This window comes from Paenibacillus sp. EKM206P, assembly GCF_011066155.1.
In the GTDB taxonomy this organism is placed as follows: Bacteria; Bacillota; Bacilli; order Paenibacillales; family Paenibacillaceae; genus Paenibacillus; species Paenibacillus polymyxa_D.
The window spans coordinates 1-115,343 of record NZ_JAAMNQ010000003.1; the positions used below are offsets into that span (position 1 = coordinate 1).

Genomic DNA, 115,343 nt, shown 5'->3' on the forward strand with positions numbered 1-115,343 from the left:
GTACCGGATCAAGAAATAACCGTACAGGGGATGAGGGAACACTTGTCAAAAGAGCTCCCGGACTACATGATCCCTTCTTACTTTATGCAGATGGAAAAGCTGCCATTGACCCCTAATGGAAAAATAGACAGGAAAGCATTGCCCGAGCCTGACGGAAGTATGAGTACGGGAACAGAATATGTAGCGCCGCGGAATGAAGTGGAAGAGAAACTGGTTGAAATATGGCAGGAAGTGCTTGGAGCAAAACAGGTAGGAATAAGGGACAACTTCTTTAAAATAGGCGGAGATTCTATACGTGCAATATCATTAGTCAGCACAATATGCAAAAAGTTGGATATAAACATCCAAATCAGGGATATATACATGAATCCTGATATTGAGAGATTGTCTGCATTCTTAAAAGTAAAAGATACGGAAGCTTTTAACAGTAAGATGGGTAAAGCAAGGGAAGAACTGGAGTTATTTAAACAGCGAATATTGATGAATGAAACTCTCTCAGAAAAGTTACCTTCGGACATGGAAGATATATATCCGATGAGTCACATAGAGCTGGGTATGATTTATCATTCCAAAAAAGACTATGAAAATGCAGTTTATCATGACCAATTTGCATTTCATCTGAATGACAAAGACTTTGATTTCCCAGCATTTAAAGAAGCGATGCTTCTAATGACGTCAAAACATGATATTCTAAGGACGGTTTTTAATTTAGAGGATTTTGAAACTCCTGTGCAAATTGTTTACAAGGGCAGTAGTCTTGATATTGAGCAGATAGATATCATGAATTTTAGCAGGACAGGGCAGGTTGAGTATATAAACAAATATTTGGAAAATGACAGAGCGAATCCGTTTGATATATCAAAGCCCCTTTGGAGGATAAGAATATTCAAACTTGACGCAAACCATATTTGTCTGGTTCTGATATTCCACCATGCTATCCTGGATGGCTGGAGTGTTGCTTCATTGATTACGGAAGTTTCAAACCTATACTCTAAGCTTAAGCAAGAAAAAGATTATATACCAACACGGCTTAAATGCAGCTATAAAGATTATATAGCAGACCAAATGACAATTAAGGACAACCAGGAAGTAATTAATTATTGGAGAGAGGAATTAAGTGAATATAAAAGGTTGAATATGCCTGCAAATATTCATGGAAAAACAAAAAAATCTTATAAAGTAGACCATGTAACACGTCATTTAAGTCAGGAATTTTTAGGTGATTTAAGAAGTACTGCCAGAAGATATGATGTAAGCTTAAAGACACTTTGCTTTGCTGCATACACTTATATGCTCAATATGCTTTCATACGAGGATGACTTTGTCGTAGGTTTGGTAGAAAATAACAGACCTGTATGCGAAGATGGAGATAAGATGCTGGGGTGCTTCTTAAATACGGTTCCCGTCAAAATGTATTTTGATAAAATCGATATATGGGAGGAATTGATAAAAGTTGCAGAAAAGAAATTAATAAACTTAAAGCTTTATGGAAGACTGCCTTTATTTGAGATCATAAATATCCTGGGCGGAAAAGAAAACAAAGAGGAAAATCCTTTATTTGATACCATATTCAATTATGTGGATTTTCATATATATAACGAGATAATAAACAAAGAAATCGGTGATGTTAAAGATAGAATTTCAGTTGATGAATATGAAGCAACCAATACAAGTCTTGACTTTACAGTAAGTAATACATTCGATGATCTTAATATAAGCTTGATCTACTCGGACAAAGTATTGGAAAGAAAACAGGCAGAAGAGTGTATAGACTATTTTATTAATATTTTAAATATGTTTATCCATAACCCCAAAGGGTCAGTTGACAAGCTTATTATATTAAGTCATGAAGAAAGAAAGCAGTTGCTGATAGACTTTAATGATACTAAGAAAGACTATCCGCAGGACAAAACCATACATGAGCTGTTTGCTGAGCAGGTGGAAAGGACACCTGACAACATAGCTGTGGTATATGAAGACAAGCACTTGACTTACAGGGAATTGAACGGAAAGGCAAATCATTTGGCCAGAGTATTGAGGAACAAAGGGGTAAAGCCTGACCGTATTGTAGGAATTATGGCCGAACGTTCATTTGAGATGATTGTGGGGATATTTGCCATATTGAAAGCTGGAGGGGCGTATCTGCCGATAGATCCTAATTATCCTGATACAAGGATAAAGTATTTGTTGGACGATAGTGGTTCCCAGATCCTTTTGACCTCCAGGACCTTTATGGAAAATAAGCAGATTGATGCGGATATTATATATCTGGAGGAAGAATATTTAAATGAAGAGAACTCAAAGCTTGAAAATGTAAACAAACCCTCGGACCTTGCGTACGTCATTTATACATCAGGTTCGACAGGGAAGCCCAAAGGTGGAATGATTGAGCATACTAGCGTTGTAAACATAATTACAGCCCTCCAGGCCATGTATCCGCTTAAAGCGGAAGACGCTTTTCTATTTAAAACAACTTATACCTTTGACGTATCCGTAGCTGAGATATTTGGCTGGTTCCTCAACGGAGGAAAGCTTGTAATATCACGCCAAGGTGTGGAAAAGGAAGCTATGGAGTTAGTAGAGGTAATAAACAAGCATAAGATAACCCATGTAAACTTTGTACCATCAATGCTGAATATAATGGTACAAACTTTAAAAGATAATGGTATAAAACTGCCATCAACTCTCAGGTATATTTTTGCTGCTGGAGAAGCGCTGCCCAAAAAGCTTGTCCATGAGCTTTTCGATGTCTCAGAGAACACATCTCTGGAAAATATCTATGGGCCTACAGAGTCCACGATATATGCAGCGGGTTACAGTATAACAAAGAAAATAGCAGAAGAACTTATAACAGTACCTATAGGGAAAGCTTTACAGAATGTATACCTTTATATACTGGACAAGCACAACCAATTAACTCCTGTAGGAGTGGCCGGTGAACTTGTGATAGGTGGAAGCGGTCTTGCAAGGGGCTATTTGAATAGACCTGAACTGACAGCAGAAAAATTTGTACCTAACCCGTTTATTCCCGGCGAAAAAGTGTACCGCACAGGGGACTTAGTAAGGCGGCTTCCTGATGGGAACATCGAATTCATGGGCAGGATCGACCACCAGGTAAAGATAAGAGGCTTTAGAATAGAGCTTGGAGAAATTGAAGCACATCTGGTGAAGCACACTGCTATTAAGGAAGCAGTGGTTATTGCAAAGGAAGAGCAGCAAGGGAAGAAGTACCTGTGTGCATATATTGTAGGGGAAAATGAATTGACCATTTCCGAGCTAAGGGAGCATCTCTTAAACGAACTACCTGACTACATGGTACCAGCATATTTCATGCAGCTGGAACAGATGCCATTTAATGCCAACGGTAAAATTGATCGGAAAGCATTGCCTGAACCACAGGGGAATATTAATACCGGAGTAGAGCATGTAGTTCCTAGAAACGAAAGAGAAGAAATACTGGCCAAAGTATGGGAAGACGTACTAAAAACTGAAAACATCGGGGTAAAAGATAATTTCTTCAGCCTTGGAGGAGACTCAATAAAAGCCATACAGGTAATGTCGCGTCTTAACGTCCATGGGCTAAAGCTCGAAATGCGGGACTTATTCAAACATCCTGTAATTGAGGAACTCGTCGAATATATACAATCTACAAGCCGAAGAATTCATCAAGGCCCGGTAGAAGGCATAGTACCGATAACACCTATACAAAGATGGTTGTATAAACAAGACAGCAAGGATATCCATCATTTTAATCAGGAAATAATGATATATGGGCGTAACGGATTTGAAGAAGCTATTATTCGAAAAGTATTGTCAAAGCTTGTAGAGCACCACGATATTTTTAGAACAGTGGTAAAAATAGAGGATCAAAATATACTCCAATACAACAAAAACCTTGAAGGTGAACATTTTTCATTGGAAATTGTAGACCTTAGGGACAGCTATAATTACCGGGAAAAAATAGAGCTGGAAGCGTCGAGGATTCAGAGGAGCATGGACTTGTATAACGGTCCTTTAGTTAAGGTTGGTCTGTTTAAGACTAAAGAAGGGGACCACCTGCTAATAGCTATTCACCACCTTGTAGTTGATGGGGTATCGTGGAGAATCATACTGGAAGATTTGGACATAGGATACAGACAGGCGCTAAACAATGATGAAATAAAATTCAGCAACAAGACCGACTCTTTCAAAGATTGGGCACAGAGGCTTGATGAGTATGCCAATAGCCCTGAACTATTAAAAGAAATAAATTACTGGACCAATTTGGAAAAAACTGAAACAATACCGCTTCCAAAAGACCGAGAGATTGAAGAAAGAAGGTATATGAATAACAATAGCGTCAAGATCGAGCTGAGTATTGAAGAGACTGAGAAGATGCTAAAGCGGGTAAACCATGCTTATAACACAGAAGTAAACGACATATTGCTTACCGCCTTGGGATTAGCAGTGAGGGAATGGACCGGAAATGATAAGGTTCTGATCAGTCTGGAGGGGCACGGCAGGGAGGAAATCATTAAAGACATTGACATAAGCAGGACCGTGGGATGGTTCACCACCCAGTATCCCGTGGTGTTAGATGTCAGCGGACAACTCGATATTTCCCGCATGATCAAATCGGTAAAAGAAAACATCAGGCAGATACCTAACAAAGGGATAGGTTACGGCATACTAAAATATCTTACCTTGCCGGAAAACAAAGCCGATTTAAATTTTAATCTAAACCCTGAAATAAGCTTCAATTACCTCGGTCAATTCAACCAGGATAATGTAGACAATTTATTTGGAGTGTCTGATATTCCTGCCGGAGAGTCTACAGGACCAAACTATAAAAGTGAGTATTGTATTGATATTAACGGCGGAACTGTAGAAGGCGGGAAGCTGGAATTAAACTTTAGCTACAACCAGGGCGAGTATGAGAAGAGTACTATTGAAGGGGTAGCGGTGAGTTTTAAAAAGCATTTAGTAAACATAATAACCCATTGTGCAGAAATGGACTATTCAGAAGCTACACTCAGTGATTTTACAGTAGACGATCTGAATATGGATGAGTTTGAAGACGTATTGAATAACTTCGAATAAAAAGAGTTTGTATTTAAGGAGGAGTACTTATGAGTGATTTGAAGAAACAAAACATAAAAGATATGTACCGGCTCACTCCTATGCAGCAAGGGATATTGTACCACTATATGATGGATAAAAATTCAGACGCCTACTTTGAGCAGATATCACTTTCTATAAAAGGCATCCTGGACATTGATTGTGTTGAAAAGAGCGTTAATATCATTATTGAAAAGTATGACGCTTTGAGAACAATTTTTTTGTATGAAAATGTAGCCAAGCCCTTACAAGTAGTCATGAAGGAAAGAAAGCTGTCTGTCAGCTATGAGGATATTACCTCCCTTGCCGAAGAACTAAGGGATAGGTATATAGAAGAATACAGGGTTAAAGACAGAAAAAAGGGCTTTGACTTATCAAGGGATATTTTAACAAGATTAAGTGTAATTAAAACAGGCTACCAATCTTATAACATGGTATGGAGCTTTCATCACATCATTATTGATGGGTGGAGTCTCGCAAATATATTTAGAGAATTTATGGAAAACTATGAAGCCCTGATGAATAGCCGGGAGCCGGAGTCAGGAAAGGTATATCCTTACAGCCGCTATATCAAATGGTTGGAAGGCAGAAATCAGAACGAGGCCGCAGATTACTGGGAAACCTATCTTAAAGGTTACGAGCATCAGACAGTCCTTCCCCAAAACGGCAAGTCTGCAAGTGATGATTTCAGGATTGAAGAAACGGAGTTTAAAATATCTGAACAAATAACTAGCGATCTTGAGAAGTTTGCAGCCAAAAACAATACAACCATGAGTACCATTATAAAGACCATATGGGGGATATTATTACAGCGGTATAACAATACCGATGATGTGGTGTTTGGTGAGGTGGTATCGGGAAGGCCTCATGAAATACAGGGAATTGAGAGCATGGTGGGTTTATTTATAAATACCGTTGCAGTAAGGGTGAGTTGTGATGAGGATAAAACTTTTACCGAACTGATCAAAGAGATGCAGCAATCGGTGCTTGAATCTGACCGGTACAGTTTCTATCCTCTGGCGGATGTGCAGTCAAAAACATGCTTGAAAGATGCCTTGATACATCATGTTATGGCTTTTGAAAATTACCCTATGGATGAAGCGGTTAATGCTTCATCCAGTAATGGCATTTTAAATGTAGTTGGAATGGAAATATTCGAGCAGACGAATTATGATTTTGGGATACTCGTTGATGGCGGTAAGGAATTATCTATTAAATTCAGTTACAACTCACTGGTATATGATGGTAATTTCATAGAAAAAATCAAGGGACATTTTCAGTCGGTAATAGAAATTGTAACCGATAGTCCCGATATGCATATTAGGAATATTGATATACTCACCGAAGTGGAAAAGAAAGAAATAGTACACTGCTTCAATAATACAACGGAGGAATACCACAGGGAAAAGACCATTCACCAACTATTTGAGGAACAAGCGGTGAAGACACCTGACAATGCGGCAGTGGTGTTTGAGGGTAAGCAGCTAACCTATAGGGAACTCAATGAGAAGTCAAATCAGCTTGCAAGAGTGTTGAGGGATAAGGGAGTTAAACCAGACAGCATAGTGGGTATTATGGTAGAACGCTCACTGGAGATGGTCATAGGTATATTTGGCATACTTAAAGCCGGAGGGGCATATATGCCTATAGATCCTGACTACCCTAAGGCAAGAATCGAATATTTACTCGAGGACAGCGAGATAGGGGGGCTGATTTCCCAAAAGCAATTCCTGGAGAAAGTGGAGTTTTACGGGAAGTATATAGACATAGAAGATGAAAGCCTTTATGCCGGAAACCCTATGAACCTGGAAGTGGTATGTTCACCGCAAAATTTGGCATATATCATTTATACATCTGGGTCTACAGGAAAACCTAAAGGGGTTATGGTAGAACATAAAGGGGTAGCAAATCTGGAGGCGTTTTTCAAGACCCGCTTAAATGTAAGTGAAAGCGATAGGATTATTCAATTTGCATCAATTTCATTCGACGCTGCAGTTTGGGAAATATTTATGGGACTATTGGCAGGAGCAACACTATATATATCTTCAAGCGATATTATCAATGACTATCGAAGATTTGAAGAATACCTAAATGAAAATGAGATAACTATTGCTACTTTACCACCTCCGTATCTGGCAAATCTGGACCCGGAAAAAGTAACTTCCTTAAAGAAGGTAATTGCAGCAGGTTCGGCTTCCACTCCCGAACTTTTAAAGAAATGGAGCAACAGGATTTCATATATAAATGCTTATGGACCTACTGAGACAACCGTATGTGCAACGGTATGGAAAGCAGATGATTGTGAGACGGCCGATAAGTCGGTACCTATTGGTAAACCTATTACCAATACCCGGGTGTTTATAGTTGATGAAAACAATAATCTTAAGCCCATAGGTGTTGAGGGTGAACTCTGTGTTTCCGGGGCAGGATTGGCGAGAGGATACTTGAAAAAACCGGAACTTACCAGGGAAAAGTTTGTACCGAACCCATTTATGCCTGGAGAACTGATGTATAAAACAGGAGATCTTGCAAAGTGGCTTCCTGACGGGAATATTGCATTTGCCGGCAGAAAAGACCACCAGGTTAAAATAAGAGGGTATAGAATCGAGCTTGAGGAAATAGAAGCAGCCCTTTTGAAGCATGCTGATATAAATGAGGCGGTGGTCATTGACCGGGAGGATTCAAGTGTAGGCAGGTATCTTTGCGCTTATATAGTGTCTGACCGAGAAGTGACAGTGACCGAAATAAGGGAGCTTATATCTAAAGAGCTGCCCGATTATATGATTCCATCCTATTTTATGAGGATAGCAAAAGTACCGTTAACCATAAATGGAAAATTGGACAGAAAGGCGCTGCCGCTGCCTGATGGAAGAATAAATACAGGAACAGAGTATGCAGCGCCTTCAGGTGAAGTGGAGGAAAGGCTTGCGCTGCTGTGGCAGGACATCCTTGGAATAGAGAAGGTAGGAAGAAATGATAACTTCTTTATGCTCGGAGGACACTCGTTAAAGGCAACAAGCCTTGTAGCAAGAATTCACAAAGAGTTCAATGTAGACATACCTCTTAAGGAAATATTCAAGACACCAACCATCTTAGAAATTGCCAGCTACATTGAAGACTCAAAGGAGAGCCTATATCAGTCCATTCAACGTGCTGGGGATATGGAATATTATCCCATGTCATCCGCCCAGAAAAGACTATATATATTAAACCAGCTTGAAGGAGCTGGAATCGCCTACAATATACCTGGCATAATATTGCTGGAAGGTACTGTTGATAAAGCACGTTTTGAGCAGGCTTTTCATAGTCTGATAGAAAGGCATGAGAGCTTTCGAACCTCCTTCCATATGATCGAGGAAGAGCTGTCTCAGAAAGTCCATGACAAGGCGGACCTAAGTATCATGTACCTGGAAACCAGTGAAGAGAAGGTTCCCGAAATAGTGGAGAAATTCATAAGGCCCTTTGACCTTGGAAAGGCTCCACTATTAAGAGTTGGACTTGTAAAGATTGGAGAAGCCAGACATATTATGGTGTTTGACATGCATCATATCATATCGGATGGAGTGTCCAACGACATACTGGTAAGAGAGTTTATAAGCTTATATGAAGGGAAAATACTTCCTCCACTGCGTATACAGTACAAGGACTACTCAGTTTGGCAGAGGGAATTGTTTGCAGGAGCTGCCATAAGTAAGCAGGAGGAATTCTGGCTCCAGACCTTTCAGGGAGAGATCCCTGTGCTGGATTTATCCACCGACTACCCAAGACCCGCAGTACAAAGCTTTGAAGGAGACTACATCAGCTTTGAAGCTGATAGCGAGCTTGCGGTTAGACTTAACAAGCTTGGATCAGACAATGGAGCTACATTATATATGACGCTTCTTGCTGCATACAATGTGCTGTTATCTAGATACACTGGACAGGAAGATATTATTGTGGGAAGTCCTATAGCTGGAAGGCCTCATGCTGACCTTCAAGACATCATAGGTATGTTTGTAAACACTCTGGCCATGAGAAATCACCCGCAAGGAGAAAAGACTTTTATTGAATTCTTGAAAGAAGTTAAAGAAAATGCTTTGAAAGCATACGACAATCAGGACTATCAGTTTGAAGAATTAGTGGATAAGCTGGACATAAGGAGGGATATGAGCAGGAATCCCCTCTTTGATACCATGTTTGCCATATACAATGTTGGAAAAGCAGAGCTCATAACGTCTGATCTAAGCTTCAAGCCGTACAACAAACGGATAGAAGGCAGAATATCAAAATTTGACATCACCTTAAATGCATTTGAGACTGAGGATGGTATAGCCTTTGAACTCGAATACTGTACAAGACTGTTTAAGAAAGAAACAGTTGAAAGACTTGGGGCTCATTACATCAATTTGCTGGAAGAAATTGCAGCATACCCCGAAAAAAGGCTTTATGAAATCGAAATGTTATCACAGGAAGAAAAACAGCAAGTATTATACAGCTTTAACGATACTGCTCTCGAATATCCCCTGGATAAAACCATACACCAAATGTTTGAGGAGCAAGTGAAAAAGACTCCTGATCATATTGCAGTGGTTTTTGAAGGTAAACAATTAACCTACCGAGAACTGAATCAAAAGGCAAACCAATTGGCCAGGGCATTAAGAGAAAAGGGAGTAAAGCCTGATGATATTGTAGGCATAATGGTGGACCGCTCGCCTGAAATGGTTATAGGTATAATGTCAGTAATCAAGGCTGGGGGGGCGTACCTTCCTGTAGATCCTAATTATCCATTGGAAAGAAAAAGGTATATGATGGAGGACAGCAAGGCCAAAATTTTACTCACCCAAAATCATCTTATGGATCGTGATGATTTCGATGGTGAGATTATTGATTTATCTGATTATGATTATAATTTTATAAACGATGTGAATATAAAATGTATAAATAAGCCTGGTGATACAGCGTACATCATCTATACCTCTGGCTCAACGGGAAACCCTAAAGGTGTTTGCATTGATAATAAGAGTGTATTAAACCTGGTAGAGGGTCTGTTCCAGAGAATATATAGCAAATATGAATCACCGTTGAATGTTTGCCTCATTGCCCCTTATGTTTTTGATGCTTCGGTGCAGCAGATTTTCGCAGCACTGCTAATGGGGCATGCATTGTACATTGTACCGGAGGAAGCAAGGAAAGACGGTAAAAAGCTGCTGGACTTCTATAGTGAAAATAGGATTGATATTTCGGATGGAACGCCCATACACGTAAATATGATGTTAAATTCTCCTCCTATAGATAATAACCTAAAAGTGAGACATTTTATTATAGGCGGAGATGTTCTTCCATTTGATGCAGTAAAAGACTTCCTAAGCAGATTTGAGGATGTGCAACCTTGCATCACAAATGTTTATGGTCCTACCGAATGCTGTGTGGATTCTACGGAATATTTGATTACTGCGGCGGGGCTTAGTAGATTGGATAATATCCCCATAGGCCGTCCTTTGCCAAACACCAGAGCATTCATACTTGGTAAGAAATTAGAAGTAAATCCTATAGGTATCGCTGGGGAATTATATATATCTGGGGATGGTCTTGCCAAAGGCTATTTAAACAAGACGGGGCTTACTGCAGAAAGATTTGTATCTAACCCGTTTATAAAGGGAGAAAGAATGTATCGTACTGGGGACTTGGCAAGATGGCTGCCTGACGGGAATATAGAATTTTTAGGCAGGATGGACCACCAGGTAAAGATAAGGGGATTTAGAATAGAACTTGGAGAAATAGAGGCTCAGCTATTAAGACATGCTTCAATAAAAGAAGCTGTGGTTATTGTAAAGGAAGACCAACAGAAGAACAAGGATCTGTGTGCATATTTCGTTGGGGAAAATGAACTGACAATAACTGAACTAAGGGAATGCCTTTCAAAAGAATTGCCCGAGTATATGATCCCGGCATACTTCATGCAGCTGGATGAAATGCCTTTGACAGCCAATGGTAAGATAGACCGGAAGAACTTGCCCCACCCTGCTGCTCATTTAAATACTGGAGTAGAGTATGAAGCACCTTCAGGTGAAGTGGAAGAGAAGCTTGTACAATTGTGGCAGGATATCCTGGGGATTGAGAAAATAGGGAGAAATGATAATTTCTTTGTGCTTGGGGGGCACTCATTAAAAGCAATAAACTTTGCAGCCAAAATTCACAAAGAGTTCAATGTAAATATATCTCTTAAGGAGATATTCAAGCTGCCGACAATTGCAGAAATTGCCAAGTACATCCAGGAAGCCCAAGAGAGTATTTATCAATCTATCCAGCCCACTGGAGAAATGGAATACTATCCTATGTCGTCTTCCCAAAGAAGGCTGTATATATTAAATCAGCTTGAAGGAGCAAGGGTGGTATACAATATGCCAGAGTTTATGTTGTTAGAAGGCAGTATTGATATAGAACGTTTTGAGAAAGCCTTAGATCAGCTGGTAAAAAGGCATGAGGCTTTCCGGACCTCCTTCCATATGGTAGATGGTGAACCGGTGCAGAAGGTCCATGATGAGGTGGAATTTAGTATCATGTACATGGAAACCGGCGAAGAAAAAGCCTCAGAAGCAGCAAATGAATTCATAAGGCCATTTGACCTTGGCAAGGCTCCTTTACTAAGAGCAGGGCTCGTAAAAATTAGAGAAGACAGGCATGTCATGATGCTTGATAAACACCATATCATATCTGACGGGGTGTCGGATGAAATACTGGTAAGAGAATTCATAAGCTTGTATGAAGGAATGAATCTTCCAGCACTTCAGATTCAGTACAAGGACTATTCCGTATGGCAGAATAAATTGTTTGCTGACGGCACAATCAGTAAACAAGAAGAATACTGGCTCCAGGCATTTAGGGGAGAAATACCAGTACTTGATATGCCGGTAGACTACCCAAGGCCGGCTATACAGAGTTTTGAAGGCGATATGGTCAGTTTTGAAACAGGCCGGGAACTTGCACATAAACTGAACAAGCTTGCCGTGGATCATGGAGCAACACTGTATATGGTGCTTCTAGCTTCATACAATGTGCTTCTTTTCAAATACACCGGACAGGAAGATGTCGTAATTGGAAGCCCTATAGCAGGAAGGCCACATACAGATTTGCAGGACATCATAGGCATGTTTGTCAATACCCTAGCTATGAGGAATTACCCTCAAGGTAAAAAGAATTTCAGCGAGTTTTTGATGGTAGTAAAAGAAAACGCTCTAAGGGCTTATGAAAACCAGGATTACCCATTTGAGGAACTTGTGGAGAAGCTTAGCATTAAGCGGGATTTGAGCAGAAATCCGCTGTTTGATACTATGTTTGTCTTGCAAAATAAAGAGGCATCAGAATTTAAGATGAATGGGCTAAGGTTCATGCCCTATGATAATGAGTTCAGGGCGTCCAAATTTGATTTGACCCTAAACGCCCAAGAGACCCAGAATAATATTGTATTTGGGTTAAAGTATGCTACTCGTCTGTTTAAGAAAGAGACAATAGAAAAACTTGGGGTCCATTTCATCAATGTACTGGAAGAGATCACAGCTTACCCCGAAAAGATGCTGTCCGAAATAAATATACTATCTCAGGATGAAAAACAGCAAATACTAAATAGTTTTAATGATACAAAGGCAGAATACCCTAGGGATAAGACTCTACATGAGCTGTTCCAAGACCAAGTGGAAAGGACACCTGATAATGTAGCTGTAGTGTTTGAGGACAAGCAATTAACCTACAGGCAGCTCAATGAAAAGGCAAATCAGCTTGCCAGAGCACTAAGAAGTAATGGTGTAAAGCAAAACAGCATAGTTGGAATAATGGTAGAAAGATCCGTAGATATGCAGGTTGGAATACTGGGAATTTTAAAAGCAGGAGGTGTATATTTACCAATTTCAACCAAACTTCCTGAACTAAGAATAAAAAAAATACTGGAAGATAGTAATGCAACTATGCTGTTGACGCAATCACATTTAGCGGATAAAGCAGAGTTTTACGGTAATATATTACTGCTTGATTCCCCTGAAATATACATTGGAAGTGCTGAAAACCTTGATAAAATAAATAAACCAGAGGACTTAGCTTATATCATTTATACATCGGGATCTACTGGAGTTCCGAAGGGTTCAATGATAGAGCATCGAAGTGTAGTTAACTTGGTTTATGGACTAAGAAAGCTTGTCTATGAAAATTATGATAATTATTTAAATGTTGCCCTTGTGTCCCCTTACTTTTTTGACGCATCTGTAAAACAAATATTTGCGGCTTCTCTCCTTGGCCATACGCTGTTTATAGTTCCTGAGGATACAAGGCTAGATGGTGAGGGCCTTCTAAAGTACTATAACAGGAATTCAATTGTTGTTTCAGACGGAACACCAGCACATATAAAGCTTTTAACAGATACTGCCAGTCCTGGCGAAAGTCTTTCAGTTATGCAGTTTATTATCGGAGGGGAAGAACTTTCATGTAAAGGTATACAAGGTTTCTATGATCGGTTTAAAGATAATAACCCTACTATAACAAACGTTTATGGTCCAACAGAATGCTGCGTAGATTCAACTTATTACCATTTAAGCCGTGAGAAGGTGAGAAATCTAACAAGTATACCTATAGGTATGCCATTGCAGAATTATAAGATATATATACTTAATGAAGACATGAATATCTTACCGGTTAATACAACTGGTGAAATATATATATCTGGAGATGGGCTGGCAAAAGGCTATTTGAACAAACTTGAATTGACTACGGAAAAATTTGTAGCTAATCCTTTCAGCTCTGGAGAAAGAATGTATCGTACCGGTGATCTTGGAAGGTGGCTTCCTGACGGAAACATCGAATTTATAGGCAGAGTAGACCATCAGGTAAAGATTAGGGGCTTTAGGATAGAGCTTGGGGAAATAGAAGTGCAGCTATTAAAGCATCCTTCAATAAAAGAAGCTGCGGTAATTGCAAAGACAGACCAGGAGGGCAACAAGTATTTGTGTGCTTATATAGCAGGGGAAAGTGAATTTACAATATCAGATTTAAGGGCGCTTCTCTTAAAAGAACTTCCCGATTACATGATACCACAATACTTTGTTCAGCTGGAAAAGCTGCCTTTGACAGCCAATGGCAAAATAGATCGGAATAATTTACCCCAAAATGACGGTACTTTAGCTACATCAGTAGAGTATGTAGAGCCTTGCGGTGAAGTTGAGGAGAAGCTTGCACTGCTGTGGCATGATGCCCTTGGAGTACAAAAAATTGGTGTGAATGATAACTTCTTTGAACTGGGAGGATACTCACTGAAGGCAATATCCCTTATAAGCAGAATTTATGAACAGTTAAATGTTGAGGTACCACTAAAAGACTTTTATATGGCCCCAACCATAAAGGAAATTGCCCGTTTTATACACAATACGTACGCCAATGATTATATTACACCAAGTCCGGCAATTCATTTTAATTCAGCAATGGAGAGTCTTATGTTTGCATTCCCTCCAGGAGGAGGAAATGGAATAGCTTATGGTAGTTTATCAAAACAAATGAATGCTTATTCCATATATTCCTTTGACTTTATAGAAAATGAGAGCAGGATGGAGGAGTATGTGAAGGCAATTACTTCTGTCAAACCCGAGGGCCCATATATTCTATTTGGTTACTCGGCAGGAGGTAATCTAGCATTTGAAGTTGCTAAAGTATTAATTGAAACTGGACATCATGTATCCGATATAATCTTTCTGGATTCGGCTAAATCATTTGTCCTTATTGAGGAAGAAAGCGAAGATGCTAAGAAACTTGCTGAGCAACAGGATAAAGAATTTATAGAAGAAAATGAGAAACTTATAAAAGGCATGTTTGGAGATAACCAGGCAGTTATTGAAAAGGCCATTGAAAGAATGAGAAATTATCATAAATACACTAGAAGTGTTATAAACTCGGGACAGATAAACTCCAATATCCATCTTATTATATCACAGCAGCAAGACAATGAAGGTGAAGCTGATTTATGTGAAGGATGGAGAGAGGCAACAACGGGAGAGTTCAAAGTATATAACGGATTTGGCAGTCATTTTGATATGTTAAGTACAGGATATATAGATAAAAATGCGGCTATTATTAAAGAAATATTGGAAGAGATCAACCAATAGTTCAGATATAAGGGGTAGATATAATGGATAAGATTAAATTGTTTTGTCTGCCGTATGCAGGAGGTTCTGCAGCAGTATATAAATATTGGGAACAATACTTGCATGATAGGATTGAGCTTTTCCCGATTGAGCTTGCGGGAAGAGGCAGCAGGATTGGTGAACCGTTTTACGGAAGTGTTGAGGAAGCGCTTGAAGATATACACCGTATTATCATAAGCAACCTTGAAGAACAACCTTATGCGTTGTTTGGCCACAGTATGGGCAGTGTACTTGTATATGAACTTGCCTATAGAATAAAGGAGCTCGGACATCCATATCCTGTCCATATGTTTATTTCCGGCAGATATCCTCCGGGTTTTGTAAGTAAGAAGAAGGTACTCTATGATTTGCCGGATAAGGAGTTTGTGGATGAGGTATTTAAGCTGGGAGGCACGCCCAAAGAGGTTCTGAAAAGCAATGAATTAATGGAGTTGTTTTTACCGATACTCAGAGCGGATTTTAGAATTACTGACACATACAGGCACATTGAAAAAAACGCTAAGCTTGACTGCGATATAAGTGTATTGTGGGGAAAAAGAGAAAAGGGAGCCACTATTTTTGACGTTGCAAAATGGCATGATTATACGTCCAAAAGTTGTAAAATTCATATGTTTGACGGGGATCATTTTTTTATACACGATTACAAAAAGGATGTAGCAGCAATAATAAATAGTAGTCTCATCGACTTTGCAGACAATGGTATGTGAAGACTGAAGTTTATTTAAAATTTAATATGAAATCAAGAGGCTAAGTTTTTAGGTTGACTTTAATGACCTGTAGACTTAGCCTCTTTCTAGTCTAATCAAAAATTTCAAGAAAGTAGAACCTACGTCCTATTGGAATTATTTTCATGTTTCTGTATTACCAGAATTGTAATCATTTGTTTAAGCGCTTTAATTATGGAATGAACTTGAAGTATTTGTGAAAACAAAGGGGGGAAATAGTGCTGATAAATGTTGAAAATGAGCAACACAGGAAAATATCAGAAGAAAAATACAAGGAGGTTTGAAAATGACTAGCAAAAAGTTTTCTTTTAAAGCCACATCACTTTTGGTAGTTTTAGCAGTATTCTTATCCACCTTTTGCGCAGTCTTGCCGGTGAGCGCAGCCGCTAGGGGAGCATGGGCACCAAATACTGCCTATGCAGTAAATGATACAGTAACATATAGTGGAAGTACTTATACCTGTCGTCAGGCACATACTTCCCTCGTAGGTTGGGAACCACCTATTGTTCCTGCTTTATGGGAGAAAGGCGGCAGCGGAACTACGCCACCTACAACACCGCCAACAACGCCACCAACAGGTCCTTCAGTAACAAAGCCTTCCGAAGTTCCAAGCCACATATGGACATACACAATGAATGCGGGCGATAAATTCGGTAAAGGCGGAGATTTTGCTTTATTGCTGAGTGCTGTGATCAAAAAGGAAAGCAGCTTTGGAGCAGGCTTACCAGGCAGTCCATCAGCCGGCGACGGATTGATGCAGGTAGAACCAAACACACGTAATGCTTATTTATCTCAATTCAGTTCAAAATTTGTCCCTGCTTATAATCACGGCAGTGAACAAGATCAGGTATACTTGGGCGCCCTGATTTTAAATGAAAAGATTATTAAATTCGGCAATATATATAACGGCTTATTACACTATAACGGAGGAGATTACTGGTATCCGGGAGCTACAGATTCTTATGGCCGTCCTATTCTGGCCAATCAATATGCAGATGCAGTTTACTCTACTTATAAGGGCTATGGCGGTAAGAACTAAGGTGGATTTTAAAAAAAGATAAGCAAAATCGGGCTGAAAAATGCGTTTTTTCAGCCCGATTTTTTTAGGGCCTGTACGCAAACTGTACAACTCGTAGAAATCTAGTAAAATAAGGCACATGAGACGAAGATACGAGTTAACGGATGAAGAATGGAATATAGTTGACCCCCTGTTGCCCCCAGCCCGAAAAAAACAGGGAGGACGTCCGCCCAAGGATCGGCGCCAGATGCTCAATGCCGTGCTTTGGGTTGCTCGAACGGGCACGCCATGGCGGGATTTACCGAGTTACTATGGCCCTTGGTCTTCAGCCTACAGCTTTTTCTGGCGGCTACAAAAAGCGAATATTTGGGGTGAAATACTGAAGCATGTCGCCATCGAGCCGGATTGGGAGCAGGTCATGGTCGATGCCACCATCGTCCGCGTCCATCAACATGGAGCGGGCGCAAAAGGGGGCAGGACCGGCAAGCAATCGGACGTTCGCGCGGAGGATTAACTACCAAAATTCATGCGATGGTGGATGCGCTCGGCTATCCGCTGCGTTTCGAATTGACGCCAGGACAAGACCACGATTCTGTCATCGGCTATCGCCTTCTTCATGAACTGGACTTCTGCCCGGGCGAAGTGTTGGCTGATCGCGCCTACGATACCAATGCCATTCTGGAGCTTTTGCAAAGCCGAGCGATCACTCCGGTTATCCCAAGCAAACGCAATCGGCGGGTAAAGCGCCCGTTAGATTCTGAAACGTATAAAGAGCGACACTTAATTGAATGCTTTTTCAACAAAGTAAAAAACTATCGACGCTTGGCCACTCGCTATGAAAAAACAGCGCACATGTTCATGGCTTTTTTGACGCTGCTTTCAATTCGTTTATGGCTCAAATAGGTTTGCGTACAGGCCCTAGAGAATTGTACAATTAAATTTTTGAATAAGAACAAAGAGAAGGTTCTAAAACAGGCATTCTCTCTAAAAAATATGTACAATATACTATTTGTGAAAAGTTATGTAGATACTCGAGCATTTGAAGTCCAAAGAAGAAGCGGTTATTATCAACACGACTTCGTCACTTGGATTCGTGCCACTGGCGGGTGCTGCTGTTTATAGTGCGACGAAAGCAGCGCTCCATTCCTATACGCTATCCCAACGGTACATGCTTAAAGACACATCGGTGAAAATCCTGGAAATTGCGCCGCCAGGGGTTCAAACGTATTTCAATAACGATCCGAGCTCTATGCTACTAGCATCATTCATTGATGAAACGATGAAGGTACTTGGTACGGATGCGGACGAGGTTCTAGTGGAAGAAGCGAAAGTATTTCGAAACAACCCGGGCCCGAACGAAGGTATTTTTGTGAACCAGTTAAACAATATGATGTTTGAGCCGCCAAAGGGTCATTAATCCGTTTAATACTTAGCGTATATTTTCGTTAATTATCTCAACTCGCTTTTAGAAAATCCTTGATTATCAAGGGCGTGTACATCGAAGACATGTAAACAACGTATTCGCCTTGACAATGAGCCTCGCGGCATCGGAGTCTAAACACGTGCGCCGATGCCCATAGGACACGGTTTACCTAGGGCTTGCTGAACGAATCAAAACTCCAACAGGCACAAGGGTTTAGGGCCTCTTATGTCGAAGGAAAACGGGGCAGCCCCGTGAAAAACCGTGCACTTGGAGGCGTCAGGATTGTATCAGCGAACCGAGAACCAGATGAACCTGCCCGTCGACTTTTTTCTGCCGTTCGGCGGAAAGCTCGCAGAAGATAACCGCTGGGTGCTGCTGGCCCAGATGATTCCGTGGTGGATGCTCGAAGAGAAGTATGCGAAAAACTTCAAGAAAAGCCTCAAGGGCCAAAAAGCCGTTTCGATCCGTATCGCGCTCGGCGCACTCATCATCCAGGAGCGGCTTGGCACCGATGATCGGGAGACACTTCGTCAGATTCTGGAGAACCCGTATCTGCAGTACTTCCTCAGTCTGCCGGAATATCGGTACCGCCGCCCGTTTCATCATTCTCTCATGACGCATTTCCGCAAGCGATTGGGTGGCGAAATTCTGGATGAAGTGAATGAATGGATCGCTCTGGAAGAAGCGCGCAAGTGTCAGATGATTCATCGGACGACGATGAACCTGGCAGCGGAACTGACGCAGCGTCCGGTAAGCCTTCAGAAACGCAGCCACAGCAGATGGAACTGACGAACGAGGGCGAACTGCTGCTGGACGCTACCTGCGCGCCGGCGGATATCGCCTACCCGACGGATTTGTCGTTACTGAATCAGGCCAGAGAAAAGCTGGAGAAGATCATCGACATCCTGCACGAACCGGAACGTGGAAAGACCCGCAAGCCCAGAACATACCGAGAGCGTGCCCGCAAAGCCTATCTGGCGGTTGCCAAGCAGCGGCGCGTGAAGCCGCGCGCGATACGAAAAGCGATCGGCAAGCAGCTCAGGTTCGTTTCCCGTGATCTACGCATGATCGCCGAACTCGCCGATATGACGAGCGGCCTGCCGCGGCGTTTGTACAAGGAACTGCTGGTCATTCAAGAGCTTTATTGTCAGCAGCAAACGATGTATGACAAGCGGACACACAGCATATCGGATCGGATTGTCAGTATCGCACAGCCACATGTCAGACCGATCGTGCGCGGCAAAGCCAGGGCAAACGTCGAGTTCGGAGAGAAGCTGGCGATTAGCGTGGTGAACGGCTACGCTTTCCGCGAGCATCTGTCGTGGGATAGCTACAACGAAGGGCAGACATTGCAGGACGCCGTAGAGCGTTACCGCGCCAGATTTGGTTATTATCCCAAAGCGGTGCTGGCCGACCAGATCTATCGAACCCGCGACAACTTGCGCTTCTGCAAAGAGGGAATTCGCTTAAGCGGACCGCAGTTGGGTCGTCCGTCAGCCGATCAGCAGGAGAAAAAGAAAATCGCCAAGACGGATGCAGCCGCACGCAATGCGGTGGAAGGCAAGTTCGGCGAAGGCAAGCGCAGTTATGGGTTTGGCCGTATTCGAGCACACCTTCAGACGACGAGCGAGACCGTGATCGGGCTGCAACTGCTGGTGATGAACCTCGAAAAGAGACTTCGGGTTCTCTTTTTGTCTATTTTGCAATGGCTGTGGTTGAGACTCGCGGTCCGCTTGCTCGTTCCACTGTAAAATGTGACCCGTTCAGCAAGCCCTACCTAGCAAGGTTATCCGATGCCTCTCATTGTAAAGGCACCACTACGCTGAATACGTTGTTTACAGAGTTAAGATATCCCGTAAACAAAGTAACATTATCGGTGAAATTCGTTACTTTGTTTACTATTAATAGCATGGTTTAAGCTAGTCAAGATAAAGTTAAAATGTTGGCGGATCGCCAATAGGACTAATGACAAATTGAAGGTGAAATTGCATATCGACAGCGGACACGATGCCGGGGCGATGTGGTTTGCGTACTCGACCGTCTATTCTTCACCGGACGGAAGCGGCTGGTATTCGCTCGTTATCATTGAAAAAAATGGTTTTTTTCCAATGCGCCACACGGAGCAAAAGCCAGTGCAACGATCTACAGTGTCATTGAAACAGCGAAGAAAAACGGGCTAAATCCTTCCTTTCAAGTATTTGACGGACCTGCTCGAACAGCTTCCGCAGCTTGCGAATCCGAAAGATCCGGTTGAGCTAGACGAATTGTTGCCATGGTCGCCTTCGCTCCCACTGACGTGCCGCCTATTTCAATCAAACTAAGACTAACAGGCCCTCATCTTGGGAACAAGGTGGGGGCTATTTTGCGCTTACACAACTGCTGGTGATGAACCTGAAAAGAGACTTCGGGGTCTCTTTTTGCCTCTTTTGCAATGGTTTTTGTCAAGGCTCGCCGTTCATTTGCTCGTAACATCGTAAAACATGATCCGCTAAGAAAGCCCTAATTATCAAGATTCAATGTGATGTCTGAAAAGAAAATTGAATTTACCTAAGAATGGATATAAAAAAAGAGGGAGTGAAGCCCAGCAACTATTTCATACCACTTATTATCATTTTGCTGTATATAATTCTAAGTCATGAAATTGAACCGATTTGCTGATATAATCAATTTATAGTTCTCTCAGAAAGGTCCGTGACATATTGAAACTTATTATTGCGGAAAAACCGGATCAAGGGGCGAAGTTGGCTTCACCTTTTAAACATAAAAAAACAACAAGGGTATATTGAAATCTCACCGAACGATACATTTCCAAAAGGAGCCCTAGTGACTTGGGCTGTTGGTCATGTTTGCGAATTGGTGCCTCCAGAGGAATACGATCCTAGTCTTAAGAAGTGGAGTCTAGACACTTTGCCGATATTACCCGAATAATTTAGACATCGCGTTTCTCCTTCTAAAGCCAAGCAATTTCAAGTGATTAAATCCCTTTTAATGCGTCCAGATATCAAAGAAATCGTCCATGCCGGGGATGCCGGGAGGGAAGGAGAGTACATAGTCCGCATAGCGGTTCAGCTTGTTGGAGTGAACAAACCTATGAAACGGCTATGGATATCATCGTTAACACCCAAAGCCGTCGAACAAGGTTTTATGAATTTGAAAGGTGAAGAGGATACCCGGTCCTTATATTATGAAGCCGTTAGCCGTTCTTGCGCTGATTGGCTCGTAGGAATGAATGGTTCACGGGTATATTCACTTCTGTTCCAGCGTAGAGGAATTAGAGAAGTATTCTCAACTGGGCGTGTACAAAGTCCGACATTGGCGCTAATCGTAGCACGCGAGAAAGAAATTCAGAATTTCAAACCGGAACCGTTCTGGGAATTAAAAGCCAAATTCCTAATAAATGATACTGTCTATGAAGGCACATGGTTTCGGGAGGAGCAAACACGGTTTGCAAGTCGGGATGAAGCGGAGTCCGTCAAAAGAAACTGTGAAAATAAGCTGGCATCAGTCAATGAAATTGAGAGAGAGCGAAAAGAATTTCAACCGCCACAGCTCTTTAACTTATCTTCATTGCAAGCAGTTGCCAATCAAATTTATAAATATTCGCCTCAAAATTGTTTAAATGCGCTGCAGCAGCTTTATCTGGAAGGATACATTTCCTATCCGAGATCGGATTCGGCTTATGTAACACCTGAAGAAGCCAGGCAATTTCCTGAGATTCTTTCAAAGTTAAGTCGTCAAGAATCATTCAAGGATTTCTTTCCTTTGCCCATACAATCTATTGCCAATAATAAGAGATTTGTCAATGCGGCAAAAGTAAGTGATCACTATGCGATCATTCCAACAGAAGTGATCCCCCAAATCGGACGATTGAAACCAGAAGAGCGTAATTTATACGAGCTGATTGTCAAGAGGCTGATAGCTGCGCATTATGATAAGGCTATTATTGATTATTCGCGCTTAATTACAGTCGTAGGTGATCAAGAAACATTTCTCACCAAAGGAAGACTTATTGTGCAGGAAGGTTGGCGAAAAGTTCTGTATGATTCTGATTCTCAGGAAGAATCCGAACCAGATGTATTACCTCCATTGGAGCAAGGCGACTCAGGAACAGTTGAAGAATTACTTGTAAAAGAAGGAAAAACTCAGGCTCCAAAGCGATACACCGAAGGGCAATTGATTACTTTAATGAAGACGGCTGGAAAGCATCTTGAAGACACAGAGTTAGAGAAAATTCTTGAAAAAACAGAAGGATTGGGCACGGAGGCCACGCGTGCCGGTATCATCTCAGTTCTTAAAGACCGCAAGTATATTGAGGTAAAGAAAAACATGGTTTATGCTACAAGCAAGGGGATTGTATTGATCGATGCTTTAGGCGACAACATATTAGCATCCGCAGAAATGACAGCCAAGTGGGAACAACGACTTCATGATGTCGGGCAAGGCAATGCGTCCCCGCAATCGTTTATGGAGCAGGCTAAAAGATTGTCGCAAAAAATTGTCGATGATGCAATTCGAAACTCGATGACTTGGACTTTTACAGCAAAAAGTATGGAGAGTAAAGAGCAGACTGAAAAAGCGGATAAGGTTTCTGGAGGTTTAGGTCTTGGTCCGTGTCCGAAATGCAAAGAGGATGTTATAGATAAAGGGGCGGCTTATAGTTGCTCGGCAAGGCCGCGATGCGATTTTTCATTTTCTAAAAAAGTATTGGGTAAAACCATAACAGAAACGCAGATCAAGAGGTTTTTGGGGAAAGGGAGGACAAACCTTATTAAGGGATTCAAAAAAGGTGACAAAACTTTCGAGGCCGCACTTGTCTGGAAAAAGGAAGAAGGTAGGGTCGGTTTTGAATTTAAACCGAAGTAAGGATATTATCTTGACAAGACTAGGTAAAATAATTAAATTAAACGTATGACTATGAATCATTATGCGAGATGTGACAAGAGTTGCATCGAGCTCTAGCCAGGCGGCAAAAGAGCACTTGTAAGATTTCATTACAGGATTCAATCGAGTCCCGTATGATTTCTTTTAAGTTGCTCTTTTTTTATTGAAAAGCGTGCGTCATTATGACTCAAGTACTACAACTCAAAATGTATAAATATGCATTTGATTCTATGTATCCTTTAACTGGTTTAATCCAGCTCTCTAAAAGACGAAAAAATCCCTATGCGAGGAGTGAAGTTATGAAGTTATTAGATGTCGTTGGATTAAACGGAGTAGGACATATAAAAGGTTTTTTCACAACATGCATATGCGAACTTTCCATTAAAGAAAAAAGGGAAAGTTATAGGACAGCATTTGCGCCTAACACAATCAAGGGCCAATATGTTGATGGAACAAAGGAAAGTCAAGTTTCCCCAGATGGCTATACTCTAGATATTGCTTATATGTCCCGGCCGGGAAATGATGAGAAACAATTGGATTTAATTTTTGATTACCAAAATAATGTAAAAATGTACCCGGAGTTTCAACAGTATCTCCGTGAATATCAGCCGCCCTTGCTAGCAGTCTGGGGTGAAAATGATGTTTCCTTTATTCCGGCTGGTGCTGAGGCTTTTAAGAAAGATTTACCTAAAGCCGAGATTCATTTATTAGATACTGGGCACTTTGCATTGGAAACACATGCATATGAAAATGGAGAACTAATGTTGGATTTTTTAGGAAAACAATAGAATTTGAAGATTCAAAAGTTGGTAAATCCCGGATGGTTTCTACCGTCATTTCTTGTTATAGGAATTGATTTTTTTAATGTTAACTAGGATTTATGTTCATATTAATTGATGTATTGAGAGGTAAATTGAATTTAGAAGGGTGACAGGTCAGTCTCATGGAGAATTCAGGAGCTAAAAATGCGAAATTGTTTAATTCCACAAAGACCATGATCGGTGGTTTAGTTATGCTCATTATTGCAATGGGAATCGGACGTTTTTCATATACTTCCATACTTCCATTGATGCAATCACAAGCTCATCTATCCGCTACGGAATCCGGATATTTGGCAGGGAGTAATAACTTGGGTTACCTTATCGCTGCCTTTGGTGCAGGTTTCATAACCTGGGGATCCCGAAGAGCCTATCACTACTTCTTGCCACTTTAGTGCTTGTTGTTGCTGCTATAATATTGCTATCCGGTGCAGTCATTTCAAGTCAAAAAGGAGCGATAGGAAATTTAAACCATGCTCGTATTCATCCTAATCAAGAGCTTAGTTAGATCCTGGGTAATTTACATTGGAACCAGATACAAATGGAATTGGTGAATTAATTTTGAATTAACCGTTAGATATATAAATTGATTCCTTTATTGGAGGAATAGAAATGCAAATAGGTTTTTTGATTCTGGTATTGGAGGCATTACTGTATTGTATGATACATTAAAAGTTTTACCTAATGAAGATTATATGTATTACGCAGATACAATAAATGTTCCATATGGGCACAAAACGAAAGATGAAGTTAAAAAGTATGTTTTAGATGCTATAGAAATTATTAGCCAGCAAAAAGTAAAAGCGATAGTGATTGCTTGTAATACTGCCACAAGCGCAGCAATCGAAGAAATAAGGGCAAAATACAGTATTCAAATCATTGGTATGGAGCCTGCCGTAAAACCAGCTGTTAAAACAAAAAAAATATAGATAAACGAGTTTTAGTAACTGCTACTGCTTTGACGCGTGCTCTTAAAATTCGATACCCGATTTTTCAAGCGCCGATGGCTGGTGGCGTTTCGACGCCCGAATTAGTAGAGGCTGTTTCAAATGCCGGTGGGCTAGGCAACCTAGGGGGCGGATACTTAACACCGGAGCAGCTCCGTAGCGAGATCCAAAAGATCAAGCAACGAACGGACCAGCCTTTTGGAGTAAACTTGTTTGTGCCTGAGCAATCAGAAGATTCGGAAGAAGCAATTTACCGGATGACAGATTATCTGAATAAATACCGCATCAAACTTGGCACGGCTCAAAATCCATCTCTTATGAAGTTTTCAGAATCATTTGAGGAGCAGCTACAGGTAGTGTTGGAGGAGCGTGTACCTGTATTTAGTTTCACTTTTGGCGTACCATCCCAAGACGTGATCCAAACCATGAAACAGCATGGAATATTCATCATTGGAACTGCAACAACTGTTGATGAAGCCAAGCAATTGGAAGCAGCTGGCGCAGATGCAATTGTGGCTCAAGGGAGCGAAGCAGGCGGGCATAGGGGGACCTTCATGAAAGACCCTTCCCATGCTTTGATAGGCACTATGGCTATTGTTCCGCAGATCGTTGACCATGTGTCGATCCCGGTCATCGCAGCAGGAGGAATCATGGATGGGCGTGGACTTGTAGCAAGCCTTACATTAGGAGCCGCCGCAGTACAGATGGGCACTGCGTTTCTAGCCTGCCCCGAGAGCGGCGCCCATGAAACGTACAACCAGAAAATCCTCTCGTCAAATGAGGACTCCACTGAAATTACACGTGCTTACTCTGGAAGAGCTTCAAGAGGCATTCAAACAAAATTTATGATTGACATGCATCAGTACCCCGGAACAATCCCGACTTACCCCATTCAAAACGCGATGACCCGGGACATTCGTCAGGCAGCTGCAAAAGCGAACGACCCCGAGTATATGTCACTTTGGGCGGGCCAAGGTCTTCGGTTAGCAGGCGACCAACCTGCCGCTTCAATTGTAAAACAAACCATTGATCAAGCCAGTGTTCTTGTCCGGAAATTTTCTTTTATTTAGAATGGGTGATAATAAATAGGGAAAAATAATTTTCATTAAAGGGAGGAAGTTAAAATGCCATTACTTCGTTTTGATCTTATTAAAGGACGAGATAAAGCAAGCCTGAAAAAACTTTTGGATGTTGCTCACCAAGTTGTTGTGGAAGCTTTTGACGTTCCAGAGCGAGATCGTTACCAAATCATTCACGAACACCCGGCGGACCATATGATTATTGAGGATACTGGGCCAGGATTTAACCGTACCGATAGTCTAGTTATTCTCTCCATAATAAGCAAAGCCCGGCCAAAAGAGAAGAAACAAAAGCTCTATTCCTTGCTGGCTGAAAGGTTAGAAGCTGAATGCGGCATCGCACCAACCGATTTAATGGTATCTATTGTTGAAAATAATGATGATGATTGGAGTTTTGGACTGGGGGAGGCACAATTTTTGACCGGTAAGTTAAGCTGATTCAATGCTAGTCGTTTCGATCTTAATCGGTAATATCTCTAATTCTAATCGCCCTTCAACTGGCCTGGTAGGCTAGTTGAAGGGCGATTTCCATGAGGTTTGGTATTGAGATGGTAAAATAGGCTTATGGATGGTCCAAAATTACAATTACATCCAATCATTCTGATGTGTAACAACCCAATTCATAGTAAGTATTATTGTTGTAATCAAAGCTTTTAATCACGTCAAGACCAAGCTTTTTGGTGTGGGCAGCGTATGATCTGTGATTGATGTGGTTTATAAAAGTTATCAATATCGGATATTTTTTACTCATTTGCATTCTGGAAAAATCAAAAACCTTTCGGAGTACTACCGTCCCCCTGTAATCCATATCAATGCAAATTGGCCCATACTGATAAGTGTTTTCAGTAGAAAGCGTAGTTCCCTTATATTCTGTATCTTTCAAATCGTCAATCATAAATTGAAAAAAAGGCCACTTAGCCCAATACTTCCATGAGGCAGCCATCACATAAGCAACAATCTTCTGGTCATGACATGCAATTGTAATTCCATTTTCTTTTTCAATTAATTCCTTAAATTGTTCTTCTGTAAATAAGGTTGTTACGAAGCCATCAGGTTTGTCTTTTTCACTAATGGTTGTAATGTGATATTTTTTTTGTAATTCCACTATAGCAGATATATCATCAACAGTAGCGTTTCTATAAATCATTGTTATCCTCCTATATGAAATGAGCTTAAAAAAACTTTACTTCAGCATTCGACATATTGCAACCATTTTAAGTTGTAGGTTTTTGCGAGAGGAAGGCTACACTATGATCAGGAGAGCGTTAACAGGGGGAGAGCGACTGGAATTTCTATTATCCTACCTGTCTTACAAGGGAACATTGGAAAAGTTTTTTAACAATTTTCCCAGGAGGGAGAGGATTTTCAGATCGACCCACTGCAGATTAGTGTAGCCCCTGACGAATAAGCAAATGGAGTTAGTTATTAGATCGCGGCGGGTAAAAGAAAATAAAGTTTTAGACTGACGATGCTTCATTAAGCTAACGGGCAAAATTTCAATGCTAAGTGTATAATTTAGAAGACGTAAAGAATCTAATTTGGAGGCTTCTATGATTAGAGATCGTTGGTTTACAGTGCAACGGATTGATGATAATACATGCGCAATTAGTGAATACGGACATTGGGAGAAAGTACATTCATTTTTATTATTGGGAGATCAAGAAGGGGTATTAATTGATACAGGGCTTGGGATTGATAGTATCAAAAGAATAACAGAGCAGTTGACATCTTTACCTCTAAAAGTTATTACGACACATGTCCACACTGACCACATAGGTAACCATGGCGAATTTGAACGGATCTTTGTCCATAAAGGAGATGAAGACTGGCTAATTAACGGGATTCAAGGCTTAACAATAGAGCAAATCAGGAAGAATATTAGAAGAGATATAACCTTGCCTACTCCAGAAAGGTTTAATCCGGATACATACCAACCCTTTAAAGGAAAGCCGACAGGTTTGTTGAAGGATGGTGATATATTCGATCTAGGGGACAGAAGATTAATTATATATCACACTCCAGGACATTCTCCTGGCCATATTTCAGTTTTCGATGAAACAAAAGGGTATTTATTTACTGGCGATCTGCTCTATGATGAAGTGCCAATATATGCCTTTTATCCTTCAACGAACCCTGTTGATTTAGTGAATTCATTAGAAAAGATTGCAAGAATACCCAACGTCAAAATGGTATACGGTTCTCACAATACATTAGGACTTAATCCAATAATTTTAGATGAAGTAAAAATTGCAGTTAAATTTCTGAGGGAACATGATCTCGTCAAATTTGGAACTGGGATTCATAAATTCAACGGATTTAGTGTTCAGTTCTAATAATCTTGTCAAACTAACGGGAAACGTTAGCTCAATAAAATAGCGACAGTCTAGGACTTTATTTCGTGTTATTAGGTCAATCAGAGATTTCTGGTTGGCCTTTTTTCTTAGGCATCATATGATGGCGGTAGCCGAGAGAACGTTGACTTTATTGGGGCGGGCCCCGTCGTGAAAACAGTTCTCTAACTGCCCTCAATGACCATGTTTGAGCTGGTTGAGACAGGGATCTCGTATCACAAGCGAAGCTATGGGGGAACCATCGTGGGAGTGGCCGCAACTTTAATATTAGGGAGTGTGTTATGGAGCCGGTTGTAGGATTAGATGTGGATTAGTTTCCTATTTTAATACGCGAGGAGTGCAAGCATTTTATAATCAATCCACTTCAAACTAAATGTGCGAGAAACACGCAACTGCGAAAAGTAAAAACCAACACTGCAGATGTCAAAAGATTGAATTTATCAATAAATAGGCAAAATGAATAAAGTCCCTGGACTCTTAATGCGATGTGCATGCGGATCGGGGACTTATCATGTGAAATACTCAATATAAGCGGTTTGCTTAATTTTTGAAAAAAACACTTAAAAACACTTAACAAAAAGCGTTAAATTGCTTATAATGAATATAGGGAAAGGGGGAGGGATTATATTCACCAAGAGGAACGACTTTTGAAAATTTTGGAGTATCTCCAAAGCCGTAACCAATTATCAAATTCGGAAATTTGCGATTTATTGAACATCTCGAGAGATACGGCAAGAAGGGATATTATTAAGCTTGTTCATGAAGGGGGGGTTATCAGAACCCATGGAGGTATTGCCTTACCCTTATTAAAAGAAGAAATAAGAGCCTACAAGGAACGTGTAACCTCAGCAACAAAGCAAAAGATGCTTATTGCAAAAGCAGCTTCTGAGCATATCGCTGACGGAGATGTATGCTTCATGGATGTATCGACTACCATTCAACTGCTCTGTGGGCAATTGGACAAGAATCTGACGGTTTACACACACTCGTTGGATAATGCAGAAGCTTTATCAGCAAAAAGTGAAATTAACATAAATTTGCTCGGGGGCAAATTTAATCATGAAAACCGTTTTTTTTATGACTACGACACGGCTATGCAGTTGAACGATGTTTTTTTTGACAAAGCTTTTTTAGGAGCTGCCGCCATTATGGAAGACGGAGTGTATTTTGCGAACCGTGATGATGCTTTAGTTAAAAAGCTGGTATCGAGGCGTGCCAGAGAAGTATTTTTACTTGCCGATTTCAAAAAATTTAATTTAACAAGCCCGTTTAAAGGTCTGAATTTTTCCGAAATTGATATTCTAATTACAAATCAGGATGCCCCGAAGCATTCATTGCTGATGTTGCAGGATAGCGGAGTAGAAGTTATCAAGGTGCTTGAGGAAGAAAAGTGATAAAAAATCGCAAGGGAGCATGGGCCATGATACAAGCAATCTTTAGCGATATTGACGGGACGTTGTTAAATTCAAAACATCAAATTACATTCGACACCAAAAATACAATCCAAAAGGTTGTGGGAGGAAATATCCCTTTTGTACTCGTTTCAGCGAGAATGCCAAGCAGCATTTTTCCTCTTCAGCAAGAGCTCAATATTAACGCTCCCGTCATTTGTTATAGCGGTGGTCTAATATTGGGCTGTAATAGGGAAATCCTCCATAGCATCTGTTTATCGAAAAAGAGCATTAAACAAATATACGATATTGTATCGGATCATTATCCTTCTATTAGTTTTAACTTATATGGCTATGACCAGTGGATCGTTGATAACACTCAAAATCCTTGGGTAATTCAGGAAGCGGGAATTATTAATGGCTCTCCCATACAGAGGGTGCTTTCCTCATATATAGAAGAAGATCATGATACTCACAAAATTTTATGCATGGGACCTCCCGAAGACGTTGAGCGGCTTGTACAACAAATCAAAAATGAAGTTACTGGTATCAGTGTCTATAAATCCAAGGGAACCTATCTGGAAATTATGGATGAGATGGTGTCCAAATCGTATGCTATTCAGGAACTCGAGGGGATATTTAATATTACTTATCGTGAATCGATGGCCATTGGAGACAACTATAATGACATGGATATGATTTTGTACGCAGGCCTAGGAATTGCAATGGGGAATGCGCCAGAGGAAGTTAAGAAAATTGCCGACTGGGTCACATCGAGTAATGATGAAGACGGTTTGAAAATAGGCTTGGAGAAATACATTTTGTCCGTTTGAAATGATCCAGTGACATTGGATATCCAAACACCAAAAAAATGTAGGCATTAGAAATAGAACAGAGGGGGACACATAACCCTGAGGATACTGAGTTTATATCTCCTCGGTCTGCGAGTGACGAGAACGGTAGAAAAAGAAAAGCAGAGTGAGACGACAAAAAGAGATCAACGTGTTCCGACCGTTGATCTCTTTTTGTTGTGCTCAATCAGCACGACAGATTACAAAAGAGATGAGGAAAGTTAGGTTGGGAGTTTGGTCGTCTGGATTTGTAGTGAAGAGCTTATTTACCTGTAATGCAGAAGAGCAGAAGGGATTAGTGATGCACGTTCTTATTATGGGCATCAAAAGTCAAGTTTAATGAATATATAAGTATACTAAATATCACATTCACATAGGAAATAATACGAAAAGGTCCCTAAATATCCATTTTTCATCAGCAAGATCAGAAAATAATTTGGCAAAGTTCATTTACTTCTAGATGGAGGTGAGTTGCATTTTGTATTAGGTGTGTTTTTAAATAATATTCTCCAGCTAATTGACAATTTATCATTTGTCGGGTGACAAGAACATTGTTACATTCCCGATAGGATTTCATCGAAGGCGACAGACGCCCTTTTATTAAACTAAAGGGCAGGATAGTCAATTTTTTCGCGAATACTTTACATTTGAAAGATATTTGCGAAATTCGTAGATAAGAGGTTATGAGAAAGTAATGTAAAATAGATATTAATTGTAATTTGCAAGAAATATGTCGTACCGTTCGGCACAATAGCATGCAGCGCTTCCATGAGCTTGAGTGAGGAAACTAAATCATTTCCAGGGAGCTTAATGATTAAGTGGATCAATTCGAAAGATCCCAGGAAATAAAGAAATGATCTCGCCAAATTTGGAACTGGGATTCATAAATTCAACGGATTAGCATTCAGTTCTAATAATCTTGTCCAACTCACGGGAAACGTTAGTTCAATAAAATAGCGACAGTCGGTAAGAAGTTCTCTTGTTTTCAACTATCCATTCCCCTTTATATATTAATACCAATTACAAAAAAGTCCCAAAAACAAATGTTTTTGAGACTGGGTTAAAAACCAAGTATTCTTGTTTACTGACTGGTATCCTATGCTACATATTCATTTTTTCCTGCGCCTATACCCGTGATAAAGATAATAACAGAAGTTAAAACTAACATCAGTAAGGAAGTATTCCAATTATGTGTCACATCATGCAACCATCCAAATAAGACAGGGCCGATAGCAGACAAAAGATAACCTAATGATTGAGCCATACCGGATAATTCTGCTGCCTCATTCGTATCTTGAGTACGTAAACTAAAAAACATCATAGCTAAACTAAAGGCAAATCCCACTCCAATTCCAACCATAATTATCCATATTGGAATAAGGATCGTGCTTCCGTGTAAGATACCGAATACCCCTCCAATAAGCAAGATGACTGAAACCAGTACTAATGGATGCTGCTTCTTTAAACGTCCAGCTAAAATAGAGACAATAAACGTAGTAGGAAGCATAGCAAATTGCATTAAAGACAACATCCAGCCAGCTTCATGAGTGTTCAGCCCTTTTTGTTCAAGAATTTCAGGAAGCCACGTTATCATGGTATAAAAGATTAAGGATTGAAAACCCATAAATAACGTGACATTCCATGCTAGTTTAGAATGCCATAAGTTTATAGATTTAACTTTCTTTTTAGTTTGTACAAATCTAATAGATTTATGTTGATTTTGTATTAGTGGTAACCAAAAGAAAAGTGTAAGAAGAGATAAGATTCCCCAGCATCCGAGACCTCCTGACCATCCTAACCCTGATATTGAGGAGATGGGGATACTTATACCGGATCCAATAGCTCCACATAAATTCATAGAGACTATATAAATCCCTGTTATCATTCCTACATTTTGTGCAAAGTTATGTTTAATGAGACTGGGGAGTAATACATTACCAATGGCAATACATGAACCAATTAAGATTGTTCCTATAAATAAGGTTATTACACCACCAAAAGAACGTATTCCGAATCCAATGGTTAATAAGATTAAAGAAATAAATAGGATAAACTCCGTACTAAAACGTTGAGCTAACTTAGGGGCAAAAGGGGATAAGAATGCAAAAGTAAGTAAAGGTACTGTAGTTATTGTCCCTGCTAGTATACTAGATATGCCTAAACTGTCACGTATAGAATTTATTAGTGGACCCACTGAAGTTAGTGGGGCTCTGAGATTGGCTCCCATTAGGATGATACCTATAATAAGTAATCCTATTCTAGGCTTTAGATCCGGTTTCGGTTGTCCTAGTTGATTGGTTTTTTGTGAAATACCCATGATCGCTATAGATCCTCCGTATTTAATACTAAAGCTTTTCTAAATTAGGTAATCAATTCATTTATTGTTTGAATTGCCACACTTCCATATTGTTCCACAATAGTAACCGTAAAGCAGAGAACATAATAAAATGTTGTTTTCTACTTGACGGTTACTTTTAAACATTTTAATTAAATTAAGCGAATTTTTGGACTTCTCCCGTTAGTTAATAGGAGAACGACAAGCCCCTACTTTTATACCTAAAGAATTATAGTGATTTTTTATGTTTATGATGGCTTGACCACTTGTAACTTTATTAATTAATTGTTTTATCTTCCAAAGGTCTACTGGTTTATTCATTAATAAGTCATTAAAAATTTGTTTGATTTCTTGTGGGTAAACATTTCCTACCATACTAGAAAGTCCATTACATCCATTCATTATCTTTTCTATAAGATTTACATCTCCACCAGCGAACATGATGAAATCATCTGGTAAGTCAGTATTATGGTGACGTTTGGCATCACTCTCTTCTTTAAGTCCTACAAGGTTAGAGTACTTCTGGTTAATAACAGTCTTTAATGATTCAGCACTTAGCTCAAATCCTGTTCGGAAAGGATTATTATAAAGGACAACGTTTTTGGTGGTATGTTGTAGCAGCTCATTGATATAAGAAATAGCTTGTTGTTGTGTCGGCTGAATGTAAGGTGGAAACTGAATTAGAATAGAATCAAAAACAGATTCCTCAAGCTTTTTAACCAGTTTTATTGCATTTCTTGTTGTTGTAGCTGATACGCCAAACATCAGTTCAACATTTTCAAATTTTTGTTGATTAAAATAATCAATAATATGGATACGCTCTTCAATGCTCATTGAATTTTGTTCGCCTGTCGTAGCAGACACAAGTAGTGAATCTATCCCGTTATCTGTTAAATGTTTAACAATAGGATTGAATCCTTCTAAATATAAGCTCTCATCATCACGAAAGGGAGTTGGAATAGCAACATTAAAATTTTTCATCAGTTATATCCTCCAGTGTATATACATTACAAGAACTATTTGTACATAACGTCAAATACTAAATCCTTTCAGATAATTTTTAAAAGGTATATTTGAATGACTAAATTGTTCTATGTTCATGTTGTTTAAAGTTTGGTTACATTCTTCAGGCCAAAAGTATTAGCTAATCTTTTCTAGTTATTCTTTATTTGTGTATCTGGTTTGACTATGTGACGAGGTGTATTACCCACCGGTTTCTCTAAAAACCAAGTGCCCATTGAAGTAAGAACCGGTACATTTTGAAACGTGTAAATAATAGCATCCTCTGTTTGCTAAGTGTTGCAATGCTCATGAGCAGAGCAAGGAGGAGCTAAGAATAGGTCGCCTTTTTTCAATTCAATCTTTTCTCCATCCACGATACTATAACCCTCGCCCTGAAATACTAGATTGAGAGCTACATTAGTATGACGATGAGCTTTATTATGCCCACCAGGTTTAAAAATGTGGACGACTACTTTCATAGTTGATGAAGTTCCATGCGTATCCCCTGTATGATTATGAATGAGTGACAATGTTCCACGGCCACTTTAAAGAAAGCCTTCCGATACAGATTAATTGAGTAATGGATAAATGTCTTTCCATTTCCATGAACATGCTCGAACGGCAGGCTTACTACTCTTTATTAAAAACTCACTGTAGTAGATAATCTCTGTTTTTTGACTACCCATCTTATCACCCCCACAAAATTTTTACACAGTTTAAAGAATTTATACTTTTAGGATTAAATGGATCTCTGTGCAACTAATAGTCTAAGACAGTTCAATCAATAGTACAATTCAATTATTTATATAATAACCATAGGTTTAAACTATGATATAATGTGTAATATCTAAGATTGTTTATAGTATTCCTATTGAAATTCATGTTAATAAACTTGCAAAATGTAAAGGTAGGAACTATTACCGTTTAAATCAGGAGGCTTAAGAATGGAGTTAAGACAACTTGAATATTTTTACGCTGTGTGCCAAGAGCTACATTTTACAAGAGCAGCAGAAAAGGTAGGGATTTCTCAACCTTCTTTAAGTCAACAAATTCGTTTGTTAGAACATGAAATTGGCACACTTTTATTTGATCGCATTGGTAAAAAGACGGCTCTTACGGAATCAGGGGAATTACTCTTAAAGTATACACGTAACATTTTTCATGAACTGGAACAGGCAAAAACCTCAATAGATGAACTAAATGGCCTTCAAAGAGGAACCATTTCTATAGGCACCTTGTTAACCGTTGAAAATTACCTCATTCCGCCCACATTACGTAGTTTTCATCATCTATATCCTGGTGTTAAGATATCTGTGTTTGGATTACGTACTGGGGATATTCAAAAACAACTGTTAGAAAATAAGCTGGATATAGGCATTGTTTTTTTACCTATGAAAGGGGATGAATTAGAAACCATTTCTTTATATAGAGAGGAAATGGCGTTTGCAGTGCCTGTTGGACACCCGTTAGAGAATCAGGATAAATTAGGTATAGAAGTCTTGCAAACAACACCTTCCATCTTACTTCCTGAACAATATTTTATAAGACAGCTTATAAATAAAGCTTGTAAAGATGTGGGGTTTATTCCAGAACCGGTCTTTGAAATTACAACCATGCAATCTTTAATTAATATGGTTATAGATAGGATAGGGGTAACTATATTACCGCGACCTTACTTAGAGTACCTTAACCATCCTCGTATCAGAATTATTCCCATTTTAAATGTTAATCTTGCTCGATATATAGGAATTATCTACAGGAAAGATAAATACCTGAGTGCTGCGACACGTATTTTTATTAATACTCTAAAAGAGACTTCACTCCATTTGACTCAGAATTTTATGAAAGGCACTGATTAAACAGTCCACTCATTTTATTAATCTTTATTTATATACTACTGGACATATAAAAGAAAGAAGCTACGACGGTCAGTTCTTTTTTGGATTGGAAAAGTCAGAGGGAATAGCTTCAGGTGCTATTAATATGTAAAGAGAACGGAAAAGTCACCATTTCAAAAATAATAAGGTCACCTTGAATCACTCATTGAATCGTATCAAAGGGCAATCGCGTAGGTAAAGATGCGTACGAAAAACCGTATTGTGATGGTGGGCAGACTTGAATTATCTCGATTCAGATATGAATTTGACTTTTGAGAAAATAATGAGGTTTATACTAGATGCCATCGCTCCATTTAAGAAGGAATGACCCATTTTGCGTTAACAGACTTGGATCTAAGTCTACAGAACAAATTTCCAAGGAGTGCATTGGTACTTAGGGGAGCGGTCGAGGATTCAGCCGCTCCAAAAAAGTCAAACAGTCCTCCTTTTATTAATGGCTATGATGTGCATGTGCATCCGGCGCACCTGACTCTATAGTGCACATAATGGATTCATCGTGTCTATGCTGTTCGGACTCGATCTGCAAAGTAGAGTGAGGAATGTTCTTATGCTCCAGCATATGCTCGATACTATGCAGTAGGGCCTCGGTTTCATACACTGTTTTATTTCCATCAACTACAATATGCGCAGTCAGAGCGTTTAAGTTGCTAGTAATTGACCAAATATGCACATCATGTACGGCTTTCACACCTTCGAACTGCGAAATGGCTTGTACGACTTCCTCTACATCAATGTTACGGGGTGTTCCTTCCATAAGCACATGCAGGGAAGACTTACTAACAAAGTAACCACTGCGAAGGACAAGTACTGCGACAATTACACTAGCAAGTGGGTCTGCCCAACCCCATCCCAAGAACATCATCAGAAGAGCGGCAATAATCGCTCCAACAGATCCCAGCATATCGCTGAGGACGTGCAGATAAGCACCTCTCATATTCAGGTTGTGCTCTGTATCGCTACCTCGCATCATAATCCAGGCAACGAGTATATTAATGAACAGGCCAACAATACTGATAACTAGCATCCCTACTGTAGCTACTTCTGGAGGATTTATAAACCTTTCAATCGCTTCGTAAAAAATGTATAAGGCAATCGCAATCAGAGTAACACCGTTTAGCATTGCAGCCAATATTTCAAATCTCCTGTAACCAAAGGTTTTTTCCTTATTGACAGCTTTCTCTCCAAACTTAAACGCGAACAAAGCGATCGCCAACGCAAGAGAATCCGATAACATATGACCTGCATCCGAGAACAAAGCTAAACTATTGGTAATAAATCCACCAAAAGCTTCGACCAGCATGTAAGTAGTGATGATGATGAAGGAGATCAGCAAAACTTTTTTATTGTTGTGTCGATGTCCATGATTATGTCCTGCCATACATATCCCAGCTTTCTATTTTATTAACATATGAGCAACTGTTCATATGTTTTATTGACTTCAATTATATGTGGGGAAAATATACACGTCAAGTGCAGCATGGCGCAACTGTACAGTGACAACAAGTTTATCCCTTACGAGGAATTTGTAATATTTAATGCGGCGGCTATTAGATAGAGTTACTTATGGGAATGACATAAGATAATTTCGCTTTAATCGAAATTATAGGATTTATTTCGACATAATTAGATTCTCTTAGAAAAAGGAATATTGAAGTATTTGACGAATCATTCCATTGATACAATTTCTCCCATAATGGGGTGAATGTATGTACACACCTACCAAGTTAAATAAGATTGGGGTAAATAGATGGTTTGCTTTTAGTAAGAAGCTTAACTGAGAAGTCACGTTTTATGGAGAGCTAGAATATGATCACTAGGTATTAATTGGAATGGATCCAGAGGTAACAAATTATTGCGAAAAACCATTTGAAATCAACCACTCATATTTAAAATCTGATTTTTTGACTCTGAATTACTATGCCAGTGACACAGCCAAAGCCTGTCCAGAGGTTGCCGATGAACAGTGGTCGGGAGTTAATGTCTCTGGTATCAAGGGAGAAATATCTGGCTTCGAAACACATCCGGGCTTCTATGAAATGTGCGAGAATCCTGCTCTGGAGACTACAGACTGGGCTATAGATCCAACTGGACTGGAATACATTTTGCGTGATATTTATACAAGATATAATATGCACTTGATGATCACAGAGAATGGTCTTGGTGCATACGACGAGTTGACCATTGATGGGAGGATTCATGATGATTACAGAATTGATTATTTGAAAAAACATATCCTCGCAGTTAAAAAAGCGATTGATTTTGGTGTAAAGGTCATTTCCTATAATCCGTGGTCTGCCATCGATTTATTATTCACTAGTAACGGATATAAAAAACGGTATGGATTAATTTATATAGATCGAACAGATGATGATATCAAACAATTAAAGCGTTATAAAAAAGATTCTTTTTATTGGTACAAAAAAGTTGTTGAGTCAAATGGGAAAGAAATTTAAGGACCCGTTGAACAAGAAACTCCGCTGAGAACTTTAATATGAGTCCCTTATAAACTCCACGAATAAGCCACTAATCTGTTAGTCTAGGATTAGTGGCTTGCTGTTGTTGGTAGACAATACAAAGTTGCTCTAGAAGTCATCTAAATGGAGGCTTTAGGGGCAATGAAACCGTCACATATCAGCTGAGTCTTCTCGGTTCATTAATATCTAAGCCAGGTTTATGATTAGAGCATTCTTCGAAGAAGCAGAAGTGTGAATGTTCAAAATTTGTTCAGTCATACCATGCTAAAATCTTCGTATCAAAATAACAGCCAAAACCTACAAAGGAGACAGTGATTGTGTGAACAGGAAAGCAGCATCGTTTCATATATAATATTTATTTAATGTATGTCGATATTGCAATGCATATAATCGCATCCTGATTTTAGTAGGCCAGGGGAATGTTATTTAAGGCAGCGACGATAAAACAAACTGAAAAGCGGGTAACCGTTCTTTCAATGAACGGTTATTTTTCATGCTTAAATTTAAATTTTTCCTTGAGAGAAAATAGCGTTGCTGTACTTAGTACTATATGAGATGAGGTGGCATTAGCCTAAACAATTCAGATGATTTTATTTGTCGCATAAGAAGGAGGAACTTTTATTGTTACCATTAATTAAGGAATTTCGTCTAAACCAAAAGCTTACTTCTTATTTAAAATTAATCCTAGTGGTCATTATTCTTGCCGCAGCTATTGTTCCCGTCGCCCCTTCACGGGCACATGCTTTTTACGGAACGGGAAACGGTACGGAACAGAACCCTTATATCATCACGACAGCGGCGATGCTGGATGGTATCAGGACTAATCCGAACGCTTATTACAAATTGGGTGCTAATATCCAATTAACGGATTGTACTTGGAACCCGATTGCCAATTTCTCGGGTGTGTTCGATGGGAACGGATACACGATTTCCGGCTTGACGATTAATCAGCCCTTGTCAATGAATGTCGGTTTTTTGGGCAATTTAATGGCTACAGGTATTGTTCGTAACGTTCGGTTAATGGATGTTAACATAATCGGAAATAGGAACGTAGGAAGTGTTACTGGTACAAGTTTCGGTCAAATCAGTAATGTATTTGCATCCGGCAGTGTAGAAGCGCTCGGAGAGGGCACCTATGATTATGCGAGTGGTCTGGTCGGGTGTTAACAACGCGTCGATTACTAAGTCTATATCGGCTGTCAACGTGAGGGGAGCCAAATCTACTGGATATGTTGGAGGAATTGCAGGCTATAATATTCAAGGCACCGTCAGCCAAAGTTATGCGACTGGCCAAGTGGATGGACTGTCCCGCGCTGGTGGTTTAGTCGGATACAATTCTAACGGAACCGTGAGCAATTCTTACTCAACGGGTTCAGTCACAACGACCTTCAACCGAGCTGGAGGACTTGCTGGACAAAATGCTGGCTAGGTAACAAACAGCTATTCCAAAACAACGGACACATCACTTTCACATCAGGCGAAGATTTCGTTATTTATGATTGACCTTTCGAATAGGCCAATAACAGCTGGAACTGGGATGAACTTCCTATAAGCAACCTTAGTTTGTTTATCGCTTATGTTGCTTAAGTTTTTATCGAAAAACGCTCATGGTACGGCTTCTTATAACAGAAAAGGTGGGGCTATATGCTGATAGTGGGTATGAGGATTTACAATATACATTTGATTGTTTTCCCCTGAATGATTAATATAATGGACAATGTCATAAACCTACCGTATTAAAAAAAGAGATGAGGATTACGATGAATAAAGCAAAGATTCTTATTATCGAAGATGATGCCCCGATTGCCGACTTGCTTTCGTACGGGCTTTCTATAGAGGGGTTCCAGACACGCACAGCGGCCAGTGGAGCAACGGGAATGCATGAGCTGCAGTCGTTTCAGCCCGATTTGCTGCTGTTAGATTGGATGCTACCTGACCAGAGCGGTCTAGACATTTGCAAAAAGGTGACAACGGACTATAACATACCGATCTGCATGATTACAGCCAAATCGGACATTACCGATAAAATTCTAGGCCTTGAATTCGGTGCCGATGATTATATTACCAAGCCTTTTGATCTGCGCGAAGTTGTTGCACGCATTCGAACCATTTTGCGCAGAGTGGAGCAGGCGAACAGCTCGGACAGGGAAGAAGCCACGAAAGCCGTCATTCGGTTTGACAATATTGAAGTGATCGAAGAAGAACGACTCGTCCAAATAGAAGGCCGTCCTGTTGAATTGACCCCCAAGGAATTTGATCTGCTTATGATGCTGGTTAAACATCAGGGCAAAACCTTTACACGTTCCGAACTGCTTGATCTGGTGTGGGGCTATCATTTTGTCGGAGATACCCGTACGGTTGATACGCATATCCAGAGACTCCGCAAAAAGCTAGACGCCACCGAATGCATTACTACCGTCTTCGGAATCGGGTACAAATTTAAAAAAATGGGTGGATAAGCATGATACGTAAAATCAGCATCAAATTCCTGATCGGTTTTTTTCTGATTTTTTCGCTTTCTTTTGTCGTGCTCAATCAGACAGTCAAGGAATTTATCCGGACAAGCAATCAGAATCTGGTTACCTCCGAACTGATCGGACTGAAAAATAACAGCAACGTGTATGTGCGTCAGGCTTTCCTGATTAACCATTTCAGTAGCAATGAGCTGTATTTTGGAGAAATTGCGAGGGAAATAGCAACTAATCTGAACCATACCACGGACAGCAGTATTGGCGTGTATACGGTGGAGGGCAAATTGCTTTATGCCCCGGACAGCTCCATTTTTCAGCAGCACATGCAAAGCGATCTGCAGCAGGCGATTGGTGGCAATACAGCGTACAGCATTACTTATGATCGTAATAAGACGACTGTCCTTTTCTCCTATCCGGTTGTTATAGACGGTTCAAAGGTGGGCATACTGCGTTTTTACAAAGATTTCAGCTCACTCTACGAACAAACCGGACAGATTCGGCAGATTACCCTCTATATTGCCCTGGCGATTTTTGCGGCAGCTTTTCTGTTTTCCTATATTCTTTCCAGGCATATTACCATCCCGCTGACCAGACTGACGCAAGCCTCCACTGAGGTGAAAAACGGGAATCTGGATATCCGCCTTCACTTTAAACGCAGGGATGAAATTGGCCGACTGGCTGAGAATTTTAACGATATGATTGATCAAATTAGTAGACAGATTCATATTATTGAGAAGGACCGGGACCATTTGAAAGAGCTTCACCAGCAGGAAAAGCGCTTTTTTGACAATATTACTCACGAACTGAAAACGCCATTAACCTCCATTCTGGGATATGCGGAGCTGATCAGAATGAACGGTGAGAAAGACCGTGCTTTTTTTGGCAAAGGGATGAATCATATTATCGAGGAGAGCAAGCGCCTGCATGCGATGGTGCTAAAACTACTGGAAGTTTCACGCAAAAATATCATGATCAATGAGCTTGATCGGGTAGATATCGGGCTAATTCTGCAGGATGTGTGTGAATCGATGATGATCCGGGCACAGCGCTATAAAAAGACCATTGAATATGAGATGAATGAGGAATTGATGATGTTGGCCGATAGGGACAGAATCAGACAGCTGTTCATCAACTTGATAGATAATGCGATAAAATATAGTTTGCCGTTTTCGGTAGTAACGGTAAAAGCAGTACGGGCAGAAGAAAAGATCCGCTTGATTTTCAGCAATCCAAGCGATCCGATTGAGGCAGAACATCTGTCACACCTGTTACAGCCATTTTATCCAGCTCATTCCGACAGTGCGGAGGAAGGCAGTGTAGGATTGGGGCTCAGCATTGTGAAATCCATCGTTGAAGAATTTGCGGGTTCCATCTCGATTGCAAACGAGCATAATGAAACCATCGTTACGGTAGAATTTAAAGCGCTGGAAACCGCGGGGAACGGAGAATGAATAATGGGCAATAAATATGTTGTAATGCTGCTGGTCCTATCTCTCGTGGTATTACTGCTGTCAGGATGCGGTTCAGAACCAAAAACAGAGACCGTCGTCATCGCCGACAGCAATGAAGTTTCCAGTACCGATCAAAGCTCTCGGCCGTTTCAGGTCCAAAAAATATATCGGCTTCCGGATCGTTTTGCAAATCGGGGGGAGCTACTGGGATGGTCGTCTGGAAATGCCGTTATCGCATCGTTCGGAGCCATGACCATACTGAAGCGAGGCACGGTGGAACGTTTAACTTATCCGTATGAGCAGAGCAAGGCCATACCCGGAATCGGTAAGGTAACTTCCAATACGACACTTTCTCCCGATGGGAAATATATTTGCGAATTTTCTCGTTCTTCCTCGGAGACAACCCTAAGGCTTATTTCCTTGCAGGATGGCAAGGAAAAGGAAATAGACAGGATCAGTACTAGAAACGAGTCTTATGTACAATATGTTTCCTGGTCGGCCAACAGTTCGTATATCGGCTACCTGGTAGAAAATCCGTTTGATAATGGAGCGGATAGCCTGTACATCTACGATATGGGGTCTCAAACTTCTGGCAAGTATCAGTTAAAAGGCATTATGAAGGAAGACACGCTTTTGAGTGTTAACATTGCAAATGATGGCCGCAGCATACTGGTGGAGTTGTTTGGTGCAAAAAAAGGTCAGAAAAAGATACTAACCATGGGGAAGGTTTCCGGGAAGAATATTGAATTTCAATACGAGCGTCAGATTGGTGGAGATTCAGTAGCCTGGATGAATAACGACCAGTTTGTGTTTCTCGGAACGGATAATTCACTGTATGAATATGATCGGCGAAACGGCGAACTCTCCGTCATTCTGGAAAAAGTGTTTGATTTTGAATTCTCGCCTGACAGGAAAAATATCGCATACACCGAGTATGATCAAAATGTTACTTACGTAGGCAAGGTGCAGGGAAGAAATATACTGTATAAGGAACCGGTGTATCGCGGAATTGTGCCGACGCATATATACTGGAATCCGAACAATAAAAGTGTACTGCTTCAAGGACAAAAACAATTGGATTCCTCGCAGACTGCGTCAACGGATTCTCCTAGCAAGGAGTCATTGATCATTGAATTGAAATAGCGGTGAGGATCGCCATGTTTGTAGACGTCAAAAACCTTATTTCGGTTGTTCAGCCGGAATAAGGTTTTTCTTTTTGCAACCGTTGTGACAATTTGTTTACATGTTGATCAAACTTTCGCGACATCTTTTTTTTATAGTAAATGAAGCAAGATCATTAGCCTATAAGGACAAGGAATGGACCATAGTGAATGGAAACCGGAATTTGCACCTGAATCAACCCATAAAACGTTATATGACCGGCCTGGATGGGCTAAGAGCCATCTCTGTGCTTGCTGTTATTGCTTATCATCTTCATTTCAGATGGGCAGAAGGTGGGCTGCTGGGGGTGGAGATTTTCTTCGTCCTATCAGGATATCTGATTACGGATCAGATTCTTTTCGAATGGAGGATGCGCAGTGGTTTCTCCATTATACAATTCTGGATCAGACGAATGCGCAGACTACTGCCGGCCATGATCTTTATGCTGACTGCAGTGGCACTGTGGCTTTTAATTACTGATTTCTCCAGACTGCAGGCGTTAAGAGGCCATTTTGTATCCTCGCTTTTTTACGTAAACAACTGGTATCTCATTTTTCATCATGTTTCATATTTCGAGAGCTTTGGCCCGCCTTCTCCAATCGGTCACCTCTGGTCGCTTTCCATTGAGGAACAGTTTTACCTCATCTGGCCGCTTGTTCTACTGATCGGTCTGTGCCTTGCGCCGCGACGAGGAAGACTGATGTTATACATTCTGGGTTGCGCCGCCGTATCCGCCATAGCCATGGCCGTGATATACGAACCCGGAACAGATCCGAGCAGGGTGTATTACGGGACGGACACGCGGGTGTTTGCCATTTTGATCGGAGCGGCTCTGGCGATAATCTGGCCCAGCTGGAGACTGAGCGAAAATGTATCCTCTTCGTCACGGACCATGCTGGATATGACTGGCGTGCTGGGCATTGTAATGCTGTTTATCATGATCGGTCAGACCAACCAGTTTGATGATTCGCTGTATCGCGGCGGTTTTCTTTATTTATCACTCATTACTGCAGTTATTATTGCTGTACTTGTTCATCCGGCCAATCGACTGGAACGATGGCTCGGCTGCCGGCCTCTGAGCTGGATCGGTAAGCGATCTTACAGTCTGTATATTTGGCATTATCCAATCATTATTTTGTCAAGTCCGGTGGTGAATACCGAAGATGCCAGCTATATACGTATTGCTCTGCAGGTAACGGCCAGTTTCATAATGGCAAGTCTTTCCTACAGATACATCGAAGAGCCCATTCGTCGCGGGACCCTAAAATCACTCCGCAGGTCAGGCGCTGGCAGCCAGTTAGGCCTTGTCGTCATTGTTATCGCCATTATTCTGGTCCTGACATCATGGAAGACGAATTCACCAGATCCTGTGCCTGATGCTCCAGCAACTGTAAGCCGGGAACCCGTCCAGACAGAAAAGGTGCAATCCGGATTTTCCGATGTAAATACAGGCCATTCCGCAGAAGGAGAGAAGGTCACGGCGATCGGAGATTCCGTCATTCTGGATGCCGCCCCGTTTCTGGAAAAGCAGCTCCCCGGTATGACCATTGATGGCAAGGTGGGACGGCAAATGTCACAGGCTGGGAATGTGCTTGATGACCTGCGGGCACAGGGCAAGCTTGGCAATAAAATTATTATTGAACTCGGCACCAACGGCGTGTTTAACCAGAGTCAACTGAAGTCCTTGCTGACTTCACTACAGGATTCTCGGCAAATTTATCTGATAACGACCAGAGTACCGAGAGGGTGGCAGAATACCGTAAATGACAATCTGCGTGAAATTGCTGGTGAATTTCAAAATGTACGACTTATCGACTGGTATTCGGCCAGCGAAAACCGCAACGATCTATTTTATGACGATGGTGTCCATCTGAAACCAGAAGGAGCTCAGTATTATGCCTCGGTTTTGATTGATGCTATCAAACAGGATAAAACCTACTAGCATGTTAAAGGAAAGGATGAACTAGGTATGAACAAAAAAAATGTCAGAAAAGTGAGGGCATTATGGGGTTTTATGATTCTTCTTATCGTCATAGGAGCCATAGGCCTCCATCTACATTCAAAGCAAAATTCGGATGATAACGAACCACGCGGCAAGGATTCTTCTCTATACAATCTTGATGCGATGCAGCCTGCTGCACAAAAGCCTGGGGCTTCCAGTACCAGCGGAGAACAAGCTCAACCATCCGCGTCCTTAAACGGCGAGGGCGTCACGATGATTGGAGATTCGGTTACGGTCGGAATTGAGCCTTATTTAAAAGAGCAGCTTCCGAATATGACGGTAGACGGCAAGGTTGGCCGGCAGATGTCTCAAGCTGTAAAAGTCATTAATGAATTAGCCACCCAAGGCAAACTGGGAGACCAAGTCATTATCGAACTCGGCACCAATGGTCCGTTTAGCAGAGACCAACTGCACGACGTACTGCAATCCCTTTCTGGAGCCAGACAGGTAATCTTGCTCACCACCCGGGTTCCGAAAGGATGGCAAAACACGGTGAATGACACGATTGCACAGGTTGCCGATGAGTTTAGCAACGTCAGCGTGGTGGACTGGTATTCGGCCAGTGTAGGCAAAGATGAATACTTTTATAGAGATGGCGTCCATTTAAAACCAGGGGGTAGCCGATATTACACTTCACTCCTCGTAGCAGCCTTGCAAAAATCTTAAATACAGAAGGGACAGGCGCGTTCATAATTCGGAAAGGAAGAATGACATGACACAGAGGAAAAAGAGGATATTAATTGTAACATTGTTACTTGTGGTCGCTGCTGTAAGCTTTATTTTTTATTATTTCTTTTCGATTTACAAAGGGCTGGAAGGATTTAATAAGGCTCCGGCAAACTCCCCGTTCATTAATGTAAGCACCGATAATACCGAAGCTCTGGAAGCTCCAGCATGGGAGGGAACTGAGCCTGTCAATATTTTGCTGATGGGTGTGGATGCCCGTGGAAGCGACAAGGGCGAGGTACCCAGATCCGACAGCATGATGGTTGTTTCGTTGAATCCTACCGATAAGCATATCCATGTGTTTTCGATTTTGCGTGACACTTATACGGATATTCCCGGATACGGCAAAAACCGAATCAACACGGCTGTTACGCATGGGCCGGATACGGCGATGAAAGCAGTCAGTGAATTGCTGGGGGTGCCTGTTCATTTTTATGTATATACCGATTTCCAGGGGTTTATTAAACTCGTGGACTCTGTAGGCGGACTCGATTTTTATGTCGAAAAGGATATGTACTATGAAAGCAAGGCCGATCTGCATGAGTACGATATTAATTTAAAGCAGGGACAGCAGCATTTCAACGGCAAAACGGCGCTTCAATATGTTCGTTTTCGTCATGATGCCATGTCCGATTATTCCAGAACAGAAAGACAGCGCGAATTTATTACGGCATTAGCCGAGAAGGTCAAAACAACGACTTCCATTATGAAGCTTCCTTCCATTCTAGAGGAAATCAGTCCGTATATCGATACCAATTTGTCAGTCTCCGATATGTGGAATTTGGCTTCGGTAGGGTATCAAAGTACGTTAAAGGGAAATGAACAAATACCGCCAATGAAGCTATTAAAAGAAACTTATGTGGGCAAAGCAGCTGTTCTGGATGTAAAAAGTCGAACTGATTTGAAGCAATTTGTGCAAAGTACCATAAACTCCGACGCTTCTCATTCGATGACAGACAATCCTTCCGGGCAGAAAACAGATCTTGAATAGGATTGGACAATATATAAAATCGTAATTTGCCGGACAATAGTCTGTTAAATGCTCTTTATGAGCACAACATGGTCTTCCGGTTATCCATAGGGGGAAAAAGAATGGGTACAAAACCAATAGTAAGGTTCTGCTTGGCGTTAACCATATCCGCCGCCATGCTTCTGGAGATCACTGCTCCGCACATGGCTATGGCTGATGCTGCACAACGTACAGAAAGCACGTTGTTAAACGATAAACAGAGTCAATCAACAAAAACAATCTCAACGCAGGTTAAAAATATCCCGACACTGAAATTGGATAACAATCTGGCATCCATGACGAAGAAAAGAACCATTAAAGCTAGATTTAAGCTTCCGAAGGGTACCAATATAAAGAAAATAAGCTGGACTTATGGTGGCAAGCCATTATCGGAATGGAAATCGTACAAGGATCACGATTATAATGGCGCCCCCTTTATCACCGTTACTCAGGTCAAAGCAGAAAACGGAGAAGTCACTGCCAATATCAATTTTGGTCTTACTTACGGTACGGAAAATCTTGCCGAACCGAGTCTACAGCGTCCACTGTACGCCTCATTGATGGGAACCTATGAACTGGCTGCAGCAGTCAACGGCAAAACCGTTGCCCAGGCCCCCATTAAGTTGGTCCCATACGACAGCTTCCGTACGTATGATGAACTGAAGCCGGAGATTGATGCGATTACGGCACAAGCAGCTCAAAAAAACGACAGATACATTAAAACGATGTCGATCGGCAAATCCGTTGAAGGCCGCGATATGTATATGACTGTGGTTGCCAAAGATCAAGCAACGATTGACAAATATCAGAATGTAACTCATCCTGCCATGCTGAATGATCCTGCAAAGCTGGAGAACGATATTCAATCAGGTGCATTCGGAGATTATCAAGTGCCCATCTGGATCAACAATATTCATCCAAATGAAGCGCCGGGCTTTGATGCGATTATCAATTATTTTAAGACCATGGCTCTCGATAAAAATGTTACGTACAAGACCACCTCGTCCAATGGAAAATCGAGTACGGTCACTCTGAATATGGATGATGCGCTTGAACATGTGTTTTTCCTGTTCCTGTATACGGAAAATCCAGATGGAAGGGTGCATACCGAACGTTATAATGCTGAATACTTTGACTTGAATCGGGATAATTCTTATCAAACCCAGCCTGAAACACGCAGTGTTACAGAGCAAATTGCCAAGTGGTCGCCGATTTCTTTCCTAGATCTGCATGGCTTTGATAAGAATTTTCTGATTGAGCCTACCACACCGCCTCACGATCCGAATATTGAATACGATCTGCTTATGGATAACATGGTAGAACAGGCAAAAGCGATGGGTGAAGCAGGTATAGCAAACACAAAGTATGATTACTACCATATTCCTTATGAAGAACATCGTAAAACAGTCGAAAATCCTAAATATGTTTCCAAGGGGACTTCTTCAGGATGGGACGATGCGTCTCCAGCCTATACAGCTGTCTTCGCCATGCACCATGGTGCAATGGGACATACGCTGGAAACACCTGAATCGAATGAAGAGTCGACCAAAGCATTGTATTATAGTGTCGCTGCAGCAACCGATTATGTTATGCAAAAGAAAGAAAATTTATTTTTGAACCAGCTAAAAGTATATGAACGTGGAATCAATAACATCGATGATTATGCCGTAGATCGGTATCTAGTCAATGTCAAAAATCAAGTTATTGGCCGCCCTCGTCACGGTAATGAGAATTTTTTTCCTGAGTATTACGTTTTGCCGATCGATAAGAGTCTTCAAAAAAATCCGCTGGAAGCTTATCGGATGATTGAATATCTTATCCGCAATGGAGTAACGGTTGAACGCTCGACAGAAGCTGTAAGTACTGCTGGCAAAACCTACCCTGCGGGTTCATTTATCATAAATATGCACCAGGCCAAACACGGCATTGCAAACATGGTTTTATATGATGGTATTAACGTCTCAGATTATGCTTCCGTAGCTGGCGAGATTGTGCAGGATTTTCCTGTCCTGCGAGGATTTGAACGTGATGTGGTTAGAGAAACCGGAGTGTTTGCGGGCAAAACTTCTCCGGTGACTTCCGTATCGATTCCGGCCACACCAATGCCGAATGATTCTGCCTATGTCTTAATCCTAAACACCAATAACGATGCCATCAAAACGGTTAATGAATTGCTTAAATCCGGCAAAGTGGTTACGATGCTATCCAAAAGCGGAACAGGATATGAAGCGGGTGACTTTGCAGTCGCCTATGATGATCTGAACCCGCTGGCCTCGAAATACTATCTTGATGTCACGGCATTCGGCAATAACAAACCCGTTGGTAAAGTTCTTAAACCTTCTACGGTAGCCGCTCTCGGCGAATCGGCTTATGTGCTCAAAAATCTCGGTTTTAAAGTGACCGATGATCAGCAGCATGCCGATGTGTTGGTGAATACATTCGATTCCGATAAACTTGTCGAGAAAGGGAAACCATACATTGCTTATGGAAATATGGGGATGGGTAACGTGAAAAACTGTATTCCTCAATTTGCGTTTGCTGGACCGACATGGGAAAGATACGAAGGGGTCTTCCTAGCGAATGTCAAACAGGATAATGTGATTACAGCCCCTTACGATAACGAAGAATACTTCTACACCGTTACAGGTTCTTACATTACGAAACTACCTAAAGCTGCAAAAATTCTTGCAACCATTAGTAATAAAGAAAACTTCTTCAAAGCGGGCTGGTGGCCAGGTCACGATGCTGCAAGAGGAAAGATTATGGCCTTCACCTATATAGAAAACAAAAAGAATATTACTGTGTTCTCTAATGATCTCACCAATGGTGCTCATTCGCAGCAACAATTCCGTTTGCTGGCCAATTCCATTTTTAATGCTGTTCCCAGCAAATCCTAAGTAATTTTGCAAACAGCCTTATTCCAGTGATCAACTGTGAATAAGGCTGTTTTCGCGATAAAACGGTTTCGCCTACTGTGACATTTTGTTTACAACTTGATCAAACTTTAGCGACATCTGCAGGATATATTGGACTATAGCGTAACATCATCCTGTACATGCGGGTTGATGAAAAATACGAGTCCAGGATTTTCAAGGAGGAATGCAAGTTGCTAAGCAGTATCAAACTGATAAGCAGATCCGTCAGAGAGTATGAGGAAGAGGCCAATATCAAAATACGAGCCTTTTCCGTAAATAGCCAATTGAATGAAAATCAAGTAAATGAAAAGACGGTTGCTAATAAATTAGATGATAAAGAAGTAGATACAGCAGGTATATCCAATTCATCCTACGACGTTACACAAACCGATATTCCTTCTCGAAGCTCTGTAGAAGAGTCGAAAAGAAGGCGGGGCACCGGGCGTCTTGTAGCACTTGATGCAGTACGAGGAATGGCGGTGCTGGGAATGTATTTGCAGCACTTCGGATCGAACCCAAACGTTTCTGCGATTGTTTCCGGAAACACGACACTATTATTCGTATTGTGCGGGGGGATATCTTATTCCATTATGGCACAGCGCATGATGGAACGGGGAGCGGATACGGCCGCTTTCCGTGCGCGAATGCTAGCCCGTGCAGTATTTGTTGATATTATTGGTTATTTGCTTATTATGCTGAACACTCCATATGGCATCATTTTGCCTGCCTATTCAGCTATGTTTGTGCTGGCCCTTATGTTATTTCGCCGTTCGACCCGCACCATTGTTACAACAGCAGCAGTTTTGCTCGTGACAGCCCCGCCGCTAATGATTCTGGGATCAAGTATTTTCTCAAAAGCTTATCTTCTTGGTGATATTGCAGGAGGTCCAATGTCTGCTATCGCCTTGATCCCTGCATTTGTTACTGGTATGGCCATTGGCCGCTTTGACCTGACCAGATTACGCACAGCTCTCATACTCGCAGGCAGTGGTATCGTTATGCTTGTTATTGGCAAAGCACTGGCTGCTTTTGTACTTCCGAATTGGAGTCTCCACTTTGAACAATGGCTGGTAAGGATGCAAGGAGTTGCTCCTGTACAGCCACCGGATGAATACGCAATTTGGCCGCTTAATACGGAATCACCAATGTGGCATATGCTCTTGCAGTCGGCTCCGCACACCGCTTCGACCTTCCAAACGATGATAGGATTAGGAATTTCATTCTTGGTATTGGGCGTTGCATGTCTCATATCCAAAAAAGCCTCTACTGTATTATTGCCTTTTGCAGCAGTCGGACGTATGGCTCTGACCATGTATGCCATTCAATTTGTAATAGTTTGGTTTCTGTATCTGGCAAAGATTGGGCACAGTCTGGACGGAGTTCCGTTCGGCGACGTAATAGTTGCAGTTGTTACACTGTTGCTGGGATTGTTGTTTGCTAAGCTTCCTGTTGGTCCGCTTGAAGGATTGATGCGCCGTTTTGACCGATTGTTCTGCCCTACCCAACCAGTCTCACAAACAGTAAAGTAGATAGCCTTCTTGATACTCTATATTTATAGTCATAGAAAACATCGGATTTCAATTAAAACAGACTGATCAAAATCACAACAGATAAAAAATAAAGGTTTTGTGAATTTAGTTATTTATTTCCAGGTTTTAAGTATTGCCTATGTTGTACAATGACAACAAGTTTACCCCAACTAAGTCCTGATAATATCAGGATTTTTTTATATTTAGGGGAGAATGACAACAAGTTTGCCTCTTTCGTAAAGGGGCGGCTATAGTTAGAGTTACTTTGTGGAATGACATGATTATTTTTTGTTCCAATCTACAATACATATCGATGTTTTGTATCTGTTAGATTTAATTTTTTTTGTCCAATTAAAGTGTAGAAGATCACCATATGATTTTGCTCGTCGTTTCTAATATGGGTGTAAAGTGTGGTTTTTTTGGGATCAGAATGACCGAGCATTTAAGTCCACAGAAGTTTGGGCTTTTCTTTGATAATTAGAAATTCTTTTTTGTGGTATGAGAGCCCTAAAACCCCAGATGATATTTGTATCTTTATCCCACATCAAGCATCTCTTTATAAGACGAGTATTCTCTTTTTCATTAATACCCGCAGCTTTAAAAATTTCTTTGTTCGTTAGAGCATGATGCTAGTTGGCAAGATAGAGAAGTTGAACTTAGAGATTTTTAACTCAATACAAGACACAATGATTCAAATTCTAATATCACAGATTTTTTTGTATTAACCTCCATCATAGTTATTTTTTGACAGTTCCGTACGAGCACTTAAGAAATAGCCCCATCTTTACCGTCGGGTCAAAAGAAGAAAAAACTTTATCGCTAACGCCTTCTTACAATTGGTGTTTAACAATCCTGTCTCCCTCAATAAAGCTATCGGAAACGTAACTTTTGCATCAGACGCCCGTAATAACTAGCACTCTCATTATGTTGGGCAAGTTTTATTAGTTACTGGAGTAGAGGGTTGGTATCAAGTAGACGGAAAACCAGTTCAATTCCTTAAAACAGGCGATGTGGTAAACATTCCACCGAACGTAAAATATTGGCATGGGTTACGAAGGATAGTTGGATTTGTATACTTAGTACTCACACTGGGGTGATACAGACCGGTTAGAAAACGTAACCGAGAAAGAATATGAAAACTCTTTTAAAAAAAATGAAAAAACAAGCAGAAGCGGCAGCCAATCGGCTGCCGTTGTTTTAGTGTTTCGTTATATACTGTGACCTTTATTGAAAAGGAAAAAGGTCATTTTCTTTACAGAATATAATACCGATTAAAAACTTCTTTCTAACAAGGTGCCAACTTGTGTGGCCATGACTTGCGGTGAATAGGGCATTCCATTTCGAATCCACCATTCAATGACCCCTACATAAGCAGTCCCAGCATATTGCAACATCACATCTTCGACTAATTCCGTATTTTTCCCGCTTTCTTTGTCAATCTCCCCTTTGAACCCTTCCATGAAATAAGCAAGTAGCCGCGTTCTAAAAGATGAAGGTGTACCTTTTGATGCTGCTAGCATGGTTGAAAAAAGCAAATAATTTTTCTCAAAGTACTCGAAATATGGAACAAGAGCATCAGCCCACTCCGTCTGACATGCCCACGTATCCATTTCTTTTAATTCATTAATGTGTGTTTCCATGATTTGATCTAATAAATCATATTTGTCCTGATAATGAAGATAAATTGTACCGCGGTTTACGTTTGCCTTGTTTGCAATGTCTTGAATGGTAATGTCATCGAAGTTTTTTACAGCCATCAGTTCAATAACGGCTTTTTTTAAGGATTCTTGCGTTTTTAGGATTCTCCGATCCACTTTAATCATCTTGTCTTTTCCCCCTGATCAAAAAATAATGAACACTTTTCGTGATGATGTTGCTATTTCAACAAATTGCGCTTTTTTAACCATTGAACTTAGGTTTCTTTTTTTATAATAATAGACATAAGTTGATAAAACAACCAGTATTGTTTATTCGCTCTCCGTGGCTTACTTACCTAAAAAAAGGAGAACTTAAATTTAGAAAAGAGGGTGTTCACATGGTGTTTAATAAAGAAGTGTGGATAATCATTACTAATTTCTAAATAGCTAACTGATAAAAATTCTATTCATTGGAGGTTATATATGATTAATGCTAATGCACGTGCTGTGTTCGGTCCAGAAGGTTCTACAGTTGAGCGCAGGGATCTTAAGCCGCATAATATTCTCATTGAGATCAAGTATGCGGGTATTTGCCACTCTGGCATCCATACTGCCCGTGGAGATTGAGGGCCAGTCCAATATCCTCCCGTTCCAGGACACGCTGGAATTGTCGCCCAGATTGGTTTGGAAGTCACAAAGTATACTGTTGGTGACCGGGTAGGAGTTGGCTGTATGGTTGATTCCTGTGGAGAGTGCGAGAGTTGCCGTAGAGGAAAGGAGCAATATTGTCTTAATGGACATACGAGTACCTACGGAGTCATCGATAGATATGGACAATATACGCAGGGAGGTTATTCCACCCATATCGTTGTAATAACGGAGGATTTCGTGGTTCGAATTCTAGACGGCATTAATCTTGATGTCGCCGCTCCACTTTTATGTACTGGGATCACAACGTATCCGCCGCTGCGCCATTGGGGTGTTGATTCCGGCTAAAATATAGCGGTCGTTGGATTTGGTGGACTCGGACACATGGTGTGAGATCGCTCATTCTATGGGGGCAGAAGTAACAAACCCATAACATCTAAAGCAAATGCGTTAGTTTAAAGAAAGCATTAAAACAATCATAGGAGTAAAAGGAATGAAATATAAGACCCAAAAAAATTCTCTCGGTTTTGCTCTAATATTGGCCATATTTTCGGCGTTGGGGCCGTTTACCGTCGATATGTATCTTGCATCACTTCCGCAAATCGCTGTTTTTTTTGGAACAAGCGCAACTGCGGTTCAAGCGAGTTTAACCACTAGTCTGTTAGGATTAGGGCTAGGACAGTTGATAATGGGACCATTAAGCGACATTTATGGAAGACGCCAGCCTTTGTTGATTTCCATGATACTATATATCCTTTCCTCTATTGGATGCGCTTTTGCACCAAGCATAGGATGGTTTATATCTTTAAGATTTATACAAGGGGTTGCTGCGTCCGCTGGACTTGTTATTTCGCGCGCTATTGTTCGAGATCGGTTTAGTGGGATTGAAATGACTAAGTTTATATCGTTGCTGACAATGATAAGCAATGTGGCACCGTTAATTTCCCCTACGGCTGGAAGTACGGTTATGTCATACAGCTCTTGGTTAGGTGTATTTATATTTTTAGGGGTGCTAGGCATAGGGTTAACTGGGATAACCATATGGGGGTTAAAGGAAAGCTTACCTGTACAACAACGTATTTCAGGCAGTCCCCGTGCGTTGATGAAAAATTATAATAGCTTATTCCGAAAGCGGTCTTTTATAGGGTATGCTCTAGTCAATGGCATATTGTTCGCAGGTGTTTTTGCCTATGTTGCAGGTACCCCATTTATTTATCAAAACATATACGGCGTGTCGCCGCAACTGTTTTCAATCCTCTTTGCGTTGAATGGCCTTGCTATTATCTTGGGATCTCAATTCGTCAAACTGCTTGCAGACCGGGTAACGGAAAGTCGATTGTTTTTGATCGGAATAATACTAGCGTTTATATCTTCTGCTGCAGTCTTATTTATAGTACTAGTACATGGAGTATTATCAGCTATGTTTATTTCGATCTTCTTATTCGCTTTATCCATTGGGATCATTGGCCCCATCTCTTTTACATTAGCAATGGAATCGCAGGGGCATATTGCAGGGGGCGCGTCCGCCGTGCTCGGCACTTTACAATTCGCATTAGGTGCCGTTACGTCTCCACTTGTGGGAATTGCAGGCGAAAATTCTGCTATACCTTTTGGAATTATTATTTTTTCTACAAGTTTATTATCTATAATTACCTATCTCATTCTGGTTAAAGGGATAAAAAAATTATCCGGTACCAAAAATAGCTTTGAATCCAATACTTAACCAATCGCTTGCGAACATTAAGATCTATGCGAGGCCCCAGCATTCTAAGACTTGAGTATAAAAAACAGGAGGATCTAAAATGCAAAGTGTTACACTAAACAATGGTGTCGAGATGCCGATACTCGGATTTGGGGTTTATCAAATTGATGATGAAAATGTATGCGAAGAATCGGTTTGTAATGCCCTAATGGAAGGTTACCGCTTGATTGATACCGCTGCTGTTTATAGCAATGAAAAAGCAGTCGGTCGTGCCATCAAGCAGAGTGGCGTGCCCAGAGAGGAAATATTCGTTACAACAAAGCTTTGGATTCAGGATGCAGGTTACAAGAGTGCTAGGAAAGCATTCGAAACATCACTGAAAAAACTGCAACTGGATTATTTGGATCTGTATCTCATTCATATGCCCTTTGGCGATATCCATGGTTCATGGCGTGCGATGGAGGAATTATATCATGAGGGGAAGATCAGGGCAATCGGCGTAAGTAACTTCCTAAATGATCGCCTGATGGATTTAATCGTTCATCATGAAATCGTTCCTACTGTAAACCAAGTTGAAACGCATGTATTTACACAACAAGTAGAAAATGCTCAATTTATGAAGGATCACCATGTTCAGATTGAGTCCTGGGGACCATTTGCTGAAGGGAAAAATGACATTTTCAAAAATGAAGTATTGGCATCAATAGCTGAGAAACATCATAAATCCGTGGCTCAAGTTGCTTTACGTTGGTTGATACAAAGAGGAATTGTTGCGATTCCAAAGTCCGTTCATAAGGAAAGAATTATCGAAAACTTTAATATCTTTAACTTTGAAATGAGTAGGGAAGATATGGAAAGGATTGCTACGTTGGATTCCAAAGAGAGTTTAATCTTATCCCTTCACGATCCTGAAAACGTGGAACGGCTCAGCAACATGAAAATTCGTAACTAATTTTGGGGAGGCCTTATCACAAAATGCTCAAACCCAACAACACTATGTTCACGTAACAGTACCCAAGTCCTTCCCATATATCGATTCAATTCCACATATAAACATATGAATGGTTATAATGGCAGAGAAGTGTGTGAAAAAGTAAACTGAAAGAACGGTATTTAAGATGGTAAGTTAATTACTAGGACATATTGAATCTATTCATAAGCACATATTGTCAACAGGGGGAAACATGGAGTTAAGAGTGCTTCGTTATTTTCTTACAGTCGCTCGTTTGGAAAGTATTACGCATGCAGCAAATGTACTACATGTAACACAGCCGACATTAAGCAGACAATTAGCTGACTTAGAAAAAAATTTAGGAACTCAATTGCTTATTCGCGGGAAAAAAAAGGTGTCATTAACGGATACTGGCATGCTTTTACGTCAGAGGGCAGAAGAAATCCTAACGATTGCGGATAAAACAGAGAGAGAATTCAAAGATCAAAATAATCTGGTTGGAGGGACTATCTCTATAGGAAGCGTCGAATCACTAACATCGCATTATTTATTTCAAACATTAAAAGCTTTTCATGAAGAGTATCCACAGGTTAATTATTATATTTATAGCGGAACAGGGGATGATATAAAGGAAAAAATAGACAAAGGATTACTTGAAATTGGGATTTTATTAGAGCCCATAAATATTGAAAAATACGATTTCATCAGATTGCCTCAAAAGGAACGATGGGGAATTCTAACACAGGCTTCATCCCCTCTTGCACAAAAAGAATATGTTACTCCCAATGATCTTGTTGGAGTTCCTTTACTTCTTTCTAGTCGTCCAACATTACAAAATGAAATTGCTAATTGGTTTGCTGATGAATATGAAAATATACATGTTCTAGCCACATACAACTTAATTTCTAACATAGTTAATTTTGTAGATAATGGTATGGGAACTGCTATTTGTATTGAAGGTGCTCTTGCGATGACAGGTTCAAAACATCTTTGCTTCAGACCATTTTTTCCAGAACTCAAATTTAGTTGTGTTATTGTTTGGAAGAAACACAAGATTTTTAACCAGGCTACTTCTCACTTAATTCAATTAATCAAGTATGCCTCACAAGCATAATAAAACATAGATTATAGGTATTGGATAAGGTTATTTATCTAGTGATATCTTAAAGGTGCAGCTTGAATGAAGCCTTTAAATATTACTGATAAATAACTTTTTTTATTTAGCAGGTAAAGTTGTTTATGTTTAATAAATAAAAGGCGTAATTCATTGTTCAACAACAAGAAGAGGGGGCATTTTCTAATGAGCAAAAAATATGAAAAATTAGCTCAGGATATTGTAGAGAAGATTGGTGGTAGTGAAAATGTATCAACACTAACTCATTGTATGACAAGGCTTAGATTCGCACTAAACCAAAATAAAAAAGCCGATCAAGACGCTATTAAAGCTTTAGATGGCGTGATTGATGCGATTGAAAGCGGCGGACAATTTCAGGTGGTTATTGGCACCCATGTTGAAGAAGTATATGAGGAAGTGATCAAATATATAAAACATGCAGAAAATATAGATGATACATTATCTAACGAAAAAAATGTAAGCGTTTTTGGCAAATTAATCGATTTTATTTCAGGTACATTCAGTCCAATCGTTCCGGCTATTGCAGGCGCGGGAATGATAAAAGCGCTATTGGCTTTGCTGATCTTATTTAATGTAGTTTCAAAAGCGTCACAAACTTACTATGTAATCAATTTCATGTCGGATGCCATTTTTTATTTCTTACCCTTCTTATTAGCATATTCGGCTGCAAACAAATTAAAATGCAGCCCTGTACTGGCACTTGTGTTGGCTGGGATATTGCTTCATCCGAATCTGGATCTATTGAGAACTGCGGGTAATAATGTTAGCGTTTTTAATATTCCATTGACACTTGTTGCTTACAGTTCATCGGTTGTTCCGATTCTATTAACCGTGTGGGCGCAATCCTACATTGAACCATTCTTTAAAAGAGTCATTCCTAACGCTGTAAAAATTATTTTTGTTCCGATGTTTACCATTCTGGTTGTTGGATTTATTTCCTTAACTGCACTAGGACCGCTAGGTTCTTTCTTCGGAACATATTTGGCAATGGGGTTTGATTTTTTGGGATCGCACGGAGCATGGGTGGTCATTTTCATAATTGCAACCTTCTGGCCACTCCTTGTTATGTTTGGACTTCATCACAGTATCGTTCCGTTATCATTGGCTCAAATCACGACATTGGGATATGAAAATATCATTGGACCTGGAGCCATGATATCCAATATTTCGCAAGGTGTAGCCGCGTTGATTGTCAGTTGGAGAACAAAGGATACAGTATCCAAGCAAATCTCCACTACAAGTGGAATTACAGGCTTAATGGGAATTACAGAAGCAGCACTTTACGGTGTTAATTTACCTAAAAAATATCCTCTTGTTGCGGCTATGATTGGATCCGCTGCTGGAGGGCTTTACGCAGGGGTTATGGAAGTTTCACGTTATGCAACAGGTTCATCAGGGCTTCCAGCTATTCCGCTTTATATTGGAGAAAACATTTGGAATTTCTATAATATACTCATCGCATTATTAATTACAACGGTTATAACTGCAGTGCTTACCTATTTATTAACCTTAAAATATGAGAAAGAAACGTCTGAGCAGAATAAAGTCACCACAAACGATAAAATCATCACACTTAAAAATACGGTTATTACAAGTCCTATCAAAGGTGAAATGATTCCATTGAAGGATGTTCAAGATGCGGCCTTCTCCACAGAAGCAATGGGAAAAGGAATTGCCATTGAGCCAAGCGAAGGAAAAGTGGTCGCTCCTTTTGATGGGAAAATTGTTTCGCTGTTTCCCAAGAAACACGCAATCGGTTTACTCTCCGATGATGGGGTTGAAATACTCATCCATATAGGATTGAACACCGTTAAACTGAATGGGAAGTACTTTGAAGCTCATGTTGAAGAGGGTCAGAGAATTACCAAGGGACAGACACTAATCACGTTTGATTTGGAGAAAATCAGAGAGGAAGGATATGTTACCCAGACCCCGGTGATCGTTACGAATACTTACAGTTATGCTGATGTGCTAACTAATAACAGTAGTGCAGTCACTGATTTTAACAATGAGTTGTTAGTCCTAATAGTGTAACCATATCAAATTCAAGGAGTGGATTATAAATGACTTTAGTCAAAGACTTTTTATGGGGAGGAGCAACTGCTGCAAACCAATGTGAAGGTGGATATTTGGAAGGGAATAAGGGATTGTCAACCGTCGATGTTATACCCGCAGGACAGGATCGCGTTTCTGTAATGAAAGGTAAGATGAAAATGATGGAATGTGATGATGAACATTTCTATCCAAGCCATGAAGCCATCGACTTTTATCATAATTATAAGGAAGACATTGCTTTATTTGCAGAAATGGGCTTCAAATGCTTCCGCTTATCTATTGCATGGACACGAATCTATCCAAATGGGGATGATCCATTACCCAACGAAGAAGGTTTGAAGTTCTACGATGATGTTTTTGATGAGTGTTTAAAATATAATATAGAGCCTTTAGTAACGATCACTCATTTTGATGTGCCGATGCATTTGGTAAAAACCATCGGTTCTTGGAGAAGCCGTAAAATGGTTGATTATTATGAAAGACTATGCGAAACACTATTCACTCGCTACAAAGATAAAGTGAAGTATTGGCTAACTTTTAATGAAATCAATATGTTATTACACCTACCATTCGGGAGCTCAGGATTGGTGTTTGATGAAGATGAAGATGAAGAAGCTGTGAAGTATCAGGCAGCTCATCACCAATTGGTCGCGAGTGCTAAAGCTACTGAAATTGCACGCAAAATAAATTCCGAATTCAAGATAGGATGTATGTTGGCGGGTGCCAGCACTTATCCCTATACTTGCGCTCCTGAAGACGTATGGAAAGCCATAACAAGGGATCGAGAGCATTACTTCTTTGTGGATGTACAATCTCGTGGTGAATACCCGAATTATGCCAAAAAAATGTTCGAAAGAATGAATATACATCTGAAAATGGAAGATGATGATGAGGAGCTTCTGAAAAATAATACAGTTGACTTCGTTTCATTTAGTTACTATGGTTCGCGATTAACAAGTGCCGACCCAGCAGTTAATACTCAAACCGCTGCCAATCTCTTTCCGACATTACGAAATCCCCATTTAAAAAGAAGTGAATGGGGCTGGCAAATTGACCCACTCGGGCTGAGAATTACATTAAATGCATTGTATGATCGCTATCAAAAACCATTATTTATTGTCGAGAATGGGTTGGGAGCTGCGGACAAGCCTGATGAAAATGGATGTATCTCGGATGATTACAGAATCGAGTATATTCGTGAACATATCCGAGCATTTAAAGCTGCTGTAAAAGAAGATGGCGTAGAGTTGCTAGGATATACAACCTGGGGGTGCATTGATTTAGTAAGCTCAAGCTCTGGAGAAATGAACAAAAGATACGGTTTCATCTACGTGGATAAAGATGACCAGGGAAATGGTACGTTAAGTCGTAGTAGGAAAAAGTCCTTTAATTGGTATAAGAAAGTAATTAGTAGCAATGGAGAAGATTTAGACTAAGTTTATACAGCCATAGCTAGTTGATGATGGAATCACAGTCGACCAGATGTGACGCTTACAAACTTTTTCTAAACAAGACCCTTAATTTAAAATGCGATATATTCTCTTGTTCTCACTAACATGAGCAAGTCTTCTTGTGGTAAGCATTTTCTTGTTATTCGGGATCATGTTCTCAATAGGAAATAAAGTTATGAATTTAAGTACAAAACATGGAGCGGGTGCCGCTTCATGTTTTTGTACTGTGCCGGGTATGGGCCTTATCTCTAGTGTTCAAGTTCCGAATGCGAGAACAGTATTCAAAACCCTACCCTCATCACAAAATTAGGATGAGAATTTTGTTTAAATAACCTCAGTACAAGAAATTACTCGATTTACTAGATTTGTTGGGAATGCAATTTAAAAATTTCTATCTAACAATATCCCAGTTTGTTCTGCCATGACACGAGGGGGGACTGACATTCCATTCTTAAACCACCATTCTACGATCCCCACGACCGCGGCCCCAAAAAATTGAAGAATGACATCTTCACTTAAGCCTTGATTTTTTCCTTCTGTTACATCGACTTCTACCTTGTACTCCTGGACGACTAAATCAAGGAATTGAGTACGAAAATAAGCTGAACTTTTCGTGTTTAGCATGGTTGAAAAGAACAAATGATTGTCTGCAAAGTATTCGAACCAGACATAATTTCCTTCTTGGAAACTCATTTCAGATGCTGTGTGGCAAAGTTCACGGAGATTGTTTATATGTTCTTCAATTATCTTATCTAGCAAGTCAAATTTATCCATGTAATGGAGATAGATTGTTCCTCGATTAACATTTGCCCTATCAGAAATATCCCGAATTGTAATGTCATCAAAGTTTTTTTCAGTCATCAGTTCAAGTATTGCTTTCTTTATGGCTTCTTGAGATTTGAGTACCCTTCTGTCCACTTTAGTCATTTTTAAAGTCCCCTTACTGAGATAATCGGCAATTACGGATAATTTGTTGAGTAATCCACACATCGAAAGAAATTGATTATTGCAAGCATTTTGTTTCCGTTTAGAATTATAAACGTAAGTTGATTAAACAATCAATGTTCATTTTTTATTTGGAGTTATCTAAACTCAATGATCAGTACGCGTACCCGTTCTGAGGCAAGTCAAGATCGCACCAAACGAAAGGAAGGAACCATGAAATGGATTATACGAAACTTGGAAATACTGGCTTGGATGTATCCCGGATTTGTCTTGGTTGTATGGGTTTTGGAGACGCACGAAAAGGTCATCATCGATGGGTACTTGATGAAGAACGCGCTCGTCCGATCATAAAAAAAGCTCTGGAGCTTGGAATCAATTTTTTTGATTCTGCAAACGTGTACGCTGAAGGGACAAGTGAGGAAATAATTGGAGGTGTATTAAAGGATTTTTCGAACCGTGATGAAATTGTCATCGCGACTAAAATACATGGACGAATGCATCAAGGACCCAATGGCGCTGGACTTTCCCGCAAGGCGATCATGAGCGAAATCGATAAGAGCCTTAAGAGATTGAAAACCGACTACGTCGATCTGTATCAAATTCATCGTTGGGATTATAACACGCCTATCGAAGAGACGATGGAGGCATTGCACGATATAGTTAAGGCTGGTAAGGCAAGATACATCGGAGCCTCTGCAATGTGGGCATGGCAGTTTGAGAAAGCTTTACATATAGCTGAGAAGAATGGGTGGACCCGATTTGTATCAATGCAGAATCATTTAAATCTCATTTACCGTGAAGAGGAGCGAGAGATGCTCCCACTTTGTAAGGAAGAAAAAATTGGGGTCATTCCTTATAGCCCGCTCGCAGGAGGAAGATTGGCGCGGGAGACAACAACACATCGTGCCGAAACTGATGAAATTGCAAAACAAAAATATGATGCAACAACAGATGCGGATCAATTGGTGGTGAACCGGGTTGCGAGTTTGGCAGAGAAACATGGTGTTCGCCGGGTTCACATCGCACTTGCGTGGCTTCTGCATAAAGAACCGGTAACCGCTCCTATTGTCGGTGCGACAAAAATATCCCAGCTCGAAGATGCAGAAGCTGCTCTATCTATTCAATTAACTGCTGAAGAAATTGCGTTTTTGGAAGAACCATATGTACCGCACCGAATCGTTGGTCATTTTTAAATTCATATAAATTGGTGTCGCACGGTCTCTTTGATAAGAGAGATGCACATGAGTTTTTGTGTCAGCTCGTCGTCATTAGACATAAACTCACAATAAAGGAGAATAAATTATGCCTGTAATTACAATTGAAGCAGCTAAATTAACTAAAGAGCAAAAAAGAAAGTTAGTAAAAGACCTTACTACATCAGCTTCAACTATCATGAATATACCTGAACAAGCATTCTTTGTGTTCGTAAGGGAAAATGAACTAGATAATATAGGTGTTGCAGGACGGATTTTAGCAGACAAAGCTGTAAATAGTCCACTGAAAAATGAGGAGTAAAATAGTTAACTTGGTAATACCGGATTAGAAGTACATCGTCTTTGTCATGGCTGTTTGAGCTTTGGTGAGCAGGTCGTGATTCCCATCAATGAGTACTAAATAAAGAACACAGTTGCCCAATTATTAAACTAGCTCTTGAACTTGGTATCCATTTAAATAATTGATAGAAAAAAAATTCTTGGATGGAGAAAATTTAAAATGAAAATACTCATTCTTGTTTTTCACCCTGATTTAACTGCTTCCCGTGTTCATCGTCGCTTAACGGAAGAAATGGAGAAGCAAGCTGGTGTTACAATTCATCGTGTTTATGAGGCATACCCGAATGAGAAGATCGATGTCGCTGCCGAGCAGAGTTTATTGGAGCAGCATGATCGCATCGTTTTGCAATTCCCTTTCTACTGGTACAGTACGCCTTCATTGTTGAAAAAATGGGAGGATGTAGTCCTAACTCATGGCTGGGCATTTGGAAGCAAAGGGGACAAGCTGCACGGAAAAGAGCTGCTGATTGTCGTTTCTACCGGCGCTGCTAAAGAAAACTATTTACCAGACGGTAATTTTAAATACACCGTTTCCGAGCTGCTGCGACCTCTTCAGGCAACCAGTAACTTGATTGGAACACGCTATTTGACACCATATATCTTGTATGGTGTAATGCAACATCTGTCAGATGAGGAGCTAGAGCAAAGTGCCAAGGATTATGTGGCTTATGCGCTGAACCCTAAACTTGTCTAGAAGAATGGTCATGCTAAGCCTGTTGGCTTCATCATACAGATGGGAATTAGAGGTTACTGCGTCGCAATTATCGTCATTCTTTCGGCAGGCTTACTCATCCGCAAAAAAACAAGCAGGAGGCATAGTTATGAATCGAATTGAAAAGAGCCAAGAAACGTTTAAAAAGCTATTCCATAATGCAGTGCCAGCGGCATACGCTACTGATCCTGATTTTCAGGACATCCTGAGCCGTTTTATTTTTGGGGAAGTTTTTTATCAAGGTAAGTTGGACGATAAACAACGTGAGCTTATCACTCTGGTGGTGCTTGTAACGAACCAAACGTTACCTCAGCTCAAGGCACATGCTCATGCTGCACTCAACGTTGGGCTGACACCGGTAGAAATCAAAGAGGCCATTTACCAATGCGCGCCTTATTTAGGATTCCCTAAAACGCTAAATGCCATCGCGGAGATTAATGAGGTTTTCCAGTCCAGAAATATCGAGTTACCTCTCGAAAGCCAAAAGCAGGTTGAAGAAGAGAATCGGATAGACAAAGGCCTTGCAGTGCAGGTAGAGATCTTTGGCGATATCATTGAAAAGAACAGGGGGAATGTTCCATACAATCAAAAGCATATACAAGACTATCTTTCTGCCTTCTGTTTTGGTGACTTCTATACTCGTGGAGGCCTTGATCTGAAAACACGGGAGTTGCTGACCCTCTGTATCGTGAGTAGTCTCGGCGGTTGTGAAAGTCAAGTCAAGGCACATGTGCAAGGCAACCTGAATGTAGGCAATGACAAGGATATCATGATCACTGCCATCACTCATTGCCTTCCTTATATGGGTTTTCCGAGAACATTAAATGCTTTGAGTTGTGTGAATGAAATCATTCCAGAATAGCAGGAGAAATTAAGCGAAAAAATAGATTTTTTTATAAATGAAAGTATACCTAAAATTAAGAAAGGGTGTTTATCTAAAATGTCAAATATTCAAGAGAAAGTAGTTATTATTACAGGAGCGTCCAGCGGTATTGGAGAAGCAGCTGCAAAAGAACTGGCATCTAAAGGTGCAAAATTGGTTCTTGCCGCTCGCCGCGAAGACCGGTTAAAGAAACTACAAGATGAAATTGAACAAAGCGGTGGAGAAGCTGTGTATAAGGTGACGGATGTAAGTTTACACCAACAAATGGAAGATCTTGCTGCATATGCGCTTAACAAGTTTGGAAAAATCGATGTTTTAGTCAATAATGCTGGAATCATGCCGCAGGCTTTTCTTGCTTTGAAAAAGGTTGATGAATGGGACCGAATGATCGATGTCAATATCAAAGGGGTATTGTACGCAATCGGGGCAGTCCTTCCATCTATGAGAGAACGGAAATCAGGTCATATTATTAACCTTTCATCCGTGGCTGGACACAACATCTACCCAGGCGGGACAGTTTATTGTGGTACCAAACATGCCGTAAGAGCAATCTCTGAAGGCTTGCGTCAAGAAGAAGCGATGAGTGGTACAAATATTCGTGTGACCAATATTTCGCCGGGGGCTGTGACCAGCGAACTGCTGGAGACGACAACTGATCCGGCAATGAAAGCGGGCTTAGATGATTTTTACAAGATAGCAATCGATGCAGACAGCATCGCACGTGCCATTGCCTTTGCCATCGAGCAACCATCGGATGTGGGCATTAATGAGATGATCATTCGACCAACAGCTCAAGTTGGATAACGTTAAAAATATAAGAAAGTAGAGATGAAAAATGAAGAACGAGCACTTAAGCCATAGCACACTCTTCCCATTGGGTCAAAAAGTCGAAAAAAACTTTATCGGAGACGCGTACTTACAAATGGTGTTTACCGATCCAGCACCACTCAATACAGCAATCGGGAATGTAACCTTTGCTCCCGGTGCCCGCAACAACTGGCACTCTCATCACACTGGGCAAGTGTTGTTAGTTACTGGCGGTGAGGGGTGGTATCAAGAAGAAGGAAGGCCAGCTCAATTACTCAAAACAGGCGATGTGGTAAACATTCCAGCGTTCATTAAACATTGGCATGGGGCTACAAAGGACAGCTGGTTTGTTCACTTAGCTCTTACACCAGGACAAACAGATTGGTTAGAACCCGTACTGGATGAAGTATATATTAAGCTATAATAAATGAATTAACACATATAAACGGCAGCCGTCGATGCTGCCGTTTATATAGAAGCTTCTAATAAATCTGAAACCCTCTGTTGCTATTCTGTGAATTATGGGGTCAGAGAAGATTTGAAGCTAGTACTGAGCGATTGGAGACAGTATTATGCAAACGATCGATCAACAAATGCTTACCGGAGAACGAGCACTTTTCAAGAGAAAGAACCTCATGGTCACTAATTCCATTTTTGCAGATGGCGAGTCCCCCCTGAAGGAAAGCAACGATATTACTATCGATAATAGCATTTTTAAATGGAAGTATCCCTTGTGGTATTGCAATAATATTCGTGTTAATCGTAGCACTTTCCTTGATATGGCCCGATCGGGAATATGGTGTACACATCAAATTGTCATCAGTGACAGCGTAATAGAGGCGCCAAAGACATTTCGGCGTTCGAGCGGAATCCGACTGACGTATGTCGATCTGCCCAACGCGCAAGAAACCTTATGGAATTGCGAAGATATTCACTTGCATCATGTGACCGCAAAAGGTGATTACTTTGGAATGAATAGTGCAAATATCAATATCGACAATTTCACATTAGCGGGGAACTACGCATTCGACGGAGCTAAGGATATGGAGATTCGCAATGCGAAGATTATTTCAAAGGACGCCTTCTGGAATTGCGAGAATGTCACCGTCTATGATTCATTGATCATCGGAGAATATTTAGGCTGGAATTCGAAAAACATCTCCTTTATCAACTGTACTATCGAAAGCAATCAGGGAATGTGCTACATGGACCGTCTCGTAATCGAGAACGGAACGATTCTGAATACCGACTTGGCATTCGAATATTCAACCATTGATGTGGAAACCAAGACCTCAATTGATAGCGTGAAAAATCCAATCTCAGGGAAAATCAAAGCAAAGGATATCGGCGAAATCATCATCAATGACGAAGAAATCAACGCTGCCTACACCCGATATGAGCTGGATATAGCAGGTGATCGATTTGTCCTTTAATTTTGATGAAATGACGAACCGTTTGGCCACTAACTCTTATAAATGGGATGTTGAACCAGAAGAGCTGCCGATGTGGGTGGCGGATATGGATTTTGAGACTTCGCCTGCTGTAGTCGATGCTCTGCAAAAGAGATTAGACCATCATATTTATGGATATACCTCGATACCAGATACTTATTATAATGCGGTTGCCCATTGGTGGGAAAAGAGACATCAATATCAGATCCAAAAAGAATGGATTATGTTTTGCACGGGGGTAGTGCCGGCAATATCATCTATCGTACGCAAAATGACCAAAGCCGGTGACAAAGTGCTAGTGCTTGCGCCTGTCTATAACATTTTCTACAACTCCATAAAGAACAATCAACGAGAAGTTCTAGTAAGTGAGTTGATTTACAAAGACAATGGATATTCGATCGAATTTGACGATGTGGAGAAAAAGCTAGCCGATTCTGACACAACGCTTATGATTTTCTGCAATCCGCATAACCCCATAGGCAAAGTGTGGGACAAACAAATTCTTGAGAAACTCGGCACGCTCTGCGTCAAGCATCAGGTCCTTATCCTTTCCGATGAAATTCACTGCGATTTAACACACCCAGGCCACCCATACATTCCTTTCGCTTCAATATCGGAAGAGATCGCCCAAAATTGCATCACCTGTGTGGCGCCGACGAAAACTTTCAATCTTGCGGGAATTCAAACTTCAAGTATTATCGTGCCGAATTCGAAGATTCGTAAACTTGTACACCGTGGCATTAACACCGATGAAGTGGCCGAACCTAACTTTTTTGCGATTGAAGCAGCAATCTCTGCCTTTACGGAAGGCGAACCCTGGCTGCAAGCCTTATTGGAATATCTCATGGCGAACAAGCAATATCTCGAACATTATTTGGCTAGTAAACTTTCGCAGCTCCAAATTATCCATTCGGAAGCGACTTATTTGGCTTGGATCGATTGCCAGAACATAACTTCTAATGTAAGTCAACTGTGTAAATTCATAAGGAAAGAAACGGGGCTGTATGTCACGGAGGGCGCCATTTATGGCGGCAATGGATACGATTTCATTCGATTGAACTACGCCTGCCCTAAAAAACGACTAGTTGATGGATTGCAGCGCTTGAAGATTGGGATTCAGGCATATCAAAGAGTGAATGATTGATTCAATAATGGTTACCGGACACTCCTCCACGAAATGAATGGGAATTTGGGATAAAGTTGCACGATCACTTAATGAAGTTGACGCCGATTTTGTCGTGTTCACAAAAGTGGAGCCACTGTCCACGGCCGACTGTGCATTGAGAGGGCAAAGCGTCGCGTGAGGAACAATACAATCTAATTCTGGCATTGGGGGCGGATTATCTGGATGCCGCCAATGCCAGCGAACTCGTAACTGTTTCGAAAATCTCTTTCTTGGGGTTACCTTTCTAACTAGAGTCTTACCGCTGCCGGTTTGCAGTCCCAAAGCGATATCATAATGGTTTCCTATAACTTTTTTATAATTTTGTTTCTTATGGTGTTGATCCCAGGGATACAAGGGGAGCCCACTTATGAATGTCATTGCAGCAAAAGCTGTGGCACTTGGAGAAGCACTACAACCAGATTTTGTGACCTATATAGAAAGAGTTCTTGACAATGCCAAGGTATTTGCAGAATCGCTGATTATATGGAGCGAGTATTTGGACTATTATTATTTGATGTGCAGCAAGCGATGAATACATATTTTAGAATCTCATGTATTGGGACAGGTTGCCTGAGTTTGAGGAAATGGAACTTGCCAAGTACATTGGATCAGCTATCAAAGCCGGGAAGAAAAACGACTATTCGGCTATTTTAATTATTGGTCAGCGCAGGAAGACAACGCAGATGTACGTGATCGATGGCAATATCTATAAACTGCTGCCGGATGATTTGTTCCAAGTCGCAATTGATAAGTTAAAGCCTTATCTTTAGATAAGCCGGACTTTGAAGTCCCAGATAGTTTATGTGGGGTTGTTCAATTGAGTCAGTCTGTGAAAAGTTTATAATTTTGTGATCGTAGTTCGTTGTTTTGAGGGTCAGGCAGTTTAGACTATGGATTGATAATGAACTGCAAGAGATAATGTTGATTTCAAGCATAAGAGTTATATCATAAAATACCAACTTCAATGTAAACTTGAACCTGAAACCCTGTCATAATAATCTGAGTACTGGCGCATTCTGGGGATTTTTGTTTTAAGGGAGGAATTAAATTGTTAAATGATAATGAAAGAAAAGGAATATTTAAAGCCATTTTTGAAAGGAGAGATATTCGATCATTTAATGGAAAACCCATATCCAAAGATAAGTTAAACAACATATTAATGGCTGGTCATCATGCACCTTCCGTTGGTTTTATGCAACCTTGGGATTTTATTGTAATTGACTCTCAAGAAGTTAAAGAACGATTGGCGTATGCATGTCATAAAGAAATACAGGCCTTGTCCATACACTATGAAGATGAAAAAAAGACAAGATTTCTCTCGTTAAAATTAGAGGGTATAAGGGAAGCACCTATAACGATCTGTATTACATGTGATCCAACTAGAGGTGGGGGACATGTAATTGGGCGAAATTCAATTCCTGAAACAGATATTCTATCCGTCGCCTGTTGTATCCAAAATATGTGGTTGGCGTCTTATGCAGAAGGAATAGCTATGGGATGGGTGAGTTTTTACAAGAAAACAGACGTACGGGAAATACTAAATATTCCACCACATATTGATCCTATTGCTTTGGTTTCATTAGGTTATACGGATTTTTATCCTACAAAACCAATCCTAGAGCAAGTGAATTGGGAGAGACGTCGTAATCTAAATAATCTAATACACCATAATTCTTGGGAATGATTGAAATATAAGTTAATTTCCCTTTTTGGATATGATGCTCACAGAAACGATTGTTTCATAAGCATCATTAAGCAAGGACAAATGAAAAAGATAAATTTATTCGAGATTACAAAATTATGCGAACTTTGAGTTACTTATCTGCAGATTAGAGAATCCAGATATATCCCAGAAAAAAATGAAAGCTTTTTGTTTATTGCAGCTCCCATAGGTCGTAAAGGAAAAAGCCGACGTTTAACTCAGCGATCCATTGAAAAACTAATTGAAAAGTATGCTTCAGCTTTTGGAAAACCAGCATTAATCGTGCATTCTCTAAGACATTCATTTGCAACGCGTTACCACTTAGAGAGCAATGATGTGCCTAGATTGAAGAACCAATTAGGACATTCCTCAATACAAACAATCATGATCTATACACATTTAACAGATGAAGAAATGTGAAATGCGGTTAATAATATGGATAAGTAATGTAGGGCTCGTCAAATAAGTGACACAAAGTTTCCTACTTAGTTTGATAATAAAAAAATCACCTCATTCGCTTGGAGAAAAAAACTAAGTTACTCAAAATTCCGATTAAACTGCTTAAGTAAGGAACTTTGTGTCAATGTACAAATGTACAACAACACGCTAAAGCCAAGCTAAAGCCAAGCTGTTATACGGTTTTCTTTATACATGTTCACAAAACCCGTATTTTGTACATATGTAAATATAGATAATGTAGACTTCTGTTGTACATTGACACAAAGTTACCTACTAAAATTACTTCTTTATTCATTGGTGCAGGAATTAAAATGTCATGATATGTACGCATATATTTCCTTCCAGAACCGTTCACCAACACATTTAATTATGTCCAATCGGTTTTTAACCTATTCCTATACCAAACGTTCAACCTTACTTGTTTCTGAAGCAATGGTGGATTCTGAATAACATGCCTCAATCGCCAAATGATGTGGCTGATCAATTATGGGAGCTGTTAAAAAGGAATCAAGTCATAAATTAAAACGTAAGAATTAAGCCTCTATTGCCTCCTCCCGCGAAAAAACGGCACCAAAACGGTGTCGTTTTCATTTCAAAACTTGAATCAGCGATGATGCAACAATCTGAATCATGGATTACTAGATTTCACACTTAAAAGTAGCGAATTTCCTTGTATTGCGCATTACAAAAATTGACATTCTACATGAAAATTAGTAGTATAATTAGAAACATTTATGCTATAAAAGTGCCTTTCTCATCCCCCTCTTTTTAAATTCCTGATACTACCTAATTTTAAGGAGTGAAATGCTATGTACGCACGAACGCTAAAAGCGAATACAAGGAATGTAGTCAGCAACTATTGCAAATGGATTGCAGTTGGTATGATTTTAACTTTCACGGGATGCCCGCTTGCATCCGCCGCTCCTTCACCCTCATCCTCTAGTAAAACTAGTGACCCCGCCTCCTCTCTAGTCACATTTCAATTGCAAGAGGCTACGATTGCTCAAATGCAGGAAGCGATGAAGTCAGGAGCACTGTCAAGTGTCGAGCTCACCGCCCTGTACCTTAACCGGGTATATGCCTATGATTCTAGTGGCATTCGACTGAATTCCATCCCTGTTCTGAACCCCGACGTACTAAAAGAAGCTGCTCAGGCTGATCAACTAAGGGCACAAGGTATTAAGACCGGGCCTCTGCAAGGCATCCCCTACACGGTTAAAGACAGTTACAAGGTTAAGGGACTCACTGTCGCTTCTGGATCTCCGGCTTTCAAAAACTTGATGGCAAAGGAGGATGCCTTTACAGTAGAGAAGATACGTAAATCCGGTGGGGTGCTCATTGGTAAAACCAACATGCCACCAATGGCAGCAGGGGGAATGCAAAGAGGTGTTTATGGCCGTGCTGAAAGTCCGTACAATCCAAATTATTTGGCTGCAGCCTGGTACTCCGGCTCCTCAAACGGATCTGGTGTATCAACAGCCGCCAACCTCGCTGCCTTCGGCATGGGGGAAGAAACGGTATCCTCTGGAAGATCACCAGCATCGAACAATGGTTTAATTGCCTACACGCCATCGCGAGGGCTAATCTCCATTCGGGGGAATTGGCCGCTCTTCCCTATACGGGATGTCGTTGTGCCACATACGAGGACTATCGAGGACATGCTCCGCTTGCTTGACGTGATCGTTGTAGAAGATAAGATCACCAAGGGTGATTTCTGGCGAGAACAGAAAGCCGTTCGGCTCCCTTCTGTCAACAGTGTCCGTCCCAAATCCTATTTAGAACTACGAGATATTCAAGCTTTGCAAGGCAAACGCATTGGCGTTCCGAAAATCTATATCGGTAAGGACCATGAAACCTCAACTCCGATCAAATTCAGACCTTCGATACAGGCATTATGGGAAAAAGCTGTAAAGGATTTAACTGCTCTTGGAGCTGAGGTTGTGGAAGTTGACTTCCCCTTGCAGGCCAACAGCGAGAAGGACCGGGCAACAGCGAAAACACCTGAAGAACGTGGTTTAATGCCGGCAAAGTGGGCTGAAAAGGAATTCGGGCTGCTTAATCCCTATGCAGCTGAGGAATTCCTTAAAAGTGTGGACGATCCGAATTTCCCGTCATGGGCTAATATAGACCCTGCAACCGTCTTCCCGAATCCACCCGGTTCGGTAGATGCCAAACGTGGCAGAGACCTTGGCCACTATGACATATTTATTGAAACCATAAAGAAAGGCGTCACCCCTTACGAACAAATTCCTCAGTTTCAAGAAGGACTACGGGGGCTTGAAAATGTACGAAAGATTGATTTTGAAAATTGGATGAAGCAAAACAACCTTGATTTTATTGTATTCCCGGCAAATTCGAATATCGGTAAAGCTGACTCCGATGTGAATGAAACATCCTATGAGGAGGCTTGGGAGAATGGCAACTATTTCTCCAATACGAATTTTATTCTACGCGAGTACGGGATCCCAAGTGTGTCTGTGAGTATGGGCGCTATGAAGGATACCGGAATGCCCGTTAATCTGACAATGGCAGGTGCCGCATACAGCGATAACGACCTGCTTCGTTACGCTTATTCCTATGAGCAGGCTACCAAAAACCGTCCTATTGCAGCACGCACGCCAGCTCTTGAGGATGAAACGTTTTCCTATAACCCGCAAACTTCTCTCCCACCCTCTAAACGCAAGGAAACAGGAACCCCTGAACTTAAGTTGAATGCTTCAATCACGGATGATGTTCTCGCTTTGGAAGGTTCAGTCACAGATCAAAGCGATATCGCACAGCTTAAAGTTTATGTCAATGGCATTCGTGTCGTTATTACAGAAGATAAAACCAATTGGTCAGCAACGCTTCCAACTACTAAATATAAACAGGATGGTGCCTCCCAGGGCGATACGCTGCATATTCTCGTGCTGGCTAAAGATATTTACGGAAATACCTCTGCTCAAGTCAAGTCTGTCACTTTACCCCAATAACGTAGGACATCATAGAAATCACTTTTGGATTTTGTTGAATAAAAACACTTCGGTGTGTCTTCCTCTGCATGCACGCATAAATTAGATGATCATAAATAATCACACAGCAGCACAAGAGATTTAGATCGGATCAGCTATGTATAAATCATTGTGTTGATCGCAGCAAGGGAAACCATTGATAACTCCTAAAGGTTCCTGATTATTGTTACACATTAAATAATGTGTTTTTTCGATCATCAAATAAATAAGTTCTTAAATTATTCCCCCCAAAAATTAAAATCAGTTGATATTTTTGGGGGGTACTTTGTGTCATGGATAAAAGGACGATAGGATAATCGCCCTTTTATCCATGACAGGTTGCATTTAATACCGTCCATTATGACAGAGGCTATTACTTAGCGTATTCAGCCATTACAATATTTCGATATACCCTTCGGTTCCATGCACGCGAATTCGTTGCCCATCTTTTATCAGTTTGGTCGCATTCTCCACTCCGACAACGGCTGGCAAGCCATATTCACGTGCGATAACGGCTCCATGGGTCATCAGTCCACCCACCTCCGTAACCAAGCCTTTTATGGATAAAAACAATGGAGTCCAGCTAGGATCGGTAAAGGCGGTGACTAGTATATCGCCATCTTCCAGATCAGCCCCTTCTATATTCAGGATCACACGTGCCCGCCCCTCTACAATACCCGAAGAAACAGCGAGGCCTACAATAGCTTCGGCAGGGATATTTTCTCGTTTGTACTGACCCGTAATGATTTCGCCATCAGACGTGATAACACGTGGCGGAGTTAGTTTTTCATATAATCTGTACTCATCTTTTCGTTTGTCGATGACCTGGTAATCCAGTTTATTTGTGCGTATGGTTTCCTGCAATTCTTCAAAAGCGAGATAGTAAATATCTTCTTTTTCATGAAGAACGTTGGCTTGTACGAGTCGTTCCGCTTCCTTTAGTAAAGCCTGTTTATAAATAAAATAGCGACTAACAATGTCGTATTTCGGATATTCACGATAACCGATGAAGTTCCGGATCAGGTCGATCATTTGTTTTGTCTCTTCGGCTTTTTGTTCACCACCCGGTAATTGTTTCAATCGGGCTAATAAGTCCTGTTCTTTGTTCAAAGCTTCCTGTCGCCCTTGCTCAAACTTTCGTTTACTGGCACCAGGATCAAGGTTTTTGATGTTACTGAGGATCATAGGTACCAGTGTACTTGGTTTTTCACTCCAGCGTGTTCTTGTAATATCGATCTCCCCGGCACATCGCATTCCATATTTGTCGAGATAAACAGCAATAGCATCACGCACCTGCTGCCCACCTTCGAATTGAACCAGTTCATCCAAAAAGTTATCATCCTTTACCTGTTGTAAATACTCAATTATTTCCGGATAGGGACGAATCACATCTGCAACATCCAGTAGCTCCATACCCATTTCCGAAGTGACGTTGTTAGGTACAGATAGGGAAAGTGTGTCTGCTACGTTTTTTTCACCTAACCATTCATTCATTTTTTCATTGATCCATGCTGAAGCATGCATGGCGGCCATAATCACATTCAAATTTTTCAGTTCTGACGCTCGCTGCCTCCGTTGCTGCATATCTTCCAGGATACAATCAAATACATCCAATCCTGATTTCGTTTGGATATTATGTTTTAATGCTGATAACGATGTCTCACTACTCTTAATCAAAACAGCAACAATTTCCGGGTCGTTTCCTGCTTCTTCCAGAATATCCGCAGACGACATACCCTTATGGCTTTTAACGGGGCCCGGTTCGCTTGTGTCATATGGGTCCGATTTTATAAAATCTCCCCGCTCTATGATGGTAATAAGCGCGTCTTTTATGAGCGGGTCGGAGTGCCCTAGAACATCCAATAAATTTTGCCTGCCAGCCGGTGAAGCCAGGCCCATCGTGATATCCACAAACAGCCTTCCGCCACCAGTTCTAAACATGGGCGTGGCACCTGTTAATATCCAAACAGATATCCCCAGTGGTTTAATAGGATCAGTCATCATTTGTTGATGACCGACAGATACATACACGTGATTCTCCTGGTCATTTGCTTCAGGAATGGGATATAAAGTGGTGATCGGCCGGCTCTGGACAATATAAAATGTATCATCAGCCAAACACCATTCGATGTCTTGGGGGCAGCCGAAGTGTTCTTCGATCTGTCTTCCAATGTGTGCCAGTTGTAAAATTTGTTGTTCCGTAAGGGTTTGAGTCCTTTGCTGATCGAGATCGATTTGCTGAGTCTCTGTTCCGCCTTCTCTTCGTCCATAGATAGCCAATTTTTTGGTTGCTATCCTCTTATCGACGATTTCCCCTTCCTGTACTTGATAACAATCGGCAGAGACTAAGCCAGAGACCAGTGCTTCTCCAAGTCCGAAACTGGCTTCGATAGAGAGCAGCTTTCGGTTGCAAGTGATGGGATCAGCGGTAAATAAAATCCCTGAAGCCTGTGGGAACACCATTCTTTGAACGATAACAGATAAATAAACTTGGCTGTGATCAAATCCATTCTGCATTCGGTAAATTACCGCGCGTTCCGTAAATAAAGAAGCCCAACATTTGCGGATATGCTCCAAGATGGATTCTTTGCCGATAATATTTAAATAAGTGTCTTGTTGACCAGCAAAAGAAGCATGCAGCAAATCCTCAGCGGTCGCACTAGAACGCACGGCATAAGCATATTCATCGCCAAACTGGGAGAGATAGTGAGCAACTGCTTTCACAACATCGGAAGGAATGGCTACTTCCATAATGGCCTGTCGAATCTTCTTGCTGATTTCATAAATTTGTTCTCGATCTTCTACTTTAAGCGTAGTTAGCCGATCCAACAAAGCATGAATCATTTCGTTTTGTTCGATGGCTTTTTGATATCCCACTGTTGTAACACAAAACCCTTCTGGCACTTGTATTCCTTCCATTTTGGTTAATGCCCCTAAGTGTAGCCCTTTTCCACCAACAAGCAAAAGCTGAGTGTTATCCATTTCTTGAAAATCGAGAACCAGTGAATTCATTCAACATCTCTCCTAACCATTAAATTGAGAAAAAAACATTTGACAAGAGTTTAGCGGCATGGTAAGATTTAATTGTAAGATGTGTTATTTATGTCTACTACATCTTTATAAAAGATAATCTGATTATATCATCGTGTCTGTTTTATATGCAATATAAAAGAACCTGATAAAACTATCCAGGTTCTTTTTTGATTTCCGCTATCACTTCTTAAAATAAAAAAAGCCGCGATTTCGCAGCAATGAATGGGATGAAATTCTTATTACCCGACAGGTGCTGCATGACATAGAATATTATCTCATTCCAAGTCGATCTACCTTACAACACCTGCTTTGCTCGATCAAACAAATTCCGATAGAAAACCTGTCCACGAGTAGACTTCTTCGAATTGTTGGATACGCTTCAAAATACGTTTGTTCCCTTTGCCAAATTTACTTTCACTTACGTTTGTTCTAGCTTTGCAAAAGCCGGTACAGCAGCGCCTCTCCCTTATTCTCAAACGTTCGCTGTGTTTCCAGAAATCCAGGCACCTCTAGCAGCCGAGAGGGTCTGTACCCGGGGCCACCACAGCCGCAGGAGTGGTAAGTGTATCCTTGTTGATATAGTAGCTCTACCTTTTTCCACTGTTTGATATCCGTTTGCTTCGGGGCCTGAAAATCATGACCCATGTCATGCATGGATGCCTGGCATTGCGGACAGACATGGACAATCCGTTCATATTCATCCTTCGGCATTTCAAACCGTGATGTCTGCTTATATACTTTCCTGCAGGTAAAGCAGGCAAAGATATCTTTATATGGGCCGCATATTGCATATCTACACATACGGTTACCCCCTTTATAATCTAGAATTGGTCTGGCATTTTTCACTTAAATCATAGAAATACAGTATTTTTTCAATTGACATGTATACAAGTCTGAAAACTCCTGTGAGAATTCCTCCAGTTTGGCCACCGCCTGACGGTAAATAACAATACTCACGAGCAAAAACGGAATGACAAAGGCCAGCTCGTTTCCGCCCATAAATTTTGCTGCAGTCTCGCATTTCTTACTCGCTCTTTCACCGATATATCCAACTCGTAGAACAGCCTCCATGACTCCCCCACTTCCTCAATATTCATACAAGTTAATTTAAGCTAGCCGCCTTATTTCTTGATATAATCAGCGAACTTCCGAAGAAAATCGAGCGAATGGATATCCTCTCTAAGATGATGATGAACCAGATCATCCATTTTGGTTGTTTCCTTATTCAGCATGTATTCAAGCATAGCTTGGTGCTCATGCCAGATGCCCATCAGCTTCCCTGTTTCCAGCATATGCAGCTTGCGATATCTGATATAGTGAACATTTGACTGCTGAATGAGCTGCCAAAGAAACTCCCGCCCCACCAATTGGAACATGGTTTGGTGGAACTGATCATCCAAACTGAGAAATTGATCCGTCGCATGATCTTCTTCGATCACAGCTCTCTGTCTGTCCAGAATATCGCTCAGCTCCTGCACATCGCTTAATGTAATTTGCGAAGAAAGCTCCTTCATAATCTCCTTTTCCAATGCGCTTCTTAAGTAAATAATTTGCTCAACGGACTCCAGATCAATATAGGACACAATGTTCCCCTTCTTGGGATAAATATCAATGTAGGACTCGAGCGCAAGCCACTTTAATACATCGCGTAGCGGAGTTCTGGACAGCTGGAAGCGTTCTGACAAAGTCGTCTCACTCAGTAGAGTACCCGGCTTTAAAGTCAGTGACAAAATATCATTTTTCAAAAGCTGCTTGATTTCTTCTTTCGTCAACATTTCATTCCTACCTTCACTTTATAAATCTAGAACTATTATAAAGCATTTTGAGGTGATAAATCCCTTTATAATTATCATTGACAAGAACAAACCCTATAATTTATGATCAACTCAATCTTGTATACAAGACAGACGAAATATAATCAGGGAGGTATCGTTATGAATATGACCTGGAGATGGTATGGAGAAGGCAACGACAATATTACGCTGGACCATATCCGGCAAATTCCTGGAGTTATGGGCATTGTCTGGTCTTTACATGATAAGGTAGCTGGTGAAGTATGGGAAATGGAGCGAATTCAGGAGGTAGCTGATCAGATTACGAGCAAGGGCTTTAGTTCGGCGGTCGTAGAAAGTGTAAATGTCCACGATGATATCAAAATCGGCCTACCATCCCGCGATCAATATATTGACATTTATATCGACACCATTCGAAAATTAGCCAAAGTGGGAGTTAAGGTGATTTGCTATAACTTTATGCCTGTCTTTGACTGGACCAGAACAGAGCTGTACAAGGAACTGCCTGACGGGTCCAATGCCCTCTTTTATGAAAAGGCTGCCATTACTGATGATCCCCGCCAAATGGTGGATCGGATTCTCAAGGGAGCTGGGAAGTTCACCATGCCTGGCTGGGAACCGGAACGGTTGGCGAGACTGGATGAACTTTTTGCTGCTTATGCGGATGTCACAGAAGACAAGTTGTTTGACAACCTAAAGTATTTTCTTGAGCGCATCATCCCGGTCTGCGAGGAGTCTGACATCAAGATGGCCATTCATCCTGATGATCCAGCATGGCCCATCTTCGGATTGCCGAGAATTGTCCGGAGTCGTGAGACCATCCGGCGCATCCTAGACGCAGTGAGCAGTCCATATAATGGTCTAACCTTCTGCACAGGCTCACTGGGAAGCAATCCTGAGAATGATTTGCCAGCCATGATTCGGGAGTTTCATGATCGTATTCATTTTGCGCATATTCGTAATGTCAAGGCGTTTGAGAATGGAGACTTTATTGAAGTGTCACATCGCGGGAAGGACGGAAGCGTCGATGTACCGGAAATAGTTAGAGCTTATCATGAGAACGGCTATCAGGGATATGTACGTCCAGATCACGGCAGACATCTATGGGGGGAAGAAAAGAATTGTCGGCCAGGCTATGGTTTGTATGACCGTGCACTGGGAGTTATGTACTTGCTTGGTGTCTGGGATAGTCTCTCTCAAGGCAAAGGAGTGAAATAAATGCTCCAACTTGACCGGAAAGGCCTTTTAGATAAGGCGGCCTGGGAAGCAGCAGGTATTGAATTGCCGAAATATGATCTGGAGCTTGTAGCCCATAACACCCGACTTCGACCGCAATGGGTGCATTTCGGAGCAGGCAATATTTTTCGAGGGTTGATAGCCAATGCGCAGCAACAACTACTGAATAACTTGAAAGCGGATACAGGTATTATTGCAGCCGAAGCCTTTGATTTTGAAATGATCGACAAAGCCTATAAGCCTTACGACAATTTAACCTTACTGGTGTTGATGAGTGCAGACGGAAGATTTCACAAGAGCGTGGTCGCAAGCATCGTTGAGGAAATCGCGGCAGAGCAGAATCGTCCAGACGACTACCTCCGTCTGATTGAAATATTTGAGAATCCGTCCCTGCAGATGGCCAGCTTTACTGTCACGGAAAAAGGATACGCTCTGACCGGGCCCGACGGCAAGTATCTGGCTGTTGTAGAGAGGGATTTGATGAATGGCCCTGAACAACCAGCGCATGTGATGAGCATAGCTACTTCGCTTGCCTATCGGCGTTATCTAAAGGGGCGACTTCCAATGACTTTTGTGAGCATGGATAATTGCTCCCATAACGGCGATCTGTTAAAGGATAGTATGATTGCCATCGCCAAGGAGTGGACTCGCAGAGGCCTGGTAAAGGAAGGATTTGCAGACTATCTGCAGAATGAGGAGAAAATAACCTTCCCCCTGACCATGATCGACAAAATTACCCCCCGCCCTTCCTTGCAAGTACAGTCTGCTCTTCAGGAACTGGGGTTAGCCGACATGGAGTTAATCGTTACCTCCAGGCATACGTATACGGCTCCCTTTGTCAATGCTGAGGTTAGCGAGTATTTGGTCATTGAAGACAAGTTTACGAACGGGAGACCTGCACTGGAGGAAGCTGGCATCATCTTCACGAATCGGGATACGGTGGACAAAGTGGAGAAGATGAAAGTCACTACCTGTCTCAATCCGCTGCATACAGCGCTGGCCCTCGCTGGGTGTCTGCTTGGGTATGAGCTCATTGCAGATGAAATGAAGGATCAGACATTGCGTCGTCTGGTGGAAACCATCGGCTACAAGGAAGGTTTGCCTGTTGTAGTTGATCCCGGTATTATCCAACCGAAACCATTTATTGACGAGGTATTGCAGGAACGCTTCGCCAACCCCTATATTCCGGATACGCCACAGCGGATTGCAACAGATACCTCTCAAAAGATGAGCATCCGTTTTGGGGAAACCATAAAGTCTTATGCTAGCACAGCAGGGCTTGATCCTACGAACTTGACTGCTATTCCCTTGACCATTGCGATCTGGTGTCGCTATTTGCTGGGAGTGGATGATCAAGGAGAACCCTTCACACTCAGTCCGGACCCGTTACTGGATACGTTGCAGGGATATTTGCAGAATACGAAGCTGGGCGATCAGACCTCCGAGGTTCGCTGCCTCCTCGAGGATGACAAACTGTTCGGTGTCCGATTATATGAAATCGGTCTGGGCGACAAGATTGAAGCCATGTTTCATGAGATGCTGGCAGGTCCCGGAGCAGTCCGAAGCACGATAGAGAAGTATGTGAACTAGAACTTACTTAGAAGGTCACAATCACTTTGCCCTGGGAGTGGCCCGTCGACACTTTAATCAACGCCTTGTTAATGTCACCAAACGTATAAGCCGAGTCTATTGAGGGCTTTATATTTTTCTGTTCAACAAGTTTAGTGATATCTTGTAATTGACTTCCATTGGCTTGCACAAATAAAAAATGATATTCATTTTGATTCTTGCGTGCTAAAGAATCTAAGCGAGCACCCACCAGACCAAACAATGCTTTTTTCCACAGGGGAAAACGATTGTCAACCGCAAAGCGATAATTAGGTCCGGCTTTCAATGATACCAATTTCCCTTGTGGTTTTAAAATACCCAGTTCAGCTTTGATCTCTTTGGTCCCCAAGGTGTCGATCACATAATCGATATCGGACAGTATGTTAGCATAATTCTCTGCCTTATAATTTATGAACTGATCAGCCCCGATCGACAGTATACGTGATCTGCCTCTTTCACTTCCACTTGTAATAACAAATAACCCCAGTGATTTGGCAATGGGGATTGCCATAGCTCCAAATCCTCCGGTTCCTCCAGGAATGAATAGCTTTTTATTCGGCTGGACATGGAGTACATCGTGCAATGCTTGATAAGCAGTCAAGGCAGTAAGGGGTACAGCAGCAGCTTCAATAAAAGATAGATTTTCAGGCATGATGGATAAAGCATCTTCATTTACGGCCGCATACTCGGCAAAAGCACCGATTTTATTAAGCGGCAACCTCGTATAAACAGGGTCACCAACCTTAAAATTCAAAACATCATCACCAACAGCTTCAATAACCCCAGATAGTTCATTCCCTAAAGTTAATGGCAACTTATAGTCAGCAATCATCCGAACACTACCATTCAAATTTAGGATATCCAGTGGATTTACACCTGCTGCCTTTACTTTGACAAGCACCTCATGGTTGTTGATCTGTGGCATGTCAACATCATTTAACTCCACTTGGATTTTTTTTGAATATTTCTGTATTTGTGCTGCTCTCATATTCATCCTCTTCCTTTGCTAATTTGGAGATAGCATAACCATGAAACTATTGGCTAAAAACATGGCGTACAATTTACGGTTGTACGCCATGTTCCACTTTTTTGCTATTGTAGTCCCTCTTGCGATTCTAATTCTCGTATCGTCGGATAGTCCGTGTAACCTTTACTCCCCAGACCAAAAAATGTTGTCGGGTCTGCTTCGTTCAATGGCGCTCCTTTTTGAAGTCGTTCCACCAAATCTGGATTGGCTAATGACCACACACCAACGGGCACCATATCAGCAAGGCCACTATCTAAATCCGTGCTAAGATCTTCCAGAGCCCGTCCTGCACGATTGACTAACAATGGATTCGTCCATATTGAGCGAATGTCTTGGAGCAGCTTTTCATTTCCTAGATGCATGACATGAAGGTAAGCCAGATCCAATTGAGCTAATTCCTTTACAAGATAGCGATAAAGTTCAGGACCTTGTTCTCCGTCTTGGATCCCACCTAGAGGTGTCCCTGGCGAAATACGGAAGCCTGTTGCTTCTGCTCCAATTTCTTCGACGATGGCTTTTGTTAATTCGATCGCAAAGCGAGCACGATTTTCTATAGATCCCCCGTATTGATCTGTTCGTGTATTCGAGTTTTCTCCGATAAATTGATTAATCAGATAACCATTGGCTCCATGAATTTCAACGCCATCCGCACCTGCTTTAATAGCCGCTGCTGCTGCTTTCCGGAAATCTGCTATAGTCGTTTGAATGTCCTCTACACTTAACTCACGGGGAACGGGGATTTCCTGCATACCTTTAGCAGTAAACATCTCTACACCAGGCGCGATTGCAGATGGTGCAACAGGTTGGCGATGATGTGGTGTATTATCAGGATGCGACATACGACCAGCATGCATTAACTGAATATACATATATCCACCTGCTTCGTGCACTGCATCGGTAACCTTTTTCCATCCTTCAATATGTTTATCCGTATAAATCCCAGGTGTCCATAAGTACCCTTGACCATCATCAGAAGGTTGTGTACCCTCCGTAATAATGAGTCCCATTGATGCACGCTGAGCATAATAAAGAGGTGTTAGCTCTCCTGGTGTGCCATCTTCTTGCGATCTGCTACGTGTCATTGGTGTCATTGCTAAACGATGTGGCAGCTCCATTTTTCCAATCTTCGTTTTACTCCACAACTTTTTCATTGGATACTCTCCTCTTTCAATAAACTCAACAGATCTATAAATTGAATTTAAAATTCTGAAATGATCGGATATATTTGACCTCTGAGATTGAAATTATAGTTCTGGTCTACAATCCCTATCCCTTCGTTGCTGTCATAAAGATCCACCATGAAGCCCGCCATTTGTTTGGCAGTGTGGTACTTAGGCATGTTTGCTTTATAATCAAAATCTTCTGCATCTAATGATTTCTTCACAAATTCCGTTTCTGTTATAGCTGGTGCTAAAACCTTTGCCATTAGTTTTGCACCTTTTATTTCTAGTTCTTTTGCAAGTCCTTCTGTGAAGGCACTAACGTAATATTTAGATGCAGAATAAGCAACACTCCCAACAGCAATAGCATATCCGAGTGCGGATGAGACGTTAATTAACTGAGTTCCTTCTTCATCAGCATAATCTCGAACATATAGTGTAGAAAGGATTGTCAAGGATTCAATGTTAACACGTAGCATAGTTTCAACTTTATCTAAATTCTGTTCAACTACAAAAGAAGCTTCACCGAGTCCCGCATTGTTTATCCAGGTCTCAATTTGGTATTCCTTTAAATCGTTATATAGTGTGTAGGCTTGATCTGTAACAGACAGGTCACTTGTATGAACAATAACATTTACATTAGGGTCAATATTGTGAATTGCTGATTTGAGTTCTTCTAATTTATCCAATCTTCTAGCTACCAAGATTAAGTTTTTGCCACGTGCAGCAAACGCCAATGCCGTTTCATATCCAATCCCTGAACTTGCTCCTGTAATGACTGTATATTTCATAATATTCTCTCCTTCATAACATGCATATTAGTGTAAATAAGTTTTAAAGACGATTTTAGAACGAACATTCTTATTAGGGTAAAAAAACAGTTAGATCTAACTAGCTATTAGCATATCAATTTTAGAACGAACAGTAAAGAATTTTTTCGTGGCTAAGAATTGTAATTTTGGAGCGGTATTCCTTGACATGTTTGAGGCGTAAGATACAAGTTCTTTCTTATGTTAGAGGGACAAGAAAAAACTTGTATCACGGAAACAAACAGTCCTCCATTGAGGTAACTCCTTTTGCCTGTCATGCTGTAATTTCACTTTTAATCTAAAGCGGTCAGTGTCATATCAATAATATTCTTTAATTTTTGCTGATCCGTTGTTGTCTTAACCAACGTACGTAGCCCTAACCACGCATTCATTAAATAATGAGAAATAACTACAGGATCCAAGTCAGCCTTGAATTCACCCGATTGTTGACCCTTCAGAACAAGGTTAGTCAAGAGTTCCTCAGTTCGCGAATAACTTTCATCAACTAAGGATGCAACTTCAGGATCCAACACGCCGAGTTCCACACCTGAATTCACGAGAAAACACCCTAGAGGTTCTCCTTCATTTCTTACTGTCGCCTCAAACAACTCCCGAATTGATTCTTTGATCGGTTTTTGCTTTTCAATCAGAAACCTCATTTTGCTGGTCTGCTTCGTTTCATATCGTTCGAGAGCTTTCATAAATAAGGCATGCTTATCCCCAAAGGTATCATAGATACTTCTTCGGTGAATGCCCATAAACTCAACCAAATCTTGCATTGAAGTTTTCTCATATCCTTGTGCCCAAAACAGGTGTATCGCTTTATCTAATACTTCATTAACTTCAAATTCTTTTGATCTTGCCATCGTCATCACCTCGAATAATCATTATACAATTTAGTGAAGGATCGGCAAACTCGATTTAAAATATGTGAATACATTACAGCTATGAGGTCTGTCTTATATATTTAACCCAGGATTCTTCGTTTGTCTGCTTGTAACCAATCAGGCGTCCATCCTTTTTCCAGGGCATCCAGGGTTACTCCTGGCGGAACGATAGCATCTATCGCATTCAGGATATCAGTGCTTAATCGGATGTCGCTGCCTTTTAGCGTTTCACGTAGTTGCTCAATTGTTCTTGCCCCCACTATAGCAGAAGTAACTGACGAGTGAGCTTGTGTAAATGCCATGGCAAGATGTGGCAAAGTTAATCCTGCTTCATCTGCAAGGGTTTGGAGCTTAGCAATGGCTTCGAACTTGATGCGATTTTCTTCTCGATTCGGATCTACAACTGTTGAAAGTTTCCCTAGAGAACTCGCTGCTCTTGAATCTGGGGCAACCGCTTCTCCCGAGCGGTATTTTCCCGTTAGCAGACCACCCGAAAGTGGGCTCCAAACCATTACGCCCATTCCGTATTTTGCGGTTGCGGCAAGCAGATCGAATTCGATACTTCGATTCAATATGGAATACGGGGCTTGCTCGGATACAAAGCGTGCGGTATTTTTGCGTTCGCTAGTCCATTGTGCTTCGATCACTTGCCATGCCTGAAAATTGGATGTACCAATATAGCGAATTTTCCCTTCACGAACCAGGTCCGTAAGTGCGTCAAGACTCTCTTCAATGTCAGTATGGAGATCCGGCTGATGTAGTTGATACAAATCGATATAGTCCGTTTGCAACCTTCTCAAGCTTCCCTCTACTGCACGCTTAATCCAATATTTCGAGTTACCGGATTGATTAAGCCCACTGCCCATGGGCATTCCGCCTTTCGTGGCCAGAATAACATCCTGTCTGCGTCCTTTTAGGATGTGACCCAGAATTTCTTCGGATTGACCACTTGAATAGACATCCGCTGTATCGATCAGATTAATGCCTCCAGCCAAAGCCTCATCTAACATGACTGTAGCTTCTTTCTCCGTATTGTTGCCCCAAAAACCCAAAGTACCTGTACCTAATACAAAACTGCTTATTTTAAGGCCTGTATTTCCTAATACACGATATTCCATGTTCAATCCATCCCTTCTCCATCTGTTATAATTAGAATGATCATTCTAATATTCGTAGAAGAGCTCCACGGCAAGATCTCACACCATCCTCATAACTCTTGCCTTCTTATCCGTGTATTCCTCCCACGCCAACAATATAACATATTTAGAATGATCGGTAAAGAATAATTAAGATCCTTCCTGAAAATGAACTAAGAAGACTCCAAAGCCGCGGTCAAAGCGGAGCTGAAGTCTTCTTTTCAATAAAATGAACATTCAGAGCGGGATGTAAAAATTACATTAGTTTACGCATCTAACGTATACAAGGGCAGGTTTTCCGGTAAAGCCGCCGGGCGCAGGCATGTGCTCTGCATTGGATAGAAGGTCTGCTGATCGGAGGAATCGTGGAACGCCCACATTGCCTCCAGCACATGATAAGCCAATTCACCACTGGCGCGATGAGGCCGTTCGCTGCGGATAGCGTAGGCCATATCGGCAACACCGATGCCTCGTGTATTCTCCTGATAGCCCGGCAGCAGCGGTACCTCTGTCCATTCTTGCTCGCCCAGCAGCCTGTAGCAAACTGGCCCTCCGAACGTATTCGGGTCAGGCACCTGCAGTGTGCCATGAGTACCATATACCTCAATTGGTGGCAGAGTGCTTCCACCAAAGATATCAAAGCTAGTAATGAGCGTACCGACAGCCCCCTGCTTGAAACGCAGCAATCCGGCCACATGGGTCGGTATATCGACCGGGATGGTCTGACCTCTCTTTTTCTCGCTCGTAATCGTTCGCTGATCCATCGCCTTGCTTGTCATGCCCGAAATGGCAGCAATCGGACCCAATAATTGCACCAGAGCCGTCAAATAATAAGGGCCCATATCAAACATTGGACCTCCACCGACTGCATAATAAAATTCAGGATCAGGATGCCAATGTTCATGCCCACGGCTCATCATGAAAGCTGTAGCGGCTACCGGACTCCCAATGACTCCGTCTTCAATCAGCTTCAATGATGTCTGTATACCGGAACCGAAGAAGGTCTCTGGTGCGCAGCCGACAAGCAGTCCCTTTTGATGAGCAAGATCCAAGACAGCCTGACCCTGCTCACGGGTGACGGCAAGTGGCTTCTCCACATAGACATGCTTGCCTGCCTCAAGAGCTCTGAGACATACGTCGGCGTGAACGCCCGGAATGGTCAAATTAATGATGAGTTCGATCTCTGGATCAGCCAAAATCTCATCTACCGAATATACATGCGGAACGTTGAACGCTACCGCCTGCTCCTCTGCCCGACCTTGGTCCAGATCCGCTACAGCGTACAGCTCCAGAATGTCGAAACGATGGCAATTTTCCATGTAAATTCCGCTAATTTTACCACACCCGATAATGCCTACTTTCATTTTGTTCATGCCTAGACTCCCTTCTTCTTCAGAAAAAATGGATAATGGCATTCTTTTGTTACATCGGATACCATCCTGTTCACCCTAGCGTTGCTGGTTGTCTGTCATGCCTGTATAAGCCTCTGCGAGAGAGCTGCCCCGGGTGGCCACCGCCTGTTTGCCTGCTGCTGCCCACAGAAATCCGCTGCGCATCATCTCGGTCACTTGAGGCATATCTATGATATCTGCGTGATGCCCCAGCGAATTGTAGAAGACGCGGCCGTTCCCCCAGCGCTTCGTCCATACAACGGGCATATCCACTGGCCCATTAGCTGAATGGGGGCCTGGTACGATCGGAAAGCGTGTGGTTGCCAGCACTTCAACTGCTGGGTCTACGTGGAGGTAATACTGCTCGCTTTTGACCTGAAAATCCTCAATATGGTCTAGAAGTGGGCTGGAGCCGCGCTTCATGTTCACCATGTACTCTACGCCGTCATTGCCGGGATGCGCAACCCATTGCCCGCCTGTCATAAACTGCCAATCCACATTGTTCCGGAAGGCATCACACATGCCACCATGGCAGCCTGTGAGACCTACGCCGCTTTGAACCGCAGCGGAGACATTATCGACCAGTTCCTGCTCAATCTGTCCCATGGTCCACATTGGAACGATCAGGTCCAGGTCAAGCAGTTTCTCTGCATCCTGGTAGGCTTCAAGGGTATTAGACACCTCCACCTCGAACTGCTCTTCCTTCAAAATGCGTTCAAAAATGGCCGCCACCTGCTCCGGCTCATGTCCGTTCCATCCGCCCCATACAATCAGTGCCTTGCGCATCTGTAATCCACTCACCTTTCGGAATGTATTGTTATACTACATTTCTTCAATGGATACCCAGCGGCGTTCCTCTATGGATCGTTCTACCGCTTCAAGCACAGCCTGACAAGCAACACCGTCACGGAAGTTCGGCGACGGTTGCCTTCCTTCAGAGATGGCACTCAACATCTCAAGCATCTCATGGGTGAAGGTATGCTCGAATCCAATCGTATGTCCTGCAGGCCACCAAGCTTCAGAATACTTGTGTGCCGGATCGGTGGCGAGTACGCGGCGAAAGCCCTGAACGTCTTCCTCATCCTGTGTGAAATACACTTCCAGTTCGTTCATTCGTTCAAAGTCAAACCGCACACTGCCTAGGCTACCGTTGATCTCGAATGAATTGGTGCTCCGATGTCCGGCAGCAAAACGTGTGGCCTCGAAGCTGCCCAGCGCACCTCCGGCGAAGCGTGCCAGGAACAGCGTGGCATCATCGACTGTCACTTCTCCCATTGGAGCATTTGCTTCAGTGTTTCTTTTGGAGCTCAACCCGCTCATCTCCAAAGCTAACGGGCGCTGCTGGATGAATGTCTCGCTCATGCCGATCACTTCATGGAACTCGCCAACCAAGAAGCGAGCGAGATCAATCAGATGGGCGCCAAGATCACCATGAGAGCCAGAACCGGCCACGTCTTTTTGCAGCCGCCATACCAGCGGGAAGGACGGGTCCATGATCCAGTCTTGAAGGAAGAAGGCACGAAAATGATAAATTTTGCCTAGGCGACCGCTCTCGACTAGCTGCTTTGCCAGCTGGACAGCCGGTGAAAAGCGATAGTTGAAGCCTACCATATGTCTGACCCCTGCTTGCTCTGCTACCTGCAGCATGTCACGTGAATCCGCCAGCGAGAGCGCAAGCGGCTTCTCACAGAACAGATGCTTGCCATGGAGGGCAGCCTCCACGACAATTTCTTTATGGGCATTACTCGGGGCGTTAATATCAATGAGATCAATATCGTTACGTTTCACTAGATCACGCCAATCCGTAACACTTTCGGTCCAGCCGTACTGGCGGGCAGCTGCCTGAACCCCCTGCTCGTTGCGTCCACAGATAACGGACATCTCTGGCTGCAGCGGGGCATCTGGGAAGAACATGGGTAGACTTCGGTAAGCGTTGCTGTGAGCCTTGCCCATAAATTTGTAGCCAACCATTCCGATACGAAGACGATTAGACATGTCGTGATCCTCCTTATGGGTCTGAGTTTCAACGAATTTTTGACGAATGGTGTTATTGACGAATGGATGACGCCCTGATAATCAGTTCTGTGGATAGGAGTTCTCTTATTGAGTCGCACCCGGTTAGTTCCAGAGCCGGAATGAGATGCTGAGAATCGGGTATAAGCTTCGAGGCTGCAAGCTCCCCCATCTCATAAAAAGGTACGCGGACACTGCTTAGCGGCGGAACAGCCATCTCAGCCGCATCCGAATCGTCATAGCCTACAAACGCCGGAAACCGGTCAGCTGCCAGTCCGCGCTCACGGAGACCCTGCATTACCCCAAGAGCCATCCGGTCGTTCGCCGCAAATACAGCATCAATATCATTCAATTGGTCTGCGATTGTAGCTGAGGCTTCGAGTCCGCTCCGACGGCTATAGTTACCTTCCAGAAGCAGTTCGTGGTCATATTCAATCCCAGCGTCCTGAAGCGCGGTACGATAACCCTTCATTCGCTCAGTACTATTGGAATAGATATCCGGGCCGTTGAGAAAGGCAATCCGCTTGTATCCCTGCTCGATGAGGTGACTTACAGCCGCCCGGCTGCCTTCTACATGGTCTGCATCCACTTCACAGAACGATTGCCCTTCAAAATGGTGATTCATGACGCAGAACGGACGTCCTTCTTCCTGAAGCCTCTTTAGAGCTTCCACCTCATCGTGGTCATCCCTGGCTCCAAGGATGATACAGGTATCGATCCTTTGCTGACGGAAAAGACTACTGTAATCAATCCGTTCCCCCGGCTTCCGGAACAATAGAAGCAGATCAAGTCCGCTGTCTCTAGCCTTGTTTCCGATACCGCTCAGCATCTCAGAGAAAAAATAGGCTGAGAACAAGTGCGCCTTCGGGACATAAGGCATAACCACACCAAGATGGCCACTCTTCCTTCGGGCAAAGTTACGGGCCAGCGCACTGGGAACATATCCAAGCTGATTGGCTGCGTCCAGAACCCTTCTTCGCGTATCCTCTTTGATAGGACCTACCGCATTCAAGACCCGGGATACTGTCGCTTCAGACACGCCGGAAAGTTCGGCTACTTCCTTGCGCGAAACAATATTACCCACCTCCAAATCATTTTATGTACGCGCGTACATTTTCTCATGCAGTCCTACCTCTGTCAATCCCAAAAAGCGTACCCCATAGATGGATAAGCTCTTTTCGTTACTAAAAGAACGTGGTCTCGTGGTTCCTACTGGCAAACAGTCAAAACACCTGATCATATACAAGATACAAAATGATTCTTTAAGGCTTGAGCATGCTGATCATTCCTACTCCTATCATCAGTACTGTAATTCCCGCAAGTATACCTATCCATTCCTGAGGACTCTTCTTTTCCTTAAATATTAAAATGCTGCCAACACAGGCAATAGCAATGCTCGCTTGAGAGATCGGAAAACTAGCCGCCATGCCGATCAGCCCATTGGAAATAAATAGTGCTAGATTCGCAATGCTCCAAACCAATCCTGTCGACAAATTGCGAACCACCAGAGAGAATCGTAGCCGCTTTTTGCCCTTCAGATTCATGGCCATGGCTGAGCATAGCATACCGAGCGATTGCGGCAGAATGACGGATAGCCCGGATATATGAAAAAACTGATTAATCACGACATAACTGCTTAACGCTAATCCCGAGCAAACCAACATTATGATAATGGGTACCGGCAAAGGCTTGGGCAATCCAGCAGACTTGCCCTGATAGCTGGTTAACAGAACTCCTGCCAATATACACAGAAGAGAACCAACGCCTATCGCATATTGGTACCCTGTTATCCATTCACCCAAAATAAGTGCGGCAAATAGCGTCGTCCCTATCAACTGCAGACCACAAATCACAGGAATGGCGATCGATACGCTTACTTTTTGAAAAGCTTGAAACTGGAGCAATTGTCCAGCGGCCCAAAAAATACCAGATATAAAACTTACCACAAAATGAATCGGTGTTAATGAGGTAGGATGAATGGTATACAAGCACAGGGAAAACAGCACAGCACCAATAACGGTACCTGTCAGCTGTTCTCGGGGACTGGCTTTTGTAATATGCGCCAGTATCGGCATAACTCCCCAGCCAAGGGCTGGAATAAAAGCAATAATGAAATCCACGCGCGAAATTCTCCTCCCGTAAAAAGTACTCTTCCTACAATCGTTAAAATGCCATGCAGGAAAAAATCCACAGTTTTACGATAGCAAAAAAAACCGCTTCTAAATACAAATATTTTTATAGATTTATATAGCAAAATCAAAGAAATTTTTTTCTATACGCGCTGGGTGATATGCTCATTACATTTTTAAAAGCTCGCGAAAAGGTCAACTGATCGGTATAGCCGACCGAATTAGATATGACCTGGATCGAATAGTCTGTATGCTGCAGCAATTCGCACGCTTTTTTAATCCTGAGGACTATCAGATATTGTTTAGGCGTTTCACCAGTTTCTAGTTTGAAAACGGAGGTCAGATAATTCGGATGTAGACCAAGGTACTCCGCTACTTCACTAATCTGGATGCCACTGATGTAGTTTTTCTCAATAAAGTTTATCGCTTGCACCGAATAAGGAAGCTGTTCCTTTATCGACATCGTTTCCCCCAAATTGTGTACAAGTTTGGCAAGAATATGGAATAAATACCCCTGTATAGCCAGCGATGAAGAAAGCGTGTTATCTCCGATCCGCAACATCTCAATAATCGTGGAATGAAAGAACGTAATATCTTCGATATCAATTATATAAGGGTTCTGGTGTGGAAGTGATATGTTCTGCAGGTAGATGTCGGATTTAATGCCCATAAAGCCGACCCAACTGTACTCCCAAGGCTCGGCTTCATCCGCCTGGTAATAAGCTACCCTATTGGCCGGAATTAAAAAAGCCTGTCCTTCTCCTATATCGTAATTTTTGTTGTCAATCACCAGCCTACCTCGTCCTTTTAGTACAAAATGAACCAGATTAAAATCGCGGGCGATGGGTCCAAAATCCTGTTTGGATAAGCAGAGCTCTGTGCCACAGTTATACAAAATCAAATCTGATATATTTTTATGCTCTGAACTGGTATACGTATCAACATATTGAATCATATTCTGGCCCATTGGCATCCTCCTCACTTTTCCAAATAAAGAACCTATGCTTGTTAATTTAACAGTATAGCATAAGTTAAGGATGACAAATGTCCAGAAAAAATTTGGCTCTAAACTATATTTTTTTGTAAGGTTCTTTGTTTTTCCCATATCCAACTTAAAAAAAGTCATGTATTTACTATCACTATCTTTGTTATGCTGATTCAATAATAACGCTTTCAAGTGGTTCGACATATTTTGAAAGGGGCTATGTACATGGCTAGTCTACAAGTTAACCAAAAGGAACGGACATTTCACTTAACGAACAAATACTGTAGTTATCTTTTCCGTGTCATGGAGAACGGGCAATTGGAGCATTTATATTACGGCAAAAAAATAGAGTACCTTGGTCAATATGACCGCTTTATCGAGCGAAGCTATCGTCCCGTGTCTGTCGGTGAGTTTGATAGTGACTTGGTGACATCGTTGGAAAGTATTAAGCAGGAATTTCCTTCTGCGGGAAGTGGAGACTTTCGAGAGCCAGCAATTGAGATCATACAGGAGGACGGATCTCATATAATGGAGTTCACTTATGACCATTACGAGGTAATCACTGGAAAACCTAAAATTCCTCATCTTCCAGCTACGTTTTGTAAGGAAGCACATGAAGCAGAGACACTCCTCATCACGCTGACCGATTCTCTTACAGGAACGGTGGCCGTGCTTGCTTACACCATCTTCAGCGAACTGCCCGTGATCACGAGATCCGTATCCATAACGAATTCCGGGAATAATCCCCTGAGAGTCAACCGTCTAATGAGCCTGAGTCTTGATCTTCCTGAAGCCGAATATGAAATTATTCATTTATCAGGGGCTTGGGGCAGGGAACGTCATGTGGAGCGTACACCATTGAGACCTGGGCTACAGTCGATTGGGAGCACTCGAGGAATTAGTAGTCATGTTCACAATCCATTTCTGGCGCTTGCCAAACCCGGATCACAGGAACACCAAGGAGAAGTATATGCGGTTAATCTCGTTTACAGCGGGAACTTTCTTGCCCAGGCGGAAGTGGACAGCTATTCAACTACCCGATTGATGATCGGCATTCATCCTGACAAATTCTGCTGGACCCTGAAGCCAGGAGAATGTTTTTATTCGCCTGAAGCAGTTCTGGTCTATTCTGAGAGCGGTTTAAATGGCATGAGCCAAGCATACCATAGCCTGTACAATAAACACTTAATTCGCAGCAGTTGGACCGAGCGGGAACGACCTGTATTGATCAATAACTGGGAGGGGACCTATTTTGATTTTACTGAGCAGAAAATAGTTGATATGGCAAAAAAAGCAGGTGAACTGGGGATTGAACTCTTTGTCTTGGATGACGGATGGTTCGGTCGAAGAAACAATGATACCTCTTCCCTCGGTGACTGGTTTGAAAATCCTGAAAAGCTACCGAACGGGATCTCGAATTTGGCAAAGAAGATCAATCAGCTCGGGATGAAATTCGGTCTTTGGTTCGAGCCGGAAATGGTTAACTCCGACTCTCATATTATGAGGGAGCATCCAGACTGGGTTGTGGGAACACCCGGCCGTCAACGCAAGCATGGACGTCATCAATATGTTCTTGATTATTCCCAACCGCCTGTCGTGGATTACCTGTTTAAGTTAATGGATGACGTGCTCTCTTCTGCTCGGATCGAATACGTAAAATGGGATATGAATCGCTGTATTTCAGAAGCCTATTCGTTATCTCTGGGCAAGGAAAGACAGGGCGAATTTTTTCACCGCTATGTCCTGGGTGTATATGCTTTATATGAGAAGCTGATTACCGAACACCCTGAGATTTTGTTTGAGTCCTGTGCTTCCGGTGGGGGACGGTTTGATCCAGGGATGCTTTATTACGCTCCGCAAGCATGGACAAGCGACGATAGCGAGGCTATAGAACGTCTGAAGATTCAGTATGGCACTTCCATGGCCTATCCGCTTAGCAGTATGGGTGCTCATGTGTCAAGCATCCCGAACCACCAGGTAGGCAGAACGGCACCGCTGCAAACTAGATCCAATGTCGCCTACTTTGGTATATTCGGTTATGAACTTGACCCATTGGCGTTGTCCGAAGAAGAGTGCAATGTAATTAAAAAACAAATACAAGTATATAAACGTCACCGACGATTAATTACACAGGGAACCTTTTACCGTCTGCTAAGTCCCTTTGAAAAAAATGAAACAGCATGGATGACCATTGATGCAGAACGTGAGCATGCTCTCGTCGGCTGGTACCAGGTTCTCTCACGCCCCAATGCAGCTTATTCACGGCTAAAGCTCATCGGACTGGACGAAATGGCAGTATATTTCGTGGAAGAATTGGACCGACGTTTTACAGGCAGCGAGTTAATGAACATCGGACTTATACTCACCCCGCCTTATAAGGCTGACCAGGATTTTAATATTGCGGAGAAATATGATTTTTCATCTGAATTATTCACTCTAACTAAAGAGACTTCCTCGTGATTGGATTATGACTTGAAGTAATGATATCAAAGACATGACTGAAGAGAGAAATCAAGGATTAAACGAAGAAGTGGTTATCCGTTATGCAGTGTCCGCTGTGTGGGAATTACGGATCAGAAGCAACTCAGTAATTGAGCTGCTTCTTTATTTATCAGGACCAAATACAAGATTGGCGGATTGCTTTGCTTTCTCAATGACATTCATGACCCTCTCGCTGTGTTCAAGCATTTCTGAGACTTTTTCCAAATCTTTTTCCTCGATGATACGGTCAAACTCAACGAATTCGTCATACATTCGATGGGGATGATCTTTCTGATCTACCCGGATTGGCGTTTCCTTATTCGCAGTGTAATCAAAGCAGTCGCATATATTTGCTGAACTTGCCATGTGTATATAGCCCTTATTGCCTTGAACGTTCACTGCATTGGGAGCCGTACTGTCTTTTGAACCTATGCAGACACACTTGAAGTCACCGTAATCAAGCAGCAGCATACCTGAAGTATCAATTCCACGCTCCATGTTCGCCCAATACTGCACTTTCTTCGGGCTCCCGAAAAATCCAACAACCAAATGAATATTATATAAATTAATATCCATCAAGGCTCCACCAGACATCTCCGGATTAAACGCAGGCTGGATTATTCCCGCTTTGAAAGCTTCATACCGAGATGAGTATTGAGAATAGTTGCATTCCACTATTTTGATCTCACCAAGCTTAGGTAGATACTCCTTCATTGACAAATAATTTTTCAAATATTGATTCGTTATGGCTTCCACCAATACCAGTTTTCTTTGCTGAGCAATTTCTTTTAGCTCTAGAAATTCTTGCAAATTGGAAGTAAACGGCTTCTCACAGATGACATGTTTACCACTCAATAATGCCTCTTTCGCATATGAATAATGAAGATGATTAGGCAACCCGATATAAACTGTATCCACATCACGACTCATCAGCATCTCGCTGTAATCCGAATAAATCTGAGATATTCCATATTTACTTTGTAAATCCAGTAATTTCCCCTTGTGGCTAGGTCTAGAACAAATGCCCTTTAGTAAAATGGTCGGGATTTCCTGAATAAAGCTTAATAGATCCCCTACGATCATCCCTGCTCCGACAATTCCTAACTTCATTTTAGCTGCACTCCTCTATACCTTTTTCAAGTATTTCCATACACATTATCGTTTCTTCGTCTTTAATCACTTTTTCTTTACCAATTACGATCGACTGATACATATCGTCATACACTCGGGCATAGTCTCCCTTTTCAGAAACGATTTTATCTTCATGATACTCGCCCTTATCATCAAGGTATGTTAAAATGCCATAATGCTCAGGCTGGTCGATGCCGAAATCGGCGTGTCCCTTAGGCAGATAGTATAATTTAAGATGCTCCTCCTGACGATCCTTTGTCTGCTTTATAAAAACGCCTTTTTTGCCGTATACAACAAAACTCGGCCGCTCTTTTAAACGAAAAAAGCTGGATTTAATGGATACCTTAAGTGAGGGATAATAAAAATCTAGATCAAAATAATCATTCATTCTTCCAGAACCGAGCAATTGGCGCACGTCGTAATGGATCGTGTCAGGTTTCCCAAAATAGGCAAGAACCTGGTCAATGGTATGAGCGCCATGTCCATAGAGGTAACTGTTATATTTGGAAAAATGAGAGGTGGAGTTGGGGGTCTCAGGGCGGTAATAATCGAAATGCATTTCCACCTCCAACAAATCACCGAGTTTTCCTGATTCAATAACCTTCTTGGTAGTGAGGAAATCCGAATCGTAACGTCTGTTTTGATAGCACTGTATAATCAGATTTTTCTCTTTGGCATATTGGAAGATGGACACAGCTTCTTCTTTCGTTAACATAAAGGGTTTTTCAACAAGTACATTTTTCCCGTGGTCGAGTGCCATTTTCGCATAAGTGTAGTGGGATTCTACAGGTGTACAGATAACAATCAACTGAATTTCCTTATCGTTCATTAGAGATTCAAGATTATCAGTATACTGCACACCAGGGATTTTCTCCCACTCCCCTTTATCTGGATTACGGGCGTAGATCGTCTTTACGTTCAAATGATCTCTGGTCAATGAAAAAGGAAGATGATACCGATTGGTGCTTTTGCCATTCCCAATATAACCGATGTTAAGCATATTAATTCCCCCTAGGCTCTTTTTCATTTATTATAGAAGAAGAACGTTGATCGTAAAGGATTTGCCGCCAAAATGGTACAATCAACCGAATATTTTTAAAAATGTTTGTTTATTTTCAAACAAAATGTTTATTTTAGATCCTTTATCAAACGTCATTTCAATTGAACCGGAGTGAACCTGTTGAAAATACTGATGCAATTATCCGAAATGCAAAACTTTACACCAAACGAAAAAAGCATTGCATCCTATATTTTGCTTCATAAGGAAAGGATCCTGCACTTAAATATTCAGGAGCTTGCAAAGGCAACATATACTTCGCATTCCGCGATTAATCGATTAACTCATAAACTTGGGCTATCTGGCTTCAAGGAGTTCATAATCAAACTTGCTCGGGAGTTTCAGCAGAATACCCAGAACATTTCCAATGTAGACCCCAACTATCCATTTGGTTTTGATGAATCCCCACTTCAAGTGGCGAAAGAAATTGCAGAATTAATGAAGGAAACGATAGAAAAAAACTTTACATTCATGGATAATGATTTATTGTCGCAAACGGCCCTATTGCTGGATCAAGCGAAAAGGATCTTTATATATGCGTTAGGAGATTCACAAATCCGTGCGAAAAGTTTCCAAAATAAATTAGTGAAAATTAACAAGTATGTGGTTATAGCTACGGAGTTGTCTGAGTGGGCGTACCATACGGCTAATCTTACGCCACAGGATTGCGCTGTTTTTTTAACTTACCACGGAAAATCACCGATCTTTTTAAAAGCAGCAAAGCACTTTACACATGAAAATATTCCCTTTATCACAATTACAGCAACCAGTCAAAATGAATTGGCCAAACTCAGTAATATCTGTATTCAGGTGCCTAATGACGAAGTAAAACATGCCAAGATTGGTACATTTTCGTCGCAAATTGCCTTTGACTATGTATTAAATGTGATCTACTCCTGTATCTATAAAATTGACTACTTAAAAAACATGCAATTCGCAACACAATCGTTGAAGAATTCGCATCTCAATGACATGATGAATGACGTGTAGAGGGATTAGCTTCTCTCTAACTGCAAAATAAGCGGCAATTTATAATTATATATGGTTGTTCTTCGACAAATAAGGTCTAGTTAGTTTTATGCTAACTAGACCTTTTTTCTTTTATTGCTTCAAGCCCATCAGTACGGCCGACAGCAAGCTAGGAAAGCGTTCATTCAAATCAAAGTAACGGATAGAGATAAAGCGTTGGGTTCCCTCTATTCTCGTATGAATAACCCCTGATTCCCGAAGAACCTTAAAATGATGAGACAAGGTTGACTTTGGAGCTGAAATATCTATCGAGCTGCAGGATTGCTCCCCTTTTTCGTCTAAAATCTGGATGATATTAAGCCGAATGGGGTCACTTAGAGCATATAAAACTGTAGGTAGAGTAATTTCAATTACGTTGGGATGATACAGCGTTCTCAAGATCCGTTCACCTGCCTAACAAAGAATTGTAGTTGCATTATAGCATATTGGAATGCTATATTTCTATTATTCGAAAATATTCGAACTATAGAACAAATGGAGGGTTTCGTTTTGAATAAAATTATCACCTTGTTTTTCTTGATCATGTTTTTCATTGGTACAGATACGTTCATTGTGTCGCCTCTTCTACCTATTCTTCGTGAAAGCTTCGGCATTTCTATCGAACAATCAGGCTGGATTGTTTCAGCCTATGCTTTAGGGTATGCTCTGTTTGCCTTAATTGCAGGACCGTTGTCAGATGCATGGAATCGAAAAAAAGTACTACTGTTCGGCTTACTTGGTTTTGGTATCTTCACTCTACTTTGCGGCTTTGTCGTTGATTTTTGGACCATGTTTGCTTTTCGCTTATTGGCTGGCATTAGTGCCGCTTTTGCCTCACCTCAAGTTTGGGCAGCCATTCCTCAGTTAGTTCAACCACATAAAGTGTTAAAAGCCATGGGAGTTGTCACCGCAGGATTAGCTTTTTCCCAAATGCTAGGCGTTCCCATTGGCAGCTATCTCGCTACCGCCGGGTGGCAAACACCCTTTATTATGATTGGTTGCTGCACCTTCCTGATCGTTATTTGGACTGCTGTTCTCTTGCCCGCCTTGCCTCCTTCTATACAGAAGCAAAAGGCTCCCTCGATTAGGAACAGATACCGTTCATTGCTGCAGGGGTCAACACCTAAGGTCGCTTTTCTGGCCTACTTCCTGTTCCAACTCGGAAATTTTGCTGCCTTCTCTTTTATTGGCACATGGCTGTCCGACAAATTCAGCCTTAATGTTGCAGATATTGGTACGGTGATATTATTCCTTGGTTTAGGAAATACGATTAGTAGCTTATTTGGGAGCAGCTTAGTTAACAAAGTGGGGCCTAAGCACTCTTTGATCTATGGCGTAATTTTCATCGGTCTGCTTTATTTGCTTCTGCCCTATTTACCTAGTGTGACCTATGTCGAAATTACATATTTTCTGATCTTCCTTATCCTTGGAATGATTTTTCCGCTTATGATGAGTATGCTTCAAACCTTATCTGCCACAGCACGCGGAACAGTTTCATCACTTGCCAATTCTTCTATGTATTTTGGAACAATGGTTGGCTCTTTCACAGCAGGAATGCTATACGCTCACAGCGGTGGTTTTATTTCCGTTAGCCTGTTTTCTGTGATTTGTTTCGGTGTGTCACTAATCTTGTTCCTACGTAGCGGGGTTTTACTAGGTCTAAGACTAAAATAGAAACGAGTAACCTTAAAAATCGACATAAGCTCTATCTTTGGGCCAGGAAAAGAACTTATATTATTAGAAAAGCCGCCAGTATGGCGGCTTCTTATGCATATCTACTGTTGTCTAGCTTCAAGGATCAATCTTCATCAATAGCATTTCGAATATCATAATCATCGATGTTGATATCCAAAGCCATTCCCAGTGCTAACTTTGCCAGTTGGCTTCCAATAAAGGGACCCATGGTCAGCCCGGATGCTCCAACCCCATTGGCAGCTATAAGGCCGTTCCAGCCAGGCACAGCTCCAAGCACCGGTAGAAAACCGGGGGTAAAAGGACGGAAACCAACTCTTACCTCCTGAAAAGTACTATTTGCTAAATCAGGTGCTAATTCTAAACCTTTATTTAGGATTTCCTGCATCCCGCCTGCTGTTACTCTTGTATCGTATCCTTCGATTTCATTTTCGTGAGTCGCCCCTATGACGATCTTCTGTTGATCAAACGCTAACAAATATTGATCAGAAGGCGGCATGATTACAGGCCAGGTGCCTGTATCTTGCCCATCAGGGATCTGTAAATGCATGATTTGTGCTTTTTGAAAGCTAACCTTAAAGCGAATGCCCAAAGGCAGCATCAGTTGATTGGCCCATGCACCTGCACAAACAATGACTTCGTCAGATGAGAAGCTGTTTGCACCGACCGCCACTCCGGTTACATGGTCGGAATCGTATTGAAGCACAGCATCCCCATGGATAAGGGTTGCCCCATTTCTTTGTGCTGATCGGATCAACGCATCACGCAGCGCCCGACCATCTATACGAGCGGCACCACTAATATGAACAGAATGGTAACCTTCTACTAACAAAGGAAATTGTTCATGGGTTTCCTTTTCATTTAGTTGCGTAATCTCACCGATTTCTGGCGCATCCGCTTGTCGTAAGTGTGCTCGCTCCTGCATTTTTTTAATTTTCTCCAAATCATTATGAATACTGAGAGCTCCAACTTGAGCATAGCCAGTTTCTGTTTCCCCCTCGCTTTTAAGTTCTTCAATCAATCCGGGGTAAAAACGTGCGCCCGCTTTGGCGAGCTGGTACCAAGCTTGATTGCGTCGCTGTGATAACCAGGGACAAATAATGCCAGCAGCTGCATCAGTCGCCTGTCCTTTATCTTTGCGGTCTACAAGAATGACATCAGCGCCCAATTTTGCTAACTGGTATGCTGTCGATGCCCCCAGAATTCCTGCTCCGATTACGATAACCCTCTTCATGAATACATCCCTTTCCTAAATCACTGTATCCATTATAGCGAATACCGCATGAATGCATAAAGTTTGAAACATTAATATTTCTATCCTTATAAAGTTCTTAGAATTGATCTGTAAAGTAGTTGTCAGAACGAATGAAAAGGATGAACTGATATGGATAACATTATTTTACAGACTAAAAATCTCTGCAAAACCTTTAGACGGCAACAGGCGGTGAACAACGTCACACTGTCTATTCAGGAGAATTCCGTCTATGGGCTACTTGGCCCAAATGGGGCTGGAAAATCAACCACCTTGAAAATGTTAACTGGTATGCTACGTCCGACAGGCGGTGAAATTTTATTCCAAGGAAAACCCTGGTCACGAAAATATCTCGCTCAGATCGGCGCACTGATCGAATCTCCTCCACTCTATGAGAATTTGACTGCTAGAGAGAATTTAAAGGTTCGTACAACCTTGCTCGGACTACCTGATTCACGAATTGATGAAGTACTGAACATTGTTGATTTGACTCATACCGGGAAAAAACGCTCTGGCCAGTTCTCGATGGGCATGAAACAGCGGCTGGGCATTGCTATTGCGCTCCTCAACCATCCCAAACTACTAATTTTAGATGAGCCAACCAACGGACTTGACCCCATTGGCATTCAGGAGCAACGCGAGCTGATTCGCTCCTTCCCGAAGCAAGGAATTACCGTAATTCTTTCCAGTCATATTTTATCCGAAGTCGAACAAATCGTTGACCATGTCGGTATTATCGCTGGTGGCATATTAGCTTACCAAGAGGCGGTTACACCAGGACAAGACTTGGAATCGTTGTTCATGCAGATTGCACAGGAATACCGAAAAGGGGATGAGTAGGATGCAGCAATATATAGCCGCCGAGCATCTAAAATTAAAGCGTACCTTTACGAAAAAGCTGGTCTGGCTGGCCCCCATCGTTACTCTTCTTCTGTGTACCGTGCTCATGGGGGGACATATGCTCCAAAGCGCCAGCTACAATTGGTGGTATTTCATGCTGCTGCCAGGTGCGCTCACCTTAATATGCTCAGGAGTGATCCAAAAGGATGGCAAGAAGCTGAAATACCGTGCTGTCCTTGGCATGTCTGTAGATTTGGCTCAGGTATGGTACGGTAAAATCGGGGTTTGCGTAAGACTCTTAATGGTTTCCTCTATTATTTTATTTATAGGGATAACTCTTGGCGGATTCGTATTCTCAACTTCCGTGACACTAGCAGAAAGCGTCGCTGCAACTCTGATCCTCTTCATCACCTTTTTGTGGCAAGTTCCACTTTGCCTGTTCCTGACGGATCGAATAGGCATGTTTGCCACCCTAATCATCAACATGCTGGGCAACGTAGCCTGCACCGTCTTGTTCGCTACGTCTTCTGTATGGTGGGCGGTACCCTATGCTATACCAGCGCGATTGATGTGCGCCGTCATCCAAGTGCTGCCTAATGGGCTTGCCGTTCCTTCAGGAGATCCACTTTTGGATGGAGGCATAATTGTTCCCGGCCTGTTGATCACAGTATGTCTATTCATGATTCTGTCAGTGCTGACGGCCATGTCTTTCCGTAAACGGGAGGCTAAGTAAGATGATATCTTTCTTCCGCAATCTGAAATCTGACGTGCTTAAACTTCGAAGGCAGCCCTTATTGCTCGTGCAGCTGCTTGTGCCGATCTTGGGGATAGCAATTTTTCTAGCCTACTATTCCTTTACTCCGTATTCACCGATTTCGAAGATAGACGGCTATTTGCAGGTCCTGGCTGTGGTTCTTCCTATCATGATTGGTATTGTATGCTCCATTGCTGTTGAGCAGGAGTCAGTCGCTGGAAATTTCCAACACCTCTTGACCTCGCCGGTGAAGCTGTTACCTTTTTTGAGCAAGCTTAGCCTACTCCTGTGCTTGGGATTTGGCAGTGTGCTGCTTGCCTCAGGCGGCTTTGGGGCTGGCTATATATATTTGATGAAAGAGTCCCCGTATGGCTTGAAGTTTTATGTGTTGGCTGCCTGCATTCTGTTTGTGTCCAGTGTGTTCCTTTATATTCTGCATTTTTTCATTAGTTTGCGGTTCGGTAAGGGAGCTTCCATCGGCCTGGGTATTATGGAGAGTCTATTGTCCGCTTTGCTTCTTACAGGGCTGGGTGATCATAATTGGATATTCGTTCCCTCTGCTTGGGCGGCCCGGTTCATCACGATCTGGGTGCAATACGGCGTAAGCTCAGCTGATTCTATCCCTGAAGCTATACAGCTCGATTTGGGAATCAGATATTGCGTAGTAGGGACCTTAGTCATCATGGTATTATTAGGGTTATGGATTTGTCGTTGGGAAGGACAAAGTTCGTTGGAGTAAAGATTAGAGTAAAGAAAGCAAGGGATGTGAATAAAGCATGGCAAACTTGTTGGCCGTTGATGACGAACCCGCCGTTTTGGCACTCCTTCAAAATATTTTGCAGAAAGATGGCCATGTTGTCACGGTGGTCTCCGCCTCCCCACAGGTTCTCACCATGCAGCTCGGAGCATTTGATCTTATACTGCTTGACGTGATGATGCCTACCATGGACGGATTCACACTCTGCCGGGAAATTCGCAGCAAGGTAGACTGTCCGATACTGTTTCTTACCGCAAAATCCATGGAGAACGATGTGATGTTGGGGCTTGGGGATGGAGCCGACGATTATATTGTCAAACCGTTCGGCACTGGAGAGCTGCGCGCACGAATCAACGCCCATCTCAGACGGGAGAATCGTGAACGGCGTAATGTATTCTGCATCGGGGAAGTTCATTTCAATCTGTCTGGCAAGGAAATCACCGTTCAGAATGTTGTAGTCCCGTTTACCAAAAGTGAATATGAGATATGTAAGTTTCTAGCTTTGAACTGGGGGCAGGTATTCTCTAAGGAGCAGATTTACGAAGCGGTCTTCGGCTTGGATGGGGACAGCGATTCCGCCACCATTGTAGAGCATGTCAAAAATATCCGGGCCAAGCTTGGCAAAGTAGAGGTTTCTCCAGTGGAGACGGTTTGGGGGATCGGCTACCGATGGAAGTAACCAAAGTACAACAAGCACGCAAGACTACCAAATTACGAACCATTTTCCTGGGTTATTTAGTTATGTTTTGTATTGGGACGATTGCGCTCGCTCTGTTCCTGGTCCTCATCTTCTATGCCCTGATATCTTATGGGGCCATTCTTCCCGCGAACTATGCGGAGAAGCAGGTACGGGAGGACAAGTCAATCATTGAAGCGGGCAAGACCCTGCAACCGAATTCTCAGATAAAACTGTATAAGTACGCGTTGTTCACTTCGGAAGGCCGCCTCATTGAAGGAAATCTTTCTGAAAACCAGGCCCAAGCCGCTTGGAGTGTTACGCAGCAGAGCAATACTGCGTATCAATTTCCCTATAACTATGTAAAAGTTCCACATCATGATGAAATTACTGTGATGCGCTATTCTGTCTCGGCACAGTTTGAACTTCCTATCCTGCGTCAATATCTGCCGAACGCAGAATTGTCCTTTTTGGCCGTGTTCTGTATCGCCTTCCTGGGGGGAGGTGCTTTACTGGCTTCCTCCTTCGGACGAAAGCTGGCACGTAAGATGATCGGATTGCAGCAGGCTACCAAACAAATTCAAGCACAGGATTTGGACTTCTCAATCAAGTTCAGTGGCGTGATGGAGATCGATCAGGTGCTGCATTCCATGGATAAAATGAAAGAAACTTTAAAGACATCGCTTCAGAAACAGTGGAATCTCGAAAAATCCCGCCGCGAGCAAATTTCCGCTCTAGCACACGATGTCAAAACACCACTCACTATCGTTCGTGGAAACGTAGAGCTACTGTCCGAGACCGAACAGTCCGAAGAGCAAAAGAACTATACGGATTATATTGCGGAAAGCACCAGGCAGATGGAGCAGTATATTAAAACTCTCATTGACATTTCAAAAGCGGAAACACTAGTCACCCTGCGGGCGGAAACGATGGACGCTGACTTCTATTTATCGAAAGTGAAAGATCAGATAATGGCCTTGGCTGCTGTCAAAAAAATATCTGTAGCATTCGCTGTATATAACCTCCCTAAGACGCTGTATGCAGACCCAGTGCTACTTGAGCGTGCCATTATGAATGTTGCTTCTAATGCGGTAGATCAGGCGCCTGAATACAGCGAGATCCAGCTGATCGTAGAATCTGTTGAAAACTGTATTCGGTTCAGCATCGTAGACGAAGGCCCGGGCTTCTCTCCAGCAGGTCTCAAACAGGCCGCCGAGCAGTTTTATATGGGTGATTCATCCAGAAGATTGAGTGGACATTACGGTATGGGCCTGTATATAACAAAATCCATTGTCAACCTACATGGCGGACAACTGATCATCACCAACTCCACCCAGACAAGCGGCGGACAGGTAAGCATTGAGATACCAATCAGTGCATGAATCATACAAGCGAGAATCAATCCTATCGTATACCTTAATCATTCCAGGTGCGACCAAGCCTGATCAGATCGAAACTAATCTTCAAACGCTGAGTATTCAACTAACTGTAGAAGATCTTAAGCAGCTTAATATCATTTTAGTCAAAATAACTTGTTTACAGAGTAGCTGATTGTCAATTTATAACTCTATTAGCGGGCGCTTATAAAGCGCCCCTTTTCGCATTTTACGTACACTTATTGGATAGTAGACAAAAAGGAGTTCTAAAGTTTTCACTTTAGAACTCTTTTAACAGATGCATTTATTTGGTAATCGTAATTTGTTTGGATGCAGTATTATAGTTCACCTGATACCCCGAAAGCTCGCTAATCACTCGTAATGGAACCAGCGTGTAGCCGTTAACAATAACCGGAGCTGTGATGTTCGTCGAATAACTTCGGGAGTTGTTTAACTCATATACGGCAAGGGTCGAATTCTTGACTTGAAGCACTACCTGTTTGCCGTCTGTAGGTCGATTCAGAATAATCTTTTTGGTCGATTTTTCATAATTCACCTCGTAACCTATCCGTTCACTGATAAAGCGCAGCGGGACCATCGTCGCCCCATTAATGATCCGAGGAGCCTGAGCCATCGTCGTAGCACGACCATCGACATAAGCTGATTTAGCTCCTGGTGTCAGGGTGAACGAAGATGAATAGGAGGAAACCGCATTGTTAGGATATGAAGACGTTGTACCAGAAGTGGTTGTCGTAGTAGAACTCGTCCCGGATGATGAACTACCGGTACCAATCGCTCTATTGCGAATAGCTTCTAGCCGATCCAGCAGATCGCTTTTACGGGTTCCGCTCGGCAGATCACTGATTGCATCTCTGGCAGAACGCCAGTCGGACGCATTTAGACTGTTTTCCGCAATTCGCATCAAATCTCTTGCTTTCTCATAGTTCGATGAACTAGATGAAGAAGAGTAGTAACCATCCGAATCTGTGCGTTCTGATATCTTTACACCGCTAGATTCTCTTCCATTGCTATTGACAGTCACGACCTTAATCTCATACCAGCGTCCTTCTCGCAAATCCGTGATTTTATAGGACTCAGAGCTTGTAGTCCCCTTATAATCACCATCCACATATATCTTCACCTTGTCGGCTCGACTCGGCATATCATAGGTGATTTTGATCCAGGTGTCGCTTTTGCTATCTACTTCAAGATTGGACACTTCTGACGAATTGGAAGACGTACTGTCCGTTGTGGCAGTTAGTCTCACACCGGAGGACAATGTACCTGTGCTTCGCTTAGATCTTATCGTGAACGTATAGGTCTGGCTTGCCGAAAGATTGTTGAAAGTATAGGATGTTCCTGTTGAATCGGTTACCAGTTGCCCGTCCTTATACAGACTGACCGTACTAATTCCGCTAGGCCTTGTCCAGGAAACAGTAACACTATAGTTATTAACTGATGTCACTGAAGCACCTGCCACATCGGGCACGATATCGGTAGAGACCGTAGAAGTTGTAACTGGAATACTAACTCCTTGAGATATATTTCCGGATTTGTCTATCGTTTTGACCGTTACGGTATAGGCTGTGGCAGCATTCAAGACATTAAACGTGTAAGACGTGCCTGTGGTTCTTTGAATTTCTGTACCATTTAAATAGACAATCGCTTGGCTTAAGTCAGCATCCTTAGGCAATATGTAATTGATGGTAAATCCATTATATCCTACATTCGTCGCTGCCAGTCCGCTTACTTCTCCTGGTGGTGTCTTATCCACAGGACCATCAACGGAAGCCGTTTTAGCCTGTATTGTTGTACCGAGAGATTCATTTCCACTCTTATTCACCGTTTTCACGCGAAAGGTATATGTCGTGTTCGGCTGTAAACCGCTTAACATATAAGAGTTACTTCTAATGTTATCTACATACACATCGTTAGTAACACCAACCACTTTTACGTGGTCAAAATTGATGTCCGACGGATTGTTCCAGGACAAATTTACTTTTGTTGTTTCTGTAGGAACCGCTGTCAGATTGCTTACCTCTGCCGGCGCGATATTCGCAGTCACCATTTGGCTCGACATTACTTTTAGCATTTGGTTAAGATAGGTGTTCTGACCATAACCTTTGGTTAACGTAGTCACTTTCGGACCTGAAGTAACAGGCACTTGACTACCTTGAGCGGTTGCTAATTTGGTATGTAACTGTGTTGTATTTAGGCCTGTCAGATTTGAGTAATGCCTCTCAGTCGGCAACGCGCTAGCCACTGCATCGGGTGTCAAAATGCCATATCCCGTATTCAAAATCAGTGTAGCCGTTGCGAACGGAGCCATCCATTGACGCAAACGTTTTTTATTCATATTCTATGCTCTCCTTGATACCAGTATGGAAATTTTATTTGTCAAAAACTAATAAGTTAAGCTTACAAGCCCTTCTGCTGCAATCTAGCTTTTAAAATATGTACCATAATGTACACACGTTCATTTAACTGTTATCGGAATTTGCATACAAAATGTTTAGGCTTCACACCGTATTTTTACTGATAGGGGGTCGCGCATACAATAGGGATACACATTTTGACAAGTTAAATGAAATTACAATTATCGTTTCCAGGAGCGCTAAGCTGTGTGACGTTGGCATCTGCCGTAAATATTCGATATATCGTAACTTTCTACCGTTTAATAACAATGCATTATAGGATATATTAAATTTTAAGTAATAAGAGAAAGAGGTGTATTATGTTCAAAAATGCCTTTAAGATGTTTGGTGTCATTGGTAATATTGAAGCAATTTCATATCTACTGCTTGTGTGTATCGCTATGCCACTTAAATACGCAGCTGGAATACCGCAAATGGTAAGCTGGGTGGGTATGATCCATGGGGTACTGTTCGTGGCTTATGTTGTAGCGACTGTGGTCATGCTGATTATGCGGAAAATAACGCTACTGCAAAGTCTTGCTGCCTTGATTGCCTCACTTTTGCCGTTTGGCCCCTTCATTTTTGATCGTAAGGTGCTTAAGAAAGCCGAAGCACGTGCGAGTCATACCAGCCCGATAAAAGCTGCATAAGCATATACAAGGGCAAGTGCCAATACAACAACGCGGCTTTCTCTTCCCACTCATGCAGCAGTATACAAAAACAACCGATGGCTCTAAACCACTCGGTTGTTTTTGTATACGCGAATTTTAAATTGTTACTTTCCCTCGCAGTAAGGGAGACTCTAACTTTGTCATTCTTGTTGTCCCTTTCTGCTATATTTATGTAATCACAACAACTAATCTCTCGGGTAATTTACACTCATAATATCCATAAAAGGAACTTTATCCGTTTCTCCATTACTCTCTACATGAACCTTCCCTGTTCTTGGGTCCATTTTAACAATCTGTCCGCGGGTTGTTTCTGCGCGTCCCCATACGGTCAATACAACCTCGGATTGCTCTCGTTGTGCTTCTACAAGCTGATTCCCGATTTCCTCCAGTACAAATTCATCCCGAGTAGGCCGTTTGGGTACCTTCGCTTTTGCCACTTGCTATCACCCTTCCTTTCGTGCAAAATCAAAATCAAATTCATTCTATTTTACCATACTTTTCATCATTTGGTGCTGGTAATGTGAGTAAAATTACGTCTCAGAACCACAAAAAAGCCGAGTTCTCAAAAACGAGAACATCGGCTCTCTAAAGTTACTTGTTGGAGCTCATTAGGAGAGATTGAAAATTGAAGAGACAGGATTATTTGACCAACTGTGGAATGTAATCCACGATATTATAAATAGGAGCACTGCTCTGTTGCGTAACGGCCAAAATCAATGCACCTTCGAGCATCGAAATGATAAGTACCGCCAGACTGCGTGCCTTTTCCTCGTCCCAGCCCGATTCCTGAAGACGCTCCATATAGATGTGCTGCCAATCTGTAAACGTATTCACACAAGCATGACGTAGCGATTCACTAATACAGGAAGTTTCCGCAGCAGCCCAGAAGCCAATCGGCATGAAGTCGTTAAAGCCGGTACGGTCTGCCTCCTCAGCTGTATTACGAATAAAATCCTGAATGGCTAGCACTGGATTATCATTCCCGTCCAGTGTCTGTTTTAATTTTTGCTTTATAAACTCATTCCCTCTTCTTATGCACTCCAAAGCCAATTCTTCTTTACCACGCGGAAAATAATAATAAAGTGACCCTTTCGGTGATCCACTCTCCGCAAGAATCTGATTCAGTCCGGTCGCGTGATACCCCTGATGAAAAAAGAGCTTCGATGCGGTTTGTACGATATTCTCGTATGATTCGGGTTTAGCAGCCATATACAGCATCCTTCATTATTTAATATTTACAACTTATACTTTGACAAAAAAATAACAACATGTTTATTATATATAGACCGATTGTTATAATTCAACACTATTAATTTATTTGGAGGAACAAAAACAACATGAGTACAATGAGTCAAACAAGTTCACCCTCTGAACCCAAAACGTTCAAGGTGCTACCTATTATGATTGCGCTGCTCCTTAGCGGCTTTATTGGGATGTTCAGTGAAACGGCACTTAACATTGCACTGAATGATTTGATGCAGATTTTGCATATTACAACTGCAACAGCCCAATGGCTGACAACCGCTTATCTGCTTACACTTGGTATTTTAGTACCTGTATCGGGATTGCTGATTCAAACCTTTACGACAAGACAGCTGTTTGTGACATCGTTGCTGTTCTCAATAGCTGGTTGTCTCGTTGCTGCGCTTGCACCTACTTTTTCAGTGCTATTGATCGCACGTATTCTTCAGGCCATTGGCACGGCGTTGTTATTGCCATTGATGTTTAACACCATCTTGATCATTTTCCCAGCTGAAAAGAGAGGCGCGGCTATGGGGATCATCGGATTGGTCATTATGTTCGCACCGGCAGTGGGCCCTACCATTGCAGGACTGGTACTGCAAAATCTGTCTTGGCACTGGATCTTCTGGATCTCCCTTCCGTTCTTGGTTCTCTCACTGATTTGCGGTATTTTATTTATGCAAAACGTTTCAAAAACGACCAAGCCCAAAATTGATTTTTTATCTATCCTGTTATCTTCCATTGGCTTCGGCGGTGTCGTGTTCGGTTTCAGTAAATCCGGAGAAGGTGGCGAAGGTTGGGCTAGCCTGATGGTTCTGCTTCCTGTGATTGTCGGTCTGATATCGTTGATTTTGTTCTCTGTACGTCAATTGAAAATGAAGCAGCCTATGTTGAATTTGCGTGTATTTAAATACCCTATGTTTGTTATTGGCGTTATTATGGTGTTCCTATGTATGATGACGATCCTTTCTACGATGCTGATTCTTCCACTCTTTTTGCAAAAGGGGCTGGCTCTGTCTGCTCTAACAGCAGGTTTAGTACTTCTGCCCGGTGGGATTATCAACGGCCTCTTGTCTCCTATTATGGGTTCATTGTTCGATAAATTCGGTCCCAAGTGGCTTGTCATTCCAGGACTTGTGATTGTAGCTGCTGTTTTGTTTTTCCTGTCCGGCATTACAACAACATCAACTCTTGTACTCATTATTGTGCTTCATAGCTGCTTGATGATCGGCATTTCCATGATTATGATGCCAGCTCAGACAAACGGCCTAAATCAGCTCCCTATGGATCTATACCCAGACGGAACAGCCATTATGAGTACGCTCCAACAAGTTGCTGGTGCAATCGGTACAGCTGTAGCGGTAAGCATTCTCTCCAAAGGTATGGAAGGCTATTTGAGCCAATCCAGTATGCCTGAATCCGTAAATGAAATGGCCAATGCCATGACAATCGGATCACAAAATTCATTTTTCTTTGCGATGATCATCAGTGTGATCGGGTTGATCCTTGCCTTTTTCATCCGCAGAGTTCATGTTGAACATGGCACTGCCAAAGCTCCCATGCACTAATTCATAATTTTCATGTGACCCCAAATTAAAAATATGTGAATAAACTTAAAGACTGCTAACCATATCACTATTGGTTAGCAGTCTTTTTGATATGAATTTACATACACATTCGTCAATTACATATTTACAAAGCACCTTCATTTGGTTACGATATGATTTATGAGTTAAAGCGTAAAAATTACGATTACTATTAAGGAGGACTCCCTGTTGTTTAAACGTTCTTATTTTAAACTATTTATACCTGCGGTAATGGCGGTGATGATGGCAGCCTGCGCTTCATCTCCGTCAGCTTCACCCTCTCCATCTGCTGCACCACAAGATAAAAGTGTCACCTTATTGTTCAACGTGCAAAGCCCTACTATAGACCCCCATTCAGATGTAAATTACACAGCTGTTCGTGCTGGAGTAAGTGAAACACTGATCAAAGTGAACAAGGATCTTAAGCTGGAAGCTTGGCTTGCAGACAAATGGAACAGCAAGGACGGACAGCACTGGACCTTCAACATCCGATCAGGTGTGAACTTCCACAGCGGTAAAACCGTCAATGCTGCTGCTGTCAAAGCCTCTTTGGAAAGAGCGTTAAAGCTCAATCCATCGGTCAAAAATGCGCTACATATCCGTGATATTCATGCGGATGGACAGATTTTGACCATTACGACAGACAAGCCTTTCCCAGAATTTGTGTCTGAGCTGGTTCATCCGAATACGGCTATTATAGACACCACAGCTACAGGTGACCTCCCATCTGGGACGGGACCGTTCAAGGTTGCCAGCTTCCGTGCTGGAAGTGAACTGAATTTAGATCGCAATGAACAATATTGGAACGGTGAAGTAAAGTTGAAGCATGCCAAATTCATGTTTAACGAAGACGCCAATGCACGTCAGCTTGCTTTTCAAGCCAAAACTGCTGATATTGTGTATCGCCCGCCAATTGAAAGTCTGGAGCTATTGAAAGCTGATTCTACCGTTAAGGTTGACTCACTTCCTAGTTTGCGAACGCATCAACTTATTTACAATATGAACAATAACGATCTGAAAAAGACGGCTGTGCGTAAGGCATTCGATAACCTGATCAACCGTGATGAGATTGCCAGCGGTATCATGTCCGGCCAGGGAACCCCTGCTCAAGGGCCATTCTTGCCCGACTTTCCATTTTCGCCGGAATATATTACGAAAAAATTTGATTTAAATGCTGCACGAGAAGGCTTCAAGCAAGCTGGATATACAGTGCAGAACGGAAAAGTTGCAACCCCTGACGGCAAGCCGCTTCAACTTACATTACTAACTTACCAGTCGAGAGCGGAACTTCCACTCATTTCCCAGCTGATTCAGGCTAATGCTAAAGAACTTGGCATTACGATTGATATCCGTCAGGTTGATAATATTGACGAATATCTTGCCGCTCATCAGGATTGGGATTTAGCGACTTATAGTAGCATTACAGCCCCGCGCGGCGATGCAAGCTATTTTCTAAATGCGGCTTACATGCCTGAAGGAGCACTAAATTATGGGCGTGTGCATGTACCGGAACTCACGAGTATGATTTCACAGCTGAACACAACCGTGAATGAGGAACAACGCAACAAGCTGGCTTTGAAAGCTGTCACACTGATTGACCAAGAAAATCTGCAATCCTTTCTGGTCCATCCAAACAACGTAGTAGCCTATCGCGATTACGTACATAACTGGGTAACTAGCCAAAGTGAATATTACTTGCTAACCCAGGACCTGGATGTGAATTAGCATGTTCAAATCCATGGCCAAAAAGTTTCTTGAACTAGTTTTGTTCTTTCTTATTCTTTCCTTTGTGAGCTTCTGTCTGCTTAAGCTTGTTCCGGGCGATCCCGTCCGGAGCATTCTCCGAGTCGATGATGTAGCTGTGTCCAATCAGCAAATTACGGATATGCGCAGCCAACTAGGGCTGGACCAACCATTACCTGTGCAATATGGTAAGTGGCTGGTTCAGTTGCTTCAGTTTGATTTTGGACAATCTTATTTAACCCATCGTCCGGTATTCACAGAGTTTATGGAAAAACTGCCTTATACGCTGCTGCTGACCGGAGGCTCTCTGTTCATTTTGCTGCTAATAGCTCTACCCTTGGGAACGATGGCTGCGCTCTACCGTAACCGCTGGATTGACAGCGCCAGTCGTGTGTTTGCCTTAATCGGCTCCTCGATTCCCAGCTTTTGGCTGGGGCTTTTGTTTATCGAATGGTTTGCAGTTAAATTGCGCATTTTGCCGTCTATGGGCGAAGGAACCGCTTTTCATTTGGTACTCCCTTCTCTTACCTTGGGATTAGCAATGGCGGCCGTTTATGTACGAATGATTCGCGCAAGTCTGATTGAAAGCTCGGGGCAAGACTTTATCAAAGCGGCGCAAGCGCGTGGAATCAGCCCCATCCGCATTTTTTTCAGACACATGCTTCGTCACAGTCTAGTTCCACTCATTACGGTATTCAGTGAGAGTATAGGCAGTCTACTGGGAGGCACAGTCGTAATTGAAGTGCTATTCGCCTATCCGGGGCTGGGAAAATGGATTGTGGATGCCATTGCTGCAAGGGATTACCCCATAATTCAGGGCTATACCGTATTTATGGCTGTATTCATTGTATGTATCAATATTTTGGTAGAGCTGTCCTACCGTTGGGTCAATCCTGAAATCGCTTTGAAGGAGAAACGTTTATCATGATAAAATCCGTACATGCGGAAAACGGGCAGCTCACTAGAACGCGATTGTCCAAAACATGGATCGTGTCGCTCTCCATCCTGCTCATTCTTTCAGCAATTACAGTCGTTCCGTTTCTTGTACCGCAAGATCCGTATCGTATCCAGATGGGGAATCGACTACAATCGATCAGCGCTACGCACTGGCTGGGAACGGATCATTTGGGCAGAGATGTACTATCGAGAGTCATAGCTGGACTTCGGACGACTGTCGGAACCAGTTTGTTGATTTTGGCCGTTTCGCTGGTTGTCGGGGTCCCTCTTGGTCTGTTTTCAGGATTTATTGGAGGCTGGATGGATCGTGTATTCAAGCGGGTGGTCGATGCCTTCATGACATTACCAGATTATATTTTTGCCATTGTGCTGAGCGGTTTGCTCGGACCAGGCTTAGTAAATCTTATTTTCGCGGTAACTGCGGTAAAATGGGTTGGTTATGCACGCCTGGTGCGTAGTACCGTGCTGGCAGAAAAGCAAAAGGATTACATTTCGTTATCCATACTGGCGGGTACCTCCTCCCTGCGGATTGTCATGC

General features: G+C 41.9%; 83 protein-coding genes and 9 pseudogenes (1 of these 92 running past the window's edge). 63 read left to right on the top strand and 29 right to left on the bottom strand.

Annotated elements, in window-relative coordinates:
* Positions 1–42 precede the first annotated feature (42 nt).
* The 15 genes and pseudogenes from G9G53_RS06805 (at position 43) to G9G53_RS06870 (ending at position 26,586) form a co-directional block, all read left to right on the top strand.
* Positions 43–5,079: a non-ribosomal peptide synthetase gene (locus tag G9G53_RS06805; RefSeq protein WP_165146409.1), complete on the top strand. Its 5,037-nt coding sequence runs from the start codon at positions 43–45 to the stop codon at positions 5,077–5,079.
* 29 nt (positions 5,080–5,108) lie between these two features.
* Positions 5,109–15,218: a non-ribosomal peptide synthetase gene (locus tag G9G53_RS06810; RefSeq protein WP_165146412.1), complete on the top strand. Its 10,110-nt coding sequence runs from the start codon at positions 5,109–5,111 to the stop codon at positions 15,216–15,218.
* A 23-nt stretch (positions 15,219–15,241) separates the two neighbouring features.
* Positions 15,242–15,964, top strand: coding sequence for a thioesterase II family protein (locus tag G9G53_RS06815; RefSeq protein ID WP_025721395.1), 723 nt, complete (start codon positions 15,242–15,244; stop codon positions 15,962–15,964).
* 304 nt (positions 15,965–16,268) lie between these two features.
* Positions 16,269–17,021, top strand: coding sequence for a carbohydrate-binding protein (locus G9G53_RS06820; protein WP_029515254.1), 753 nt, complete (start codon positions 16,269–16,271; stop codon positions 17,019–17,021).
* Between the two features lie 148 nt (positions 17,022–17,169).
* Positions 17,170–17,900 (top strand): annotated as a pseudogene (locus G9G53_RS06825) (IS5 family transposase); the annotation flags it as partial.
* A 130-nt stretch (positions 17,901–18,030) separates the two neighbouring features.
* A pseudogene (locus tag G9G53_RS06830) lies at positions 18,031–18,417 on the top strand (SDR family NAD(P)-dependent oxidoreductase); the annotation flags it as partial.
* A gap of 288 nt (positions 18,418–18,705) precedes the next feature.
* A pseudogene (locus tag G9G53_RS06835) lies at positions 18,706–20,174 on the top strand (IS5 family transposase).
* 222 nt (positions 20,175–20,396) lie between these two features.
* Positions 20,397–20,603 (top strand): hypothetical protein, encoded by a 207-nt coding sequence (locus G9G53_RS06840; RefSeq protein WP_080771912.1) that lies wholly within the window; start codon positions 20,397–20,399, stop codon positions 20,601–20,603.
* Positions 20,513–20,744: pseudogene (locus tag G9G53_RS26345) on the top strand (transposase domain-containing protein); the annotation flags it as partial. The gene G9G53_RS06840 and the pseudogene G9G53_RS26345, both read left to right, overlap by 91 nt.
* A 378-nt stretch (positions 20,745–21,122) precedes the next feature.
* A pseudogene (locus G9G53_RS06845) lies at positions 21,123–23,286 on the top strand (DNA topoisomerase III).
* A 317-nt stretch (positions 23,287–23,603) separates the two neighbouring features.
* On the top strand, positions 23,604–24,092 hold the full coding sequence (locus G9G53_RS06850; RefSeq protein WP_029515246.1) for an alpha/beta fold hydrolase: 489 nt from the start codon (positions 23,604–23,606) through the stop codon (positions 24,090–24,092).
* 239 nt (positions 24,093–24,331) lie between these two features.
* Positions 24,332–24,517, top strand: a complete 186-nt coding sequence (locus G9G53_RS26350; protein WP_256026094.1) for a YbfB/YjiJ family MFS transporter — start codon at positions 24,332–24,334, stop codon at positions 24,515–24,517.
* A gap of 243 nt (positions 24,518–24,760) precedes the next feature.
* Positions 24,761–25,086: pseudogene (locus G9G53_RS06860) on the top strand (aspartate/glutamate racemase family protein); the annotation flags it as partial.
* The gene (locus tag G9G53_RS06865; protein WP_185156342.1) at positions 25,081–26,139 is read left to right on the top strand and encodes an NAD(P)H-dependent flavin oxidoreductase; all 1,059 of its coding nucleotides are present in this window, start codon (positions 25,081–25,083) and stop codon (positions 26,137–26,139) included. The pseudogene G9G53_RS06860 and the gene G9G53_RS06865, both read left to right, overlap by 6 nt.
* Positions 26,140–26,193: 54 nt before the next feature.
* The gene (locus G9G53_RS06870) at positions 26,194–26,586 is read left to right on the top strand and encodes a tautomerase family protein (RefSeq protein ID WP_165146418.1); all 393 of its coding nucleotides are present in this window, start codon (positions 26,194–26,196) and stop codon (positions 26,584–26,586) included.
* 157 nt (positions 26,587–26,743) lie between these two features.
* Here the strand turns inward: G9G53_RS06870 and G9G53_RS06875 are convergent, their stop codons facing one another.
* Positions 26,744–27,295 carry a GNAT family acetyltransferase gene (locus G9G53_RS06875; RefSeq protein WP_029515242.1) on the bottom strand — a complete coding sequence of 184 codons (552 nt, stop codon included), beginning with the start codon at positions 27,293–27,295 and terminating at the stop codon, positions 26,744–26,746.
* A gap of 403 nt (positions 27,296–27,698) precedes the next feature.
* On the opposite strand from G9G53_RS06875, the gene G9G53_RS06880 reads away from it, so the two are divergent.
* From G9G53_RS06880 to G9G53_RS06890, 3 genes are all read left to right on the top strand, one after another.
* Positions 27,699–28,481 (top strand): MBL fold metallo-hydrolase, encoded by a 783-nt coding sequence (locus G9G53_RS06880; RefSeq protein ID WP_029515240.1) that lies wholly within the window; start codon positions 27,699–27,701, stop codon positions 28,479–28,481.
* Positions 28,482–29,146: 665 nt separating this feature from the next.
* Positions 29,147–29,893, top strand: a complete 747-nt coding sequence (locus G9G53_RS06885; protein ID WP_049816870.1) for a DeoR/GlpR family DNA-binding transcription regulator — start codon at positions 29,147–29,149, stop codon at positions 29,891–29,893.
* Positions 29,894–29,919: 26 nt separating this feature from the next.
* Positions 29,920–30,723, top strand: coding sequence for a Cof-type HAD-IIB family hydrolase (locus G9G53_RS06890; RefSeq protein WP_049816871.1), 804 nt, complete (start codon positions 29,920–29,922; stop codon positions 30,721–30,723).
* A 1,114-nt stretch (positions 30,724–31,837) separates the two neighbouring features.
* Here G9G53_RS06890 and G9G53_RS06895 read toward each other — a convergent pair.
* From G9G53_RS06895 to G9G53_RS26890, 3 genes are all read right to left on the bottom strand, one after another.
* Positions 31,838–33,058 carry a CynX/NimT family MFS transporter gene (locus G9G53_RS06895; RefSeq protein ID WP_165146421.1) on the bottom strand — a complete coding sequence of 407 codons (1,221 nt, stop codon included), beginning with the start codon at positions 33,056–33,058 and terminating at the stop codon, positions 31,838–31,840.
* 201 nt (positions 33,059–33,259) lie between these two features.
* Positions 33,260–34,057, bottom strand: a complete 798-nt coding sequence (locus G9G53_RS06900; protein WP_029515236.1) for a dihydrodipicolinate synthase family protein — start codon at positions 34,055–34,057, stop codon at positions 33,260–33,262.
* A 311-nt stretch (positions 34,058–34,368) separates the two neighbouring features.
* The gene (locus G9G53_RS26890) at positions 34,369–34,557 is read right to left on the bottom strand and encodes a cupin domain-containing protein (protein ID WP_029515235.1); all 189 of its coding nucleotides are present in this window, start codon (positions 34,555–34,557) and stop codon (positions 34,369–34,371) included.
* A 465-nt stretch (positions 34,558–35,022) separates the two neighbouring features.
* Between G9G53_RS26890 and G9G53_RS06910 the strand changes: the two genes are divergently transcribed.
* Positions 35,023–35,937 carry a LysR family transcriptional regulator gene (locus tag G9G53_RS06910; RefSeq protein WP_029515234.1) on the top strand — a complete coding sequence of 305 codons (915 nt, stop codon included), beginning with the start codon at positions 35,023–35,025 and terminating at the stop codon, positions 35,935–35,937.
* 469 nt (positions 35,938–36,406) lie between these two features.
* Here G9G53_RS06910 and G9G53_RS06915 read toward each other — a convergent pair whose 3' ends face one another.
* Positions 36,407–37,354 carry a cation diffusion facilitator family transporter gene (locus G9G53_RS06915; protein WP_025679519.1) on the bottom strand — a complete coding sequence of 316 codons (948 nt, stop codon included), beginning with the start codon at positions 37,352–37,354 and terminating at the stop codon, positions 36,407–36,409.
* Positions 37,355–37,805: 451 nt separating this feature from the next.
* Here G9G53_RS06915 and G9G53_RS06920 point away from each other — a divergent pair, with 451 nt between their 5' ends.
* The 11 genes from G9G53_RS06920 (at position 37,806) to G9G53_RS06965 (ending at position 51,714) form a co-directional block, all read left to right on the top strand.
* Entirely contained in the window at positions 37,806–38,429 is a 624-nt protein-coding gene (locus G9G53_RS06920; RefSeq protein WP_029515231.1) for a family 1 glycosylhydrolase, read from the top strand.
* Between the two features lie 642 nt (positions 38,430–39,071).
* Positions 39,072–39,617 (top strand): hypothetical protein, encoded by a 546-nt coding sequence (locus G9G53_RS26355; RefSeq protein ID WP_238437865.1) that lies wholly within the window; start codon positions 39,072–39,074, stop codon positions 39,615–39,617.
* Complete coding sequence (locus G9G53_RS26360) at positions 39,586–39,879, top strand: GLUG motif-containing protein (protein ID WP_238437866.1); 294 nt, start codon at positions 39,586–39,588, stop codon at positions 39,877–39,879. The genes G9G53_RS26355 and G9G53_RS26360 overlap by 32 nt, the downstream gene beginning before the upstream one ends.
* Before the next feature lie 331 nt (positions 39,880–40,210).
* Positions 40,211–40,909 carry a response regulator transcription factor gene (locus G9G53_RS06930; RefSeq protein ID WP_029515229.1) on the top strand — a complete coding sequence of 233 codons (699 nt, stop codon included), beginning with the start codon at positions 40,211–40,213 and terminating at the stop codon, positions 40,907–40,909.
* A 2-nt stretch (positions 40,910–40,911) separates the two neighbouring features.
* Positions 40,912–42,372 carry a sensor histidine kinase gene (locus tag G9G53_RS06935; protein ID WP_029515228.1) on the top strand — a complete coding sequence of 487 codons (1,461 nt, stop codon included), beginning with the start codon at positions 40,912–40,914 and terminating at the stop codon, positions 42,370–42,372.
* 3 nt (positions 42,373–42,375) lie between these two features.
* The gene (locus tag G9G53_RS06940; protein ID WP_029515227.1) at positions 42,376–43,515 is read left to right on the top strand and encodes a hypothetical protein; all 1,140 of its coding nucleotides are present in this window, start codon (positions 42,376–42,378) and stop codon (positions 43,513–43,515) included.
* A 184-nt stretch (positions 43,516–43,699) separates the two neighbouring features.
* Positions 43,700–45,475, top strand: coding sequence for an acyltransferase family protein (locus G9G53_RS06945; protein WP_029515225.1), 1,776 nt, complete (start codon positions 43,700–43,702; stop codon positions 45,473–45,475).
* Positions 45,476–45,502: 27 nt separating this feature from the next.
* Positions 45,503–46,201: an SGNH/GDSL hydrolase family protein gene (locus G9G53_RS06950; RefSeq protein WP_029515224.1), complete on the top strand. Its 699-nt coding sequence runs from the start codon at positions 45,503–45,505 to the stop codon at positions 46,199–46,201.
* A gap of 46 nt (positions 46,202–46,247) precedes the next feature.
* Entirely contained in the window at positions 46,248–47,252 is a 1,005-nt protein-coding gene (locus G9G53_RS06955) for an LCP family protein (protein WP_029515222.1), read from the top strand.
* Positions 47,253–47,353: 101 nt separating this feature from the next.
* Entirely contained in the window at positions 47,354–50,167 is a 2,814-nt protein-coding gene (locus tag G9G53_RS06960; RefSeq protein WP_165146424.1) for a M14 family metallopeptidase, read from the top strand.
* 209 nt (positions 50,168–50,376) lie between these two features.
* Positions 50,377–51,714, top strand: a complete 1,338-nt coding sequence (locus tag G9G53_RS06965) for a DUF418 domain-containing protein (RefSeq protein ID WP_165146427.1) — start codon at positions 50,377–50,379, stop codon at positions 51,712–51,714.
* A gap of 1,271 nt (positions 51,715–52,985) precedes the next feature.
* Here the strand turns inward: G9G53_RS06965 and G9G53_RS06970 are convergent.
* Positions 52,986–53,537, bottom strand: a complete 552-nt coding sequence (locus G9G53_RS06970) for a TetR/AcrR family transcriptional regulator (protein WP_165146430.1) — start codon at positions 53,535–53,537, stop codon at positions 52,986–52,988.
* A 297-nt stretch (positions 53,538–53,834) separates the two neighbouring features.
* On the opposite strand from G9G53_RS06970, the pseudogene G9G53_RS06975 reads away from it, so the two are divergent.
* From G9G53_RS06975 to G9G53_RS07000, 6 genes and pseudogenes are all read left to right on the top strand, one after another.
* Positions 53,835–54,423: pseudogene (locus G9G53_RS06975) on the top strand (alcohol dehydrogenase catalytic domain-containing protein); the annotation flags it as partial.
* Between the two features lie 69 nt (positions 54,424–54,492).
* Complete coding sequence (locus G9G53_RS06980; RefSeq protein ID WP_069011874.1) at positions 54,493–55,722, top strand: multidrug effflux MFS transporter; 1,230 nt, start codon at positions 54,493–54,495, stop codon at positions 55,720–55,722.
* Positions 55,723–55,801: 79 nt separating this feature from the next.
* Positions 55,802–56,653: an aldo/keto reductase gene (locus G9G53_RS06985; RefSeq protein WP_165146433.1), complete on the top strand. Its 852-nt coding sequence runs from the start codon at positions 55,802–55,804 to the stop codon at positions 56,651–56,653.
* Between the two features lie 232 nt (positions 56,654–56,885).
* Complete coding sequence (locus G9G53_RS06990; protein ID WP_165146436.1) at positions 56,886–57,767, top strand: LysR family transcriptional regulator; 882 nt, start codon at positions 56,886–56,888, stop codon at positions 57,765–57,767.
* 186 nt (positions 57,768–57,953) lie between these two features.
* A complete protein-coding gene (locus G9G53_RS06995) occupies positions 57,954–59,822 on the top strand; it encodes a beta-glucoside-specific PTS transporter subunit IIABC (RefSeq protein ID WP_165146439.1) in 1,869 nt (622 codons plus the stop codon).
* Between the two features lie 29 nt (positions 59,823–59,851).
* Positions 59,852–61,279, top strand: a complete 1,428-nt coding sequence (locus tag G9G53_RS07000; protein WP_165146442.1) for a 6-phospho-beta-glucosidase — start codon at positions 59,852–59,854, stop codon at positions 61,277–61,279.
* 396 nt (positions 61,280–61,675) lie between these two features.
* On the opposite strand, the gene G9G53_RS07005 is transcribed toward G9G53_RS07000, so the two are convergent.
* Positions 61,676–62,221, bottom strand: a complete 546-nt coding sequence (locus G9G53_RS07005) for a TetR/AcrR family transcriptional regulator (RefSeq protein WP_069011866.1) — start codon at positions 62,219–62,221, stop codon at positions 61,676–61,678.
* A gap of 236 nt (positions 62,222–62,457) precedes the next feature.
* On the opposite strand from G9G53_RS07005, the gene G9G53_RS07010 reads away from it, so the two are divergent.
* The 12 genes and pseudogenes from G9G53_RS07010 to G9G53_RS07065 all read left to right on the top strand — a co-directional run bounded on the left by G9G53_RS07010 (position 62,458) and on the right by G9G53_RS07065 (position 73,943).
* Positions 62,458–63,432 (top strand): aldo/keto reductase, encoded by a 975-nt coding sequence (locus tag G9G53_RS07010; protein WP_029515209.1) that lies wholly within the window; start codon positions 62,458–62,460, stop codon positions 63,430–63,432.
* A 109-nt stretch (positions 63,433–63,541) separates the two neighbouring features.
* A complete protein-coding gene (dmpI, locus tag G9G53_RS07015) occupies positions 63,542–63,754 on the top strand; it encodes a 4-oxalocrotonate tautomerase DmpI (RefSeq protein ID WP_061828371.1) in 213 nt (70 codons plus the stop codon).
* A gap of 198 nt (positions 63,755–63,952) precedes the next feature.
* Positions 63,953–64,486 (top strand): NAD(P)H-dependent oxidoreductase, encoded by a 534-nt coding sequence (locus G9G53_RS07020; RefSeq protein WP_165146445.1) that lies wholly within the window; start codon positions 63,953–63,955, stop codon positions 64,484–64,486.
* A 127-nt stretch (positions 64,487–64,613) separates the two neighbouring features.
* The gene (locus G9G53_RS07025; protein ID WP_029515207.1) at positions 64,614–65,366 is read left to right on the top strand and encodes a carboxymuconolactone decarboxylase family protein; all 753 of its coding nucleotides are present in this window, start codon (positions 64,614–64,616) and stop codon (positions 65,364–65,366) included.
* Between the two features lie 78 nt (positions 65,367–65,444).
* Positions 65,445–66,191, top strand: coding sequence for an SDR family oxidoreductase (locus G9G53_RS07030; protein ID WP_029515205.1), 747 nt, complete (start codon positions 65,445–65,447; stop codon positions 66,189–66,191).
* Positions 66,192–66,222: 31 nt separating this feature from the next.
* Positions 66,223–66,618, top strand: coding sequence for a cupin domain-containing protein (locus G9G53_RS07035; RefSeq protein ID WP_029515203.1), 396 nt, complete (start codon positions 66,223–66,225; stop codon positions 66,616–66,618).
* Positions 66,619–66,766: 148 nt separating this feature from the next.
* Positions 66,767–67,627 carry a DUF3737 family protein gene (locus G9G53_RS07040; RefSeq protein ID WP_165146448.1) on the top strand — a complete coding sequence of 287 codons (861 nt, stop codon included), beginning with the start codon at positions 66,767–66,769 and terminating at the stop codon, positions 67,625–67,627.
* On the top strand, positions 67,617–68,789 hold the full coding sequence (locus G9G53_RS07045) for a MalY/PatB family protein (protein ID WP_238437867.1): 1,173 nt from the start codon (positions 67,617–67,619) through the stop codon (positions 68,787–68,789). Before G9G53_RS07040 ends, G9G53_RS07045 begins: the two co-directional genes overlap by 11 nt.
* A gap of 367 nt (positions 68,790–69,156) precedes the next feature.
* Positions 69,157–69,574, top strand: a pseudogene (locus G9G53_RS26810) (hypothetical protein); the annotation flags it as partial.
* A gap of 284 nt (positions 69,575–69,858) precedes the next feature.
* On the top strand, positions 69,859–70,494 hold the full coding sequence (bluB, locus tag G9G53_RS07055; RefSeq protein ID WP_029515198.1) for a 5,6-dimethylbenzimidazole synthase: 636 nt from the start codon (positions 69,859–69,861) through the stop codon (positions 70,492–70,494).
* Between the two features lie 135 nt (positions 70,495–70,629).
* Positions 70,630–70,932 (top strand): annotated as a pseudogene (locus G9G53_RS07060) (tyrosine-type recombinase/integrase); the annotation flags it as partial.
* Positions 70,933–71,780: 848 nt separating this feature from the next.
* A complete protein-coding gene (locus G9G53_RS07065) occupies positions 71,781–73,943 on the top strand; it encodes an amidase (RefSeq protein ID WP_165146451.1) in 2,163 nt (720 codons plus the stop codon).
* 411 nt (positions 73,944–74,354) lie between these two features.
* On the opposite strand, the gene ppsA is transcribed toward G9G53_RS07065, so the two are convergent.
* From ppsA to G9G53_RS07085, 4 genes are all read right to left on the bottom strand, one after another.
* Positions 74,355–76,973 carry a phosphoenolpyruvate synthase gene (gene ppsA / locus G9G53_RS07070; RefSeq protein WP_165146454.1) on the bottom strand — a complete coding sequence of 873 codons (2,619 nt, stop codon included), beginning with the start codon at positions 76,971–76,973 and terminating at the stop codon, positions 74,355–74,357.
* A gap of 450 nt (positions 76,974–77,423) precedes the next feature.
* Positions 77,424–77,795 carry a hypothetical protein gene (locus tag G9G53_RS07075; RefSeq protein WP_165146457.1) on the bottom strand — a complete coding sequence of 124 codons (372 nt, stop codon included), beginning with the start codon at positions 77,793–77,795 and terminating at the stop codon, positions 77,424–77,426.
* A 45-nt stretch (positions 77,796–77,840) separates the two neighbouring features.
* Positions 77,841–78,065, bottom strand: a complete 225-nt coding sequence (locus G9G53_RS07080) for a hypothetical protein (RefSeq protein ID WP_165146460.1) — start codon at positions 78,063–78,065, stop codon at positions 77,841–77,843.
* A gap of 50 nt (positions 78,066–78,115) precedes the next feature.
* Positions 78,116–78,769, bottom strand: coding sequence for a GntR family transcriptional regulator (locus G9G53_RS07085; RefSeq protein WP_029515188.1), 654 nt, complete (start codon positions 78,767–78,769; stop codon positions 78,116–78,118).
* Between the two features lie 159 nt (positions 78,770–78,928).
* Between G9G53_RS07085 and uxuA the strand changes: the two genes are divergently transcribed.
* Together uxuA and G9G53_RS07095 are read left to right on the top strand one after the other, a co-directional pair.
* On the top strand, positions 78,929–80,005 hold the full coding sequence (gene uxuA / locus G9G53_RS07090; protein WP_165146463.1) for a mannonate dehydratase: 1,077 nt from the start codon (positions 78,929–78,931) through the stop codon (positions 80,003–80,005).
* Positions 80,006–81,613, top strand: a complete 1,608-nt coding sequence (locus G9G53_RS07095) for a mannitol dehydrogenase family protein (protein ID WP_165146466.1) — start codon at positions 80,006–80,008, stop codon at positions 81,611–81,613.
* Positions 81,614–81,620: 7 nt separating this feature from the next.
* On the opposite strand, the gene G9G53_RS07100 is transcribed toward G9G53_RS07095, so the two are convergent.
* From G9G53_RS07100 to G9G53_RS07150, 11 genes are all read right to left on the bottom strand, one after another.
* On the bottom strand, positions 81,621–82,619 hold the full coding sequence (locus G9G53_RS07100) for an NADP-dependent oxidoreductase (protein ID WP_165146469.1): 999 nt from the start codon (positions 82,617–82,619) through the stop codon (positions 81,621–81,623).
* A 104-nt stretch (positions 82,620–82,723) separates the two neighbouring features.
* On the bottom strand, positions 82,724–83,809 hold the full coding sequence (locus G9G53_RS07105) for an alkene reductase (protein ID WP_165146472.1): 1,086 nt from the start codon (positions 83,807–83,809) through the stop codon (positions 82,724–82,726).
* Between the two features lie 47 nt (positions 83,810–83,856).
* Positions 83,857–84,609: an SDR family NAD(P)-dependent oxidoreductase gene (locus tag G9G53_RS07110; protein WP_165146475.1), complete on the bottom strand. Its 753-nt coding sequence runs from the start codon at positions 84,607–84,609 to the stop codon at positions 83,857–83,859.
* 311 nt (positions 84,610–84,920) lie between these two features.
* Positions 84,921–85,493 (bottom strand): TetR/AcrR family transcriptional regulator, encoded by a 573-nt coding sequence (locus G9G53_RS07115; RefSeq protein ID WP_029515180.1) that lies wholly within the window; start codon positions 85,491–85,493, stop codon positions 84,921–84,923.
* 101 nt (positions 85,494–85,594) lie between these two features.
* Positions 85,595–86,632: an aldo/keto reductase gene (locus tag G9G53_RS07120; protein WP_165146478.1), complete on the bottom strand. Its 1,038-nt coding sequence runs from the start codon at positions 86,630–86,632 to the stop codon at positions 85,595–85,597.
* A 284-nt stretch (positions 86,633–86,916) separates the two neighbouring features.
* Positions 86,917–88,023, bottom strand: coding sequence for a Gfo/Idh/MocA family protein (locus G9G53_RS07125; RefSeq protein ID WP_165146481.1), 1,107 nt, complete (start codon positions 88,021–88,023; stop codon positions 86,917–86,919).
* Between the two features lie 75 nt (positions 88,024–88,098).
* Positions 88,099–88,827 (bottom strand): ThuA domain-containing protein, encoded by a 729-nt coding sequence (locus G9G53_RS07130; protein WP_029515175.1) that lies wholly within the window; start codon positions 88,825–88,827, stop codon positions 88,099–88,101.
* Between the two features lie 36 nt (positions 88,828–88,863).
* Positions 88,864–90,036, bottom strand: coding sequence for a Gfo/Idh/MocA family protein (locus tag G9G53_RS07135; protein WP_039273095.1), 1,173 nt, complete (start codon positions 90,034–90,036; stop codon positions 88,864–88,866).
* Positions 90,037–90,088: 52 nt separating this feature from the next.
* Positions 90,089–91,144 (bottom strand): LacI family DNA-binding transcriptional regulator, encoded by a 1,056-nt coding sequence (locus G9G53_RS07140; protein ID WP_176715732.1) that lies wholly within the window; start codon positions 91,142–91,144, stop codon positions 90,089–90,091.
* A 172-nt stretch (positions 91,145–91,316) separates the two neighbouring features.
* Positions 91,317–92,174 (bottom strand): GRP family sugar transporter, encoded by an 858-nt coding sequence (locus G9G53_RS07145; RefSeq protein ID WP_069011836.1) that lies wholly within the window; start codon positions 92,172–92,174, stop codon positions 91,317–91,319.
* Between the two features lie 136 nt (positions 92,175–92,310).
* Positions 92,311–93,150, bottom strand: coding sequence for an AraC family transcriptional regulator (locus G9G53_RS07150; RefSeq protein WP_029515168.1), 840 nt, complete (start codon positions 93,148–93,150; stop codon positions 92,311–92,313).
* 243 nt (positions 93,151–93,393) lie between these two features.
* Here G9G53_RS07150 and G9G53_RS07155 point away from each other — a divergent pair, with 243 nt between their 5' ends.
* Positions 93,394–95,628: an alpha-galactosidase gene (locus tag G9G53_RS07155; protein ID WP_069011834.1), complete on the top strand. Its 2,235-nt coding sequence runs from the start codon at positions 93,394–93,396 to the stop codon at positions 95,626–95,628.
* A gap of 144 nt (positions 95,629–95,772) precedes the next feature.
* Here the strand turns inward: G9G53_RS07155 and G9G53_RS07160 are convergent, their stop codons facing one another.
* Together G9G53_RS07160 and G9G53_RS07165 are read right to left on the bottom strand one after the other, a co-directional pair.
* Positions 95,773–96,759, bottom strand: coding sequence for a Gfo/Idh/MocA family protein (locus G9G53_RS07160; RefSeq protein ID WP_069011833.1), 987 nt, complete (start codon positions 96,757–96,759; stop codon positions 95,773–95,775).
* A gap of 1 nt (position 96,760) precedes the next feature.
* On the bottom strand, positions 96,761–97,780 hold the full coding sequence (locus tag G9G53_RS07165; RefSeq protein ID WP_069011831.1) for a Gfo/Idh/MocA family oxidoreductase: 1,020 nt from the start codon (positions 97,778–97,780) through the stop codon (positions 96,761–96,763).
* A gap of 180 nt (positions 97,781–97,960) precedes the next feature.
* Between G9G53_RS07165 and G9G53_RS07170 the strand changes: the two genes are divergently transcribed.
* On the top strand, positions 97,961–98,827 hold the full coding sequence (locus G9G53_RS07170; RefSeq protein WP_165146484.1) for a MurR/RpiR family transcriptional regulator: 867 nt from the start codon (positions 97,961–97,963) through the stop codon (positions 98,825–98,827).
* 111 nt (positions 98,828–98,938) lie between these two features.
* On the opposite strand, the gene G9G53_RS07175 is transcribed toward G9G53_RS07170, so the two are convergent.
* A complete protein-coding gene (locus tag G9G53_RS07175) occupies positions 98,939–99,244 on the bottom strand; it encodes an ArsR/SmtB family transcription factor (RefSeq protein ID WP_165146488.1) in 306 nt (101 codons plus the stop codon).
* 111 nt (positions 99,245–99,355) lie between these two features.
* Between G9G53_RS07175 and G9G53_RS07180 the strand changes: the two genes are divergently transcribed.
* Positions 99,356–100,519, top strand: coding sequence for an MFS transporter (locus G9G53_RS07180; protein ID WP_165146491.1), 1,164 nt, complete (start codon positions 99,356–99,358; stop codon positions 100,517–100,519).
* Positions 100,520–100,643: 124 nt separating this feature from the next.
* On the opposite strand, the gene G9G53_RS07185 is transcribed toward G9G53_RS07180, so the two are convergent.
* Positions 100,644–101,771, bottom strand: coding sequence for an NAD(P)/FAD-dependent oxidoreductase (locus tag G9G53_RS07185; protein ID WP_165146494.1), 1,128 nt, complete (start codon positions 101,769–101,771; stop codon positions 100,644–100,646).
* A gap of 150 nt (positions 101,772–101,921) precedes the next feature.
* On the opposite strand from G9G53_RS07185, the gene G9G53_RS07190 reads away from it, so the two are divergent.
* Genes G9G53_RS07190 through G9G53_RS07210 form a run of 5 tightly spaced genes read left to right on the top strand, consistent with a single transcriptional unit; the run spans position 101,922 to position 106,198 of the window.
* Complete coding sequence (locus G9G53_RS07190; protein ID WP_069011825.1) at positions 101,922–102,629, top strand: lantibiotic protection ABC transporter ATP-binding protein; 708 nt, start codon at positions 101,922–101,924, stop codon at positions 102,627–102,629.
* A 1-nt stretch (position 102,630) separates the two neighbouring features.
* Positions 102,631–103,362 carry a lantibiotic immunity ABC transporter MutE/EpiE family permease subunit gene (locus tag G9G53_RS07195; protein ID WP_165146497.1) on the top strand — a complete coding sequence of 244 codons (732 nt, stop codon included), beginning with the start codon at positions 102,631–102,633 and terminating at the stop codon, positions 103,360–103,362.
* 1 nt (position 103,363) lies between these two features.
* Positions 103,364–104,122: a lantibiotic immunity ABC transporter MutG family permease subunit gene (locus G9G53_RS07200; protein WP_165146500.1), complete on the top strand. Its 759-nt coding sequence runs from the start codon at positions 103,364–103,366 to the stop codon at positions 104,120–104,122.
* Positions 104,123–104,159: 37 nt separating this feature from the next.
* On the top strand, positions 104,160–104,819 hold the full coding sequence (locus tag G9G53_RS07205) for a response regulator transcription factor (RefSeq protein WP_029515155.1): 660 nt from the start codon (positions 104,160–104,162) through the stop codon (positions 104,817–104,819).
* Positions 104,810–106,198, top strand: coding sequence for a HAMP domain-containing sensor histidine kinase (locus tag G9G53_RS07210; RefSeq protein WP_165146503.1), 1,389 nt, complete (start codon positions 104,810–104,812; stop codon positions 106,196–106,198). Before G9G53_RS07205 ends, G9G53_RS07210 begins: the two co-directional genes overlap by 10 nt.
* A gap of 298 nt (positions 106,199–106,496) precedes the next feature.
* Here the strand turns inward: G9G53_RS07210 and G9G53_RS07215 are convergent, their stop codons facing one another.
* Entirely contained in the window at positions 106,497–108,548 is a 2,052-nt protein-coding gene (locus G9G53_RS07215; RefSeq protein WP_165146506.1) for a stalk domain-containing protein, read from the bottom strand.
* A gap of 378 nt (positions 108,549–108,926) precedes the next feature.
* On the opposite strand from G9G53_RS07215, the gene G9G53_RS07220 reads away from it, so the two are divergent.
* Positions 108,927–109,256, top strand: coding sequence for a DUF3817 domain-containing protein (locus tag G9G53_RS07220; RefSeq protein WP_069011816.1), 330 nt, complete (start codon positions 108,927–108,929; stop codon positions 109,254–109,256).
* Positions 109,257–109,462: 206 nt separating this feature from the next.
* Here G9G53_RS07220 and G9G53_RS07225 read toward each other — a convergent pair whose 3' ends face one another.
* Together G9G53_RS07225 and G9G53_RS07230 are read right to left on the bottom strand one after the other, a co-directional pair.
* A complete protein-coding gene (locus G9G53_RS07225; RefSeq protein ID WP_029515150.1) occupies positions 109,463–109,714 on the bottom strand; it encodes a YolD-like family protein in 252 nt (83 codons plus the stop codon).
* A 202-nt stretch (positions 109,715–109,916) separates the two neighbouring features.
* A complete protein-coding gene (locus tag G9G53_RS07230; RefSeq protein ID WP_029515149.1) occupies positions 109,917–110,486 on the bottom strand; it encodes a TetR/AcrR family transcriptional regulator in 570 nt (189 codons plus the stop codon).
* A gap of 137 nt (positions 110,487–110,623) precedes the next feature.
* Between G9G53_RS07230 and G9G53_RS07235 the strand changes: the two genes are divergently transcribed.
* The 4 genes from G9G53_RS07235 to nikC all read left to right on the top strand — a co-directional run.
* The gene (locus G9G53_RS07235; protein WP_069011926.1) at positions 110,624–112,087 is read left to right on the top strand and encodes a DHA2 family efflux MFS transporter permease subunit; all 1,464 of its coding nucleotides are present in this window, start codon (positions 110,624–110,626) and stop codon (positions 112,085–112,087) included.
* A 207-nt stretch (positions 112,088–112,294) separates the two neighbouring features.
* The gene (nikA, locus tag G9G53_RS07240) at positions 112,295–113,830 is read left to right on the top strand and encodes a nickel ABC transporter substrate-binding protein (RefSeq protein WP_165146509.1); all 1,536 of its coding nucleotides are present in this window, start codon (positions 112,295–112,297) and stop codon (positions 113,828–113,830) included.
* A gap of 1 nt (position 113,831) precedes the next feature.
* The gene (gene nikB, locus G9G53_RS07245; RefSeq protein WP_165146512.1) at positions 113,832–114,776 is read left to right on the top strand and encodes a nickel ABC transporter permease; all 945 of its coding nucleotides are present in this window, start codon (positions 113,832–113,834) and stop codon (positions 114,774–114,776) included.
* A protein-coding gene (nikC, locus tag G9G53_RS07250; RefSeq protein ID WP_165146515.1) for a nickel transporter permease crosses the window boundary here: on the top strand, positions 114,773–115,343 show its 5' portion. It continues 284 nt past the right edge of the window; the window shows 571 of its 855 coding nt (coding positions 1–571); it begins with the start codon at positions 114,773–114,775; the stop codon falls past the right edge of the window. The genes nikB and nikC overlap by 4 nt, the downstream gene beginning before the upstream one ends.

Bases quoted from the DNA above. Each gene is read 5' to 3' on its own strand.
- G9G53_RS06960 (WP_165146424.1), top strand. From the start codon at position 47,354: ATGGGTACAAAACCAATAGTAAGGTTCTGCTTGGCGTTAACCATATCC.
- G9G53_RS06890 (WP_049816871.1), top strand. From the start codon at position 29,920: ATGATACAAGCAATCTTTAGCGATATTGACGGGACGTTGTTAAATTCA.
- G9G53_RS06940 (WP_029515227.1), top strand. From the start codon at position 42,376: ATGGGCAATAAATATGTTGTAATGCTGCTGGTCCTATCTCTCGTGGTA.
- G9G53_RS07095 (WP_165146466.1), top strand. From the start codon at position 80,006: ATGCTCCAACTTGACCGGAAAGGCCTTTTAGATAAGGCGGCCTGGGAA.
- G9G53_RS07220 (WP_069011816.1), top strand. From the start codon at position 108,927: ATGTTCAAAAATGCCTTTAAGATGTTTGGTGTCATTGGTAATATTGAA.
- dmpI (WP_061828371.1), top strand. From the start codon at position 63,542: ATGCCTGTAATTACAATTGAAGCAGCTAAATTAACTAAAGAGCAAAAA.
- G9G53_RS07020 (WP_165146445.1), top strand. From the start codon at position 63,953: ATGAAAATACTCATTCTTGTTTTTCACCCTGATTTAACTGCTTCCCGT.
- G9G53_RS07205 (WP_029515155.1), top strand. From the start codon at position 104,160: ATGGCAAACTTGTTGGCCGTTGATGACGAACCCGCCGTTTTGGCACTC.
- G9G53_RS07215 (WP_165146506.1), bottom strand. From the start codon at position 108,548: ATGAATAAAAAACGTTTGCGTCAATGGATGGCTCCGTTCGCAACGGCT.
- G9G53_RS07035 (WP_029515203.1), top strand. From the start codon at position 66,223: ATGAAGAACGAGCACTTAAGCCATAGCACACTCTTCCCATTGGGTCAA.
- G9G53_RS07065 (WP_165146451.1), top strand. From the start codon at position 71,781: ATGTACGCACGAACGCTAAAAGCGAATACAAGGAATGTAGTCAGCAAC.
- G9G53_RS07185 (WP_165146494.1), bottom strand. From the start codon at position 101,771: ATGAAGAGGGTTATCGTAATCGGAGCAGGAATTCTGGGGGCATCGACA.
- G9G53_RS06980 (WP_069011874.1), top strand. From the start codon at position 54,493: ATGAAATATAAGACCCAAAAAAATTCTCTCGGTTTTGCTCTAATATTG.
- G9G53_RS07100 (WP_165146469.1), bottom strand. From the start codon at position 82,619: ATGAGAGCAGCACAAATACAGAAATATTCAAAAAAAATCCAAGTGGAG.
- G9G53_RS06880 (WP_029515240.1), top strand. From the start codon at position 27,699: ATGATTAGAGATCGTTGGTTTACAGTGCAACGGATTGATGATAATACA.
- G9G53_RS07085 (WP_029515188.1), bottom strand. From the start codon at position 78,769: ATGTTGACGAAAGAAGAAATCAAGCAGCTTTTGAAAAATGATATTTTG.
- G9G53_RS06995 (WP_165146439.1), top strand. From the start codon at position 57,954: ATGAGCAAAAAATATGAAAAATTAGCTCAGGATATTGTAGAGAAGATT.
- G9G53_RS07155 (WP_069011834.1), top strand. From the start codon at position 93,394: ATGGCTAGTCTACAAGTTAACCAAAAGGAACGGACATTTCACTTAACG.
- G9G53_RS07130 (WP_029515175.1), bottom strand. From the start codon at position 88,827: ATGCGCAAGGCACTGATTGTATGGGGCGGATGGAACGGACATGAGCCG.
- G9G53_RS06955 (WP_029515222.1), top strand. From the start codon at position 46,248: ATGACACAGAGGAAAAAGAGGATATTAATTGTAACATTGTTACTTGTG.
- G9G53_RS07080 (WP_165146460.1), bottom strand. From the start codon at position 78,065: ATGGAGGCTGTTCTACGAGTTGGATATATCGGTGAAAGAGCGAGTAAG.
- G9G53_RS07235 (WP_069011926.1), top strand. From the start codon at position 110,624: ATGAGTCAAACAAGTTCACCCTCTGAACCCAAAACGTTCAAGGTGCTA.
- G9G53_RS07110 (WP_165146475.1), bottom strand. From the start codon at position 84,609: ATGAAATATACAGTCATTACAGGAGCAAGTTCAGGGATTGGATATGAA.
- G9G53_RS07165 (WP_069011831.1), bottom strand. From the start codon at position 97,780: ATGCTTAACATCGGTTATATTGGGAATGGCAAAAGCACCAATCGGTAT.
- G9G53_RS07160 (WP_069011833.1), bottom strand. From the start codon at position 96,759: ATGAAGTTAGGAATTGTCGGAGCAGGGATGATCGTAGGGGATCTATTA.
- G9G53_RS07115 (WP_029515180.1), bottom strand. From the start codon at position 85,493: ATGGCAAGATCAAAAGAATTTGAAGTTAATGAAGTATTAGATAAAGCG.
- G9G53_RS06985 (WP_165146433.1), top strand. From the start codon at position 55,802: ATGCAAAGTGTTACACTAAACAATGGTGTCGAGATGCCGATACTCGGA.
- nikB (WP_165146512.1), top strand. From the start codon at position 113,832: ATGTTCAAATCCATGGCCAAAAAGTTTCTTGAACTAGTTTTGTTCTTT.
- G9G53_RS07105 (WP_165146472.1), bottom strand. From the start codon at position 83,809: ATGAAAAAGTTGTGGAGTAAAACGAAGATTGGAAAAATGGAGCTGCCA.
- G9G53_RS06950 (WP_029515224.1), top strand. From the start codon at position 45,503: ATGAACAAAAAAAATGTCAGAAAAGTGAGGGCATTATGGGGTTTTATG.
- G9G53_RS06910 (WP_029515234.1), top strand. From the start codon at position 35,023: ATGGAGTTAAGACAACTTGAATATTTTTACGCTGTGTGCCAAGAGCTA.
- G9G53_RS07135 (WP_039273095.1), bottom strand. From the start codon at position 90,036: ATGTCTAATCGTCTTCGTATCGGAATGGTTGGCTACAAATTTATGGGC.
- G9G53_RS07200 (WP_165146500.1), top strand. From the start codon at position 103,364: ATGATATCTTTCTTCCGCAATCTGAAATCTGACGTGCTTAAACTTCGA.
- G9G53_RS06850 (WP_029515246.1), top strand. From the start codon at position 23,604: ATGAAGTTATTAGATGTCGTTGGATTAAACGGAGTAGGACATATAAAA.
- G9G53_RS07150 (WP_029515168.1), bottom strand. From the start codon at position 93,150: ATGGGCCAGAATATGATTCAATATGTTGATACGTATACCAGTTCAGAG.
- G9G53_RS07005 (WP_069011866.1), bottom strand. From the start codon at position 62,221: ATGACTAAAGTGGACAGAAGGGTACTCAAATCTCAAGAAGCCATAAAG.
- G9G53_RS06895 (WP_165146421.1), bottom strand. From the start codon at position 33,058: ATGGGTATTTCACAAAAAACCAATCAACTAGGACAACCGAAACCGGAT.
- G9G53_RS06970 (WP_165146430.1), bottom strand. From the start codon at position 53,537: ATGATTAAAGTGGATCGGAGAATCCTAAAAACGCAAGAATCCTTAAAA.
- G9G53_RS26890 (WP_029515235.1), bottom strand. From the start codon at position 34,557: ATGAAAGTAGTCGTCCACATTTTTAAACCTGGTGGGCATAATAAAGCT.
- ppsA (WP_165146454.1), bottom strand. From the start codon at position 76,973: ATGAATTCACTGGTTCTCGATTTTCAAGAAATGGATAACACTCAGCTT.
- G9G53_RS07040 (WP_165146448.1), top strand. From the start codon at position 66,767: ATGCAAACGATCGATCAACAAATGCTTACCGGAGAACGAGCACTTTTC.
- G9G53_RS06935 (WP_029515228.1), top strand. From the start codon at position 40,912: ATGATACGTAAAATCAGCATCAAATTCCTGATCGGTTTTTTTCTGATT.
- G9G53_RS07195 (WP_165146497.1), top strand. From the start codon at position 102,631: ATGCAGCAATATATAGCCGCCGAGCATCTAAAATTAAAGCGTACCTTT.
- G9G53_RS06810 (WP_165146412.1), top strand. From the start codon at position 5,109: ATGAGTGATTTGAAGAAACAAAACATAAAAGATATGTACCGGCTCACT.
- G9G53_RS06875 (WP_029515242.1), bottom strand. From the start codon at position 27,295: ATGATTTATAGAAACGCTACTGTTGATGATATATCTGCTATAGTGGAA.
- G9G53_RS07125 (WP_165146481.1), bottom strand. From the start codon at position 88,023: ATGAACAAAATGAAAGTAGGCATTATCGGGTGTGGTAAAATTAGCGGA.
- G9G53_RS06820 (WP_029515254.1), top strand. From the start codon at position 16,269: ATGACTAGCAAAAAGTTTTCTTTTAAAGCCACATCACTTTTGGTAGTT.
- G9G53_RS06990 (WP_165146436.1), top strand. From the start codon at position 56,886: ATGGAGTTAAGAGTGCTTCGTTATTTTCTTACAGTCGCTCGTTTGGAA.
- G9G53_RS06930 (WP_029515229.1), top strand. From the start codon at position 40,211: ATGAATAAAGCAAAGATTCTTATTATCGAAGATGATGCCCCGATTGCC.
- G9G53_RS07075 (WP_165146457.1), bottom strand. From the start codon at position 77,795: ATGTGTAGATATGCAATATGCGGCCCATATAAAGATATCTTTGCCTGC.
- G9G53_RS07010 (WP_029515209.1), top strand. From the start codon at position 62,458: ATGGATTATACGAAACTTGGAAATACTGGCTTGGATGTATCCCGGATT.
- G9G53_RS07025 (WP_029515207.1), top strand. From the start codon at position 64,614: ATGAATCGAATTGAAAAGAGCCAAGAAACGTTTAAAAAGCTATTCCAT.
- G9G53_RS07120 (WP_165146478.1), bottom strand. From the start codon at position 86,632: ATGGAATATCGTGTATTAGGAAATACAGGCCTTAAAATAAGCAGTTTT.
- G9G53_RS26350 (WP_256026094.1), top strand. From the start codon at position 24,332: ATGGGAATCGGACGTTTTTCATATACTTCCATACTTCCATTGATGCAA.
- G9G53_RS06915 (WP_025679519.1), bottom strand. From the start codon at position 37,354: ATGGCAGGACATAATCATGGACATCGACACAACAATAAAAAAGTTTTG.
- G9G53_RS07030 (WP_029515205.1), top strand. From the start codon at position 65,445: ATGTCAAATATTCAAGAGAAAGTAGTTATTATTACAGGAGCGTCCAGC.
- G9G53_RS06815 (WP_025721395.1), top strand. From the start codon at position 15,242: ATGGATAAGATTAAATTGTTTTGTCTGCCGTATGCAGGAGGTTCTGCA.
- uxuA (WP_165146463.1), top strand. From the start codon at position 78,929: ATGAATATGACCTGGAGATGGTATGGAGAAGGCAACGACAATATTACG.
- G9G53_RS07210 (WP_165146503.1), top strand. From the start codon at position 104,810: ATGGAAGTAACCAAAGTACAACAAGCACGCAAGACTACCAAATTACGA.
- G9G53_RS26360 (WP_238437866.1), top strand. From the start codon at position 39,586: ATGATTATGCGAGTGGTCTGGTCGGGTGTTAACAACGCGTCGATTACT.
- G9G53_RS07190 (WP_069011825.1), top strand. From the start codon at position 101,922: ATGGATAACATTATTTTACAGACTAAAAATCTCTGCAAAACCTTTAGA.
- G9G53_RS07000 (WP_165146442.1), top strand. From the start codon at position 59,852: ATGACTTTAGTCAAAGACTTTTTATGGGGAGGAGCAACTGCTGCAAAC.
- G9G53_RS07230 (WP_029515149.1), bottom strand. From the start codon at position 110,486: ATGGCTGCTAAACCCGAATCATACGAGAATATCGTACAAACCGCATCG.
- G9G53_RS06900 (WP_029515236.1), bottom strand. From the start codon at position 34,057: ATGAAAAATTTTAATGTTGCTATTCCAACTCCCTTTCGTGATGATGAG.
- G9G53_RS06920 (WP_029515231.1), top strand. From the start codon at position 37,806: ATGGATCCAGAGGTAACAAATTATTGCGAAAAACCATTTGAAATCAAC.
- G9G53_RS06870 (WP_165146418.1), top strand. From the start codon at position 26,194: ATGCCATTACTTCGTTTTGATCTTATTAAAGGACGAGATAAAGCAAGC.